At 64.0% G+C, this 115,343-nt stretch carries 99 protein-coding genes, 1 tRNA gene and 1 pseudogene (1 of these 101 running past the window's edge); 36 read left to right on the forward strand and 65 right to left on the reverse strand.

Going from position 1 to position 115,343, the window contains the following annotated elements:
• Window positions 1–618: 618 nt before the first annotated feature.
• From NCS00_RS18765 to NCS00_RS18790, 6 genes are all read right to left on the reverse strand, one after another.
• Complete coding sequence (locus NCS00_RS18765) at window positions 619–1,899, reverse strand: DUF445 domain-containing protein (protein WP_250440710.1); 1,281 nt, start codon at window positions 1,897–1,899, stop codon at window positions 619–621.
• A gap of 11 nt (window positions 1,900–1,910) precedes the next feature.
• Complete coding sequence (locus NCS00_RS18770; protein ID WP_250440711.1) at window positions 1,911–2,330, reverse strand: ACT domain-containing protein; 420 nt, start codon at window positions 2,328–2,330, stop codon at window positions 1,911–1,913.
• On the reverse strand, window positions 2,320–8,133 hold the full coding sequence (uvrA, locus tag NCS00_RS18775) for an excinuclease ABC subunit UvrA (RefSeq protein WP_250440712.1): 5,814 nt from the start codon (window positions 8,131–8,133) through the stop codon (window positions 2,320–2,322). The genes NCS00_RS18770 and uvrA overlap by 11 nt, the downstream gene beginning before the upstream one ends.
• Before the next feature lie 177 nt (window positions 8,134–8,310).
• Complete coding sequence (locus NCS00_RS18780; RefSeq protein ID WP_008352942.1) at window positions 8,311–9,201, reverse strand: alpha/beta fold hydrolase; 891 nt, start codon at window positions 9,199–9,201, stop codon at window positions 8,311–8,313.
• 63 nt (window positions 9,202–9,264) lie between these two features.
• Window positions 9,265–10,389 (reverse strand): succinylglutamate desuccinylase/aspartoacylase family protein, encoded by a 1,125-nt coding sequence (locus NCS00_RS18785; RefSeq protein WP_250436021.1) that lies wholly within the window; start codon window positions 10,387–10,389, stop codon window positions 9,265–9,267.
• 2 nt (window positions 10,390–10,391) lie between these two features.
• Window positions 10,392–11,162: a transporter substrate-binding domain-containing protein gene (locus NCS00_RS18790; RefSeq protein WP_008352936.1), complete on the reverse strand. Its 771-nt coding sequence runs from the start codon at window positions 11,160–11,162 to the stop codon at window positions 10,392–10,394.
• Between the two features lie 114 nt (window positions 11,163–11,276).
• Between NCS00_RS18790 and NCS00_RS18795 the strand changes: the two genes are divergently transcribed.
• On the forward strand, window positions 11,277–12,200 hold the full coding sequence (locus NCS00_RS18795; RefSeq protein WP_250440713.1) for a LysR family transcriptional regulator: 924 nt from the start codon (window positions 11,277–11,279) through the stop codon (window positions 12,198–12,200).
• On the opposite strand, the gene NCS00_RS18800 is transcribed toward NCS00_RS18795, so the two are convergent.
• The 15 genes from NCS00_RS18800 to NCS00_RS18870 form a co-directional block, all read right to left on the reverse strand.
• Window positions 12,185–12,688 (reverse strand): DUF6496 domain-containing protein, encoded by a 504-nt coding sequence (locus NCS00_RS18800; protein WP_008352931.1) that lies wholly within the window; start codon window positions 12,686–12,688, stop codon window positions 12,185–12,187. The two genes, NCS00_RS18795 and NCS00_RS18800, sit on opposite strands and share 16 nt — an antisense overlap.
• Window positions 12,689–12,761: 73 nt before the next feature.
• A complete protein-coding gene (locus NCS00_RS18805) occupies window positions 12,762–14,573 on the reverse strand; it encodes a TadE/TadG family type IV pilus assembly protein (protein ID WP_250440714.1) in 1,812 nt (603 codons plus the stop codon).
• The gene (locus tag NCS00_RS18810) at window positions 14,549–15,295 is read right to left on the reverse strand and encodes a TadE/TadG family type IV pilus assembly protein (protein ID WP_239294390.1); all 747 of its coding nucleotides are present in this window, start codon (window positions 15,293–15,295) and stop codon (window positions 14,549–14,551) included. Before NCS00_RS18810 ends, NCS00_RS18805 begins: the two co-directional genes overlap by 25 nt.
• Entirely contained in the window at window positions 15,292–15,786 is a 495-nt protein-coding gene (locus NCS00_RS18815; protein WP_008352927.1) for a TadE/TadG family type IV pilus assembly protein, read from the reverse strand. The genes NCS00_RS18810 and NCS00_RS18815 overlap by 4 nt, the downstream gene beginning before the upstream one ends.
• Window positions 15,783–16,658 carry a tetratricopeptide repeat protein gene (locus tag NCS00_RS18820; RefSeq protein WP_250436025.1) on the reverse strand — a complete coding sequence of 292 codons (876 nt, stop codon included), beginning with the start codon at window positions 16,656–16,658 and terminating at the stop codon, window positions 15,783–15,785. The genes NCS00_RS18815 and NCS00_RS18820 overlap by 4 nt, the downstream gene beginning before the upstream one ends.
• The gene (locus tag NCS00_RS18825; RefSeq protein ID WP_175979507.1) at window positions 16,655–17,620 is read right to left on the reverse strand and encodes a type II secretion system F family protein; all 966 of its coding nucleotides are present in this window, start codon (window positions 17,618–17,620) and stop codon (window positions 16,655–16,657) included. The genes NCS00_RS18820 and NCS00_RS18825 overlap by 4 nt, the downstream gene beginning before the upstream one ends.
• Window positions 17,617–18,591 (reverse strand): type II secretion system F family protein, encoded by a 975-nt coding sequence (locus tag NCS00_RS18830; RefSeq protein ID WP_008352924.1) that lies wholly within the window; start codon window positions 18,589–18,591, stop codon window positions 17,617–17,619. The genes NCS00_RS18825 and NCS00_RS18830 overlap by 4 nt, the downstream gene beginning before the upstream one ends.
• On the reverse strand, window positions 18,588–20,012 hold the full coding sequence (locus NCS00_RS18835; protein ID WP_250440715.1) for a TadA family conjugal transfer-associated ATPase: 1,425 nt from the start codon (window positions 20,010–20,012) through the stop codon (window positions 18,588–18,590). Before NCS00_RS18835 ends, NCS00_RS18830 begins: the two co-directional genes overlap by 4 nt.
• A complete protein-coding gene (locus NCS00_RS18840) occupies window positions 20,012–21,232 on the reverse strand; it encodes a CpaE/TadZ family protein (protein ID WP_008352922.1) in 1,221 nt (406 codons plus the stop codon). Before NCS00_RS18840 ends, NCS00_RS18835 begins: the two co-directional genes overlap by 1 nt.
• 20 nt (window positions 21,233–21,252) lie before the next feature.
• On the reverse strand, window positions 21,253–21,639 hold the full coding sequence (locus tag NCS00_RS18845) for a CpaD family pilus assembly lipoprotein (RefSeq protein WP_250440716.1): 387 nt from the start codon (window positions 21,637–21,639) through the stop codon (window positions 21,253–21,255).
• Window positions 21,640–21,649: 10 nt separating this feature from the next.
• Window positions 21,650–23,038, reverse strand: a complete 1,389-nt coding sequence (locus NCS00_RS18850) for a type II and III secretion system protein family protein (protein ID WP_409017617.1) — start codon at window positions 23,036–23,038, stop codon at window positions 21,650–21,652.
• Window positions 23,039–23,283: 245 nt separating this feature from the next.
• Window positions 23,284–24,246 carry a Flp pilus assembly protein CpaB gene (gene cpaB / locus NCS00_RS18855; protein ID WP_250440718.1) on the reverse strand — a complete coding sequence of 321 codons (963 nt, stop codon included), beginning with the start codon at window positions 24,244–24,246 and terminating at the stop codon, window positions 23,284–23,286.
• A 12-nt stretch (window positions 24,247–24,258) separates the two neighbouring features.
• A complete protein-coding gene (locus NCS00_RS18860) occupies window positions 24,259–24,768 on the reverse strand; it encodes an A24 family peptidase (RefSeq protein ID WP_350029726.1) in 510 nt (169 codons plus the stop codon).
• 32 nt (window positions 24,769–24,800) lie between these two features.
• Window positions 24,801–24,992: a Flp family type IVb pilin gene (locus NCS00_RS18865; protein ID WP_250440720.1), complete on the reverse strand. Its 192-nt coding sequence runs from the start codon at window positions 24,990–24,992 to the stop codon at window positions 24,801–24,803.
• A gap of 474 nt (window positions 24,993–25,466) precedes the next feature.
• Window positions 25,467–25,898 carry a low affinity iron permease family protein gene (locus NCS00_RS18870; protein ID WP_008352912.1) on the reverse strand — a complete coding sequence of 144 codons (432 nt, stop codon included), beginning with the start codon at window positions 25,896–25,898 and terminating at the stop codon, window positions 25,467–25,469.
• A gap of 54 nt (window positions 25,899–25,952) precedes the next feature.
• On the opposite strand from NCS00_RS18870, the gene NCS00_RS18875 reads away from it, so the two are divergent.
• Window positions 25,953–26,525 carry a DNA-3-methyladenine glycosylase gene (locus tag NCS00_RS18875; protein WP_008352911.1) on the forward strand — a complete coding sequence of 191 codons (573 nt, stop codon included), beginning with the start codon at window positions 25,953–25,955 and terminating at the stop codon, window positions 26,523–26,525.
• Between the two features lie 4 nt (window positions 26,526–26,529).
• On the opposite strand, the gene NCS00_RS18880 is transcribed toward NCS00_RS18875, so the two are convergent.
• From NCS00_RS18880 to NCS00_RS18895, 4 genes are read right to left on the reverse strand one after another with little or no spacing between them, the layout of a single operon-like run.
• The gene (locus NCS00_RS18880) at window positions 26,530–27,720 is read right to left on the reverse strand and encodes an ABC transporter substrate-binding protein (protein WP_008352910.1); all 1,191 of its coding nucleotides are present in this window, start codon (window positions 27,718–27,720) and stop codon (window positions 26,530–26,532) included.
• Between the two features lie 31 nt (window positions 27,721–27,751).
• On the reverse strand, window positions 27,752–28,459 hold the full coding sequence (locus NCS00_RS18885) for an ABC transporter ATP-binding protein (RefSeq protein WP_249798690.1): 708 nt from the start codon (window positions 28,457–28,459) through the stop codon (window positions 27,752–27,754).
• Window positions 28,456–29,241: an ABC transporter ATP-binding protein gene (locus NCS00_RS18890; RefSeq protein WP_250440721.1), complete on the reverse strand. Its 786-nt coding sequence runs from the start codon at window positions 29,239–29,241 to the stop codon at window positions 28,456–28,458. Before NCS00_RS18890 ends, NCS00_RS18885 begins: the two co-directional genes overlap by 4 nt.
• Complete coding sequence (locus NCS00_RS18895) at window positions 29,238–31,118, reverse strand: ABC transporter permease (protein WP_250436033.1); 1,881 nt, start codon at window positions 31,116–31,118, stop codon at window positions 29,238–29,240. Before NCS00_RS18895 ends, NCS00_RS18890 begins: the two co-directional genes overlap by 4 nt.
• A gap of 201 nt (window positions 31,119–31,319) precedes the next feature.
• Between NCS00_RS18895 and NCS00_RS18900 the strand changes: the two genes are divergently transcribed.
• From NCS00_RS18900 to NCS00_RS18910, 3 genes are all read left to right on the forward strand, one after another.
• Window positions 31,320–31,511, forward strand: coding sequence for a hypothetical protein (locus tag NCS00_RS18900; RefSeq protein WP_008352906.1), 192 nt, complete (start codon window positions 31,320–31,322; stop codon window positions 31,509–31,511).
• 147 nt (window positions 31,512–31,658) lie between these two features.
• Window positions 31,659–32,993: a glutamine synthetase family protein gene (locus NCS00_RS18905; protein ID WP_008352904.1), complete on the forward strand. Its 1,335-nt coding sequence runs from the start codon at window positions 31,659–31,661 to the stop codon at window positions 32,991–32,993.
• Window positions 32,994–33,006: 13 nt separating this feature from the next.
• Window positions 33,007–34,383 carry an aspartate aminotransferase family protein gene (locus tag NCS00_RS18910; protein WP_250440722.1) on the forward strand — a complete coding sequence of 459 codons (1,377 nt, stop codon included), beginning with the start codon at window positions 33,007–33,009 and terminating at the stop codon, window positions 34,381–34,383.
• On the opposite strand, the gene NCS00_RS18915 is transcribed toward NCS00_RS18910, so the two are convergent.
• Both NCS00_RS18915 and NCS00_RS18920 read right to left on the reverse strand, forming a co-directional pair.
• Window positions 34,367–35,263 carry a LysR substrate-binding domain-containing protein gene (locus tag NCS00_RS18915; protein WP_008352900.1) on the reverse strand — a complete coding sequence of 299 codons (897 nt, stop codon included), beginning with the start codon at window positions 35,261–35,263 and terminating at the stop codon, window positions 34,367–34,369. The two genes, NCS00_RS18910 and NCS00_RS18915, sit on opposite strands and share 17 nt — an antisense overlap.
• A gap of 67 nt (window positions 35,264–35,330) precedes the next feature.
• Window positions 35,331–36,284, reverse strand: coding sequence for a 2-hydroxyacid dehydrogenase (locus tag NCS00_RS18920; RefSeq protein WP_008352899.1), 954 nt, complete (start codon window positions 36,282–36,284; stop codon window positions 35,331–35,333).
• Window positions 36,285–36,538: 254 nt separating this feature from the next.
• On the opposite strand from NCS00_RS18920, the gene NCS00_RS18925 reads away from it, so the two are divergent.
• The gene (locus NCS00_RS18925) at window positions 36,539–37,921 is read left to right on the forward strand and encodes an MFS transporter (RefSeq protein ID WP_250440723.1); all 1,383 of its coding nucleotides are present in this window, start codon (window positions 36,539–36,541) and stop codon (window positions 37,919–37,921) included.
• 52 nt (window positions 37,922–37,973) lie between these two features.
• Here the strand turns inward: NCS00_RS18925 and NCS00_RS18930 are convergent, their stop codons facing one another.
• The gene (locus NCS00_RS18930; RefSeq protein ID WP_008352896.1) at window positions 37,974–38,609 is read right to left on the reverse strand and encodes a TetR/AcrR family transcriptional regulator; all 636 of its coding nucleotides are present in this window, start codon (window positions 38,607–38,609) and stop codon (window positions 37,974–37,976) included.
• A gap of 151 nt (window positions 38,610–38,760) precedes the next feature.
• On the opposite strand from NCS00_RS18930, the gene NCS00_RS18935 reads away from it, so the two are divergent.
• From NCS00_RS18935 to folE, 4 genes are all read left to right on the forward strand, one after another.
• Window positions 38,761–39,192, forward strand: coding sequence for a YybH family protein (locus tag NCS00_RS18935; protein WP_250440724.1), 432 nt, complete (start codon window positions 38,761–38,763; stop codon window positions 39,190–39,192).
• A gap of 14 nt (window positions 39,193–39,206) precedes the next feature.
• Window positions 39,207–39,650, forward strand: coding sequence for a VOC family protein (locus NCS00_RS18940; RefSeq protein WP_008352892.1), 444 nt, complete (start codon window positions 39,207–39,209; stop codon window positions 39,648–39,650).
• A gap of 72 nt (window positions 39,651–39,722) precedes the next feature.
• On the forward strand, window positions 39,723–39,926 hold the full coding sequence (locus NCS00_RS18945) for a hypothetical protein (RefSeq protein ID WP_008352891.1): 204 nt from the start codon (window positions 39,723–39,725) through the stop codon (window positions 39,924–39,926).
• 90 nt (window positions 39,927–40,016) lie between these two features.
• Window positions 40,017–40,667, forward strand: coding sequence for a GTP cyclohydrolase I FolE (folE, locus tag NCS00_RS18950; protein ID WP_008352890.1), 651 nt, complete (start codon window positions 40,017–40,019; stop codon window positions 40,665–40,667).
• Window positions 40,668–40,748: 81 nt separating this feature from the next.
• On the opposite strand, the gene epsC is transcribed toward folE, so the two are convergent.
• Both epsC and NCS00_RS18960 read right to left on the reverse strand, forming a co-directional pair.
• Entirely contained in the window at window positions 40,749–41,741 is a 993-nt protein-coding gene (epsC, locus tag NCS00_RS18955) for a serine O-acetyltransferase EpsC (RefSeq protein WP_239294389.1), read from the reverse strand.
• A 111-nt stretch (window positions 41,742–41,852) separates the two neighbouring features.
• Window positions 41,853–42,086: a hypothetical protein gene (locus NCS00_RS18960; protein ID WP_008352888.1), complete on the reverse strand. Its 234-nt coding sequence runs from the start codon at window positions 42,084–42,086 to the stop codon at window positions 41,853–41,855.
• Window positions 42,087–42,373: 287 nt separating this feature from the next.
• Here NCS00_RS18960 and NCS00_RS18965 point away from each other — a divergent pair, with 287 nt between their 5' ends.
• Window positions 42,374–42,988, forward strand: a complete 615-nt coding sequence (locus NCS00_RS18965; RefSeq protein WP_175979519.1) for a DUF3005 domain-containing protein — start codon at window positions 42,374–42,376, stop codon at window positions 42,986–42,988.
• A 75-nt stretch (window positions 42,989–43,063) separates the two neighbouring features.
• On the opposite strand, the gene NCS00_RS18970 is transcribed toward NCS00_RS18965, so the two are convergent.
• Complete coding sequence (locus tag NCS00_RS18970; protein ID WP_008352886.1) at window positions 43,064–43,216, reverse strand: hypothetical protein; 153 nt, start codon at window positions 43,214–43,216, stop codon at window positions 43,064–43,066.
• A 152-nt stretch (window positions 43,217–43,368) separates the two neighbouring features.
• Here NCS00_RS18970 and NCS00_RS18975 point away from each other — a divergent pair, with 152 nt between their 5' ends.
• The 3 genes from NCS00_RS18975 to NCS00_RS18985 all read left to right on the forward strand — a co-directional run bounded on the left by NCS00_RS18975 (window position 43,369) and on the right by NCS00_RS18985 (window position 45,039).
• Window positions 43,369–43,821, forward strand: coding sequence for a hypothetical protein (locus NCS00_RS18975; protein WP_250440725.1), 453 nt, complete (start codon window positions 43,369–43,371; stop codon window positions 43,819–43,821).
• A 107-nt stretch (window positions 43,822–43,928) separates the two neighbouring features.
• Entirely contained in the window at window positions 43,929–44,531 is a 603-nt protein-coding gene (locus NCS00_RS18980; RefSeq protein WP_175979582.1) for a short chain dehydrogenase, read from the forward strand.
• An 82-nt stretch (window positions 44,532–44,613) separates the two neighbouring features.
• The gene (locus tag NCS00_RS18985; protein WP_034473104.1) at window positions 44,614–45,039 is read left to right on the forward strand and encodes a GNAT family N-acetyltransferase; all 426 of its coding nucleotides are present in this window, start codon (window positions 44,614–44,616) and stop codon (window positions 45,037–45,039) included.
• Here the strand turns inward: NCS00_RS18985 and NCS00_RS18990 are convergent.
• The 5 genes and pseudogenes from NCS00_RS18990 to NCS00_RS19010 form a co-directional block, all read right to left on the reverse strand.
• Complete coding sequence (locus tag NCS00_RS18990) at window positions 45,036–45,974, reverse strand: SMP-30/gluconolactonase/LRE family protein (RefSeq protein ID WP_250440726.1); 939 nt, start codon at window positions 45,972–45,974, stop codon at window positions 45,036–45,038. The two genes, NCS00_RS18985 and NCS00_RS18990, sit on opposite strands and share 4 nt — an antisense overlap.
• Window positions 45,975–46,002: 28 nt before the next feature.
• Window positions 46,003–47,299: pseudogene (locus NCS00_RS18995) on the reverse strand (type II toxin-antitoxin system HipA family toxin).
• Entirely contained in the window at window positions 47,299–47,553 is a 255-nt protein-coding gene (locus tag NCS00_RS19000; protein ID WP_250440727.1) for a helix-turn-helix domain-containing protein, read from the reverse strand. Before NCS00_RS19000 ends, NCS00_RS18995 begins: the two are co-directional and overlap by 1 nt.
• Window positions 47,554–47,688: 135 nt before the next feature.
• Window positions 47,689–49,266 (reverse strand): aldehyde dehydrogenase (NADP(+)), encoded by a 1,578-nt coding sequence (locus NCS00_RS19005; protein WP_250440728.1) that lies wholly within the window; start codon window positions 49,264–49,266, stop codon window positions 47,689–47,691.
• 224 nt (window positions 49,267–49,490) lie between these two features.
• The gene (locus NCS00_RS19010) at window positions 49,491–51,020 is read right to left on the reverse strand and encodes an MFS transporter (RefSeq protein ID WP_008352874.1); all 1,530 of its coding nucleotides are present in this window, start codon (window positions 51,018–51,020) and stop codon (window positions 49,491–49,493) included.
• Between the two features lie 334 nt (window positions 51,021–51,354).
• On the opposite strand from NCS00_RS19010, the gene NCS00_RS19015 reads away from it, so the two are divergent.
• Window positions 51,355–52,074 carry a helix-turn-helix domain-containing protein gene (locus NCS00_RS19015; protein WP_008352872.1) on the forward strand — a complete coding sequence of 240 codons (720 nt, stop codon included), beginning with the start codon at window positions 51,355–51,357 and terminating at the stop codon, window positions 52,072–52,074.
• A gap of 165 nt (window positions 52,075–52,239) precedes the next feature.
• Complete coding sequence (locus NCS00_RS19020; protein ID WP_008352871.1) at window positions 52,240–53,538, forward strand: SUMF1/EgtB/PvdO family nonheme iron enzyme; 1,299 nt, start codon at window positions 52,240–52,242, stop codon at window positions 53,536–53,538.
• A gap of 18 nt (window positions 53,539–53,556) precedes the next feature.
• On the opposite strand, the gene tatA is transcribed toward NCS00_RS19020, so the two are convergent.
• The 3 genes from tatA to NCS00_RS19035 form a co-directional block, all read right to left on the reverse strand.
• Window positions 53,557–53,760, reverse strand: coding sequence for a Sec-independent protein translocase subunit TatA (tatA, locus tag NCS00_RS19025; protein WP_008352869.1), 204 nt, complete (start codon window positions 53,758–53,760; stop codon window positions 53,557–53,559).
• 234 nt (window positions 53,761–53,994) lie between these two features.
• A complete protein-coding gene (locus NCS00_RS19030; protein WP_239294388.1) occupies window positions 53,995–56,211 on the reverse strand; it encodes a TonB-dependent receptor in 2,217 nt (738 codons plus the stop codon).
• 242 nt (window positions 56,212–56,453) lie between these two features.
• Window positions 56,454–57,671, reverse strand: coding sequence for a PepSY-associated TM helix domain-containing protein (locus NCS00_RS19035; RefSeq protein ID WP_175979524.1), 1,218 nt, complete (start codon window positions 57,669–57,671; stop codon window positions 56,454–56,456).
• A gap of 258 nt (window positions 57,672–57,929) precedes the next feature.
• Here NCS00_RS19035 and NCS00_RS19040 point away from each other — a divergent pair, with 258 nt between their 5' ends.
• Together NCS00_RS19040 and NCS00_RS19045 are read left to right on the forward strand one after the other, a co-directional pair.
• Window positions 57,930–60,095, forward strand: coding sequence for a TonB-dependent siderophore receptor (locus tag NCS00_RS19040; RefSeq protein WP_008352863.1), 2,166 nt, complete (start codon window positions 57,930–57,932; stop codon window positions 60,093–60,095).
• Between the two features lie 170 nt (window positions 60,096–60,265).
• Window positions 60,266–61,189, forward strand: coding sequence for a sterol desaturase family protein (locus NCS00_RS19045; protein WP_008352862.1), 924 nt, complete (start codon window positions 60,266–60,268; stop codon window positions 61,187–61,189).
• A 63-nt stretch (window positions 61,190–61,252) separates the two neighbouring features.
• Here NCS00_RS19045 and NCS00_RS19050 read toward each other — a convergent pair whose 3' ends face one another.
• Window positions 61,253–62,815 (reverse strand): MFS transporter, encoded by a 1,563-nt coding sequence (locus tag NCS00_RS19050; protein ID WP_175979526.1) that lies wholly within the window; start codon window positions 62,813–62,815, stop codon window positions 61,253–61,255.
• Between the two features lie 143 nt (window positions 62,816–62,958).
• On the opposite strand from NCS00_RS19050, the gene NCS00_RS19055 reads away from it, so the two are divergent.
• Window positions 62,959–63,678 carry a hypothetical protein gene (locus NCS00_RS19055; protein ID WP_250440729.1) on the forward strand — a complete coding sequence of 240 codons (720 nt, stop codon included), beginning with the start codon at window positions 62,959–62,961 and terminating at the stop codon, window positions 63,676–63,678.
• Here NCS00_RS19055 and NCS00_RS19060 read toward each other — a convergent pair.
• A complete protein-coding gene (locus NCS00_RS19060) occupies window positions 63,614–64,792 on the reverse strand; it encodes a porin (RefSeq protein ID WP_008352860.1) in 1,179 nt (392 codons plus the stop codon). The genes NCS00_RS19055 and NCS00_RS19060 overlap by 65 nt on opposite strands.
• 117 nt (window positions 64,793–64,909) lie before the next feature.
• On the reverse strand, window positions 64,910–65,317 hold the full coding sequence (locus tag NCS00_RS19065) for a hypothetical protein (RefSeq protein ID WP_008352859.1): 408 nt from the start codon (window positions 65,315–65,317) through the stop codon (window positions 64,910–64,912).
• 267 nt (window positions 65,318–65,584) lie between these two features.
• On the opposite strand from NCS00_RS19065, the gene NCS00_RS19070 reads away from it, so the two are divergent.
• Window positions 65,585–65,842 carry a hypothetical protein gene (locus NCS00_RS19070; RefSeq protein ID WP_250440755.1) on the forward strand — a complete coding sequence of 86 codons (258 nt, stop codon included), beginning with the start codon at window positions 65,585–65,587 and terminating at the stop codon, window positions 65,840–65,842.
• 76 nt (window positions 65,843–65,918) lie between these two features.
• A complete protein-coding gene (locus tag NCS00_RS19075; RefSeq protein WP_008352857.1) occupies window positions 65,919–68,315 on the forward strand; it encodes a phosphoketolase family protein in 2,397 nt (798 codons plus the stop codon).
• A 1-nt stretch (window position 68,316) separates the two neighbouring features.
• Here the strand turns inward: NCS00_RS19075 and NCS00_RS19080 are convergent, their stop codons facing one another.
• The gene (locus NCS00_RS19080; protein WP_250440730.1) at window positions 68,317–70,623 is read right to left on the reverse strand and encodes a mechanosensitive ion channel family protein; all 2,307 of its coding nucleotides are present in this window, start codon (window positions 70,621–70,623) and stop codon (window positions 68,317–68,319) included.
• 96 nt (window positions 70,624–70,719) lie between these two features.
• Entirely contained in the window at window positions 70,720–71,343 is a 624-nt protein-coding gene (locus NCS00_RS19085; RefSeq protein WP_008352853.1) for a TetR/AcrR family transcriptional regulator, read from the reverse strand.
• 272 nt (window positions 71,344–71,615) lie between these two features.
• Between NCS00_RS19085 and NCS00_RS19090 the strand changes: the two genes are divergently transcribed.
• Genes NCS00_RS19090 through NCS00_RS19100 form a run of 3 tightly spaced genes read left to right on the forward strand, consistent with a single transcriptional unit; the run spans window position 71,616 to window position 77,388 of the window.
• A complete protein-coding gene (locus tag NCS00_RS19090) occupies window positions 71,616–72,737 on the forward strand; it encodes an efflux RND transporter periplasmic adaptor subunit (RefSeq protein ID WP_250440731.1) in 1,122 nt (373 codons plus the stop codon).
• A complete protein-coding gene (locus NCS00_RS19095) occupies window positions 72,734–75,856 on the forward strand; it encodes an efflux RND transporter permease subunit (RefSeq protein WP_250436063.1) in 3,123 nt (1,040 codons plus the stop codon). Before NCS00_RS19090 ends, NCS00_RS19095 begins: the two co-directional genes overlap by 4 nt.
• Complete coding sequence (locus NCS00_RS19100; RefSeq protein ID WP_250440732.1) at window positions 75,853–77,388, forward strand: efflux transporter outer membrane subunit; 1,536 nt, start codon at window positions 75,853–75,855, stop codon at window positions 77,386–77,388. The genes NCS00_RS19095 and NCS00_RS19100 overlap by 4 nt, the downstream gene beginning before the upstream one ends.
• Here NCS00_RS19100 and NCS00_RS19105 read toward each other — a convergent pair.
• The 3 genes from NCS00_RS19105 to NCS00_RS19115 form a co-directional block, all read right to left on the reverse strand.
• Window positions 77,313–78,605, reverse strand: a complete 1,293-nt coding sequence (locus NCS00_RS19105) for a chloride channel protein (protein ID WP_250440733.1) — start codon at window positions 78,603–78,605, stop codon at window positions 77,313–77,315. The genes NCS00_RS19100 and NCS00_RS19105 overlap by 76 nt on opposite strands.
• A gap of 91 nt (window positions 78,606–78,696) precedes the next feature.
• A complete protein-coding gene (locus tag NCS00_RS19110) occupies window positions 78,697–79,698 on the reverse strand; it encodes a sulfate ABC transporter substrate-binding protein (protein ID WP_175979533.1) in 1,002 nt (333 codons plus the stop codon).
• A gap of 95 nt (window positions 79,699–79,793) precedes the next feature.
• Window positions 79,794–80,393, reverse strand: coding sequence for an RBBP9/YdeN family alpha/beta hydrolase (locus tag NCS00_RS19115; RefSeq protein ID WP_008352843.1), 600 nt, complete (start codon window positions 80,391–80,393; stop codon window positions 79,794–79,796).
• Between the two features lie 159 nt (window positions 80,394–80,552).
• On the opposite strand from NCS00_RS19115, the gene NCS00_RS19120 reads away from it, so the two are divergent.
• From NCS00_RS19120 to NCS00_RS19150, 7 genes are all read left to right on the forward strand, one after another.
• The gene (locus NCS00_RS19120) at window positions 80,553–81,359 is read left to right on the forward strand and encodes a GntR family transcriptional regulator (RefSeq protein ID WP_250436068.1); all 807 of its coding nucleotides are present in this window, start codon (window positions 80,553–80,555) and stop codon (window positions 81,357–81,359) included.
• A gap of 68 nt (window positions 81,360–81,427) precedes the next feature.
• A complete protein-coding gene (locus tag NCS00_RS19125) occupies window positions 81,428–83,164 on the forward strand; it encodes a fumarate reductase/succinate dehydrogenase flavoprotein subunit (RefSeq protein ID WP_250436069.1) in 1,737 nt (578 codons plus the stop codon).
• 10 nt (window positions 83,165–83,174) lie between these two features.
• Window positions 83,175–83,420 (forward strand): 4Fe-4S dicluster domain-containing protein, encoded by a 246-nt coding sequence (locus NCS00_RS19130; protein WP_008352838.1) that lies wholly within the window; start codon window positions 83,175–83,177, stop codon window positions 83,418–83,420.
• Between the two features lie 17 nt (window positions 83,421–83,437).
• The gene (locus NCS00_RS19135) at window positions 83,438–84,844 is read left to right on the forward strand and encodes an ABC transporter substrate-binding protein (RefSeq protein ID WP_250440734.1); all 1,407 of its coding nucleotides are present in this window, start codon (window positions 83,438–83,440) and stop codon (window positions 84,842–84,844) included.
• Between the two features lie 4 nt (window positions 84,845–84,848).
• Complete coding sequence (locus NCS00_RS19140; protein ID WP_250440735.1) at window positions 84,849–85,667, forward strand: ABC transporter permease; 819 nt, start codon at window positions 84,849–84,851, stop codon at window positions 85,665–85,667.
• Complete coding sequence (locus NCS00_RS19145; RefSeq protein WP_250440736.1) at window positions 85,664–86,494, forward strand: ABC transporter ATP-binding protein; 831 nt, start codon at window positions 85,664–85,666, stop codon at window positions 86,492–86,494. Before NCS00_RS19140 ends, NCS00_RS19145 begins: the two co-directional genes overlap by 4 nt.
• A complete protein-coding gene (locus NCS00_RS19150; RefSeq protein ID WP_250440737.1) occupies window positions 86,491–87,492 on the forward strand; it encodes a HEAT repeat domain-containing protein in 1,002 nt (333 codons plus the stop codon). Before NCS00_RS19145 ends, NCS00_RS19150 begins: the two co-directional genes overlap by 4 nt.
• Here NCS00_RS19150 and NCS00_RS19155 read toward each other — a convergent pair.
• From NCS00_RS19155 to fdnG, 10 genes are all read right to left on the reverse strand, one after another.
• A complete protein-coding gene (locus NCS00_RS19155) occupies window positions 87,458–89,254 on the reverse strand; it encodes a RecQ family ATP-dependent DNA helicase (RefSeq protein ID WP_250440738.1) in 1,797 nt (598 codons plus the stop codon). The two genes, NCS00_RS19150 and NCS00_RS19155, sit on opposite strands and share 35 nt — an antisense overlap.
• A 70-nt stretch (window positions 89,255–89,324) precedes the next feature.
• Window positions 89,325–89,420: transfer RNA gene (locus NCS00_RS19160), tRNA-Sec, on the reverse strand.
• Window positions 89,421–89,487: 67 nt separating this feature from the next.
• Window positions 89,488–90,105, reverse strand: coding sequence for a DedA family protein (locus NCS00_RS19165; protein WP_008352832.1), 618 nt, complete (start codon window positions 90,103–90,105; stop codon window positions 89,488–89,490).
• A gap of 22 nt (window positions 90,106–90,127) precedes the next feature.
• Window positions 90,128–92,131: a VTT domain-containing protein gene (locus NCS00_RS19170; RefSeq protein ID WP_250440756.1), complete on the reverse strand. Its 2,004-nt coding sequence runs from the start codon at window positions 92,129–92,131 to the stop codon at window positions 90,128–90,130.
• A gap of 27 nt (window positions 92,132–92,158) precedes the next feature.
• Window positions 92,159–94,066 (reverse strand): selenocysteine-specific translation elongation factor, encoded by a 1,908-nt coding sequence (gene selB / locus NCS00_RS19175; protein WP_250440739.1) that lies wholly within the window; start codon window positions 94,064–94,066, stop codon window positions 92,159–92,161.
• The gene (gene selA, locus NCS00_RS19180) at window positions 94,063–95,508 is read right to left on the reverse strand and encodes an L-seryl-tRNA(Sec) selenium transferase (protein ID WP_250440740.1); all 1,446 of its coding nucleotides are present in this window, start codon (window positions 95,506–95,508) and stop codon (window positions 94,063–94,065) included. The genes selB and selA overlap by 4 nt, the downstream gene beginning before the upstream one ends.
• The gene (fdhE, locus tag NCS00_RS19185) at window positions 95,505–96,479 is read right to left on the reverse strand and encodes a formate dehydrogenase accessory protein FdhE (protein WP_175979542.1); all 975 of its coding nucleotides are present in this window, start codon (window positions 96,477–96,479) and stop codon (window positions 95,505–95,507) included. Before fdhE ends, selA begins: the two co-directional genes overlap by 4 nt.
• A 103-nt stretch (window positions 96,480–96,582) precedes the next feature.
• Window positions 96,583–97,233 carry a formate dehydrogenase subunit gamma gene (locus NCS00_RS19190; RefSeq protein WP_008352824.1) on the reverse strand — a complete coding sequence of 217 codons (651 nt, stop codon included), beginning with the start codon at window positions 97,231–97,233 and terminating at the stop codon, window positions 96,583–96,585.
• Window positions 97,220–98,164, reverse strand: coding sequence for a formate dehydrogenase subunit beta (gene fdxH, locus NCS00_RS19195; RefSeq protein ID WP_008352823.1), 945 nt, complete (start codon window positions 98,162–98,164; stop codon window positions 97,220–97,222). Before fdxH ends, NCS00_RS19190 begins: the two co-directional genes overlap by 14 nt.
• A 10-nt stretch (window positions 98,165–98,174) precedes the next feature.
• Complete coding sequence (gene fdnG, locus NCS00_RS19200; RefSeq protein ID WP_250440741.1) at window positions 98,175–101,243, reverse strand: formate dehydrogenase-N subunit alpha; 3,069 nt, start codon at window positions 101,241–101,243, stop codon at window positions 98,175–98,177.
• 250 nt (window positions 101,244–101,493) lie between these two features.
• Between fdnG and NCS00_RS19205 the strand changes: the two genes are divergently transcribed.
• The 3 genes from NCS00_RS19205 (at window position 101,494) to NCS00_RS19215 (ending at window position 105,491) form a co-directional block, all read left to right on the forward strand.
• Window positions 101,494–102,828, forward strand: coding sequence for a YihY/virulence factor BrkB family protein (locus NCS00_RS19205; protein ID WP_250440742.1), 1,335 nt, complete (start codon window positions 101,494–101,496; stop codon window positions 102,826–102,828).
• 325 nt (window positions 102,829–103,153) lie between these two features.
• A complete protein-coding gene (locus NCS00_RS19210) occupies window positions 103,154–104,317 on the forward strand; it encodes a porin (protein ID WP_008352819.1) in 1,164 nt (387 codons plus the stop codon).
• A gap of 241 nt (window positions 104,318–104,558) precedes the next feature.
• Window positions 104,559–105,491 (forward strand): glycerophosphodiester phosphodiesterase family protein, encoded by a 933-nt coding sequence (locus tag NCS00_RS19215; RefSeq protein ID WP_008352817.1) that lies wholly within the window; start codon window positions 104,559–104,561, stop codon window positions 105,489–105,491.
• 6 nt (window positions 105,492–105,497) lie between these two features.
• Here NCS00_RS19215 and NCS00_RS19220 read toward each other — a convergent pair whose 3' ends face one another.
• The 4 genes from NCS00_RS19220 to NCS00_RS19235 form a co-directional block, all read right to left on the reverse strand.
• Complete coding sequence (locus NCS00_RS19220; protein WP_008352816.1) at window positions 105,498–106,364, reverse strand: proteasome-type protease; 867 nt, start codon at window positions 106,362–106,364, stop codon at window positions 105,498–105,500.
• 67 nt (window positions 106,365–106,431) lie between these two features.
• Window positions 106,432–107,211: a transglutaminase family protein gene (locus NCS00_RS19225; RefSeq protein WP_250440743.1), complete on the reverse strand. Its 780-nt coding sequence runs from the start codon at window positions 107,209–107,211 to the stop codon at window positions 106,432–106,434.
• A gap of 3 nt (window positions 107,212–107,214) precedes the next feature.
• Window positions 107,215–108,168, reverse strand: a complete 954-nt coding sequence (locus tag NCS00_RS19230; protein WP_008352812.1) for an alpha-E domain-containing protein — start codon at window positions 108,166–108,168, stop codon at window positions 107,215–107,217.
• 1 nt (window position 108,169) lies between these two features.
• Complete coding sequence (locus NCS00_RS19235; protein WP_033536712.1) at window positions 108,170–109,576, reverse strand: circularly permuted type 2 ATP-grasp protein; 1,407 nt, start codon at window positions 109,574–109,576, stop codon at window positions 108,170–108,172.
• A 139-nt stretch (window positions 109,577–109,715) separates the two neighbouring features.
• Between NCS00_RS19235 and NCS00_RS19240 the strand changes: the two genes are divergently transcribed.
• Window positions 109,716–111,290 (forward strand): 3'-5' exonuclease family protein, encoded by a 1,575-nt coding sequence (locus NCS00_RS19240; protein ID WP_250440744.1) that lies wholly within the window; start codon window positions 109,716–109,718, stop codon window positions 111,288–111,290.
• Here the strand turns inward: NCS00_RS19240 and NCS00_RS19245 are convergent.
• On the reverse strand, window positions 111,287–112,030 hold the full coding sequence (locus NCS00_RS19245; protein ID WP_250440745.1) for an SDR family oxidoreductase: 744 nt from the start codon (window positions 112,028–112,030) through the stop codon (window positions 111,287–111,289). The two genes, NCS00_RS19240 and NCS00_RS19245, sit on opposite strands and share 4 nt — an antisense overlap.
• A gap of 121 nt (window positions 112,031–112,151) precedes the next feature.
• Here NCS00_RS19245 and NCS00_RS19250 point away from each other — a divergent pair, with 121 nt between their 5' ends.
• Window positions 112,152–113,054: a LysR family transcriptional regulator gene (locus NCS00_RS19250; RefSeq protein ID WP_033536698.1), complete on the forward strand. Its 903-nt coding sequence runs from the start codon at window positions 112,152–112,154 to the stop codon at window positions 113,052–113,054.
• A gap of 141 nt (window positions 113,055–113,195) precedes the next feature.
• Here NCS00_RS19250 and NCS00_RS19255 read toward each other — a convergent pair whose 3' ends face one another.
• From NCS00_RS19255 to NCS00_RS19265, 3 genes are all read right to left on the reverse strand, one after another.
• Window positions 113,196–113,657 (reverse strand): HU family DNA-binding protein, encoded by a 462-nt coding sequence (locus NCS00_RS19255; RefSeq protein WP_008352802.1) that lies wholly within the window; start codon window positions 113,655–113,657, stop codon window positions 113,196–113,198.
• Between the two features lie 198 nt (window positions 113,658–113,855).
• Window positions 113,856–114,623, reverse strand: coding sequence for an endonuclease/exonuclease/phosphatase family protein (locus NCS00_RS19260; protein ID WP_250440746.1), 768 nt, complete (start codon window positions 114,621–114,623; stop codon window positions 113,856–113,858).
• On the reverse strand, window positions 114,620–115,343 hold the 3' end of the coding sequence (locus NCS00_RS19265; RefSeq protein WP_250436082.1) for a VTT domain-containing protein. The gene runs 1,562 nt beyond the window's last position; 724 of the gene's 2,286 nt are visible here — the last part of the coding sequence; the start codon falls outside the window, past its right edge; its stop codon occupies window positions 114,620–114,622. The genes NCS00_RS19260 and NCS00_RS19265 overlap by 4 nt, the downstream gene beginning before the upstream one ends.

The raw sequence follows: 115,343 nt of genomic DNA on the forward strand, positions 1-115,343 counted from the left end.
GGACGCCAGATTCAATATACAAGTAACCAAAGAAAGCAGCTTCCGATACGCCCGCGGTCACACGCAATTTGGGTAGTCCTCTCGTCCATCGTGGGCTGCCTAAAGAGTGCCCTCATCACAATCACCGGGCTTGGCTCGCGCACGGTCTGACTAGCTAGTAGTTACAACGCGCGGGTCCAGCAATCATACATCCGGCACAGCGCTACGCGCTGCCGCCCGGTATGCGAGGGAAACCAAAGGGCGGCGATTGCAGTGAGATGGAGACGTTAGTAGAGAAGCACATGCATCCCCGATTGACCGGTCGGCCGCGAAGCGGGCTGGAGCTATTTGGTGCTGAACCAGTTTGGTGTGTGGTGCGATGACACAGACCGTGCGCGAGCCAAGCCCGATGGGGCCTATGAGGGCACTCTTTAGGCAGCCCACGATCGACGAGAGGACTACCCAAATTGCGTGTGACCGCGGGCGTATCAGGAGCTGCTTTCTTTGCTTACTTTCTTTGCAGCAGCAAAGAAAGTGAGTGCCGCCCCGCACAGGGGCAACGCTAATAGACCGACGCGAAAACGGGATCCGGCGAAACCCCGACCGGACCCAATCACGGGATCCAGCGAAGAAACAAAATCAACCAAGAACCACACTCACAGCGTGAATCAAAATCCCGACGGCGCCTCCCACAAGCGTCCCATTCACGCGAATGAACTGCAAATCCCGCCCAATATTAAGCTCAACATCCCTGACGAGCGTCGCATCGTCCCACTGCTTGACGGTGGCGGCAATATGCTTCGCGATGCCATCGCGCAACTCCGGCGCAAGCGCCTTCAAAGCATCGCGCATATGCTCGTTAATCGACTCGCGCAATGCCGGATCGCTGCCGAGCGCCTCGGCAAAACCGCCCGCCATCGCGACGACCTTCGCATGCAGCGCCGAATCCGGCCGCTTGATATCCGCATCGAGCCACGCGATGAACTCGTCCCACAGCCCGTTCACGTATGTCCGCAACTCGGGCCGCTCCAGCCACTCACGCTTGTGCTCGTCGATGCGCGCCTTGAACGCCGGATCCGTCTTCAACCGCTCGACAAACCGCTCCACGGCCGCATCGAAAGCCTTGCGACGTTCGTGCTCGGGATCGCTGCTTACATCGTGCAGCCATTGATTCGCGCCGCGCACGAGACCGGCCGCAAACTTGTTGCCAAGGTCTTCAGCATTCAGTCCGACGAATCCCAGCATACCGACGAGCTTCGGATACTCCTCGCCCGCCACCGCGACGATGCGCGTCGCGAGCATCTCCTGCACTTCGGGCTTGTCGAGCCACCCGGCCAGTTGCTTCAGGCCCTCATCGAGCAGCAACTGATGACGCCGGTCCGATGTCAGCGTCGACAGCACGCTTCCCGTCGCGCTCGCCAGATCGAACGACTCCGCGCGACGGCGCAGCGTCTCGTAGAGCATCGACTTCACGCGCTCGTCATCGACGAAAGACAGCAGTTGCCCGACCGCGCCCACGGCCTTCTTGCCGAGCAACTCGGCATTGGCAGGCTCGGCCAGCCACATCGACAGACGGCTCGCCGGATCGAACGCATTCACGCGCGCGACGAGCGCATCGGTGCCGAGAAAACGGTCGCGAACGAACACGGCCAGGTTGTCCGCGACGCGCGCCTTGTTCGCGGGCAGGATCGCGGTGTGCGGAATCGGCACGCCAAGCGGATGCCGAAACAGCGCGACGACCGCGAACCAGTCGGCGAGCGCGCCGACCATCGCGGCTTCCGCGAACGACGACACCCACGCCCACGCGCCCGCATCGTGCTGGCTTTTCGCGAGCGCGAACAAGGCGCCGGCCGCGACGAGCAGCCCGGCGGCGAACCATTTCATTCTTCTCAGCGCGACGGCTTTGTCCTGCGTTTCCATCTATGTCGGTTTCATGGTTTTGATGAGGCCGAAAGCTTACCAGCAGCGCGTTGCAAATCCCGAAGGACTTCGACGGCGCGTTCGCCCTCTTCTACCGGAACGAAGATGTGATCGTGATACGCCGCCGCAATCACATTGCAACTGATGTTCGCCTCGCCGAGCGCACGCGCGAACGCCGCCGTCAAGCCGACCGCGTTCAGATCCGAATGAACGGTCAGCGTGATCCAGGCCGCGCGAAAGAGCGGCGCGACGCCGGCCGCCTGCGCCGCGCATTCTTCCATCACGACCGTCAATCCCTCGCGCTCGCGGAACGTCGCGACGATGCCCGCGCCGCTCGCCACCGCATCGTGCGGCAGCGACGCGAACACGTACGCGCCCGGCTGCAGTTCGGGCTCCATCGACGCGATCAGCGTATCGAGATCACGCAGCATCTTCGGTCTCCCGTGTCCGCGCCAAAACCGGCCGCAGCGCAGCGCCGGTATGACTGCGCGGATGCGTCGCGAGCGTGTCCGGGTCCGCCGCCGCGACGATCGTGCCGCCATTCACGCCGCCTTCCGGGCCGAGATCGAGCACCCAGTCGGCTTCGGCGATCACATCGAGATCGTGTTCGATGACGATCACGCTATGCCCGCCATCCACCAGACGATGCAGCACGCGTATCAGCTTCGCGACGTCCGCCATGTGCAGGCCGACGGTCGGCTCATCGAGCACATAAAGCGTGTGCGGCGGCTTCTGGCCGCGCCGCGTGACGTCGTCGCGCACTTTCGACAGTTCGGTGACGAGCTTGATGCGCTGCGCCTCGCCGCCCGACAGCGTCGGCGACGGCTGGCCGAGCGTCAGATAGCCGAGGCCGACATCGCGCAGCAATTGCAGCGGATGCGCGATGCTCTGCATCGACGCGAAGAACTCGACGGCTTCGTCGATCTCCATCGTCAGCACTTCGCCGATGTTCTTGCCGCGCCATGTCACCGCGAGCGTTTCCGGATTGAAGCGCTGGCCGTGGCACACGTCGCACGGCACTTTGACATCGGGCAGGAAGCTCATCGCGATGGTCCGCACGCCCTGGCCTTCGCATGCCGGGCAACGGCCATCGCCCGTGTTGAACGAGAAACGCGACGGCGTGTAGCCGCGCGCGCGGGCCTCGAGCGTATCGGCGAAGAGCTTGCGGATCGTGTCCCACATGCCGATGTAGGTGGCCGGGCACGAACGCGGCGTCTTGCCGATCGGCGTCTGATCGACTTCGAGCACGCGATCGATAGCCTCGAAACCGGTTACGCCCGCGCAGCCCTGCCACGCATGCGCGACATCGAACGTCGGACGCGGCGCTTCGCGCGCGAGCACGCTGGCGCGCGACCCGGCAGCGGGCTTGTCCGCTTGCGCGGCCTTGCGCGCGCGCCGCACCGCAGGCGACGACAACACCGAACGGCCGACGGCATCGAGCAGGTTCGTCATCAGCACGTCGCGCGCGAGCGTCGATTTGCCCGAACCCGACACGCCCGTAATCGCGACGAGCCGATTCAGCGGCATCGTCGCCGTCACGTTGCGCAAGTTGTGCAGCGTCGCACCTTCGACCGTCAGCCATTGCTCCGGCACGGCGGCGCGCTTCGCGGTCGCCGCGCGCACTTCGCGGCGCGGCTGCAACGGATGCACGATCGGATTCGCGAGGAACTGGCCCGTGAGCGACGCCTTGTGCGCCGCGAGATCCGTCACGTTGCCCTGCGCGACGACCGTACCGCCGCGCTTGCCCGCGCCCGGCCCGATATCGATGATGTGATCCGCGCGGCGAATCGTGTCTTCGTCATGCTCGACGACGACGAGCGTATTGCCCTTGTCGTTCAGCTTCTTGAGCGCGGAGAGCAGGATCAGGTTGTCGCGCGGATGCAAACCGATGGTCGGTTCATCGAGCACGTAACACACGCCTTGCAGATTACTGCCGAGTTGCGCCGCGAGACGGATGCGCTGCGCTTCGCCGCCGGAAAGCGTCGGTGCGGCGCGATCGAGGCTCAAATAGCCGAGCCCGACTTCTTCGAGGAATTGCAAGCGCCCTTCGATTTCACTGACCACGTCACGCGCGATATCCGCATCGCGGCCCTTGAGCTTGAGCGATGCAATCCACTCGCGCGTATCGCTGACGGTCCATCGTCCGACTTCCGTGATCGGATAATTGCCGAACGTGACGGCGCGCGCAACATCGTTCAGACGCGTGCCTTCGCATTCCGGGCAGGGCTGATCCACGATATCGTCCGGTTCCTGATCGACCGAGCCGATGCTCTGCTCGCGTCCGCGATCGTCCTGCGCGAAGAGCGTGTCGTCGAACGCGGCGCGCTGTTCGCGCGTGAGCTTCACGCCCGTCCCGACGCATGTGTTGCACCAGCCGTGTTTGCTGTTGTACGAGAACATGCGCGGATCGAGCTCCGGATAACTCGTGCCGCAAACCGGGCACGCGCGCTTCGTCGAGAACACGCGCGTTTCTTCCTTGCCGCGACGCGCGCCGTCGTGCCACGACCCATGCAATTCATCGAGCGGCGCGCAAAGATGCATGACGCCCTTGCCGATTTCGAGCGTGTCGTCGAGCAAACGCCGCAGTTCCGCTTCGTTGTCCGCCGACACGACGAGATCCGCAACCGGCAATTCGATCGTATGTTCACGGAAGCGATCGAGCTTCGGCCACGGACTCACGGGCAGAAATTCGCCATCCACACGCAGATGCGTATTGCCGCGCGCCTTCGCCCATTTCGCGAGATCGGTATAGACGCCCTTGCGATTGACGACGAGCGGCGCGAGCAGTCCGACATGCTGCCCCTTGAAATCGCGCATGATCTGCGCGGCGATCGATTCGGAACTTTGCGACTGGACCGGCGTGCCATCGTGAATGCAATGCTGAATGCCGAGCTTCACGTACAGCAAGCGCAGGAAGTGCCAGACTTCGGATGTCGTCGCGACCGTCGATTTGCGTCCGCCGCGCGACAGGCGCTGTTCGATCGCGACGGTCGGCGGAATGCCATAGACGGCATCGACTTCCGGACGGCCCGCCGGCTGCACGATGGAGCGCGCATATGCGTTCAGCGATTCGAGGTAACGGCGCTGACCTTCGTGGAAAAGGATATCGAACGCGAGCGTCGACTTGCCCGAACCGGACACGCCCGTCACGACGTTGAACTTGTTATGCGGAATATCGACATCGAGCGACTTCAGATTGTGCTCGCGCGCGTTGACGATCCGCACCACGTTCTCGCCCTGCAACGCACGTCGCGCGCTCGCGACTTCCGCCGCGAGTTGCAGCGGCACGCCCGCGCGCTTTTGAGCCGCGCCGGGCGCCATCGCTTCTTCGTATTCGACCAGCGCGCGGCCCGTATGCGATTGTTCGCATGCCGAAACATCGTCCGGCGTGCCGACGCATACGAGCTGCCCGCCGCCATCGCCGCCTTCCGGACCGAGATCGATGATCCAGTCGGCCGCGCGAATCACATCGAGATTGTGTTCGATGACGATCAGCGAATGACCGCGTTCGAGCAGGCGCCGCAGTGCCTGCATCAGCTTCGCGATGTCGTCGAAATGCAGGCCCGTCGTCGGCTCGTCGAACATGAAGAGACGGCTTTCGCTCTTGCTGGTCTGCGACGTTTCCGCGAGAAAGCCCGCGAGCTTCAGACGCTGCGCCTCGCCGCCCGAAAGCGTCGGCACGGGCTGGCCGAGCTTCACGTATTCGAGACCGACATCGACGATCGGCTGCAGCACGCGCAGCACTTCCTTGTCGCCGGCGAACAGCGCGACGGCTTCGCTCACCGTCAGTTCGAGCACATCGGCGACGCTCAACTGACGATCGCCGCGCTCGATCTTCACTTCGAGGATTTCCGCGCGATAACGGCGTCCGTCGCAATCGGGGCAACGCAAGTAGACATCGCTCAGGAACTGCATCTCGACGTGCTCGAAGCCCGAGCCGCCGCACGTCGGGCAGCGTCCATCGCCCGAGTTGAAGCTGAACATGCTCGCGCTATAGCCGCGCTGCAACGCGAGCGGCGCCTTCGCATAGAGCTTGCGAATTTCGTCGAACGCGCCGACATAGCTCGCCGGATTCGAGCGCGCCGTGCGGCCGATCGGCGACTGATCGACGAACACGACGTCGCTCAAATGCTCCGCGCCCTTCAGGTCGCGATACGCGCCGGGCGCTTCCGTCGCCTTGCCGAAGTGACGCATCAGCGCGGGCGCGAGCACGTCCTGGATCAGCGTCGATTTGCCCGAGCCCGATACGCCCGTCACGCACACGAGACGTTGCAGCGGAATGTCGACCGTGACGTCGCGCAGGTTGTGATCGCTCGCGCCTTCGAGCGTGAGGCGCGGCGTGTTCGCATCGACGACGCGGCGATTCCAGTTCGACGCATGCGCGACATGCTTGCGGCCGCCGAGATACGCGCCGGTGAGTGTGTCGGTGACTTGAATGTCGTCGGGTGCGCCGTCATAGACGATCTGCCCGCCGCGCTCGCCCGGACCCGGTCCCATGTCGATGAGACGATCGGCCGCGAGCATCACCGACGGATCGTGCTCGACGACGACGAGCGTATTGCCCGCGTCGCGCAGACGATGCATCGCTTCGACGATGCGGTTCAGATCGCGCGGATGCAAACCGATGCTCGGTTCATCGAGCACGAACAGCGTGTTCACGAGCGACGTGCCGAGCGCGGTCGTCAGATTGATGCGCTGCACTTCGCCGCCGGACAGCGTGCGCGACTGGCGATCGAGCGTCAGATAACCGAGACCGACATCGCAGAGATATTTCAGGCGCGTGCGGACCTCGGCGTGCAAGAGCTTGAGCGCTTCGTCGAGCAAGGTCGATGGCAGCGTCAGCGAATCGAAGAAGCGGCGGATGCGCTCGATCGGCATCAGCATCAGATCGTGCACTGTGAGGCCCGGCAGCGCTTCGAGTTGCGCGCGCGTCCAGTCGACGCCTTCCGGCATGAAGCGATCTTGCGGCGCAAGCACTGCGTCGGCCTGTTCCTTCGTGCCGAGACGCCACAGCAGCGATTCGGTTTTCAGACGCGCGCCGGCGCACACCGGACACGTCGTATAGCTGCGATATTTCGACAGCAGCACGCGGATGTGCATCTTGTACGCCTTCGACTCCAGATAATCGAAGAAACGCTGCACGCCGTACCACTGGTTCTGCCACTTGCCCGTCCAGTCCGGCGAGCCCTTGATGACCCAGTCGCGCTCCTGCTGCGTGAGATCCTTCCACGGCACGCCGAGGCGAATGCCCGCCTTCGCGCCGTAGCGCACGAGATCGTCCTGGTTCTCTTTCCACGCGGGCGTCTGCAATGTCTTGATCGCGCCTTCGCGCAGCGTCTTCTTTTCATCGGGGATGACGAGACCGTAATCGACGCCGATCACGCGTCCGAAGCCGCGGCACGTCTCGCAAGCGCCATACGCGGAATTGAACGAGAACAGCGCCGGCTGCGGATCGGCGTAGCGCAGATCGCTTTCCGGGCTGTGCAGGCCGGTGGAAAAACGCCAGATCTCCGGCTCGCCTTCGTCTTTCAGCACATAGACGTCGACGCGGCCCGTGCCGCGCAGCAACGCGCTTTCGATCGCCTCCAGCGCACGCGAACGCTCGATGTTCTGCAAGCGAAAACGATCCGCGACGACATCGAGCATCTGCCGTTTGCCGCTTGCGGTTTCGACGTGGCGTTTCGCCTGCACGCGCGTATAGCCGCTCGCGGAGAGCCACTGCTCGACCTCCTCGTCGCTCGCGGTGTCGGGCAATTCGACCGGAAACGTGATCGCGAGACGCGGATCATCGGCCCGCGTGCGTTCGAGCAGTTCGGCGTAGATCGTCTCGGGCGTGTCGTGACGCACGCGATGCGACGTCTTCTTGTCGAAAAGTTCGGCGGCGCGCGCGTAGAAGAGCTTCAGATGATCGTTCAGTTCGGTCATCGTGCCGACGGTCGAACGCGAACTGCGCACCGGATTCGTCTGGTCGATGGCGATCGCGGGCGGCACGCCGTCCACGCGATCGACCTGCGGACGGTCCATCCGGTCGAGAAACTGGCGCGCGTACGCGCTGAAGGTTTCGACGTAGCGCCGCTGGCCTTCCGCGTAGAGCGTGTCGAACACGAGGCTCGACTTGCCGGAACCGGACGGGCCGGTCACGACCGTCATCTGGCCGGTGTGCAGGTCGAGATCGAGATTCTTGAGGTTGTGCTGACGTGCGCCGCGAATGCGGATTGCGTTATTCGATGCCAATTTTTCAACCGGTTCAATGAGTTAGGCGGCATCCTCGAAGTGTTCGACGAGGTCGCACGAGTGTTCGGAAGTGCGTGGCCGCCATAGCGATCAGTACTGTACACGCATACAGTGTTTGCCGCCAAACGTGTCGGAAGTGTCCGGTGACACTGCGCAAGGCGCTCGCCTGCTCGGCGATCACTTCAGATGTTCGATGACCGCATCCGCGACGGCATCCGGCGCCTCGCGCAGCGGAAAATGCCCGGCGCCATCGATAACGACGCGCCGATAGCCCGCCGTGAAGTAGCGCGCTTGGCCTTCCGAGCTCGCCGGTTCGTCGCAGGCGTCCGCGCCGCCTTGAATCATCAAGGCCGGTACGCCGATGCGATCGATCGTCGCAAGCCGCGCGTACAGATCGGCGAGCGCCGGATCGGACGGCTGATCGCTCCGCCAGCGCCGGCGATACGCGTTCAGCGTGATCGGCACCCAGTCGGGATTGTCGAATGCGCGCGCCGTCGCCGCGAATTCGGCTTCGTCGAACCAGCCGGGCGGCGACCATGTGTCCCACTGGATGCGCGCGAAGCCTTTGGGATCGGCGGCGACGGCGTCCGGGCCGCCGTCGAGCGACATGAACCATTGGTACCAGAAGCGCCGCGCCTGCGAGAAGTCGGGCAATTCGAAGACGCCGCGCGGCTGATACGCCAGCGCGAGCGCGGCCATGCGGCGCACGCGCTCGGGAAACAGCGTGGCGATCGTGTAGGCGGCGCGCGCGCCCCAGTCGTGGCCGACGACATCGAAGGTGGCGATGCCGAGCGCATCGGCGAGATCGACGGCGTCTCGCGCGAGCGCGACGCCCGAGCCGTCGCGCACGGCGTCGTCGCGCAGGAAACGCGTGCCGCCCGCCCCGCGCAACTCCGGCACGACGGTTCGATAGCCGGCGTCGTTGAGCCGCGCGGCCACGGCATTCCACGCGCGCGCCGCATCCGGCCATCCGTGGATCAGCAGCACGACGGGCGCGTCGGCGGGACCGGAATCGGCGTAAGAGATATCGAGCGTCAGCGTGCGCGCGTGGCGTGCGAAATCCAGCATGGCGAGACTCCTCGAAAGCGAGGAGTCATTCTAGCGAGCAGTGAAAACACGCGCTCGGCGCGCTCACGCCCCGATCAACACCCCGCTCCTGATCGCCTTCTCACCCGTTACGCGTCCCATCGGCGCGCCCGCGTACACGAAGCGGACCGCGCGTCGCATGTAGAACACGCCGTCGTTGGCCGTCGTGACGGTCGTCACCGAGTCGGTGACCGGATCGACGATATCGAACACCGGATCGCCCGCTTGCAGCCGCGCGCCCACTTTCGCGCGATACACGACGATCCCGCTCGCCGGCGCCGTCAGTTGCTGGCTGCCCGCGAGCGGCGTCGCGGCCTGCGCGAGCGGCGGCGCGTCCTTCGCCTCGCCTTCGATCACGCCGCGCGCGATCAGAAAATCGACGATGGCCTCCGCATCCTGCGACGCCGTGTCGTAATCGACATCGCGCTGGCCGCGATGCTCGATCGTCGCCGCAATGTTCGGCGCGCCGAGCGGCGTTGCATCGCCGAGGCGCTCGCGCAGCTCGTTCCACAAAAGCGCATGAACCTCGTCGAAAGATTGACCGCCCGAATCCGTCGCCAGCAGCACGCCGTTCGCGCCGAGATAGCGCGCGAGCGGCTCGATCGCGGGCCAGCTCGCGGGACTCGTGTAGATGTGCATCGTCGCTTCGAGCGAGCAATGCAGATCGAGCACGACATCCGCTTTCGACGCCAGCCCGAGCAGCGCAAGCCGCAGCGATTCGAACTCGTTCTTCGCGGTCGTTTCGCCGAGCATCTCGACGAGCGCGCCGCGCAGCAGACGCGCGTTGTGCGCGGCATCGCCGGACGATAAGCGCGCGCCCACGCGTTCGATCAGCGCGGCAGCGGACGGCATCGGAAAATCGCGGTTGAAGTTGTGGCCGCTGTTCGCCTCGAAGCGCCCGAGGAATTGCCCGAGCACATGCTGCGACAAGCCGATGGGATTCGCCACCGGCACCAGCACGATTTCGCCGCGCATGCGCCCTTCGGCTTCGAGCGCGGCGAGACGCTGCTTCAAGGTCCACGCGGTGAGCATGGCGGGGGTTTCGTCGGCGTGCAGCGACGCTTGCAGATAAACGCTTTCGCCGTTCGCGGCATCGCCGAAATGAAAGCTGACGAGTTCGCGCGACGTGCCGAGCGTCGTCGACACGAGCGGATGACGTTGAGTGTGCATGTTCAGTCGCCGTAGACGTCGAAATCGAAATACTTGCGCGCGATTCTTTGATACGTGCCGTCCGCGCGCATGTCGCCCACGGCCTTGTCGACCTGGGCCTTCAGCGCCGCATCCTCCTGCCGCAGACCCATGCCGACGCCGTGATCGCCCATCGACAGCGGCTCGCCGACGAACGCGAAACCCGCGCCGCGCGGCGTCTTCAGAAAGCCGTGCTCCGCTTCGACGGAGCCGAGCAGCGCGGCATCGATGCGTCCCGCGGTCAGATCGTTGAGCACGCCGTCCATGCTCTGATACGCGACCACTTCGACGCCGCCCGGCTGCCAGTTCTTCATCGCGTAGGTTTCGAACTGGCTGCCGCTCTGCACGCCGATGCGCTTGCCGCGCAAGCCCTGCGCGCTCGCCGTGAGCGGCGCGCCCTGCTTCGCGATCAGCCGCGAGCGGAACTGGAAGAGCTTGGTGGAGAAAGCGATCTGCTTCATGCGCTTGTCGGTGATCGCCATCGACGACATGATCCCGTCGATCTTGCGGGCCTGCAGCGCGGGAATCATCCCCGAGAACTCGAGTTCGACCCACTGGCAGCGCATCGCGATGCGGCGGCAGATTTCATCGCCGAGATCCACGTCGAAGCCCGCGACGTGGCCATCGGGCGTCTTCACGTCCATCGGCGGATAACCGGGATCGATGCCGAGGCGCAAGGTGTCGGCGTCTTTAGCGTGAACCGGCGCGGCGGCGGCGAGCGCGGCGGCGAGAAAAAGCGTGCTGAGTCTGAGCATGAACGCGGTGCCTCCTGATTGTGGCCACCGATGGTACGGGCCCAAAACGCTCGCAAAAAGAGGCGTTTTGCTTATCATGTTCAGTTTTTGAGATCACCGACGGAGACGCCGAACGTGGATCTGACTCTCACGCAGTTGCGCATGTTCGTCGCCGTCGCCGATGCGGGCAGCGTGCGCGCCGCCGCGCGCCGGCTCGACGTTGCGCAAAGCGGCATCACGCAGCAGTTGCAGAAGCTCGAAGCGATCGCGGGCGGGCCGCTCTTCGAACGCGACGTGCGCGGCGCGCGGCTCACGCCGATCGGCGAGCGCTTGCGTGTACGCGCCGACTTGATTCTGGGGGAATGCCGCAAGACGGAAGACGAGATGCGCCAGTTGCGCGGCGAACTGACGGGTCGCGTCGCGCTCGGACTCGCGGCCGAAGCGACCATGCGGCTTTTTCCCGCGCTGCTGGCGAGCTATCGGGAGCGCTGTCCGCGCATCGATGTGCATCTGACGAGCGCGACGTCGCGGATGCTGACTTCGTGGGTCCGCGACGGCAGCCTCGATTTCGCGCTCGCGCTCATCGCACCGGGCGCGGACATCCACGACATGGAAACGACGCCGCTCTTCGATTCCGACGTCGCGGTGATCGCGCGGCGCGGTCATCCGCTCGCACGTTCGCGCGCACTGGCCGACTTGCAGAACGCCGAATGGGTCAGCACACGCCAGCGCGGCGGCGGCGCGCCGGCCAACAAGCTATCGGCGCTCTTCGAGCACGCGAAGCTCGCGCCGCCGCGCATCGCCGCGACGACCGAAGCGGTCTTCGACACGCTGCATTGCCTTGCGTCGAGCGATTATCTCGGGCTCGAACCCGCGAGCCTCGCCGGACATCCGTTCTTTCGCGAGCACGTCGAGATCGTGCCGATCGCCGAACGTGCCGGGAAAACGCCCGTCTGCCTGCTGCGCCGCGCGGGCGTGCCGCTCACGCCCGCCGCGCAGGAACTCGCGACGATGGCCGTGTCGTACGCCCGGATGCTGCCGACTCAGCGCGATGCGTGACGCGCATGCGAGCCTTTGGACTTCGCGGCCGCGTTCCTGCGGCGCGTCGCCCAGCCCTTCTTCGCGGCTGCCGAGCGATCCGCCGCCGAGCGCCGGCTCGCGGCTGCATGCGTCTGCCGCGACAGCGACTTGTGCGAAGCGGCCTTGGTGCTTTCGCGCTTGAGCACGCGCGTGGACGTTGCCGAGCGCTTCGCCTTCGACTCCGTGCTCGGGCTCTTCTTCGTCCGATGCGCGGCCTTGGTGTCCTGCGCGGCCTTCTTGCGTGTCGCCTCGGACGCCGTGCCCTTCTTCGGCGGCTTCATCTTCACGCCTGAGCGACGCGCCTCGGACAAACCGATGGCGATGGCCTGCTTCGCCGATTTCGCGCCGTGCTTGCCCTCGCGAACGTGATCGATCTGCTCCTTCACGAATGCGCCGGCTTGCGTGCTCGGGGACTTGCCTTCGCGTTTGGCTTTCGCCGCGCGCTCGAGAGTTTTCTTTTCGGGCATGTCGGACCTCCTTGGTGAAGTGGACTTGCCCTGACGAAGCGAGCAACGTGCGTGCCCGCCTCGCCCGAAAACCTTACTGCGTAAGACGCAGCACGCCGAGATTGCCCGCGATCTGCTGGAAGATCTGATTGAGCGTCGTGTTGCTCGGCGCGTGATAGTAGTTGCCGGGGCTCGCGCAGTTCTGCATCGTCGTCTGCGCGCTCACGCTGGCCGTATCCGTTCCGTAAGTGCCGAACGTAATCGAATAGATGATGATGCCGTCCTGCTTCATCGCCGAGCACACCGCGAGCTGGTACGTATTGATGTCGTCGACGGAGCCCATCGAGCCGGGGCCTTTGGGGAACACCGTGCTCGACGTCAGATCCGCGCGGCCCACGCCCGACAATCCGTTGAATGCTTGCGGCGGCATGAAGCCCGTCGATCCGCCCGGATCGTTCTCGCCGTCCGTCAGCACGATGACCACGCGCTGCAAGCCCTGCGTCGTCTCCGGGCGCGGCAAGGACGTGTCGGTCGAAATGAAGCCGTTGCCCGCGCCCGCCACATTGTCCGACCACGACGACTTCAGCATGCGCCAGCCCCACAGGAGACCGGTCGGGATCAGCGTCGAGCCGGCCGCCTTCATGTTGGTGATGGCGGTCGTCAGATCGCTCTGGCTCTTCGTGAGAAAGAGCGCAGGCGCGATGTTGCACGGACCGTTGGTGCCGTAGTTGGTATTGCCGTTCTGATCGTAGGTCGTGGTTGAAGTCGAATTGCTGCTCGAATTGACGTACCACTGGTCGTAAATCGCGGGCGGCGTTGCGCCCGAGTATGTCGTACCGCACGAAGTCGTCACGCTGCCGCTCGTGAGATACGTGAGCGGCGCGCCGACCGTGACGGTCGGATTGCTGTTGATCGTGCAGGTGGTGATCTTGTTCTTCGTCGATTTGGTGTACGTGTAGACCGAGAAGCTGTTCTTCGGCACGTTCCAGAAGAAGGGCCTGAAGTTCGGCGACGACGCCGGCTCGTAGGCCTCCGCGCGCAGGTTGCCGCCCGCGTCGCGCGGCTCGACCGCGCAGCCGCCCCAGCCCGAACCCTTCCAGTTCTTGCTGGCGGTCATCGACATATGCTGGGCGTTGTAGTTGTCGAACAGCGGCGTGATCCACTTGCCGGTGGGCTGCAACGCATTCTTCACGTTGACCATCGTCGTGAACGGCACGAGGCCGACATACGAATCGGTCGTGGACGACTGGAAGATGCTGGTGACGAGATTCTGCGCGGCCGCGCGCAAGCCCGTGATCTTCGTGCCCGCCGTGTAGTCCTTGGTGTTCGCGTAGTCGGACATCGAGCCGGTATTGTCGAGCACCATCACCAGTTCGAGCGTGCTCTTGGGCAGGCGCAGCGCCGCGTTGCTCGCGCTGACGGTCGCCGTGTCGGGATTGGTCTGGTTGTTGCCGCTGTCGGAACCCGTGTCCGTTTTGGCCTTGCCGAAGAAGACCGGCGCGAGCAGCGGCATCGAGCCGGATGCCGAGAGCTTGATGGTCTGCCCCGTCGCGGGCGCGCCCGTCACCGACGCCGAGAAATTCGCGTTGGGCATGTTCAGCGACAGATAGCCGGACGGCATGTTGACGTCGAAGAACGCGCGCGCGTCGGTCTTCCAGTTGGCGAGATCGGCGGGCTTGGTGGTGTCGTAGTGCGCGAGATCCGCGCCCGCCGAGAGCGTCGCGACGTCGAGCGCCATCTGCATGCGCGCCTGCGTCATTTCGTAGTGGATCGAGTCGATGGCCATGCACATCGAGCCGATCATCATGCTCGCGCAGATCGCGAACATCATCGTGACGGCGCCCTCGTCGCCGCACACCAGATTGCGCGCGCTGCGCGCGCTCAGAGGGCCGTGCTGCTTTCGCATTGCGATGTCGACAAGGTCGAGGATGGGTTCGAGAGCGCCAGCACCTGCCCGTTGCGCGGACGAACGAAGACACGCTCGTAGATCGTCGTCTCGCCCGGTGCGCTGCGCCAGAACGGCGCGGTCATCGAGAACGGCGTGTAACGGTAGAAGACTTCGATCGCCACCGCCGAATCGCCGTAGCGGAACGGCCAGTTGCTCGGCACGACCTTCGTCGCCGTGACGCTCGACGTCATGCCCGTCGGCTGCCATTTCGGCTTCGCGCTCCACATGATCGCCGGCGTGCCCTTGGTCTGCGCGAGCGTTCCGCCCATCTGCGTGCAATTGCAGTTCACATTCTGGTCGCAGATCGCCGTGATGATGACGCCGCCCTTGCTGTCGAGCGTGTTCGGCTGCGCGAGCGTGACCGCCGCCGCCCATATCGACGTGAGGCTGTTCGCGTTGGTCGCGTTGTTCTTGTCCGACGTGTCGTCGATGACGTTGCTCATCTGGCCGATCGAATCCGCGAGCGTGAACGCCGTATGCTCGACGAGACTCACGGCGCGCATGTACAGATACAGCTCGGTGAAGCCGAGCAGGATCAGCAGCATCACGGGCACGACGATCACGAATTCGATCGTCACGGCGCCGCGCTCCGAGCGCATGAGCCGTTTCGACACCGAGCGCGCGCGTCGCGTGACGGCCGCCGCGAACAGGGATCGCATCGTTGCGCTGACGGGCTTCATTTTTCGTTCTGCACGAGATAGTTGCGTTGGAAGGTCATCGAGTTGATGCCGAAGAGCTTCGGAATGCCCGAGAAGGTCGGCATCGTCACCGTGATCTGGTAGAGCACGACATCGCCGAAGCCGCCCATCGTGTCCTCGTAGTTGCCTGCGGAAATATCGTTGTACGAGTCGTACGCGTAGGTCTTGATATCGACGGTGCCGTTGATGTTCTTCCAGCCGCCGAGAATGTTGTTGACGATGCGCGCCGCCTCCTGGCTGCGCGTGCCGCTCGACGGATCGGTCGTCGTGAGCCCCGCGCGCGAGGCCTGCTGCGCCGCGTATTGCACGGAGGCGTCGACGATCATGTCGAGCGCGACTTCGACCGTGCCGAGAATCAGGATGAACAGCACCGGCGCGACGATCGCGAACTCGATCGCCGATACGCCGCGCTCGTCGCGCGCGATGCGCTTCCAGAAGCGGCGGTTTCCGAGCGACCGCGCGCGCAAGATCATTTCACGCTCGCCGTCTGGACCTTGGGCGTCGCGATCGCGGAGACGGCGACGCTCTTCGACGGCTGCGCGCTCGTCTGTCCGTCGCGCTCGCGCTGCAGTTCGTAGTAACGCAGGTTGTCGCGCACCGACGCCTTCGGCAGATCGCGCGACAGGATCGCGGCGGCGGCTTCATCGTTGCCGAGCAGGCCGTACGCGAGCGCGAGATTCTGGCGCGCTTGCGGCGGCGCGGCGGGAAAGCGCGTCACGTCGAGCAGCACGTTCGCGCCCTGACGCGGATCGCCCGACAGCGTGAGCGAAAGACCGAGATTCAGCGACAGCATCGGATCGCCCGGATTCGCGATCAGCGCTTCGCGCAGCAGCGCTTGCGCGTGCGCGTGATCGCCGGAGAGATCGAGCGCCGCGCCGAGGCCCGCGCAGGCGAGCGGATCGTTCGGCGTGATCGCGAGCACGCGATGATACGTCGCGATGGCGTCGGCGAAACGTCGTTGATGAATCGCCACGCGCGCGATGCCGATGAGCGGCGGCGTCGCCTTCGGATCGATCTGGCTCGCGCGCTGATAGTAGACGCCCGCGCGCGTGAAATCGCCGACGCCGTACAGCGTGTTGCCGAGACCCGTCAGGCCGGGCACGGACTTCGGATCGGCCTGCACGATCTTCTCGTACAGCGAAGTCGCGAGCTCGAAGTTGTTCGATTCGAGCGCCGTGTCGGCGATGCGCAGTTCGCTCATCGTGCTCGGCGCGGAGTTGCGCAGCACGGGGCGCGTTTCGGTCGCCTGGCGCACGGTGGTCGTGCAGCCGGTGGCGGCCAGCACGAGTGCGAGCATGGAGGCGAGTGCCGCGATACGCGCGGTGCGTTGGAAGGATGGCTTCATTTATTTCCCGCGATGAACGCAAGCAACTGAATGACGGCAGGGCCCGCCGCGATCGAGATGATGGCGGGCAGAATGAACAGCATCATCGGCACGACCATCTTCGGCGCGAGCTTCGCGGCCTTCTCTTCGAGCGAGACGATATGCGCGAGACGCTCGGTGCGCGACAGCGTGCGCAGCGCCTGCGTGATGGGCGTGCCGTAGCGCATCGACTGCGTGAGCGTCGAGATGAGCGCGCGAATCGACGGCAGATCGATGCGCTCGGCGAGATTGTTGAGCGCGCGCGTGCTGTCGCCGGATAGCTTGAGCTCGTCGGCGGCGAGCGCGAATTCGTCGGAGAGCGGCGGGCAGATCGTCTTCAGCTCGTTGGCCACGCGCCGGATCGACACGCCCAGGCTGTTGCCCGCGTTCGTGCAAATGACGAGCAGATCGAGCGCATCGGGCAGGCAGCCGGCCATCATCTTGCGGCGGCGCGACGCCCGGAACGCGACAACGTACTCCGGCAGGATCATGCCGACGATGAACACCATCAGCATCGCGATGCCGCGTGCGGCCGGATACGCGCCGACCATCGGAATGCGCGAGCCGAGCATCACGGTGGCCGCCGCGCAGGCGAGCCCGCAGAAGAATTTCACCGCGAGCAGGATCGACACCGCGAGGTTGCTGCGATAGCCGCTGCGCACCATTTCCTTCTGCAGCTTGAGCCGATATTTCGCATCGAAGAACGGGATCTTGTCGCCGATGCGCGCGAGCCGGCGCATCACGCGCTCGCCGCGCGTCATGGTATCGCCGTCGTCGTCCGTCGCGACGTTGTCGGAGCGGTGCGTGGCCGCGGCCATGCGCGCGCGCTCCGCGATGCGCCCGCGCGTGCCGCCGTGCTTGGTCATCCACCAGATGGCGAGCGCGGCGAACAGGCCGAACAGCATCAGCAGATTGATGAGCGTTTCGAACTGGTTCTGGTTCATCGCGAGGTATCGAGTTTCGACATCTTGCCGATCACGATCAGGCCCACGACGATGGAAATCACGCCGAACGTGAGCACGTTGTTACCCGAATCGGTGTTGAACAGCACCATCAGATAGTCGCGGTTGAGCGCGTACATCGATCCCATGATGACAACCGGAATCGCCGCGAGAATCTTCGTCGTGATGCGCGCCTCGCCCGTCAGCGCCTTGGTTTTCTGGCGAATCTCGCGGCGCGTGCGAACGATGCCCGACAGGTTTTCCAATGTCTCGCCGAGCTGGCCGCCGGTTTCGCGCTGCAGCAGCAGACATACGCAGAAGAACGAAAAATCCGCGATCTCGATGCGCCGCATCGCCACCGCGAGCACTTCTTCCAGATCGAGTCCGACCTGCAGCGAATCGGCCATCAATTGGAACTCGCTCTTGAGCGGCTCGCGGCATTCGCTCGCCGCGCTGCCGATCACCTGCGTCACGGGCACGCCCGCACGCACCGCGCGCACGATCATGTCGATGACATCGGGGAAGCCGTCGAGAAAGCGCTTGCGAAAACGCTCGACGAGAAAGCGGTACGACTGGGTCAGCGCGAGCGCCGGCAGGCCGATCGACACGAGCGGCGGCAGAAAATCCGGCATCGGCGCGAAACGGTTGACGATGACGGCGACGAGCTCGCCCGCGAGCGTCGCGACGATCACGATACGAAGGCCGTTCGCGCCCGCGACCGTGCGCAGGCGCGCGAGGCGCGGCCCGGTCCAGCGCGTGAAAGCGTTCTCGTGGCGATTGACGTGGAAGATGTCGAGATCGTGCTTGCTGGCCTTCGCCACGTTCGCGCCGCGCCCGGCGAACGATGTCTGCATGCGTTGGCGGATGCGCGACGGCGGCTGATTGTTGCGCATGTCCTGCACGATGACGACCATCACGCCGAGCAGCATCACGCAGACGAACGAAGCGACGGTGATGAGATTGACGAGGTTCATGGCTTCATCGCTTCCAGAAGCGCATCTTCGAGGCCGTAGTACGCGGCGCGCTGCGCGAAGGCCGGACGCACGGCGGCGGTTTCGAAGACGCCCTTCACTTCTTCGCTGTAGGCGCTCGCGTCGTAGCGGAACGTGAACAGATCCTGGGTGATGATGACGTCGCCTTCCATGCCGACGAGCTCGGTGATGCGCGTCACGCGCCGCATGCCGTCGCGCATGCGCTCGATCTGCACGATGAAATGCACGGCGCTCGCAATCTGACGGCGGATCGACAAGAGCGGCAGGTTGCCGTTCGCCATCATCACCATCGATTCGAGACGCGTGATGCCGTCGCGCGGCGTGTTCGCGTGGATCGTGGTCATCGAACCGTCGTGGCCGGTATTCATCGCCTGCAGCACGTCGAACGCTTCGGGGCCGCGCGTTTCGCCGAGGATGATGCGGTCCGGGCGCATCCGCAGCGCATTGCGCACGAGATCGCGCTGCGTCACGGCGCCGAGACCTTCGGCATTCTCCGGCCGCGTCTCCAGACTCACGACGTGCGGCTGCACGAGTTGCAGTTCGGCCGCATCCTCGATCGTCACCGTGCGCTCGCCGTGGCCGATGAAATGAGACAGCGCGTTGAGCAGCGTCGTCTTGCCCGACCCGGTGCCGCCCGACACGATGATGTTGAGGCGGCATGTGCTCGCGAGCTTGAGCACGGTCGCCATTTGCGCGGACAGGTTGCCCTGCGTCGCCATGCGATGCAGCGTGATGTTGCGCTTCGAGAACTTGCGGATGGAGATCGACGCGCCGTGGATCGCGAGCGGCGGCAGCACGACGTTTACCCGGCTGCCGTCGGCGAGACGCGCATCGACCATCGGACTGCTTTCGTCGACACGACGTCCGACGCCCGCCGCGATGCGCTGCGCGACGTTGACGACGTGCGCGTTGTCGCGGAACTTGCAGTTGGTCAGTTCGAGCCGGCCGTGCCGCTCGACCCAGACCTGATCGGGACCGTTGACGAGCACGTCGGTGATGGTTTCATCGGCGAGCAAGGGTTCGATCGGGCCGAGACCGAACATGTCGTTCAGCAGCTCGCCGACGATCTGCACCTGCTCCGCGATCGTGACGTTCAGGCGCTCGCGCTCCGCGACATCGAGCACCAGCGTTTCGACCGCGGGCTTCATCTGCTCGCGCGTCTTGCCGACGGCCGCCGACGGATTCATCGCCGCGAAGACGCCCGCGCGGATCGTCTTGAAGAGATCGGAGCGCACGAGCGCTTCGTTGCCGTCCGGCTGCTGCGAGCGCACGGGCGTAGGCGCGGGCGCGGCGGCCTGCTTCTCGACGAGCGAAAGCGGCGGCGCCTCACCTTGCGGCTGTCCGTTCGCGCCGTCGCGGGAATCGGACGGCGGCTCCGCGCGCACCTGCTTTTGCCCGAACATCACGCCCTCCGGAGCTTGAACTTGCTCAGGAACGAGCGCTCGACCGTCGCGTGCTGGCCGGTGAGGTCATTGGCGATGCGCGCGATAGTCTGCGTGAAGCCGTTCTGCGCGCGCTCGACCGGCGCTTCGCCAAGGTTCTCGGCGGTCGCGAGCGCTTTCGGCTCGAACTGCACTTCGTGCAGCACGGTGCGGCCGATCGCCGTCATGAAATCCGTTTGCTGCACCTTCCCTGCGGCCGCCGCGTTCGGATTGTTGAGCACCACGGAAGTCGGCGGATTGTTGTCGCGATCCTCGATGTAGCGCAGCATGCGGATCGTCTCGCGCGTCGCATGCACCGAGCGGTCCGCGACGAGATACACGCGCGACGCGTGATCGAAGGCTTCGGCGGCGAGCGGGCCGTTCGGATCGCCGATATCGAGAATCACGTAGTGGAAGCTGTCGCACAGAAGCTCGACGACGCGGCGCAGCGCGCCCGGCTCGAACTGCTTCGTCGTGCCGTAGTCGATATCCGCCGACAGGATGAACAGGCGGCTGCCGTTCGAGACCAGCGTGCGTTCGACATATTGCGGATCGAGACGATGCACGTTCTGCAGCACGTCGACGAGGCCGTTGTTGCTCTGCGTGCCGAGCATGCTGTTGGCGGCGCCGCCGCACATCTTCAGGTCCACGTACGCCACGCGGCGATGCGTGTCCTCGGCGAGATAACGCGCGAGATTGAGCGCGAGCGTCGTCACGCCGACGCCGCCGCGCGCGCCCGCGAACGCGATGGTCTTGCCGGCGCGCGCGAGCGTCACCGGGCTCACCTTGCCCTCGGAGACGTTGACGGTGCGCTTGAGCAGCTCGACCGTCAGCGGCTTGACGAGATAGTCGCGCACGCCGATCTTGAGCAGGCTGCGGAACAGGCCGACGTCGTTGCGCTCCCCGATCGCGACCACCTGCACCGAGGGCTCGCACACTTCCGCGAGACGGCCGAGGTCGGAGAGCGGCATCACCGATCCTTCCAGATCGACGAGCAGAAAGAGCGGCGATCGCTCGATCTTCGACAGATGCGCGATGGCGTCGTCCACGTTGCCGACGGCGATGTGAACGTGCGGCATCGCCTGTTCGAGCACGAAGCTCTTCAGGACCTGCTCGGTCTTGCGGTCCGCCACGAACGCGATGAAGTCGGCGATCCGGACGCCCTGCTTGCCTTTGAAGAAGCTGATCTCGGTGGTGCTCATGTTCTCGGTCCGTGAAGGCGCTAGTTCGAATCGCGCGTCGACGACTTGTCGAGCTGGAGGACGTGGCCGGTTTCGTAGCGGCGCATCGCGCTGGCGGCGGTCGCGCCGTCGGCGGGGCCGAGCGGCTGCGGCGCGACGATATCGGCCGGACGCGCGAGCTGCGCCGCGAGATTCGTGTAGGTCGCGCAGCCCCATTGCATCGACGGGCGCTGCCTGCCGGCATCGGAGAGAACGGGCGGGCGCGAGAGCGCCGCGCAATCGGGCGGCACGGCGCCGGTGCCGTCATAGCCGATCACCGATTCGTTGGGCATGTTGCGCGGCGGGTGGAAACACCCGGACAGGCCGCACGCGAGCGCGAGCAGCACGGCGAGGGTCGAGACGCGGGTCGGGCGAAGTGCGAGTTTCATGGCTGGGCGCTCAGTAGACGTAGCCCGCCGCGCCGACGAGACGCGGTTCGGATGCGGACGGCTGCGCGCCCGCCTTGCGCTGGAAGCTGTATTCGACGTCGCTCGAAGGCGAGATCAGCGAATCGAGCGGCGAACGCAGCTTCGCGGGATCGGTCGGCTCGACGAGATACGGCGTCACCATGATGACCAGCTCGGTCTTGTTGTTCTGGTAATTCGACGACGAGAACAGCTTGCCGAGCACCGGAATCGAGCCGATGCCGGGAATCTGCGAAACGATGTCGGTGGTATTGCTCTGCAACAGCCCGCCGATCGCGAAGCTCTGGCCGCTCGCCAGCTCGACGGTCGTATCGGCGCGGCGCACCGAGAGGCCCGGCACGGTCACGCCGCCGGTCGTCACGCTCGCGGTCGAATCGATCTGGCTCACTTCCGGGCGCACCTTCAGGCTGATGCGGCGTTCGTTGAGCACGGTCGGCGTGAAGTCGAGCTTGACGCCGAACTGCTTGAATTCGACCGAGATCGCGCCGTTGGTCTGCGAGACGGGAATCGGAAACTCGCCGCCCGCGAGGAAGCTCGCGGTCTGGCCGGACATCGCGACGAGATTCGGCTCGGCGAGCACGGTGAGCAGGCCTTCCTGATTCAGTGCGTCGATGAGCGCGCGAATGTCCGTATTGCCCGCCTTGAAGCCCGCGAGAACGGAGAACGCGTTGTTGGACGGCAGGTTGATCGGATACACGACGCCGCCGTTCGAACCGACGATCGGCTGGCTCAGATTCTGGATCGCGCGGCCCGCGAAGAGCCCGCCGAGCCAGTTGCCCGAATTGCCGAGCGCCTGCCAGTTGATGCCGAGCTGCTGCGTCACGTTGCGGTCCACTTCCGTGATGCGCACGCGCAACTGCACCTGCAGCGGACGGTCCACCGTCAGGCGGTTGATGAGCACTTCCTTGTCGGCGAGAAACGGCGTCAGCGCCTGCACGATCGCATCGGCATCGCTGGAAGTCGGCACCTGGCCGGAGACGAGCAGCGAGCCCTGGCCCGAGCTCGTCTGCAGGTTCAGGTTCGGAAAGCGCGCGGCGAGCATGTTGCGCACCGAGAGCATGTCGCGCGCGACGACCACGGTGCGCTGAAGCAGCGTCTTGTTGCCCGGCCCGAGCACATACAAGGTCGTCGTGCCGTTCTTCTTGCCGAGCACGAACACGGTCTTGGGCGAAGGCACATGCACGTCCGCGATCGACGGGTCGGCCACGAACACCGAAGTCGCATCCTCGGGCAGGCGCAGCATCGTGCCCTTGCCCGCGTCGAGCGTAAGCGGGCCGAGCGTGACGGCGGCGTCCGCCGGCGCGGCGAGCGCGGTCCGCGCAGACGCCGCGGCGCGCACGCGAGTCTGCTGCGCGAGCTGCATGGCGGGCGCGGCGTCATCGCCGGGCTTCGTGGACATGACCGGCTGCGCCGCCGCTACGGACCCCGCCAGCAGCGCGCCGGCGCACGCGAGCGCGATTCGTGCGTTCCGCACGGTTCGCGCGCTCCGTCTTTCGATGCTGCTGAAGTCCAACTGCGTTCTCATGAGATTCGATCCTGGCACTGTGCTGCCGTGACTTGATGCTGCTGCTCCATATCGGCGCCGCGTTCGGCCGCGGCGGACGATGCTCATCGGGCCGGCACGCTGGGAATCGGCGGCGCGGCGTCCGACGATCCGCCGACCTGCGCGACCGTCGCACCGGCTTCGCCCTTCTCCGATCCGCGATAGATCGTGACCGGACGCGCGGGCGCCGCCACGCGAACCGGCGCGCTGACCTGCGTCTGGCGCGAGCGCGGCAGATCGCGGACGGCGCGCGAGATGTCGCCGGCCCAGATCGGCGCGTGCTGCGCGGACGATGCAGGCGCCGCCGCAGTCGCCGATGCGTTCGGATCGCGCTTGTCGGTCGCGAAGCTGCGCAGCGCGAGCGAAAGGGAACCGAGGCGCGCCGCCACGGCGACGACCTCGCCCATGCGCGGCGTCACTTCGAGCGTCACGGTGCGGGCGCGCGCGATGGGCTCGCTGCTGTCGCCGTTGTTCTTGGGCCGCTTGATCTCCGAGCCGACGGCCAGCACGCGTACGTGCTCGACCACGGTTTCGCTCGATACGGCCATGTCCGGCGAATCGGTGCGGCGCTCCATTTGCTGCGTCAGCAACAGATCGACGTAATCGCCCGGCTGAATCAGACCTGCGTTGCCGGAGACGTCATCGACCGCGACGGACACGGCGCGCATGTCGGGCTTGAGCGTCGCGGCGAGAAAGCCGGGTGCGTTCGGCAAAAAGACATCGGCCGCGGTCAGCACCGCGCCGCTCGCGGCCGGATGGCGCAGCAGCGCGCCCTTGAGGTCGGGCGCGTTCTGCGCGCCCGAAATGATCGCGTTGGGCGGAATCTGGTTGGCGGGCATCGCCTTCCACGCGAGGTCTTCGTCGCGCAGAAGCAGGCCTTGGGGCAGATCAGCGGCGCTCACCTGCACCTTCTCGGTCGTCACGGGCTGATTGGCCTGGCGCGAAGCGCTCGCGACCACGACGCGCACGATGAGCGCGATGAGCAGCGCGCCGATCAGAAGCATGGCGAACTTGATGATGTTGGACATGAGCGCGCCGTCCTATCGGATCGCAAAGAAAGGCATGAGCGCCGGCAGCACGATCACGAGACCGCCGCCGAGCGCGAGGGCCACGCCGTACGGAACGCCGCGCGCGCCGGAGAACATCGCGAGCGCTTTCATGGGCATGAACCGTTGCACGGGGGCCATGTGGCGCGTCGCGAGGCTGATGAGGGACACGACGGTCCCGATCACGGAAATCAGGGTTAAGGCGGGCAAGGACAAAGCGAGTCCGGCCCAGAGAAAAATCACGGAGGCGAGTTTCGCATCGCCTCCGCCCAGCATTTTCGCCGCGAACAGCACGGCGCAGACCAGGAATACGCCAATCGCGAGCAGCAGATGCACGATGACATCGTCGACCGGCATGCGGCGCGCCAGCGCGTCGGCAAAGAAGAGCGCCCCGACGACCAGCACGATTTTGGTCGGCAGGCGTCGGGAGCGCACGTCGATGACCGCGAGCCAGAGCAGCACGCAGAGCACGATCAGGCGGATGGCAAGAGACAAGAGCTGCACGTTGGTCTCGTTGTTGTGTGGGCGCGAGCCCTTTAGCTGCCGCTACCGGTGCTTTGTGCCGACGAGACCTTGCTGAACAGGCTCGAGAACATCGAGCTGACACTGGTGCTGAACGTGCTCGCCATCGCGCCGAGCGCCAGCACGACGATGCCGGCCAGGACTGCATACTCCATCGCGCTGACGCCGCGCTCATCGCGCACGAATGCCTTCATCAGTTTGCGCATTTTTCTTTCCTTCAAGGGTTTAGGTAGGTGTGGGCCCGGCAAAAGGAATACCGGGCAGGACCCATCCTAGCCATTTTGGGAAGGAATAACTTCGCGAATTAAAGCCTGAAATGGCCTCTTTCCGAGGTTTAGAAAAACGATGCGCGCGCCCTTTGTCGGCAACAATCCGAAATACTTTAGAGAGTGGATTTTTTCTTTTTTTATTTTTAACCAATCGACAAGACGGGCGCCCTATCGTTTTAAGCAGATCCCGCAAACTTTAGAGAAACCGTTTACTGATGTCTGGCGAAATGCGCTCGTAAGAAACGGCTCGACAAAACCTGAGCGATCCGGAGCCAAGCGCGCGGCGCAGCGCGAACCGCGCCGCCGCGAAAACGCAAGATTACCTTTTATTACCTGCTTTTGTCACGCAGTTTGCGCAACTCGCAAGATTATTATCCAAGGGCCCCTCTTTCATGCCTTTCCATGCAAGCTTTATCCATCGCGCTTCTCGTCTTGTGGAAAAGAAGGCATGTCGATATCGCTGCTTGCCGAGCGGAAATTATCGCGCGCTTCTTGCGCGAGCTTTTCATAACGCTTGCGAAAAACCGTAAGTTCCTTTTCATCGAGCTCTTCGAGATCGAGCAGCGCGTTATGCGCCTTGTCGATTGCGCGAATCAGTTCGTCGAGCTTGATCTGCATCGCTGCGGTGTCGCGGTTCTGCGTGTTCTGGATCAAGAACACCATCAGGAAAGTGACGATCGTCGTCGACGTATTGATGACGAGCTGCCATGTATCGCTGAAGTGAAAGAGCGGTCCCGAGACGGCCCAGACGATCACGAGCACCACGGCGATGACGAAGGTCGATGCGCGGCCCGCTAATTGCGCGAGCGCATTCGAGAACCTGAGAAACCACGAAGTCTTCATTCGGCGTCTCCTGAGCTTGAGGATCTGCTACGGGGCGCGGCTAGAATACCGCTTGTGAACACGAAGCCCAAACCCATCGATTTCTACGCGCCGTCCGAGATCGTCGCGCAACGCCTGATCGGCGCGATCGTGACCGTCGACGGTATCGGCGGCCGCATCGTCGAAACGGAAGCGTACGACCGCGAAGATCCGGCCTCGCATAGCTTCTCCGGTCCGACGCCGCGCAATGCAGCCATGTTCGGGCCGCCCGCGCATGTCTATGTCTATCGCTCTTATGGCATTCACTGGTGCATGAATTTCGTGTGCCGCGAAGCCGGTCATGGCGCGGGCGTGCTGATTCGCGCGATCGAACCGCTCGTCGGCATCGATGAAATGCGCGAGCGGCGCGGCCTTGCGCCGATCAAACTGCTGTGCTCGGGACCGGGCCGCGTCGCGCAGGCGCTCGGCATCACGCACAAGAACAATGGCATGTCGCTGCTCGAAGCGCCGTTTCATATCGAGCCGCCCGAGGAAGAATGCGCGATCGTTCAAGGACCGCGCATCGGCATCAGCAAGGCGATGGACGTGCCGTGGCGTTTCGGGCTTGCCGGTTCGAAATTCGTCAGCAAGCCCTTTCCGAAGGATTGACGCTTCAGTCAGCCGGACGCAGCTTCTTCACTTCATCGTCCGATGGCTGCACGCTCGCGCCATCGACATAACGGAAGGACGTCATCACGCCCTTGCCGTCTTTCAGCCCGGTTACGCCGACATACGCGCCCATCGTCGATTGATTGTCCTCCTTGCGATACGTGATCGGACCGAACGGCGTATCGACAGGCAAGCCCTTGAATGCGGCCGCGAGCTTGTCGGCGTCGGGCGAGCCCGCTTTCTTCAGGCCGTTCGCAATCGACATCATCGCCGTATAGCCGACGACCGATCCGAGGCGCGGATAGTCGTGATACTTCGCCTCGTAAGCGGCGACGAACTTCTTGTTCGCCGGCGTATCGATCGAATACCACGGATAACCCGTCACGATCCAGCCGACCGGCGCTTCCTTGCCGAGCGGATCGAGATAATCCGGCTCGCCCGTCAAAAGCGATACGACCGCGCGATTCTTGAACAGGCCGCGCGTATTGCCTTCACGCACGAACTTGCCGAGGTCCGCGCTGAAGAGCACGTTGAAGATGCCGTCGGGCTTTGCATCGGCGAGCGCTTGCGTGACCGCGCCTGCATCGATGTTGCCGAGCGGCGTCGCCTGCTCCGCGACGAACTCGACATCCGGCTGCGCGGCCTTCAGCAAGCGCTTGAACGTGGCCACCGCCGATTGCCCGTACTCGTAGTTCGGATAGACGAGCGCCCAGCGCTTCTTGCCGAGTTTCGCGGCTTCGGGCACGAGCATCGCGACCTGCATGTAAGTCGAAGGACGCAGCCGATATGTGTACTTGTTGCCGTCCTGCCAGACGATCTTGTCGGTGAGCGGCTCGGCTGCGAGGAAGAAGATGCGCCGTTGCTTGGCGAAGTCCGCGAGCGCGAGACCCGTATTCGACAGATAACCGCCGAACAGCAATTTCACCTGCTCGCGCGCGACGAGCTCTTGCGCGACGCGCACCGTATCGCCGGGATTGCCGTTGTCGTCGCGCGAGACGACTTCGAGCTTGTTGCCGTTGATGCCGCCCGCCGCGTTGATCTCGTCGAGCGCGAGATTCCAGCCGTTCTTGTACGGCATGAGAAACGCGGGCTGCGCCTTATAGCTATTGATCTCGCCGATCTTGATGGTGTCGGCGTGCGCGGCGAACGCCATGCCCGCTGCGATGGCCGCGATAGTGAAGCGCATTGGCGCCATTGAATCTTCTCCTCTCCGTTTGAATGATCGTTTAAACACCGAGCAACTCGCGGCGCGCGGCATCGTCGCTCGCGAATGCGTGCATCGGGCCTTCATGGCGAATCTGCCCTTTTTCCAGCACATAAACGCGATCGCTGACGAGTTCCGCGAAATGCAGATTCTGTTCCGACAGCAGTATGGCGAGCCCTTCGCGCTTCAGTTCGAGAATCATATCGGCCATTTGTTCGACGATGACAGGCGCGACACCTTCCGATGGCTCATCGAGCAACACGAGGCGCGGATTGCCCATCAGTGTGCGCGATACGGTCAACATCTGCTGCTCGCCGCCGCTCATGCGGCTCGCGCGGCGATTGCGCATTTCGCCGAGATTCGGGAACACGCGAAAGAGCTTTTCGGGCGTCCACGATGGCGCATCTTCGCGCGGCGGCTGCCGACCCGTGTCGAGGTTCTCCATCACCGTGAGATCGCCGAACACGCGGCGATCTTCGGGCACGTAACCCAGCCCCTTGCGCGCGATGCGATGCGGCGCCATGCCCGCGATGTCTTCGCCCATGAACGACACCGCGCCCGATATGCGCGGCAGAAGACCCATGACGGCTTTCATCGTCGTGGACTTGCCCGCGCCGTTGCGGCCCATCAGCGCGACCACTTCGCCTCGTCCGACTTCGAAGCCGACATCGAACAGTATTTGCGCGCGGCCATGGAACGCATTCAACGCATCGACTTTGAGCAGCGTCATGACGATGCCCCCGCATTCAACGCCGCACGCGGCGCATACGATGCGCCCGTGCCGAGATAGACCTCGCGCACGCGGGCATCGTCGCGGATCGCTTCGGCATCGCCTTGTGCGATGAGACGTCCGCGCGCGAGCACGATCAGCTTGTCCGCATGTGAAAAGACCACGTCCATGCTGTGCTCCGTGAACAGCACGCCGATGTTGCGCTCTTTCGCGAGACGCGCGGTGAGCGTCATCAATTCATTGCGTTCCTGTGGCGCCATGCCAGCGGTCGGTTCGTCCATCAACAAGAGCTTCGGATGATTTGCAAGCGCGATAGCAAGCTCGACGCGCTTCACGTCGCCGTATGCGAGCACCGCGCAACTGCGGCGCGCATGCATCGCCATGCCGACGAGATCGAGCAACGCCATCGCTTCGTCTTCCCTCCACGATTCGACGCGCCCGAACGGCCTGTAGGTGCGCCGCTCGCGCGAAAGCAATGCCATCTGCACGTTTTCGAGTACGGTCATCGAATTGAAGGTCGCGGCGATCTGAAACGTGCGCGCGACGCCACGCCGCCAGATATCGCGTGGACGCATGCCCGCGATATCGTGACCGTCGAAGCGGATCGCGCCAGAAGTCGGCTTGAGCTGACCGTTGATCATGTTGAAGCACGTCGATTTGCCCGCACCGTTCGGACCGATCAGCGCGAGCAATTGACCGGCTTCGAGATCGAATGAAACGTCGTCGACGGCGTGCACACCGTCGAACGACTTCGAGAGATGCGCGACGGATAGCAGGCTCATTGCGCCTCCCTGAAAAAGCGCTCGCGCACGAAACCCGCGATGCCTTGCGGAAACGCGATGACGAGCACGAGGATCGCCGCGCCGAGCAGCGCTTGCCAGTAGTCGGTCTGACGCGCGACGGCATCCTGCAGCCAGGTGAACACGCTCGCGCCGACGATCGGACCGGCAAGCGTCTGGATGCCGCCGAGCAGGACCATCACGAGGCCGTCGACGGAGCGGCCGACGCTGATCGCTTCCGGCGAGATGTTGCCCTTCGAGAACGCATAGAGCGAACCCGCGAGCCCGCACACGAGCGCCGCGACGATGAACGCGGCCCACTGCACGCGCGCGACGTTCACGCCGATCGCTTCGGCGCGCAACGGCGAATCGCGACCGGCGCGCATCGCGAGACCGAGCGGCGAGAAAAGCATGCGTCGCAAAAGCCATACGCCGATGACGGCGAAGAAGAGCGTGAGGTAGTAGAACGCGACGGGAGACGATAGCCACGGTGACGGCCAGATGCCCAATATGCCGTTGCTGCCGCCCGTCACGGCATCCCATTGAAAGACGACGGACCAGACGATCTGCGCGAACGCGAGCGTGAGCATCGCGAGATACACGCCCGATAAGCGCACGCAAAACCAGCCGAACACGATCGCGCCGATGCCCGCAATCAGCGGCCCGAGCACGAGCGCGGCTTCCATTGGTAACGCGAATACCTTGAGAAACAGCGCCGCGCCGTATGCGCCGAGGCCGAAGTACGCCGCATGACCGAACGAGTGCATGCCGCCCGGTCCCATGATGAAGTGCAGGCTCGCGGCGAACAGCACCGCGATCATGATCTCGACGAACAGCACGGGCATGTACGGAAACGCAACGGCGGCGAGCGGCGCGAGCGCAAGCGCGATCACGGCGATGAACGCCGCGATCCTCATGTTTCGCGTGGCGGGTAGCAAAGGCCGGTCGGCGGGCGCGGCGGAACGTGCGATCGTCTGCGGACGGCCGAAGAGTCCCCACGGACGCAGCACGAGCACGACCGCCATTACGACGAACTCGGCGACGAGCGTGAACTTCGACAGCGAGAAGCCGACGCCCATGATCGTTATGTTCCCGATGCCGATGCACATCGCCTTGATTTCGGCGATCAATAGCGCGGCGACGAACGCGCCCGGAATCGAGCCCATGCCGCCGACCACGACGACGACGAACGCATTGCCGATGGTCTCGATATCGAGCGAGAGATTCGCCGACATGCGCGGCACCTGCAGCGCGCCGCCGAGTCCCGCAAGCATCGCGCCGACGAAGAACACGCCGGTAAAGAGCCACGCCTGATTGACGCCGAGCGCGCCGAGCATCTCGCGATCCGCGCTCGCCGCGCGCACGAGCGTGCCCCAGCGCGTGCGCGTGAGCGCATACCAGAGCATGAACAGCACAAGCGGGCCGATGACGATCAGCGCGAGATCATAGGTGGGCAACGCATGACCGAGCAATTGCACCGCGCCTTCGAGATGCGGTGCGCGCGGGCCGAACAGATCTTCCGGTCCCCAAAGCCACAGCGCCGCATCGCGAATGATGAGCACGAGCGCGAACGTGGCAAGCAGATGAAACAACTCCGGCGCGCGATAGATGCGCCTCAGCACGCTCACTTCTATTACTGCGCCGATCGCGCCGACCAATAGCGCGGCGCCCGCGATCGACGCCCAGAACCCCGCGACGCTTTCGCCGAAGCGGCTCGCCAGGCTGTACGCGACATACACGCCGAGCATATAGAGCGAGCCGTGCGCGAAGTTGACGATGCGCGTGACGCCGAAGATCAGCGACAGTCCCGAAGCGACGAGAAAGAGCGCAGAAGCATCGGCGAGGCCGTTGACGAGTTGAACGAGCAGGTTGGAGAGCATCGGCTCTGTGAGCATTTCGGCGGAAAGAGCCGACATTATCGATGAATTGCGCAACCTTCTCGTGGCGCGACAGAAACATCCGGCGTGAAAACCACTGGAAAAAACGTATTGACGGCGTTTATGTCTCGTATATGCTCGCTGAAGGGCAATTGTCGGCATGGGCAATCGCTCTGCAAATCCACTCGACCAACGAGTCTTATCGTGAAAGTCCAAAGCCCTCTGGCACGCAGGAGCCATCACTCCCGCGCCGATCGCTGCGGCAAGCTTCCCGATCGCCGCTTCCTGTCGGTTCTGACCGTCCTCTCCCGCCGCTGCGTGCGGCGTCGCAACGCGATTTCCGCGCGCGCGTTCATCGCCGTGCATTGCGTCGGCGCGGCTTCGCTGCTGCCGTAGCGCCTCCTCTCGTTTTCTCCTCGAGCTGCTGTTGGTCCGCGCGCGTGCGCCCGCACGCGTGAACGCGCGCGTCCTGCTTCTTCGCGCATTCGCGATGCATCGCGAAGGCCGTGGACGCGTGCGCCCTATCGAAACGTGAGAACGAACATGGAACGCATCGACGAATTCCTGCGAAAACATCGCATCACCGAAGTTGAAGCGATCATTCCCGACATGGCCGGCACCGCGCGCGGCAAGATCATTCCGCGCAGCAAGTTCGAATCGGGCGAAGCGATGCGCCTGCCGCAAGCCGTGATGATCCAGACCGTGACGGGCGACTATCCCGTCGATGGCAGCTTCACCGGCGTCACCGATCCCGACATGGTCTGCGTGCCCGATCCCGCGACGATCCGCCTGATTCCGTGGGCCACCGATCCGACCGCGCAAGTCATCCACGATTGCGTGCATTTCGACGGCACGCCTGTCGCCATTTCGCCGCGTCGCGTGCTGCGCGAAGTGCTTCATAAATTCGCCGCCAAGGGCTGGCGGCCTGTCGTCGCGCCCGAACTCGAGTTCTTTCTCGTCGACATGAATCGCGATCCCGATCTGCCATTGCAACCGCCGGTCGGCAGAACGGGGCGCGCGGAAACGGGGCGTCAGGCGTACTCGATCGATGCCGTCAACGAGTTCGATCCGCTTTTCGAAGACATCTATGAATACTGCGAGATGCAGGAGCTCGAAGTGGATACGCTGATTCACGAAGTGGGCGCGGCGCAGATGGAAATCAACTTTCTGCATGGCGATCCGCTCAATCTCGCGGACCGCGTGTTTCTTTTCAAGCGCACGGTGCGCGAGGCCGCGCTGCGCCACAAGATGTACGCGACCTTCATGGCGAAGCCGATGGAAAACGAACCCGGTTCGGCGATGCATGTGCATCAGAGCCTCGTCGATGACGAGACCGGCCGCAATCTCTTCACCAATCGCGAAGGCGAACCGACGGGACTCTTCTATAGCTACATCGCCGGCTTGCAGAAATACACGCCCGCGCTCATGCCGATCTTCGCGCCGTATATCAACTCTTATCGCAGGCTATCGCGCTTCATGGCCGCGCCGATCAACGTGCAATGGGGCTATGACAACCGCACCGTCGGCTTTCGCGTGCCGCACTCGTCGCCGCAGGCACGACGCATCGAGAATCGCATTCCGGGCGTCGATTGCAATCCGTATCTCGCGATTGCCGCCACGCTCGCCGCGGGTTATCTCGGCATGACGCAACATCTCGAACCGACCGAACCGCTCGCGAGCGATGGTTATCGCCAGCCTTATCAATTGCCGCGCAATCTCGACGAAGGCCTCACGCTGATGGGCGCTTGCGAGCCGCTTGCCGAAATGTTCGGCGAGAAGTTCGTGCGCGCCTATCTCGCGCTGAAGGAAACCGAATACGAAGCGTTCTTCCGCGTGATCAGTTCGTGGGAACGCAAGCATCTGCTATTGCACGTTTGAAGGAGCCGACAACATGAACGATCGAATCGATTCGACGGCGCATTACCGCGCGCTCGACGCCGCGCATCATCTGCATCCGTTCTCCGATATGGGCGCGCTCAATCGCGCGGGCAGCCGCGTGATCGTGAAGGCCGAAGGCGTGTATCTGTGGGATTCGGAGGGAAAGCGCATCATCGACGGCATGGCGGGCTTGTGGTGCGTGAACGTCGGCTATGGACGCCGCGAACTCGCCGATGCCGCACTGAAACAGATGCAGGAACTGCCTTACTACAACACCTTCTTCAAGACGACGCATCCGCCGATCATCGAGTTATCGGCGATGCTTGCCGATGTCGCGCCCGCGAAGTTCAATCGCTTTCTCTATTGCAACAGCGGATCGGAGGCCAACGATACGGCGCTGCGCGCCGTGCATCGCTATTTGGCAGTGCAAGGACAAACGAAAAAACGCTATGTCATCGCGCGTGCGAATGCGTATCACGGCTCGACGATCGCGGGCGCAACGCTCGGCGGCATGAGCTATATGCACGAGCAGATGCCATCGAAGATGGAGCATGTCGCGCATATCGATCAGCCATACTGGTTCGGTGAAGGCGGCGCGATGAACGAAGAGGAATTCGGCATTGCGCGTGCGCGTCAGCTCGAAGATATGATCGTCGAACTCGGCGCGGAGAACGTCGCCGCTTTTATCGGCGAGCCGTTTCAGGGCGCGGGCGGCGTGATCTTTCCGCCATCGAGTTATTGGCCGGAGATCGCGCGCATCTGCCGCAAGCATGACGTGCTCTTGATCGCCGATGAAGTGATCGGCGGCTTCGGCCGCACAGGCGAGTGGTTCGCGCACGAGCACTTCGGCTTCGAGCCGGATGTCATCACGATCGCAAAAGGTCTTACGAGCGGCTATGTGCCGATGGGCGCCGTCGCGCTATCGGATCGCATCGCGAATGCAATCGTGAATGGCGGCGAATTCAATCACGGCTTCACGTATTCGGGGCATCCGGTCGCGGCTGCAGTGGCCGTGGCTAACCTCAAGTTGCTGCGAGACGAAGGCATCGTCGCGCGCGTAAAGCACGATGCGGGGCCGTACTTTCAAAAGCGATTGCGCGAAGCGTTAAGCGATCATGCGATCGTCGGTGAAATTGCGGGCACGGGGCTCGTCGCCGGCATTCAGCTTGCCGAAGACCGCGCGACGAAGAAGCGCTTTGCCAATGGCGACGATATCGGCACGATATGCCGCGACTTCTGTTTCGCGGGCAATCTCGTGATGCGCGCGAGTCACGATCGCATGTTGCTTTCGCCGCCGCTCGTCGTCACGCATGACGAGATCGACGAAATCGTCGATAAAGCTCGCGCCGCCATCGATGCGACCGCGCGCGCGATCACGCACGCCGCGTAGCGAAGTATTCCGCCGCCATGTGCCTAAACGCCGTGACGGCGGGATTGTCTTGATCGGCACGCCACGCCATGCTCATTTCGGCCTGAACGGCGTTGCCCGCAATTTCCCTGAACTCGACACTGTCGTAATGAAACCGTTGCGACGATGCGGGCAGAATCGATACGCCCAGCCCTGCACGCACGAGCGAAAGAATGGTCGGCGTCTGATCGATGTATTGCGTGAAGTGCGGCTTCACTTCATCGGCGACGAGCATGCTCATGATGCGGTCGTAGAAGTATTTGCCGTGCGTGGGCGAATGCATGATGAAGGGCTGCTCGTGCAACTGCGTGAGTTCGAGCCGGTCGAAACGGCACAGCGCGTGTCCCGCGGGCAATGCGACGATCATCGGCTCGCGGTCGACGAGAAGAAACTCCACTTTCTGCCGCGAAGGCAGCGGCCGCATGAAGCCGAGATCGATCGCGTTTGCCTCGAAGGCTTCGATCTGCGCGACGGAAATCATCTCGAGCAGCACGACGTCGATATCGGGCAAATCGCGCTTCGCAGCGACGAGCAGTTCGGGTATCAGCTCATAGCCCGCCGCGCCCGTGAAGCCAATGCGTACGCGCCCGGTCTTGCCCTTGCTCGCGCGCCTCACGGTGCTTTCGGCTTGCTCGGAAAGATTGAGCAGGCGCGTTGCATCGGCGAGAAACACGCGCCCTTCGGTCGTCAGCTTGACCGTGCGCCCGACGCGCTCGAACAGCTTCACGCCGAGGTTTTCTTCGAGCAGATGAATCTGTCTGGAAAGCGGCGGCTGCGTCATGTTGAGCAGCGCGGCCGCGCGCCTGAAGTTCAGTTCCGTCGCGGCCGCAACGAAGCAACGTACTTGTCCGAGATCGAGCATTCGTAATCGACGTTGAGGTGATGGCCGATCATTATATGTTCGCCCCGGACGCGTTCATGCGCGTGCGTCAGGTCGTGAGGCTGCCTTCGGGGCGCTGTCCCGCAAGAGCCTGAGCGAGACTCGCGAGCACCATCTCGCCCATCGCCGTGCGCGATTCGACCGTTGCGCTCGCGCGATGCGCCTGCAGCACGACGCGATCCATGCCGAACAATTCGGCCGGCACATTCGGCTCATCGACGAAAACATCCAGTCCCGCGCCCGCGATCACGCCACGCGACAGCGCTTCGACGAGATCGCTTTCCTCGACGAGCTTGCCGCGCGCGATGTTGATGAGATAACCGTCCTTGCCCAACGCATCGAGCACGGCCGCATTAACGATGCCCTTCGCTTTATCGGCTGCCGCGGCGAGCACGAGAATGTCGCTCTCGCGCGCAAGCGACAGCAGATCGGGCACGAAGCGATAGTCGATATCGTCCATCGCGCGTACATCGGTATAAGCGATCGGACAACCGAACGCGGCGGCGCGTAGCGCAATCGCGCGGCCCACCTTGCCGAGGCCCACGATGCCCACGCGCTTGCCGCTGAATCGGCGCGACAACGGAATCGCGCTCGGGCTCGGGTTGTTCACCCACTTGCCGGTCTTCACGAAATCGTTGCCGGGGCAGATCTCGCGCAGCGTGGTCAGGATGAGACCGATGGCGAGATCGGCAACATCTTCGGTCAACGCGCCGAACGTACCCGTCACCGGCAAACCGCGCGAGCGCGCGAATTCGAGGTCGACGGCATCGGTGCCGACGCCGTTCACCGCGATCACCTGCAACGCAGGCAAGCGTTCGATGAGATCGTTGGCGATGCCCGTATGTCCGCCGGTAATCACGCCGCGAATCGAAGCGCCGTGTTCGCGGATATACGCGTCCTTGTCTTCCTGCTCGAACAGCCGATGCATCGTATAAAGCGCATTCAGCTTTTCATTGATGGCCGGTACGAGGATGGGATTGAGTTGCAGAATGCTCGGCTTCAATTCGCGTGCTCCATGGTGTTCGTTGCGATTTGGAGCGGATCATGTCTGCTTTCGGCGATAACGTCCAATCCCAAAACGCTATCAATTGATCCACGAATCGACGCATTGCATGCCGCGCTTCGATCGATTCAATCCGGGAATCAGGTAATAGCAATAAAAGATTGGACGCTCTTGTCCACGCTCCCCACAATTCGAAGCATCGGAAGGCACATCGACAATAAAGCCTTGCACATAACATCGGAGACAACAGCGCAATGAACAACGCTGACGGCATCGTCGCTTCCTCAAAAGCGGAACCTGTTGCGGAGAGACACACGAAACACCGCTGGGTCGTGATGGGACTGATCTTCTGCATCTGGGCGATCGCGTGCGCGGATCGCGCCAACTTCGGCATCGCGCTGCCGTATCTGAAGAGGGAATATCACATCACCAATACCGAGGCCGGTCTCATCGTGAGCCTGTTCTCCTTCGCTTATGGCTTCGTGCAGATTCCCGTCGGCCTCCTCTACAAGCGACTCAGCGAAAAGACCACCGGCCTGCTGTTTTCCGTCTTCATGATTCTCACGTCGGTATTCACCGGATTGATGGGCACGACATCGTCGGTGTTTCTGCTGATGGCGTATCGCGTGGGTCTCGGCTTGTCGGAAGGACCGCTCGGCATCGGCTGCACCAACGTCATCAACCGATGGTTTCCCGCAAAGGAAAAAGGCACGGCCACCGGCCTGTGGATCGCGGCATCGAAGCTCGGGCCGCTGATCGTGCCGTCGGTGTGCATCATCGTGATCCAGTTGTGGGGATGGCGCGAGATCTTCTATGTGTTCGCGGTGCCGGGCATTCTGCTCGCCGTCGTATGGATGTTCTTCGTGACGAACTCGCCCAGCGAGAATCGCTTCTGCTCGCCCGCCGAGCGCCGCTACATCGCCGATGAAACGACCGTCGGCAGCAACGGCGGCAAGTCGCTGTCGCGCGCGCGCATGACGCCGATGCCCCGGCTCGACGCTATCAATCGCACGAAGCGCGTGCCGCAGCTCGAAACGATTCGCCAGGTCTTCGGCTCGTGGAATATCTTCGGCATCGCGCTGGGCTATGGCTGCATGATCGGCATCAGCAACATCTTCATCTCGTGGATTCCCACTTATCTCGTGACAGTGAAGGGCTTCGCTTCGGTGAAGATGGGCTTCCTTGCATCGGCGCCTTTCATCGGCGCGGTGACGGGCAACATGCTCGGCGGCATCATCTCCGATCGTCTGCTTGGCGGACGCCGCAAACCGATGATGATGCTCGGCGCGCTCGGCACGATGCTGATGACCTTCCTGCTGATCGATGCGCCCGACAGCGTCGCCTATCTCGGCGCGGCGCTGATGCTCGCGGGCCTGATGCTCGGCATCGGCTTCGCAGGCTACTCCGCGTATCCGATGGGTCTCGCAACCAAGGCCACCTATCCGACGGCGTTCGGCATCGTGAACTCGGTCGGACAAATCGGCGGCGCCTGCGCTCCGCTCGCGGTCGGCCTGCTGCTCGACAGCTATAACTGGACCGCGGTCTTCCTGTACATGGTCGGGACCGCGACGCTGTGCCTGCTCTTGTTGCTCAGCGTGGTCGAACCGATAACCGACTCATCGGAACCGGCGAAATGAAATTCAGTTGATTCGATGATGCTTCGCGCCGCTCCGTGCGGCGCGATTTCTTTCAGAGACCGCCCTCGACCATATCGAGAAGCCGCTCGGCAAGCGGTTCGATCTGCGTGCGCTTCAGCCCCTGCAAAGGGCCTTCGATCAGTAAGAGCGCGAAGCCGTGCACCGCGCTCCATGCTAGATATTCCGCTTCGGGCCGGCGTTTCGCTTCGAGCGCGCCCGCCTCGACCATGTCGTCCAGCGCGCGGCTCAGCAACTCGAACGGATCGAGACCGCCCGGCCCCGCGCCATAGGTTTCCTCGTGTTCCGTCCATTCCGTTTGCGGCGCCGCGAACGCCGTGCGAAACAATCCCGCTTCCTTTTGCGCAAAACGAAGATATCCCGTGCCGATGGCGCGCAAACCCGCGCGCGCCGCATCGGCACGGCGGCGCTTCTTCGGGCGCGACGCGAGTTCCTCTTCCATTGCTTGCGCGACGAATGACAGCGCCGCCGAGCGTACCGCCGATAGCAATTCCTGACGGCTCCCGAAGTGACGATAGGCCGCGTTCGGCACGACGCCCGCCCGGCGCGTGGCTTCCCGCAAGACGATCGCATCGGGGCCGCCTTCGCGCGCGAGTTCGATTCCCGCATCGATCAGCGCGCGTCGCAAATCGCCATGTCGATAGGTGCTGCGCGGCTTGCCATTTGTCATTTTGATTCGTGTGACTTCGATTATGTGGACACTGTTCATTATCTCTGCTACTTTTTGTGGACGGTGTACACAACACAAAAAATAGTTCTGCATCGGTGTTTGCCGTTGCATTGTCACGACGCGGCGGCATCGTATGCGAAAGGAGGTTCGCATGGCGAATACAAATGATCGTACGGATCCGCATGACGATATCGCGCGCATCCGCGAAATGATCGAGGCGTGGCGGCAGGCAGTGCTGGAGAAAGACGTCGATACGCTCGTCAGCCACTACGCGCCGGATGTCGTCGTGTTCGACGTCGTGCCGCCCGCGTCGATCAGGGGCATCGAGCACTATCGCGAGAACTGGCGGCGCTGGTTCGACAGCATGAAAGCCCCGCTCTCATTCGAAATGCGGGAAGTGGAAGTCGCCGCGAGCGGCGATCTGGCTTACGCGCACTCCGTCAACCGCGTCGCCGTGGGCGAACAGGAGGACATCGTGCGCGCGACCGTGTGCTTCAGAAAGATCGATGGCGACTGGCGTGTCGTGCACGAGCACGCATCGGTGCCGCTCATGATGGATATGGACCCTGACGAAACGTCATAACTCAAGGAGCAGTCATGCAAGTGCAACCCTATTTGTTTTTCGAAGGCCGCTGCGAGGAAGCGATCACGTTCTATCGCGAGAACCTGGGCGCGCAAGTCGTCATGATGATGCGCTTCAGCGAAAACCCCGACGCCGGCAAGGCCGAAGCCGCGAGCGGTTGCGGCGTGCCGTCGGGATCGGAAAACAAGATCATGCATGCGGCATTCACCATCGGCGATTCAATGGTGATGGGCTCCGACGGCATGTGCAGCGGCAACACCGAGTTCAAGGGCGTATCGCTTTCGCTCACGGCCGATGACGAACAGCAGGCGGAAAAATACTTCAACGCGCTATCAAACGGCGGCCAGGTGCAGATGCCGATGACGCAAACCTTCTTCGCCAAGCGCTTCGGCATGGTGACGGACAAATTCGGCGTCAACTGGATGGTGCTCGGCGGCGTCGAAGGTCAGCCGCAATAAGCATGCGACGACCGTCCGGCTGGAACGCGGCTTGCGCGCCTTTCATCGCATCGATTCGAAAGGAGGCGCACCATGAGCAACTACGCCGGACGTTCTCAGGAAGACCGTATCGCGCAACGCAAGGGCAATAAGCAGACAGCGCAGGAACAGCCGGGCGGGAACATGGCCGAACCCGGCACGGAGCCCAACAAGGACCATAGCAGCGGCGTGCTGACGGAAGAAGGCAAGCAGGTGTGGCGCACGGGTTCGGGCATCGACGGTGGGGGAAAGACCTGACATCCGTATCGGCCTCTGAAACGTGAAACAATGGCGGGGTGCCAAAAATATCGCATGTACTATTTGCACCTTGACTCATAGGAGCTTTCGATGAGCGCCCCGCGCAAAAACAATCTTTCAGGTTCGGACATGCCTGCTGATGGAGCCGATCGTCCGACCCGCGAGGAAGCCGAAGCCGCTGTCCGTGTTCTGTTGCGCTGGGCGGGCGACGACCCGCGCCGCGAAGGCCTGCTCGATACACCGGGCCGCGTCGTGCGCGCATATGAAGAGTTTTTTGCGGGCTATACGCAGAATCCGCATGACATCCTCGCTCGCACGTTCTCGGAAGTGCAAGGCTATGACGAAATGATCGTCCTGAAGGACATTCGTTTCGAGAGCTATTGCGAGCATCACATGGTCCCGATCATCGGCCGCGCGCATGTCGCTTATCTGCCGAACAAACGCGTCGTCGGCATTTCGAAGCTCGCGCGTCTCGTCGACGCCTTCGCGAAGCGTCTGCAGATTCAGGAGAAGATGACCGCGCAGATCGCCGATACGCTGAACGAAGTGCTGCAGCCGCTCGGCGTCGGTGTCATTCTGGAAGCCGCGCATCAATGCATGTCGACGCGAGGCGTGCACAAGGCGGGCGTGTCGATGGTCACCTCGCGCATGCTCGGCTCATTCCGCGACGATCCATCGACGCGTCGCGAGTTTCTTGCCATCGTCGGCAATCAGAACGCGTTCAGCGTGTCGAATACGTAAGGCCGCCGCAAGCAAAGCGCACGCGCGAACGCAAACGCAAGCAAACGCAAGCAAACAAAAAAGGGCCTCGCGGCCCTTTTTTCATGCGCCGAATCCGTTGCCCGGCGTGCCCGGTCCCGAACCTTCGCGAATCTTGCCCTGCGATACGTTGCTGCCCGGCGGCACGCTATGCGTGAGCCACACATTGCCGCCGATGACCGAGCCTTTGCCGATGGTCACGCGGCCGAGAATTGTCGCGCCCGCGTAGATGACGACATCGTCCTCCACGATCGGATGCCGTGCGTTGCCTTTGACGAGCGCGCCATCGCTCGTCGAAGGAAAGCTCTTCGCGCCGAGCGTCACGGCTTGATAGACGCGCACATGCTGGCCGATCACCGCCGTCTCGCCGATCACGACGCCCGTGCCGTGATCGATGAAAAAGCTCGGCCCGATGGTCGCGCCCGGGTGAATGTCGATGCCCGTCAGCGAATGCGCGATCTCGTTGATAAAGCGCGCGAGCAAGGGCACGCCGAGCTTGTGCAACGCATGCGCGAGACGATGATGCGTCATCGCCCAGACGCCCGGATAACACAGCAGGATCTCGGTGATGTGCTGCGCCGCCGGATCGCCGGTGAAAGCAGCTTGTATGTCGCTTACGAGCAGCGCGCGGATATGCGGCAACTGCGCGCCGAACTCGCGCGCGATCGCGAAGGCTTGCGCGGAGAGATCGGCTTCGCTCGTATCGCGATGTTCGGGCAGGAAGCGCAGCGCGCGGCGAATCTGTTCGCGCAACAGACGCAAGTTGGTTTCGAGCGTTTGCCCGACATAGTAGTCGACGCTTTCGTCGGTCAGATCGGGCGCGCCGTAATGCGTGGGAAAGAGCGCCGAGCGCAGGCCGTTGACGATCCCGACGATGGCCTCGCGTGAAGGCAGTTCACGTATGCCGAGCGGATGCCGCGTGCGATGAAGCTCTTCGCGCGACTGGCGCAAGTCCGCGACGATGCGGGCGAGGCCCCATTCCTGAGGCGTGTCGAGCGCGGTGTCGCGGGATGTTTCGAGCGGCGGTACTGCGCCGAACGTGGGCATGTTCTGCATGTCGGGCAAGAAGCGAGGGACGGATTAAACGACAAGCGTAACCGGTTTTGCGAAAGCCTGCCGTCCGGCCGATCGCGCACCCGCGTCCCCGATGCTCGCGCGGAACATCGCTCAGGCTGTGACGTTGCTTGCGTCGATCCAGCGCACGGCCCAGTCGCGCGCGTGCGCGATGGCTTCGCCTTCGTTGCGGAATCGCAGCTCCGAAGGAAAGAATCGGTTCGCGACGAGCTCGCCATCGCTCGATCGCGAGATCACCACGTACGGCTGGTAGCTGCCATCTCCGGCCCGGGCGGGCGCGCAGTTTAGAAGGTAGCCTCGATGTGAAAAGGCTGCATCGTGTTGCATGAGTCACCTGTGTGAAAGTGCCCTGCTCGTTCGAATCGCATTGCTCTTTTTCGACGGCAAGGTAACGCGCCCTCCTGATTGCTCGAGTTTCGCGTATTGCGCTTTGCCGCCGACAGGTTCCAAATAATACTTGCAGGAAATCGGCTTGGGGTCGAAAAAAGGCCTGAAATTTTAAGTATCTCCGAAGGCGCTCTCCGGCAAGGCTCGCGGTTCCGTCGCCAAATATCCGGAACGAGTCTTGCGTGAGGGCTTGGTCAATTCAGGTCCAACTGCAACGGAGCAATGCGATGAACAACGCTGAATCAAACGATCCGCAGAACAAGCAGAAGGAGCAGGTCGCCGACAGTCCGATCAAGACGCCCGGCGCGGAAACCGCTCACGTGAAGATGAGCGATGCGAACAAGGCCGCAGCGGGCGGCGAAGCGCACGCGGGCGCGGGCGCCGGTGCGAAGACGGAGACGACGAAGGCAGGCATGCATGTCGGCCCGCAAGGTCTCTATGAGAAGCCGCCGCGCGGCGTCGATGTCGCCAACGACGACGGACTCGACGACACCGTCGATGCCGACGCGAAGAGCATTCATGCGCGACGCGAAGCGGAAATGCTCGCGCGCGAGCCGGATTCCGTCATCACTTCGAATGCGACGACCGTGAACTTCGTACCCGAACCGGGCGACGGTCTCGGCGGCTTCGACAGCCGTCCCGGCCGCAATGGCGTGTTGCTTGCGCTGGAGCGGGGCTATCGCCTGATCGATCGCGGCATGGTCGCGCCGACGGTGCCCGAGGTCGAAGACAAGGTGCGTTTCGAAGGACGCGACCCGCACGGCCACACCTTGCGCGGACGCAAGCACTACGCGCTGAATCATCTGCGTCCGTCGCGGCTCTTCGAGCTCGAACGGAAATGAGCACGACCGCCGTCGCGCATAAGCAAAGAGCCGCATGGACTATGCGGCTCTTTTTACTTGCGTGGGCTTCGCGCGTTACTTTTTTTCTTCCTTCTCGTCATCGGTTTCGATGCGCGTCACGCCGCCCGTTGCAGGCGGATCGCTCGCGGGGAACGTGTCTTCGACTGCCTTGTCGAGATCTTCGTCGTCACGTTCCGAATGCGGATTCTGTTCCTTCAGATTGCCCATCGTCTGCTCCTTTACTCGTTGCTGATCGACGTAATGCGAAGCAACGCGCGTTCCCCGAACGTGGCACGGCGTATGCTCAGGGACACGGCGAACGAAGCGCCGCAGCGCAACATACATCGCCGGCGCACGAGAGTCGATAAAGGGGAAACCACATGACGACCCACGCATACGACGGTTACACGCAAGAGACCGAAGAGACCACGCAACTTGAACCGGCTACGCGCCACGCCGTTACGCCCGAGCAGCGCTTTACATCGGCGATCGCGTGTCTCGGCGCGGCCTGGGCGCTGTCATGGGCCGAGTTCGCATTGGCGCTCGCCATCGGGCTTCCAGGCGATGCATCGAGCCATCCGCTCGCCGCGATGGTCGCGTCGCGGGTGCTCGTCGGCCTGCTTTATGTGTGCGTTGCATCACGCCTGCAATGGGCGCGCTGGCTGACCGTCGTGCTCGGATTCGTGTCGGTCGCCCTCGTCGCGCCGACCCTTGCGCTGCAATGGCATATCTTTCCGGCGGCCGCGTTCGTCTGCGGCGTCGGACTCGTCTGCAAGTTCGCGGCGTCGCTCTATCTTCTTTCGCCGATGCCAGGACGCCTCGCGACGCACTAGCCATTCGAAACTCGCGGTTTGCAATCCTTGAAGCGGACGCGGCTTTTTCGCGCGTCCGTCCGCTCGCACAATGCATGACCACCTTCAACGTCATCCATGCGAGCCCGATCATGAAAATCGCTGTCATTGGTGCAACCGGCACGGTCGGCCAGGCGGTCGTCGCCGAATTGAAAGCCCGTCACGAAGTCATCGAAATCGGTGCGACGCGCGGGGCGCATCGCGTCGATCTGCTCGATCTCGACAGCATCAGAAAGCTCTTCGAAACCATCGGCAAAGTGGATGCGATCGTCGCGACCGCCGGTCATGTGCACTTCGGCCCGCTCGTGAAGATGACGCCGGAGCAATTCCGTCTCGGTCTCAACGACAAGCTGATGGGCCAGGTCAATCTCGTGCTCACCGCGCGCGATTATCTGAACGACGGCGGCTCGTTCACGTTGACGAGCGGCATCGTCGGCGCGGAGCCGATTCGCGAGGGCGCGAGCGCGGCGGCGGTCAACGGCGCGATCGAAGGCTTCGTGCGCGGCGCGGCGATCGAACTGCCCCGCGGCCTGCGCATCAACGTCGTGAGTCCGACGATGCTCGAAGAGGCGCGCGAAAGCTTCGGCCCGTATTTTCGCGGTTTCGAGGCCGCGAGCGGCGCGCGCGTGGCGCTGGCGTACAGCCGCAGTGTCGAGGGCGCGGAGACGGGGCGCATCTATACCGTCCACTGACACTTGCGCGCGCGAAGTGTGCATGGAGCGCGACGCATCGATCGCTTATGCTCGGCGCTTCGAAAAACTCATGGAGCGCGCGATGCAATGGACCCGGGACGGCTATCGGCTGAGCACGGACATCGACGAATTCGACTTCGATGTCGTGCATCGCTATTTGAGCGAAGTGGCGTACTGGTCGCCGGGCATCGCGCGAGAAAAGGTCGAGCGCGCCGCGCGTCATTCGCTCGCGTTCGGGCTCTTTCACGGCAACGCGCAGATCGGCTATGCGCGCATGATTACCGACACGACGACATTCGCCTATCTCGCAGATGTGTTCGTGCTGCCCGAGCATCAAGGCGCGGGCCTCGGCACATGGATGATCCAATGCGTGATGGCGCATCCCGATCTTCAGGGGCTGCGCCGCATGATGCTCGTCACGTCCGACGCGCACGGGCTCTACGCGCGCTTCGGCTTCGCGGCGAGCCAGCATCCCGAGCGCATCATGGAGAAGATCGGCAAGGCTTAACCGCCTTTCACGCCTTGCGTATTGACGTAAAGCGCATAGAGCCCGTGACTCGCCGCCATGAACAACCGGTTGCGATGCCGTCCGCCGAAGCACACGTTCGCGCAACGCTCGGGCAAGTCGATGTGGCCGATCGCTTCGCCTTGCGGCGTGAAGACGCGCACGCCGTCGAGTTCGGCGTCGCCCATGCCCCAGCCGCACCACAGGTTGCCGTGAATATCGACGCGAAAGCCATCGGGGGTGCCGGGGCCCGCATCGATGAGCGGGCGCGCCTCGCCTAGCCTGCGGCCGCCGTCGAGCACGTCGAACGCGTAAATCTTGCGCGGCGTCGCGCGCGATTCCACCACATACAGCACCGATTCGTCCGGCGAGAACGCGAGACCGTTCGGGCCCACGAAGGCGTCGATCATCATCGTGATTTCGCCGCTCTGGCCATCGACGCGATAGACGCAGGGCTTCAGTTGCGCCTCGTTCTTTTCGCCTTCGTAGAAACCGTCGATGCCGAAGGTCGGATCGGTGAACCAGATCGAGCCGTCCGACTTCACGACGACATCGTTCGGCGAATTGAGCGGCTTGCCGGCGTAGCGATCGGCGATGACGGTGATCGATCCGTCGTATTCGGTGCGCGTCACGCGCCGCGTCAGATGCTCGCAGCTTACGAGCCGGCCTTCGCGATCGCGCGTGTTGCCGTTCGCGTTGTTCGACGGCTTGCGAAACACGCCGACTTCGCCGCTCTCTTCGTCCCAGCGCAGGATGCGATTGTTCGGGATGTCGCTCCAGAGCAGATAGCGGCCGTCGCCGAACCAGACCGGCCCTTCGGACCAGCGCGCGCCCTGATACAGACATTCCACCGACGCCGATGCGATGCGCAGTGCATTGAAACGCGGGTCCAGCACGCGCACGGCGGGGTCGGGATAGCGGCGGTCGGGGTGGGTCATCTTTCTTGTCTCCGGTTGGGGGTTGTCTTCACGGTTCGCCGGCGGCCACGCCGGTCAATTCGGCGATCGATCTGTTCAGGCCATCGAAGATACGCTCGGCGACCCGAGGCGGAAAATCGCCGGGCAATTGCGCTGTCACTTCGTCGATGACCGTCGGCGCGGGTTCGACGATGTGCCGGATGATCGGCTCCGCGCTGTCGCCGAAACCGCATCTCTGCGCCATCGCGTCGAAGTGCCGGCGCTTGATCTCGCGAAACGCGTAGCGCCTGCTCGCACCGGGGATGGCCATCGCCAGCTTCGCCTTGTCCCACGACCATGGGTTGGCGCCGTCGCCTTCCACTGGCCAGATCGACATGACGTCATAGAGCGGCGTGAGGCGGTATTGTCCGCCCCTCGCCAGATGAATGCTGAAGTTCTTCGCGTGACCGTCGGGCGCGGCCAGCAGCCAGGACAGGATCTGCGCGCTCACGAGCGTTTGCACGTCACGGACCGCCATCGTGCTCGTGCTTCTTGGGCGAAGGCAGCCCGGTCGCCTGGCAGAAATCTTCCTGTGGCAGACGAAGAATCCACTTTCCGCCTGGGTGCATCCGCCGGTCGAAACGCTCGACGACAAGCACGCGCCGTTCGCCGAAATTCGCGATCTCGACGTTCGCCGCGGGCAAGCCGAACGCCTGCAGGAGACGCATGCAGAGCCATTCGTTCTCGACCGATGTCGTGAGATCGGCGCGTCGATTGCCGACGAGCCCCAACGGCAGCTTGAGGATATGCGTCGTCGGCGTCGCGCCATGGGGCTTGAGCCATCGTCCGTCGTGCCGCAGCAGCGCGGTCTTTTCCTGCGCGCCCGCGAGCGAAATGCGGAAGTCGTGGTCATGGTCGGTGCCCAAGGGCATGCCGCCGGCCACCTGATTCAGCCGGCTTTCGACGTCATCGTCGCTGAACGGCGTTCCTTCGATGCTTTCGATGTCTTTCGGCGCTTCGTCGTCGGCAAGCAGTTGCACGGCACCGACACAATCGCGACCGATGGCCCGCAGCAAGTCGAACGCATCGGCGCTGTCGGTCTGGAAGCGCTGCGCGATGCGGCGGCGAATCGGCTCGCTGTCGGGCAGAAGATTGTCGAAGTAGTTGAGCACGGCGTCGCCTTTCAGCGGCGCGCCGTCGAGACCGATCGGCAGCAACAGCGAGAACGGACGTGCCTCGTCCGAGCGAATCCACTCGGTGTCGTATATGAGTTCTGCCGGTCCGCGCGTAGGCAGATTCCACGTTGCCACGCGCTTTCCGTTGGCCCATACGGACAACGCGCGGGAACGAAGCCGACGCCCGGCCATTACCAGTCGGCCTCGTTTGCTTCGAGCAGCGACGTGTCGGGCCGGGCCTGCACCAGCAACTGGAGGCCGTAGACGCCGAACATCGCGAGGAGTTGATCGAGCGTCAGCGAGCTTGAATCGCGCTCCAGGGTAGAAAGCCGGCTTTGGCTGATGCCGAGGCGCGCCGCCGCCTGCGTCTGCGTCCGTCCGGCCTGCTTGCGGCCGGCCGCGAGCACATGGCCCATCTGCGCGACTGTTACGATAACTTGTTGCATGGCGCGAAATATCTGTGTGGCGAATAAAAGCAGTTTATTCGCCACACAGATAATCGGTCACCTACAAATCAGAGCGAGTATCTGCGAGAAGAATAAATACCGTTTATTCGTCCCGCAGATATTCGATGCCGGCGCTCAGTTCGGCCCCAGCTCTCCATCCCTCAGACGCCACAAGTTCAATGGATTGTCGTCCGCCAGCGCAGCCGGCAACAGCGCCGCCGGCAGATCCTGATAGCACACCGGGCGCAGGAAGCGCTCGATCGCCATCGCGCCGACCGACGTGGAACGGCTGTCCGATGTGGCCGGGAACGGCCCGCCGTGCACCATCGCGTAGGACACTTCGACGCCCGTCGGAAAACCGTTCGCGAGAATCCGGCCCGCCTTGCGCTCGAGCACCGGCAACAAGCGCCGCGCAAGCTCGACGTCGCCCTTTTCCATCAGCAGCGTCGCGGTGAGTTGGCCTTCGAGATGGCGCGCGACGGCGATCATCTCGTCCTCGTCGCGGCAAATGACGATCACCGACGTCGGTCCGAAAATCTCGCCCGACAGTTGCGGCTTGGCCAGAAATTCCTCCGCATTCACGCGATACAGCACCGGCAGCGCGCCGCTCGGTGCGTCGCCCTTCACGCCGGTCGCGATATTGCGCGCGCCGGACGCGTCGCGTTCCTGGATCCCGCTCGCGTAGGCCGCGGCGATCTGCGCGGTGAGCATTGTCTGCGTTTCCTTCTTCATGATCGCGGTGGCGGCAAGATCGATGAAGTCGTCGAGATCCGGCCCCTCCAGCGCGATCACGAGGCCCGGATTCGTGCAGAACTGGCCGACGCCGAGCGTCACCGAATCGATGTAAGCCGCCGCCAGCGTGTCGCCGCGCGCTTCCAGCGCGCCCGGCAACGCGAAAACCGGGTTCACGCTGCTCATTTCGGCGAAGACGGGAATCGGCACCGGGCGTTTCGCCGCGATATCGACGAGCGCGAGCCCGCCGCGCCGCGAGCCGGTAAAGCCGACGGCCTGAATCGCCGGATGCGCGACGAGCGCCTCGCCGATCGCATTGCCCGCGCCGACGACGAGCGAAAACGTGCCCTCGGGCAAGCCGTTGTCGGCGACCGCCTTCTGCACCGCGCGGCCGACGAGTTCGGATGTGCCGAGATGCGCCGGATGCGATTTCACGACCACCGGACAGCCCGCCGCGAACGCCGAGGCGGTATCGCCGCCCGCCACCGAAAACGCCAGCGGAAAATTGCTCGCGCCGAACACGGCGACCGGGCCGAGCGGAATCTTTTGCAAACGCAGGTCGGATCGCGGCAGCGGTTTTCTGTCCGGCTGCGCGGAATCGAGCGTCGCCGAGAGCCAGCGGCCCTCGCGCACGAGCGATGCGAAGAGCCGCAACTGCCCGACCGTGCGGGCGCGCTCGCCTTCGAGACGCGCCTTCGGCAGCGCGGATTCGGCCATCGCGCGCTCGATCAGCGTATCGCCGAGCGCGATGATGTTGTCCGCGATCGCTTCGAGAAACTGCGCGCGCGTCTCGAACGGCGCGTGGCGGTAGTCGTCGAACGCCGCTTCGGCCAGCTCGCACGCGCGCGCGACTTCCGCCGCGCCGCCGCCGCCGAACTCGGGTTCGAGATCGGCGTTGCGCGCGGGGTCGAACGCGCGGAGCGTGGCATCGGTGCCCCGCACGGCCGATGCCCCGATCAGCATTTCTCCGGTGATCTTCATTTCAGCTCCTCATCTCTTGTTGGCGATGGGCGGCGAGCGCTGGGCGCGGCCGCCCGCTAAAGCGAGTGACCCGCGCCCAGCGCAAGCGTTCCGCGCGAGGCGTGCGAGTGGTCATCGAGAGCGGTGAAGCAAATGCGGTGCGCGGTCGAAGCCGAAGCGAAAACCGGTCTTGCGTTGACGCCAGAAACTATAGGCGCGACGCACCACTTGCGAAAGGAAGCGCCTCAGGTTTTGGCGACGGGCGTCGCGGACTTCCTGAACGTGATGTGCGCGATGCGCCGCACCAGCAGCGCCGCCACGAGCGCGGCGACGGCCGTCAGCAGCACGCCGATGTGGATCGACTGCACGAGCGCGTCGCGGGCGGCATCGAAGAGCGCGGGCCCGTCGAGGCCGGCCGCGCCCAGTTCGGCGAGGATGCGCTCGCGCAACGCTTCATCGACGAGAATGCGCGGATCCGACAGCCGCGGCAGCCACTGCGCCGACACCGACGGCCCGAGCACGCTCACCGTGCGCGCCACGACGCTCGCATAGTGATGCGCGACGATCGTCCCGACGATGCTCGTGCCCATCATCCCGCCGACCATGCGCGTCGATTGCAGGAGCGCCGTCGTGATGCCGAAGCGCTCGCGGCCCGCGATCTCCTGCCCGAAGATATTCATGTTGTTGAGGATGAAGCCGAGGCCGATGCCGGTCGCGGCCATCGGCAATTCGATCCACACGTGCGGCGTCGATTCGCGCGCGAACGCGAGTCCGACCGACGCGATCAAGAGCAGCGTGAAGCCGATCGACAGGATATTCACCGGCTTCTTCATGTGAATCACGATGCGCGTGTTGATGAAGCTGCCGAGCGCGATGCACGCGGCGATGGGCGTCGCGAGCAGACCCGCGGCCTGCGGCGACAGGCCGAAGCCGCCTTGCAGCAGGAGCGGCGCGAAGAAGATCAGCGAGAACATCACGAAGCCCGCGAGAAACGAGAGCGTGAAGAGCGTGTTCATCTGCGCGTCGCGGAAAATGTCGAGCGGGATGATCGGATGCGTCGCGCGCCGCTCGCAGATCAGGAGCGCCACCGCGCACACCGCTACGCCGATGCCGAGCGCGACATTGGCGGCCGTCAGCCCGTCCTGCGGCAGCGCCTCGATCAGCGCCTGAAAGCCGCCGAGCACCAGCGCGACGAGCGCCGCGCCCGTCCAGTCGATCTTCACGCCGCCCTCGCGCGGCCGATGCAGGTTCGGCAGATGCGCCCAGATGAAATACAGCGCCGCCGCGCCGACCGGCAGATTGACGAGAAACGTCGAGCGCCAGCCCCAGTGCTGGCTCATCCAGCCGCCGAGCGACGGCCCGGCCGCCGTGCCGATGCCGTAAGCCGCCGCGAGCACGACCTGCCAACGCACGCGGGCGCGCGGATCGGGGAACAGATCGGGAATCGACGCGAACGCGGTGCCGACCATCATCCCGCCGCCGACGCCCTGCAGCCCGCGCGCGAGCACGAGGAACAACATGCTGGGCGCGAGGCCGCACAGCACCGACGCGACCGTGAACGTAATCACCGCGGCGATCACGAAGCGCTTGCGGCCGAAGTAGTCGCCGAGCCGCCCGAACACCGGCACCGTCACGACCGACGCCAGCAGATACGCGCTCGCGATCCACGCGTAGAACTCGAAGCCGTGCAGCTCCGCCACGATCGACGGCAGCGCGGTGCTGACCACCGTCTGATCGAGCGCGACGAGCATGTTGACGAGGCCGATGCCGAGCATCGCGTAGAGAGCGGTTCTGAACGGTAAAGCAGGCGGCGATTGAGTCACGGTCGGGCGGGATGGAGAAGTGCTAAAAAGAGATCGCGCCGCCGTTTGTTAAGCGGACGCTGATGTAGAAGAACCACGAATTGTACGGCCTGCCTTGCGCCAGATCGACCTATCGCAAAAAAGCATCGGCGCTGATTCCGTCGACCATTGGCGATCTCGGTAAAAAAGCAACCCAGTAAGGTAAAAAAGTTTGACCGATGCCGTGCCCGCGTCAATTTTTCACGCGGGCCAATGGTTGCCCTATGGGAGAATCGTTTTGTCATTCATCAACAAAACGAAGCCCAAAATGTCCGTCGTGTCCGAACTTTCCCGTGCGCGCCGCAATTCGGCGCACTGCTCCACGTGCGCGATGCGTCATCTGTGCATGCCCGAAGGCCTGTGCGCGAACGACATCGCCAAGCTGGAGAACATCATTTCGGTGACGCGCAAGGTCAAGCGCGGCGACGCGCTCTTTCGCGCGGGCGACCGCTTCGATGCCCTGTTCGCCGTGCGCTCCGGGTCGATCAAGACGGTCATCACGCACGACGGCGGCCGCGAGCAGGTGACGGGGCTGCTGCTCGCGGGCGATGCGCTCGGTTTCGAAGGCATCGAGGAAGGCGAGCATACGTGCGATGCGATCGCGCTCGAAGACAGCTCCGTCTGCGTCGTGCCGTATTCGCTTTTCGAGCGCATGTGCCGCGAAACCGACGCGCTGCAAAAGCGCCTGCATCGCATGATGAGTCACGCGGTGAACCGCGAGGCGAATCACGTCGTGCGGCTCGGCATGCTGCGGGCCGACGAGCGCGTCGCGCGGCTGCTGCTCGATCTTTCGTCGCGGCTGTCGAAGCGCGGTTACGCGTCGTCGGAATTCACGCTGCGTATGACGCGCGACGACATGGGCAGCTATCTCGGCATGACGCTCGAAACCGTGAGCCGCACCCTGTCGCGTTTCGACAAGGCGGGCCTTATCGAGACGCAGGGCAAGTTCATCCGCATTCGCGACTTCGACGCGCTGCGCGCCGTCTGACGGGACATCGTCTGCGATTATTGCGTCGGCCCGAATAATCGCCGCCTATTTTTCTGTTGGCATGCGCTTCGCTACGGTTTAGTCTTTTCGATTCGACCGACGCGCGCTACGGCGCGCGTTTTGGTCGATTGCGAAGCCACTGGCCAGCCACGGAGATTGGGCGACATGAACCGCGAACCTTCCCTGCGTCATCCGCTGCTCGAGCGCCTCGCCGAAGCGCGCCGCGTCACCGACGAGCTTTTCAATGTCGTCAAGCCCGAGCACCTTTACGACAGGCCGATCGCCGAGCGGCATCGCATCGTTTTCTATATCGGGCATCTCGAAGCCTTCGACCGCAATCTGCTCGATCAGCGGCTCTTCGATCTGCCGAGCCCGAATCCCGCCTACGACCAGCTTTTCGCTTTCGGCATCGATCCGGTGGACGGCGGCCTGCCGACCGATCAACCGTCCGACTGGCCTTCGCTCGACGAAGTGCGCGCGTATCGCGACACGGTTCGCGCCGAGATCGACGCGCATTTCGATCCGATCAGGATCGCCGCGGCGCCGCTTTCGGCAGACGAGCCGCCCGCGAAGCTGCTCGAAGTGGCGATCGAGCATCGGCTGATGCACGCGGAAACGCTCGCGTACATGCTGCATCAATTGCCGGTCGATAGAAAAATCGCGCCATCGAATGCGTTTTCGGAACGTTCGTCGGATCGCGATCTGTCGCACGAAAGCGTGCGCGTGCCGGCGGGCAGCACGACGCTCGGGCTGACGCGGGAAAGCGGCCTTTTCGGCTGGGACAACGAGTTCGGCGAGGAACGCATCGAGGTGCCCGCGTTCGAGATAGACCGCCATATGGTCACGAACGGCGACTATCTGCGTTTCATCGATGCAGGCGGTTACTGGAATCGCGATTACTGGGACGACGCCGACTGGGCGTGGAAGGAAGAGCAGCGCATTGCGCACCCGGCGTTCTGGATTCCCGGCGACGACGCGAACGCATGGCAGCTACGCACGATGTTCGACGAAATCGCGCTGCCGCCCGACTGGCCCGTCTACGTGAGCTACGCCGAAGCGAAGGCGTACGCGCGCTGGGCGGGCAAGTCGTTGCCGACCGAAGCGCAATGGCAGCGCGCCGCATCGGGCGCGCCGCATGTCGCGGAAGGCAACTTCGATTTCCGCCGATGGGACCCGGCGCCGGTGCAGGCGCATCCGGAGAATCGCAGCGAGTTCGGCGTCGAAGGGCAATTCGGCAACGGCTGGGAATGGACGTCGACGGAATTCGGCCCGCTGAACGGCTTCGAGCCGTTTCCGTTTTATCTCGGCTATTCGGCGAATTTCTTCGACGGCAAGCATTTCGTGATAAAGGGCGGCTCGGCCCGCACGGCGGCGTGCATGTTGCGGCCGAGCTTCCGCAACTGGTTCCAGGGGCATTACCAGTACGTCTATGCGGGATTTCGCTGCGTGAAGAACATCGATTGAGCGATCACCGCGCGCAACTTATCGTGCGGTCACATCCTTGGCCGGGACGTCGATGGTCGCCGTTGCATTGGCGGCCGGCGTCGCGCTTTCGCCCACGCCATCCTTGAAAGCCTTGACCGCGCCGCCGAGATCGGAACCGACGCTACGCAGCTTTTTGGTGCCGAAAACGAGCGCGACGATAGCCAAGACGATGAGCCAATGCCCGATGCTGAGACTTCCCATATCACCTAACCTCACAGAGATAAACGTTGAAACCGGGCGGAATGCGCAAGATTTACTCGACGCCCCGCTCGCACTTTGCGTATTCTGTCATAAAAATCAACAACTTATGTGACCCCGTTTTGAACTGCGCTCGGTAAACGGCCGGCTCCCGAGTATTTATTGCCTCGGGCCGCGAAATGGAAACGCCGCGCGTCCTCACGAACGCGCGGCGTTTTTCGCTTGCTATCGACGAGATCAGAAATCCGTCGTCACCGACAGCAGCACCGTGCGCGGCGCGCCTTGCGTCAGATAACCGCCGATCGTCGAAGCCCAATACGACTTGTTCGCGACGTTGAGCACGCTCGCGCGGAACGTCGTCGGCTTGCCATAGATCACGGTCGCGTAACGCGCGCCGAGGTCGAAGCGGTTCCAGTGCGGAATCGACAGCGTGTTGGTCGTGTTCAGATACTGCGACCCGGTATAGATCCAGCGCGCCGTCAGCGTGAGGCCGTTGAGCATCGGCACGTCGTACTCCGCGTTCACGTTGAACATGAACGTCGGCACGCCGATCGGCTTATTGCCGTCCAGGGAGGCGTCGCCGAGACCGTATTGCGTCGCGTGGATATACGTCGCGCCCGCGATCAAGCGCACGCCGCGCACCGGTTCGCCGAACACCGACGCCTCGATACCGCGATGGCGCTGCGTGCCGTCCGAGACAAAAACGTTCGACGTGTTCGTGTAGGTCAACGGCTTTTCGATCTGGAACGCCGCGATCGACGCGCCGTACTGACCGTTGTCATACTTTGCGCCGACTTCCCATTGCTTCGACTTCTCCGGCGGCAGCAGTTGCCCGGTGTTGACCGCGGTTGACGGCGCCGCCTCGCCGATCGTCAGCGCTTCGCTATGGTTCGCGAAGAACGACACGTTCTGCCACGGCTTCACGACGAGACCGAACAGCGGCGTCGTCACCGAGTCGTTGTAGGCCTCGGTCTGAACGCCCGTGTAGTCGAAGTTGTTCGCGTGGATGTCCTGATGACGCACGCCGACCGTGAACAGCACGCGGTCGTTGAGGAAGCCGAGCGTGTCGGAGATCGAGACGCTGCGCAGCAGGCTGAGCGACGTGGTTTGCGGATCGGCGAGATTGCCCGCCTGCCCGATCGTCGCCGGATACGGAACCTGCGGCGTGTCGTAGATGCTCGACGCCCAAGAGCCGCTGTACGTGTACGCCGACCTCGAATCGACGCGCACGATCGACGCGCCCGCCGTCACGAAGTGCGACACCGGGCCGGTGTTGAAGTGACCGCGCACGCCGGCTTCGGCGGAAGTGCCGTCTTCCTTGTGCGGCACGCCGAGACGCGATTGCGTGACGCCCGTCGTATTGATGCTCGGCGACGAATACTCGCCGTGCTCGTCCGTATGACGCGCGCCGCCCGTCACGTAAGCCGTCCAGCCGGGCAGGAAATCGTATTCGGCGCGCAGGATGCCGACCGTGTCTTCGATCGAACTGTAGTTCCACGACTGCCCGTAGTTGTACGACGCCGACGGCGGTTCGGGAATGTAGTTGGCGTAGTCGTAGACCGTCGAGCGGCCGCCGTTCACGCGCTGGCGCTGATACAGGAAATCGGCGTACAGACGCAGTTTGTCGCCGCGCCAGTCGAGCGCCACGGCGGTCGTGTTATCCCGCCGATGTTCGTTGTCGATCGACGTCTCGCCGTCGTGATTCGCCTGATTCACGCGGATGCCGAACTGCCCTTCGCTGCCGAATCGGCGGCCGACATCGACATGCGCGCCGATCGTACCGGACGTCTCGCCATCGATCGTCACGCGCGTGAGCGGCTTGTCGTCGGCGCGCTTGAGTTGCAGATTCAGCCCGCCGCCCACCGCCGAGCCGTTCGGCGATGCGCCGTTCAGAAACGCGTTCGCGCCCTTGAACACATCGACGCGTTCGAGCGCATCCGTCGAGACGAGCTGACGCGGCGTGATGCCGTAGAGACCGTTGAGCGAGACGTCATCGCCTTGCAGCTCGAACCCGCGAATGATGTACACCTCGGAGAAGTTGCCGAAGCCGAACGCCGTACGCACCGCCGGATCGTTCGCGAGCACGTCCGAAAGCGTGCGCGCCTGCTGGTCCTCGATCAGCTTCGACGTGTACGTCGTCATGCTGAACGGCACGTCGATCATCTTTTGCTGGCCGAGCACCCCGAAATCCGCGCCGCGCGCGACCTGGCCGCCAGCGTAGGTCGGCGCGAGATCGCCGGGCAACTGTTCCTTCGACGCCTGCACCTTGACGGCGGGCAGCGTGCTCTCGGCGGGCGAATTTGCGCCTTCAGCGTTGCTTGCGCCGGACGATTGCGCGTGAGCGGACAAGGAAAACACCGCCGCGACAGCCGCGACGATGGCTACGCTCGACGCGCGACGGACGAGCGCCTTCGCAGGCGTGGCCTGCAAGGTGGAAACACGGGAAACGGGCATGAATCAGAGAGGAACGTCGAAGTTGGTCGGTCTTCCGTCCCGGGGGCGCGAATGGAATCCGGGCGGCATTGTTCTGAGCGTCGAAGCAAGCCGCGCAAGCGCGCGGCAGCCCGAGGCCGTTGTGCGCCGCATTATATTGCAAATAAGAGTCGTTATCATTCCGATAACGAGAGATTTGTCGTAACGCAACGTCTGACGCGCGTCAGGCTTTTGAATCGCGCCTTATGCGAGGATCCTCGGATTTACGAAGTCATTGAACGTGCCGACCGCGCATCGGCGACGGCGGCCGAATGACGGCGCGCCGCGCGCTTCCTGAACCAGATGATGAGCCCCGTCGCGCTGAGCACCGCGACCGCGATGCCCACGGCGCTCACGAGAATCCGTCCGCCGAGGCCGACGATGCGCCCCGAGTGCAGCGGAAACTGCGCCTGCATGAAGATGTCGCCGGCAGAGCCGCGGCCCGGAATCGTCGATCCCGCGAGCGCGCCCGTCTGGGCGTTGTAGTACAGCCAGGCGTTGCCGAGACCGACGTCGCCGTGATCGTGCCCCGGCGCGAAGAAACCGACGCCGTAAGCCTTGAACATCGGCGCGTAGTAGAGCGCGCCCGGCGGTTCGGTCAGGTTCTCGCGTTTCGCGTCGCGGGCGGCCATCTCCAGAATCTGCTCGCGCGTCGCTGGCGCCTTGCCCGGCGGGCCGGCGCGCACGAGTTCGGGGTTGTCGAGGAAAGAAGGCGAAAGCTTCGAGAACATCGATACGACCGGGCGCATCACGGGTTCGGAAAGATTCATCGAGATCGAGGTGAGCGCCATGACGAGCAGAAGGCCCCAGATCCACACGCCGCCCGAGCGATGCAGGTCGAACGTCAGCGCGTAGCCGCCGCGCTTCACGCGGAACGCGAACGACTTGCGCCACGCCTTCACGCTCGGAAACGACAGAATCAGCGCGATGCCGCTATCGAAGAACCAGAGAATGCCCACGATGCCGATGAGCCACGTGCCGATATCGAAGCCGCCGACGACCGGCAAATGCAGCGTGTAGTGCAGCTTGTAGAGGAACGGCATCAGATCGATGCGCGCGAGCGACACCGCGCCCCACATGCGCTGCGCCTGCACCTGCCCCGTCGCGGGATCGACGGCGATCTGGTTGTACGGCACGTCGAACGGCGCGTTCGTCGCCGGATTCGTGCGCGGCATCACCATCATCTGCGCGGTGTGCCCCGGCTCGATGCCGAGCGGCAGGTACGTCACCTCGACGCGCGGATCGGCCGCTTCGACGCGCCGCGCGAGTTCGAGCGGCGGAAGCGCGGGCGCATCGGTGCGCGCGTTGAAGAACGACGGATTCAGCAGCGCGTCGATCTCGTGATCCCACGCGATGATCGCGCCGGTCAGACCCGAGACGAAGAGAAAGAGCGCGGTCGCGACGCCGAGCCAGCGATGCAGGCGAACCAGAACCGGCCTCATGCCCGCTCCTCGGAGCGATAGTCGTGCGCGACGGCGATCATCTTTTCGACGTGATGTAAATAGGAATTGTTCGCAATTCTATCGACGACTGATCGGCCACACAAGCTTCTCGTAAGCTGCTTACCGATTTTTTGTCACGAGCCCGTGCCGACAGTGGAGCAAAAGTTTACAAGCTCGCGATGTTCAGGGCAGAATGCCGTCGCCCGATAATGCGAACGATTCGCATTTAAAACAACTCCAACCGACGACGGACAGACCATGAAATCAGCGACGCGCTCGCGCGCATTCCCGGCCACATCGACGATGCGGCCTTCGACCCTCGCCGCCCTGCTGCTCTTCGCGATGAGCCAGTCCGCGATGGCGCAAGGCAGCGACGGCGCGCAAGCCGCCGATCAACCCCACGAGGCGTCGCTGCCGGCGGTGTCCGTCACCGCGTCGCAGGACACGCTGCAGCATCTGCGCGACGACGTGTCGAGCGGCGCGCTCGGCTCGCGCACGCAACTGGAGACGCCCTTCTCGACGACGATCGTCACCGGCGAGGAGCTCGCCGACCGGCAGGCCAACAAGCTCGGCGACGTCTTCGCGCAGGACGCGTCCGTGTCGGACAACAGCAATCCGTACAACGCGTGGGCGAGCTACATCACCGTGCGCGGCATGCAGCTCGACTGGCAGAACGGCTTCAAGCTCGACGGCCAGCCGTACAACGGCTACGGCATCACGATGCCTTACGAGCAGCTCGAAAGCGTCGAACTGCTGAAAGGGCTGTCGGGCTTCATGTACGGCTTCGGCGCGCCGGGTGGCGTCGTGAACTACGTGACGAAAAAGCCGCCCGCGACCGAAAAGCAGATCGCGAGCGTCGATGTCGGCTATCGCTCGACGTCGGTCTGGACCGAGCATCTGGATCTCGGCGGGCGCGTCGGCCCGGACAGCGTGGTCGGCTACCGCTTCAACGCGACGCACGAGGAAGGCAAGACGTACAACGACGGCAACGTGCGGCGCGATTCCTTCTCGCTCGCCGCCGACGCGCGCCTGACCCGCGATCTCACCGCGACCTTCGGCGCGCTGTATCAGGAGCGGCATGCGTCCGGCATCACGACGGCGATTTCGACCGCGCGATATACCGGCACGTCGCTGCCAGCGACGCTGTCCGGCGGCAGCAGCACGCTGCAGACGCCCGATCAGCATCTGAACACCAACCTGCAGATCTACACCGCCGGCCTGCATTACAACCTGAGCCCGGACTGGACGCTCTCGGCGACGTACAGCTTCAGCAAGAGCACGCGCTATCGCAACGAAGGCACCTGGTATCTGCTCGATCAGGCAGGCGATTACGACGACTATCGCTTCGAAGGCAAGGAAGGGCATCAGCTGAACACGTTCCGCGTGATGGCCGAAGGTCTCGTGAAGACGGGACCGCTCAGGCATCAGCTCGTGTTCGGCGCTGATTACCAGAAGCAGACGACCGACTACGGCGCGAACTCCTTCTATGCGCAGCTCGGCACGGGCAACCTCTATCAGCCGAACGTGAATCGTTACGACAGCTCCGGCTTCTACACCTATCGCGCCGCCGACGTCACGCAGAAGGCGCTGTTCGCGAGCGACACGATCGCGCTGACCGAGCGCTGGTCCGTGCTCGGCGGCCTGCGCTACACGAACTACGAGCAGCACGGTTACGGCCTCGACGGCAGCACGTCGTCGACGTACACGCAAAACGGCGTGCTCACGCCAACCGTCGCGCTGATGTACAAACTTACGCCGGGCACGACGCTCTATGCGAGCTATGTCGAATCGCTCGAAGCGGGCAACGTCGTCGGCGACACCTATGCGAACGCCGGGCAATTGCTCAAGCCGCTGCGCAGCAAGCAATACGAAGTCGGCGTGAAGAGCCAGAACGCACGCTGGAGCGCGACGGCCGCGCTGTTCCGCATCGAGCGCGGCGCGCAGTATGCCAACAGCGACAACGTCTTCGTCGAGGACGGCGAGTCGATCTTTCAGGGTGCCGAAGCGGGCGCGGACGTGCGTCTCGGCCGGGACTGGACCGTCGGCGCCGATCTGATGTGGATCGCGACGCACTACGAGAAAGGCTCGACCAACAACGGCAATCGCGTCGCGGGCGCGCCGGGATTCGTCGCGGCGGCGCACGTGAATTACGCGGTGCCCGTCGTTCCGGGCCTGACGCTCGGCGCCGATGCGAAATTCACCGGCAACACGAGCCTCAGTCCGTCCGGCGACATCAAGGTGCCGGGCTATCTGGTGATGAACCTCGGCGCGACCTACACGACGCGCATCGCCGGACATAACGTCGGGCTGCGCGCGGCCATCGACAATCTGACGAATCGCCGCTACTGGGAATTCCAGTACGCCGATTACATCCAGCCGGGCGAGCCGCGCACGCTCTCGCTCAACGCGCGCGTCGAATTCTGATCCTTGCCGCGCGACATGCCTTGAAATAACTGGTCCGAGAGGCCCGCCGCTTGTGCCGCAAGGCTTGGCGGGAGGGCCGTGACATTCCGTGAAATAGTTTGCGCGTGGTTTTTAACCGGGCCGATCGCCACAATGGGTTCATTCGCAACCACCCACCAAGGCGAACAATCATGGAACTGGAACTGCTCGGAAAAATCTCGATGTACGTGATGGGCATCGTCCTCACCGCGTCGCTGCTCGAGGCCGTCGTCCTGCATTTCAAGTACAAGGGCACCGACAAGGCGTTCGACTGGCACGAGACCTGGATCTCGCTCGTCGATCTCGTCGGCCGCAAGCTCCTCGCGTTCCTGCCGCTCTCGCTCGCGACGCCCGTCTTCAACTTCGCGTGGGAGCATCGCATCCACACGGTCACGACGAACACGGCGCTCACGCTGTTCCTGCTCTTCATCGGACAGGAGTTCTGCTACTACTGGTATCACCGCGCGTCGCACACGATCCGCTTCTTCTGGGCGAATCACGCGGTGCATCATTCGCCGAACCAGTTGACGCTGTCGTCGGCGTATCGATTGGGCTGGACCACCAAGATCGCGGGCTCGGCCATCTTCTTCACTCCGCTCGTGTGGTTCGGCGTGAAGCCCGACGTGGTGCTCGCGGTCGTGTCGATCAACCTCCTCTATCAGTTCTGGCTGCACGCAACGTGGATTCCGAAGCTCGGCTGGCTCGAATATGTGTTCAACACGCCGTCGGCGCATCGTGTGCACCATGCATCGAACGCGACATATCTCGATGCGAACTTCGGCGGCGTGCTCGTCATCTTCGATCGCCTGTTCGGAACGTACGTGGAAGAGCGCGCCGATGAGCCGTGTGTCTACGGCCTGACGACGCCGGTGACGTCGCATAACCCGATCGTCGTCGAGATGCAGCACTGGGTCAGCCTCGCGAAGGACATGTACAACGCGAAGAGCGTGTCGGATGCGGTCGGCTTCCTGCTGCGTCCTCCGGGCTGGCTGCCGAACGGCGAAGGCGACACCACCGAAGAATTGCAGAAGCGCGCCAAGTCGATCGAACAACAACCGGCCCACGCGGGCCGATAACGAAAGCCTCCCAGCGGTACTTTCGAATCCCGATGTCCGGTTCAGCGCCGGCATCGGGTTTTTTCATTTGCGGCGCTGGATCGTCGCAGCCGCCGCGCCCGCCGCCGCAAACGCGCACGCGGCGGAGAGCGCGGCGACGGCGCGCAACGCATCGGCGATGGCATCGGCTTGCGCGCGGGCGAGCGGCGCCGATGACGCTTCGGACGTCGGCTGGGCGTCCAGCGCGCGCATGCTGTCGCGCGGTACATGCAGCCGATCGAGCCGCGCCGACAAAGCCGCGTCGTGCGACCACACGAACACGATGCCGAGCACCGCGATCGCGAGCAGGCTCGCCACGCGCGCGACCGCGTTGTTGATGCCCGACGCGATGCCCGCGCGCTCGCTTCCCGCCGATGCCATCACGGTCGTCGTCAGCGGCGCGACGGTGATCGTCATGCCGAGCCCGAGCACGACGAGCGCTGGCAGAAAGCCCATCCAGTAGCTGCCCGCGACGAACGGCAGCGCGAGCATCGCGAAGCCCAGACCCGCCACGCACGGACCGGCGATCAGGAGCGCACGCGCGCCGAAGCGGCTCGTCAGCCCGCCCGTGAAACGCGACAGCAAACCGATGATGAGCGGCATCGGCAACACCGCCGCGCCCGCTTCCGTCGCGGTGAAACCGTATGCGCGAATCAGCGTGTACGGCAGGAAAAACAGCACGCCGCCGAGCCCGAAGTACAGCAGCAGCGTGACGATATTCGCGCCGCTGAAATCGCGCGAACGGAAGATGTCGAGCGGGACCATCGGATCGCGCGATTTCGCTTCGATCGCGATGAACGCGGCGAGCAGCACGATGCCCGCGCCGATCATCCCGAGCACGAGCGGATCGGCGAAACCGCGCGACGGCGCTTCCGTGAGACCGTAGGTCAGCATCGCGAGGCCCGCCGCCGTGCTCGCCGCGCCGGGCCAGTCGAGGGTTGGCGGCGCGTCGGCGTCGTGGCTGTCGGGCACGGAGGCCATCGCCAGCGCGATCGTCGCGGCCGCGAGCGGCACGTTGAGGAAAAAAATCGCGCGCCACGAAAATGCATCGACGAGCCAGCCGCCCGCCGCCGGACCGACCGACGACGTGATCGCGCCGACGCCCGCCCACGTGCCGATCGCGCGGCCGCGCGCCTCGCCGTCGAACACCGCGCCGATGATCGCAAGGCTGCCCGGCACGAGCAGCGCCGCGCCGATGCCCTGCAATGCGCGCGCCGCGATCAGCCAGCCCGTGCCCGGCGCGAAGCCGCACGCCGCCGACGCGACCGTGAAAATCGCGACGCCCGCGACGAACACCTTGCGCCGTCCGAGCTTGTCGCCCATCGCGCCGCCGACCAGCACGAGCGCGCCCAGAAACAGCAGATACGCGTTGACGACCCACTGCATCGCCGCAATGCTCGCGCCGAGCTCGCTCTGGATCGACGGCAGCGCGACGTTGACGACCGAGCCGTCGATGAACGCCATGCTCGATCCGAGAATCGTCGCGGACAGCGCGAGGCGCTTGCGATGGCACGGCTGATCGGCGGCGACGGGTTGCGCGCGGATCGCGAGTTCGTCGCAAGGACTCACGGGCGAGGCGACGGCGTGCACGCGTTGCGGGTTGTTCAATGGCGCTCCTGGTCGACGAATCCGCGGATAGAAGAGGCTAACCGGTTCTGCATTTTCACGCCCGCGACGTGGTTGGCACGCTCGCGCGCACGCCCCGGCCCGGCGGGTTAAGCTAATTGCTTCACTCGCATCGAGATGCCGCCATGAGTCGAACAGACGGAGTCGCGCAAAGCCGATGGCTCGTAGATGCGCGCGAGGAAATCGCCGCCGCGCTTCGGACTTCCGATGAAGCCTGGCTTCACGACATGAGCATGCGCTGGGGTTGCCGTCTCGCGATGCTCGTCGCGGATTTCGGCGTGCGCGTGATGCTGCGTGAGGAAGGCGTCGTCATGAAGCTCGAGCCGCCGCCGGAGGTCGACAGCGCGCTCATCGAGTTCTGCGAAGGGAAGGCCGATTCGCTCGCGCGCGCCGCGTGGATCAAGCTGTCGAAGTTCGAAGAGCACGCGATCGCCGTGCTCGAAGCGAGCGCGCTCATTCAGGGCGATGCGCAATGCACCGCCTGCCGCGAAACGATTCTCGCGTGGCGTCAGATGCTCACCGCCGCGAACGAGTGGCCGCGCGAGGAAGCCGATCCGTACATCAGCCACGCCTGCCGGCCGATATTGAAGCAGTTCATGAATCTCGCGTCGTGCGCGACGGACGGGCATCAGTTCGAGCTCGCGCGCGCAGGCGATTACGAAGAGACATGGCGCGAGTTCGAGAACTTCTGTTCCGATGAAGATGCGCCGCCCGTGACCGGCTGGGGCCGCAAGTATCGGCATCGGGCAAACGCATTGCCGATGCCTCGTGCGTTCGAAGTCAGAACCGATGCCGCAAGCCGACCGTCGCTTCGACCTGATTGCTCGTCGACGATGGCGCCGTGAGGCCGTTGATCCAAGCCACACCCAATGGCGAATTGGCGCTGGCGCTCACGCCTTGCCATACGCCCTGGATGTAGACATCGGTGCGCCGCGAGAAGGCATAGCCGGCCATCGCGCTGACCTGATTCCAGTGCGGATTGCCCGCGCCCGCGAGCCCGCCCGCGCGCGAATACGTGTACGCGGCCGAAAGTTCGACGGCGGGCGTCAGCGCGTAGCGCACGTTGCCTTCGAAGTTCTGGACATGCGTCGAAGAGCCGGTCTGGAACAGCTCCGTCAGATTCGTCTGCGTATAGACGAGGCCCGCCACCGCCGGGCCGATCGCGTAGCTCACGCCCGCGCCCCACGTCTGCTGACGGCCCGCCAGCGCGCCTAGCGGAACGGCCGTCGTCGTGAGCACGCCCTGTAGCGAAGAGCCGGTCGTATCGGTGACGGCGCCGTTGGTGTTCAGTTGCCCCGGCGTCGCGGCGTCGCTGTTCAATTGCAGGAAGCCCGCGCCGAAACTAAGCGGTCCCCACATATACGACATGCCGAAGCTGTACGCACGATTGTTCGAAAATCCGCCGGCCTGGTTCGAGAAACCATATAACGCACCGAGCTTGAATCCCGCGAAATCCGGGCTCTGATACTTCACGGCGTTGTTGATCTGGAACGAATCGTTGAGGTTATCGATATCGAATGGATGTGCGAAATGCGTGCCGCCATACTCCGTGCCCGTCAATGATAGTGGCGCGACGAAATCGACCATGTCGTCGGTCTGACGGCCGAACGTGATAACGCCGTAATCGCGGCTCGACAAGCCGACATACGCCTGCCGGTTGAAGAGGCGGTTATTCACCGACGATTGTCCATTGTTCAGATTGAAGCCGCTTTCCAGATTGAAGATAGCTTTCAATCCCCCGCCGAGATCTTCAGCGCCGCGCAAGCCCCATCGGCTGTATTGGACTGGGCCGCTTTTAAGTTCCCAATTGCTGTGGCCGCCGCCGGTCGGCGTGATCTGATTGTTCGAATACGTGATGCCGGCGTCGATGAGGCCGTAGAGCGTCACGCTGCTTTGCGCGTGGGCCGCGCCCGCGCAAGCGATCATCGTGGCCGCACCGCTCATAAGCAACTTTTTCATTTGCCGAGGCTCCATCGATGTCGGGTAAAGACACGCATGCCTCATCCACTTTATGCGACCGAAACGATAACCGGCAACCTGAAAATATCGCGCGCGAGCACGGGCTCGGGCGTTCGCTTAAAAGTCGTGGCGCACCGAGAATGTCATGCCCTTTTCATGCTCGTGATTCACGCCGAGCTGCGGATTGGCAGAGAAATGCCAATCGTCCGTGTCGTTCGTGATGTCGTCGCGCGGCTGCACCCGAACGGGCGCCGAATTGGGCGATAGCGGCAAGGGATAAGCCCGCGCGAGCTGGCTCAGATCGGGATGAACATTTCTTTCGTACTTCGACAATGCGATGGCGTCGAGCGCGTCCATCGTGCCCTTGAATGCATATCGCGGATGACGAGGCCCGACGCGAGACACGCTTTCCGTCGAGACAATGGCTGGCGCGGGAAAGAACAGCACATTCGCCGCCACGCGCTGATTGGGGATCAGGCGAGCCTGTTCGCTGGCTGATGCGAAGCTGCCGACAACAAAAGCCATGATGCCGGCGACCCAATACCTTCGGATAAGACGTGTCATCGAATGCCCGAAAGACGCTACGGTCGAATGAAATTCAGCGCTCTTAAATCATTTTAATTCATTTGGCGGTGCGTTTCCTGACAATGACGCCATCGAATCGTAATCACGAATTGTGCAACGAATCGAAATGTGATTCTCGAATTGCATGACGGGTTTCACAACTGTGCGCGCAGCATCTATCTTGAAGAGCGGATCGACTCCGTTCACGCATCTTCCGGAGACCACATCATGTTTGCGCGCAAGCTCCGACTCATTGCCTTGTCCACTGCAATACTCGTCTGCGCCATACCGAATGCCTCTTTCGCAACGGAACAGGCACAACAACGCCGCGCGGGACGCGACGTCCGCCAGGACACGCTACAGCACGCACGCCATACGAAACAGGATTGCCGCGCGGCGAATCAGCAATCGAATGCGAGTTGCCGTCACGACAAACGCGACACGAAGCAACAGGGACGACAGGCAGCACGCAATATCAAGTATTGATGTGCGGGACAGGTTGTTTCCTGTCCATAGCATTCCCGCAATCGCCGATGAACCTTCAATGAAAGGAGACCTCGTGATGAGCAAGCACTCCAGAAATGGCGCGTCGCATTCTTCTGCTCTCGAAGGCGATGAACTTCGCCTCGTCGATGCGTGGTGGCGCGCGTGCAATTATCTTTCGGCGGGCATGATCTTTCTCGCCGATAACCCGCTGCTGCGCGAACCGCTGAAGGCCGAACACGTCAAGCACCGGCTGCTCGGGCACTGGGGCGCGAGTCCCGCACTGTCGTTCGTATGGGCGCATCTGAACCGCGTCATCAGGCGCGACGACATCGACGTGATCTTCATGGCCGGCCCCGGTCACGGCGCGCCCGGCGTGCTCGGTCCCGCGTATCTCGAAGGCACGTATTCGGAGGTCTATCCGGACAAGAGCGAAGATGCCGAAGGCATGCAGAAGTTCTTCAAGCAGTTTTCCTTTCCGGGGCATATCGGCTCGCATGTGACGCCCGAAACGCCGGGATCGATCCATGAAGGCGGCGAACTCGGCTATAGCCTTTCGCACGCTTATGGCGCGGCACTGGACAATCCGGAGTTGATCGTCGCGTGCGTCGTCGGCGACGGCGAAGCGGAAACCGGTCCGCTCGCAACGGCGTGGCACTCGAACAAGTTCATCAATCCCGCGCGCGATGGCGCCGTGCTTCCGATCCTCAATCTCAACGGCTATAAGATCGCGAATCCGACGATCCTCGCGCGCATCGGTCATGACGAGCTGGAGGCCTTGTTCGTCGGTTATGGTTATCGGCCTTATTTCGTCGAGGGATCGGATCACAACGAAATGCATAAGAAGATGGCGGAAACGCTCGATGCCGCGACCGCCGACATCCGCGCGATCTGGGACAAGGCGCGCAACGATGGCCATGTGAAACGGCCGCGCTGGCCGATGATCGTTCTGCGCACGCCGAAAGGCTGGACAGGTCCGAAGGAAATCAACGGACATAAGGTCGAAGGTTCATGGCGCGCCCATCAGGTGCCGTTCTCCGACGTGCATAACAATCCCGCGAATCTCGCCGTGCTCGAACGCTGGATGCAAAGCTATAAGCCCGAAGAACTCTTCGATGAAACCGGCCGCCTGCGTGAAGAGATCAGATCGATAGCGCCCGTTGGCACACGGCGCATGAGCGCGAATCCGCATGCGAATGGCGGCACGTTGCGCAAGGAACTCAAGCTGCCCGATTTCCGCGACTATGCCGTCGATGTCGGTCAGGCCGGCAAGCTCCTGCACGAAAATACCCGTCCGCTCGGCGCATTCCTGCGCGACGTCATGCGCTGCAACATGGACCGGTTCCGCGTGTTCGGCCCCGATGAAACGGCCTCGAATCGGCTTCAGGCGATCTATGAAGTCAGCAAGAAAGTCTGGATGGCCGACCTTCTGCCCGAAGACGAAGACGGCGGGGAGTTGTCCCGCGACGGCCGCGTGATGGAAATGCTTTCCGAGCACACATTGCTCGGCTGGCTCGAAGGTTATCTGCTTTCAGGGCGGCACGGTTTCTTCCACACGTACGAAGCGTTCGCGCATGTCATCGATTCGATGTTCAATCAACATGCGAAATGGCTCGACATCTGCAAGAACCATGTGCCCTGGCGCGCATCGGTTTCGTCGGAAACGATTCTGCTTTCATCGACGGTATGGCGGCAGGATCACAACGGCTTCTCGCATCAGGACCCGGGCTTCATCGATCTCGTCACGAACAAGAGCCCTTCGGTCACGCGCGTGTATCTGCCGCCCGATGCCAACACACTGCTCGTCGTGGCCGATCAATGTCTGCGCTCGACCGACTGCATCAACATCATCGTCGCGGACAAGCAGAAGCATCTGCAATTCGCGACCATCGACGAAGCGATCGTTCATTGCGCCAAAGGCATCGGCATATGGCGGCGCGCGAGCACCGATGAAGGCGAGGAGCCCGACGTCGTGCTCGCCTCTTGCGGCGATGTCGCGACGCAAGAAGCGCTAGCCGCCGCGGCGATCCTGCGCGAGCAGTTGCCCGAATTGAAATTGCGCTTCGTGAACGTAGTCGATCTCTTCAAGATGCAGCCCGACACCGAGCATCCGCACGGATCGAGCGCGCGTGAATTCGATAGCCTCTTCACGCTCGACAAGCCTGTGATCTTCAACTTCCACGGTTATCCGTGGCTGATTCACAAGCTCGCTTATCGCTTTCACAATCACGAGAATCTGCACGTTCGCGGCTATAAGGAAAAAGGCAACATCAACACGCCGCTCGAACTGGCGATACTCAATCAGGTCGATCGTTTCAATCTCGTCATCGATGTGCTCGATCGCGTGCCGCGCCTGCAGGCAAGGACCGCGCACTTGAGGGAGGACATGAAGAACGCGATCATCCGTCACCTCGATTACGCGCATACGCACGGCACCGACAAGCCGGAAATCGCCGACTGGGTATGGCCCTTCTGAATCACGGAGATTCCTTGAGCACGCGAAGATCCGGCTGCACGGCGCCATCCGCTGCATGCCGGGTCTGAGCCTGCGAGCGTTCGTCGCTCTCCTTCGATGTCTGGATGTGCATCTGCGGCAACATCATCTCGATGCCCGCTTCATCCATCTTGAGTTTGAGCCTCGCATTGAAGGCGCGCGCGACGCTCCATTGCTGGAGCGGTTTCGTCTTGATCTGCCCTTTCACGACGATGCAGTTCGACTCGAAGCGATCGAGTCCCCACACTTCGACCGGCCCGATTATTTCGTTGCGAAAGCGAAAGTCGGCCATCATGTCGGCGCCCACTTCGTTGATCATGCGCGTGATGTCGTCGAGCTTCGCCGAGAACGGCACGCGCACTTCGAACACGGCATTCGCGAAATCGCGCGACAGGTTCTTCACGATCTTGATCTGCGAAAACGGAATCGTGTGAACCGCGCCTTGTCCGTCGCGCAGGCGCACCGTGCGGATCGTCAGGTCCATCACGGTGCCCGCGTGTCCGCCGTCGATGTCGATCCAGTCGCCGACCGAAATCGTCTCCTCGACGATGATGAACAGCCCCGTGATCAGATCGGTGACGAGCGATTTCGCGCCGAAGCCGACCGCCAGGCCGATCACGCCGGCGCCCGCGAGCAGCGGCGTCAGGTTGATGCCGAGACTCGCGCACGCGACGATGGCCGCGAGGCTCGCGACCGTCACGAAGATGCCATTGCGCACGAGCGGCAACATCGTGCGGGCGCGCACGCCGGGACTCAGTGCCTTGTTGCGCGAACTGTTCTGGCCGAGCGCTTCGAGTATCACGGTATCGAGCACGATCCAGATGAACCACGCGCCGAACACCGTCGCGACGACCGCGATCAGCGCGTGCCTGAAGCCGGGCGTCATCGCGCTGTGCCTGATGAGCCGCGCGATCGGTCCGCTCCATAGCTCGAGCTCGAAGCGCAGATAAGCCAGCCAGATCAACAATACGATCAGCGTGCATCCGAAGCGCAACAGGCGCGTGAGATGCGGCGCGCGGCGCTGCGCGCGCGTGTCGCGCCGGCGCGTCAAATGCAGCAGCAGCGCGGACGCGAACAGCGTAAGCACGAGCAGCGCCGCGCTCAATAACGACGGCCGCAGCACGTCGCCTTCCGCGCCGCGCCCGTCGATGATCGCGACCACCGATGCCACCGCGATCAGCAGTATCGGGATATGCCATAGCGACGCGAGGATATCGAGCGCTTCCGTCGCGAACTGATGATCGCGCCTGCGCGCATACGGCCGATTGCGGATCAGATGCGTCACGGGCCGCCGGTAAGCGAGCGCGAAATAGCCGCACAGCAACGCGGCGGCGAGCCCCGCGAAGGTCGAGATGATGCCCGCGAGATTGGGGCCGAGCTGCCGTGTGACATCGGCGTTGGCGGTGGCATCGCCGAGCGCGCCGCATGCGCCGATCGCAAAGAGCGGCCAGAGCGTGCGCGTCAGCAGTTGCTGCACGGCCACGCGCCGATGCGCCGTGCTGAACACCGAAAACACGATCATGCAGATGGCAGAGAAGATCGAGCCCGCGACAATCGCATAAGCAATGACGAGCCCGAGCGTGCGGCCTAGCGCATCGGGCATCGCGCGCACGAAGAGCAGCACCGCGATGAACGCGACGACCCACGGCCCCGTCTGACGCAGCGCGAACGCGAGCAATTGCGTCGATGTCGGATTCGGCGCGAGCGCGACGTCGCGGCCATAGCGCGCGAAGATGCGCCGCTGCACGCGGATCAGCAAGAACGCGCACAGGCCCCATCCCGCGAGCGTCGCGCCCATGCCGCTGACGATCCTGCCGAACGATTCGCCTTTCGCGCCCGTGACGACGGCCTGCAATTCGCCCGCGGCCGCACTGCCGCGCGCGGTCCAAAAACGCATCGGCGTGAGCCCTTCGCTGAGATTCGTTTCGACGGATGCAATGCCCGATGCGATCGCGCCAAGAAGATCGGCATTGGCGGGCGCGGGCGTGGCGGGCGCGGCGCTCTGCGTCGCATCGCGTAACGCTTTCAATTGCGTGACGAGCGCGCTGCGTTGCGCGTCGTTGTCGAGCGTGCCGATGAGGCTGTTCAGCGAACGCACCATTTCGGCCTGACTCGCGGACGACGGCGCGGACGCCGCGGTCGCATCGGCGGGCGTCTGCGGCGCGATGAACTTCTGCATCGCACCGGTCAGCGGCGCGGCCATCGCCGGAAACACGCACGAACATCCGATCAAGACACCGAGTGCCATCAGGACACGCCTCGCATCGATGCGCCGCGTGAATGCGCTCATGGAGTCGCCCTCCAGGATCATCGCCGTTGCGCGAGATCGCGAACGGCTCTCGCGCAAAGATTAGCGTATCGAATTCAGGCGTGCCATCAGGCTGTCCTATTCGGCGGCGCCGCTCAGCACGACACGCCGGAAGAATTGCGCGAGGACGTCCTCGGCGAATTGCGCCGGCACCGACTGCGGGTCCGACGAATAGAAGAACTGCACGCCGTCGCACAGCGCGATGAGGCCGAGCGCCATCTGTTCGGGCGGCATGGTGAGCGGCGTGCCCACGCGTTCGGAAAAAGCGCGGATGTAATCGGTCGTGGTCTGACGCAGTTCGCGCATCAGCGCATTGAAGCTCGCGCGGAACCTCGCGTCGCGGCTCGCGTGCAGCTTCGCTTCGACCCACAGAAGAAAGCACGCGTTGTTCTGATAGCACTCGCTGTAGTACTGCAGCACGCGCGCTTCCATGTCGGCGCGCGACGCCTCGCCATCTTCGAAAATCGTGGAGAGGCGCTGCATGATCGTGTCGTGATCGCGCTTGAGCACTTCGAGCAGCAACTCGGCCTTGCTAGAAAAGTTCGAATAGAACGCACCGCGCGTGTAGCCCGCGTCGGCGGCTACATCTTCGACGCTCGATGCGCCGAATCCTTTCTTCGTGAAAACCGCTTGCGCAGCGTCGAGCAGACGCTGGCGCGTCTGGTCACGGCTCTGCTCGCGGGTGAGACGGACTGGTTTCATGCGCGCAGTGTAGCACCGCAAGGCTTACGAATCCGTCTTTGCATTCAGATACAAGTGTGTATTAGAATTCACTTCGTATTTGCGTCCGGGTCGTCGAAACCCTTGCCGGACGGGGCTTTCAGGTCGATGCATCAATCCGCCCCATTCAGGCTCGTTTCTCGAAATTGCTGCCGGACAGCCCCGGACAACCCATTTCCCCTGCTTTGCCCACGAGCGGCGCGTCACGTCTTCGCGGCGCGCGGCACCATGCCCTTGCGGGCGCCGAGGTTCCTGTGAAGCTCTTGCACTCACCCGCGTCGGTCGTGGCGCGCGCGGCATTCGTCCCGATCGTCTGTGTTGCGCTCGTCGCCTGCAAGCGGCATGAAGCGCCTGCGCCCGCACCGCGTCCGGTCGTCGCCGTCGCGGCACAAGCCGACGGCCACGCGACCGCGTCGAGCCTGCCCGGTCAGGTGCAATCGCGTTATTCGACGCCGCTCTCGTTTCGCATCAACGGCAAGATTCTCGAACGGCGCGTGCGCCTCGGCGATAGCGTGAAGGCGGGGCAAGTCGTCGCCCGGCTCGATCCCGCCGATGCCGAGAAGAACAGCGCCAGCGCCCGCGCGCAGCTCGATGCGGCCGAGCATCAGCTCGTCTATGCAAAGCAGCAACTCGATCGCGATCGCGCGCAGGCCGCCGAAAATCTCATCGCGCCCGCGCAGCTCGAACAGACGCAGAACGCGTATGCGTCGGCGCTCGCGCAGCGCAATCAGGCGCAGCAGCAAGCGGGGCTCTCCGCCGATCAACTGCGCTACGCGACGCTCGCCGCCGATCACGCGGGCGTCATCACCGCAGAGCAAGCCGACACCGGCCAGAACGTCACGGCAGGCCAGGCCGTTTATACGCTTGCATGGAGCGGCGATATCGACGTGATCTGCGACGTGCCCGAAGCCGCGCTCGCCGCGTTCGCCGTCGGACGCGAAGCGAACGTGAAGCTCGCGGCACTGCCCGGCAAGACCTTCAAGGCGCGCGTGCGCGAACTGTCGCCCGCCGCCGACACGCAAAGCCGCACCTGGCGCGCGAAGCTCACGCTCGAAGCGCCGACGCCCGATGTGCGGCTCGGCATGACGGCAGACATCGCGTTCGCGGCAGTCAGCGACGCGAAAGGCGCGTTCACGATTCCATCGACGGCGCTCTTTCACGACAACGGCCATCCCGCCGTGTGGATCGTGAAGCAACCGGGCGATGCGCTCGAACTGCGGCGCGTCGAAGTCGCGCGCTATGGCGAGCGCACGGTGACGCTCGCGGGCGGCATCGCGGCGGGCGAGCGCATCGTGTGGCAAGGCGTGCATACGGTGTCCGCGGGCGAGAAAGTGCGCGTCGTCGCGCCGCTGCATCCCGAGGACTTCGCGTCATGAGCGATACACGCGAAGACAACGACGCCTATCGCCACGAAGAAGGCCGCTTCAATCTCTCCGCGTGGGCGCTGCGGCATCGCGCGCTCGTCGTGTTTCTCATCGCGATGGCGACGATCTTCGGCATCCTCGCGTACACGCGGCTCGCGCAGTCGGAAGACCCGCCTTTCACGTTCCGCGTGATGGTGATCCGCACGTTCTGGCCCGGCGCGACCGCGCGACAGGTGCAGGAGGAAGTGACCGACCGCATCGCGCGCAAGCTGCAGGAAACGCCCTACACGGATTTCATGCGCAGCTATTCGCGTCCCGGCGAATCGCTGATCTTCTTTCAGATGAAAGATTCCGCGCCCGCGAAAGACGTGCCCGAGGAGTGGTATCAGATCCGCAAGAAAGTGGGCGATATCGCCGCGACCTTGCCGCCCGGCACCCAAGGCCCTTTCTTCAACGACGAGTTCGGCGATGTCTACACCAACATCTACGCGCTCGAAGGCGACGGCTTCTCGCCCGCGCAACTGCACGATTACGCCGATTCGCTGCGCACGGTTCTGTTGCGCGTGCCGGGCGTCGCGAAAGTCGATTACTTCAGCGATCAGGAAGAGCGCATCTATGTCGAGATCCCCAATACGACGCTCACGCGTCTGAACATCTCGCCGCAGCAGATCGCGCAGGCCATCGACGGACAGAACGCCGTGTCGAGCGCGGGCGTGCTGACCACGCCGAACGATCGCGTATTCGTGCGTCCGAGCGGCCAGTTCAAGAGCGTGGACGCGCTCGCCGATACGCTCATCAACGTGAACGGGCGTTCGTTCCGGCTCGGCGATATCGCGACGGTCAAGCGCGGCTACATCGATCCGCCCGTCACGCAGATGCGTTCGGCGGGCGTGCCCGTGCTCGGCATCGGCATCACGATGCAGCCGGGCGAAGACGTCGTGCGTCTCGGCAAATCGCTCGATGAAACGATGATCAAGTTGCGTGCGCAACTACCCGCGGGTTTGAAGCTGACGGAGGTGTCGAGCATGCCGCGAGCGGTCTCGCATTCCGTCGACGACTTTCTCGAAGCGGTCGCCGAAGCGGTCATCATCGTGCTGATCGTGAGCCTCGTATCGCTCGGCGTGCGAACGGGCATGGTCGTCGTGATCTCGATTCCCATCGTGCTCGCCGTCACCGCGCTCTTCATGTATTTCTTCGATATCGGCTTGCACAAGGTTTCGCTCGGCACGCTGATTCTCGCATTGGGTCTGCTCGTCGACGACGCGATCATCGCCGTCGAGATGATGGCCGTGAAGCTCGAACAAGGCTGGAACCGCACGCGCGCCGCCGCGTTCGCCTACACGAGCACGGCGTTTCCCATGCTGACCGGCACGCTCGTCACCGTCGCGGGCTTTCTGCCGATCGCGCTCGCGAAGTCGAGTACCGGCGAGTACACGCGTTCGATCTTCGAAGTATCGGCGATCGCGTTGATCGCATCGTGGCTCGCGGCGGTCGTGCTGATTCCGCTGCTCGGCTACAAGCTGCTTCCCGAGCGCAAGAAAGAAGCGCATCTGCCCGACGATCACGAACACGATATCTACGACACGAAGTTCTACGGACGCCTGCGCCGATGGGTCGGCTGGTGCGTGAAGCGGCGCTTCGTCGTGCTCGCAGTCACGGTCGTGCTCTTCGTCATCGCAATGGCCGGCTTCACGCTCGTGCCGCAGCAGTTCTTCCCCAGCTCGGATCGACCCGAACTTCTGATCGACGTGAGATTGCAGGAAGGCGCATCGTTCGAAGCGACCTTGCGCGAAGCGAAGCGTCTCGAAGAAGCGTTGAAGGGCCGCGATGAAATCGATCATGTGGTGAGCTTCGTCGGCACCGGCGCGCCGCGTTTTTATCTGCCGCTCGATCAGCAATTGCCGACGCCCAACTTCGCGCAGTTCGTCGTCACCGCGAAGTCGGTCGAAGCGCGCGAGCAGCTCGCGCGCTGGCTCGATCCGATGTTGCGCGAGCGCTTCCCCGCCGTGCGTACGCGCCTGTCGCGTCTGGAGAATGGTCCGCCTGTCGGCTATCCGGTGCAGTTTCGCGTGAGCGGTGACGATATCGGCACGGTGCGTCATATCGCGGAACAAGTAGCCGCCGACATGCGCGCCGACTCCCGCACGACGAATGTGCAGTTCGACTGGGACGAGCCATCGGAGCGCTCGGTGCGCTTCGAGATCGATCAACAGAAGGCGCGCGATGCGGGCGTCACGTCGCAGGACATATCGAGCTTTCTCGCGATGACGCTGACCGGCACGACCGTCACGCAGTATCGCGAGCGCGACAAGCTCATCAGCGTCGACTTGCGCGCGCCGCGCGCCGAGCGTGTGGATCCTTCGCGGCTCGCGACGATCGCGATGCCGACGCCGCACGGACCGGTGCCGCTGGGGGCGCTCGGCCGCGTCGTCGATACGCTCGAATACGGCGTGATCTGGGAACGCGACCGCCAGCCGACCATCACCGTGCAATCGGATGTGAAGGGCGACGCGCAAGGCATCGACGTGACGCACGCCATCGACGAGAAGCTCGACGAGATTCGCCGCGCATTGCCCGTGGGTTATCGCGTGGAAGTGGGCGGATCGGTGGAGGAAAGCGGCAAGGGTCAGGCGTCGATCAACGCGCAGATGCCGGTGATGGTGATCGTGGTGCTCACGCTGCTGATGATTCAATTGCAGAGCTTCTCGCGCGTGATGATGGTCGTGCTCACCGCGCCGCTCGGACTCATCGGCGTGGTCGTCACGCTGCTCGCATTCGGCAAGCCGTTCGGCTTCGTCGCGATGCTCGGCGTCATAGCGATGTTCGGCATCATCATGCGCAACTCGGTGATTCTCGTCGATCAGATCGAGCAGGACATCGCGTCGGGGCACAAGCGATTCGATGCGATCATCGGCGCGACGGTGCGGCGCTTCCGCCCTATCACGCTGACCGCAGCCGCCGCCGTGCTCGCGCTGATTCCGCTTCTGCGCAGCAACTTCTTCGGCCCGATGGCCACCGCGCTCATGGGCGGCATCACGAGCGCGACCGTGCTCACGCTTTTCTATCTGCCCGCGCTCTATGCCGCGTGGTTTCGCGTGAAGCTCGACGAACGCGAAGGAGCATCGTCATGAATCGCCGGCTATTGATGACTTGCGCGTGCGTCGCGTTGAATGGGTGCGCGCTCGGCCCCGATGGCAAGCCGCCCGCGATGCCGCAGCCCGCGCATTACGGCGCCGAAACGCAAGTGCAGGCGAGCGTGAGCGCAGAAGGCGCGTCGCAACGTTTCGATGTGGGCGCGAAGCCCGTGCCCGAATGGTGGAAGCGCTATCGGTCGGATACGCTGAATGCACTCGTCGATGAAGGCTTGCGCGCGAGCCCGAATCTCGCGGCAGCCGACAAGAGCCTCGTCGCGGCGCGCGAACAGTTGCGCGCGCAAGTGGGTTCGTCGCTGTTGCCGCAGATCGATGCGGGCGGACAAGCGACGCGGCAACGCGGCTTCGGCATTCCGCAGGGCGGCCCGCCGACCGTGCTCTACAACCTCTTCGTCGGGCAGATTCAGGCGCAATACACGTTCGATCTCTTCGGCGCGGCGCGCTATGCGAATGCATCGCTTGCCGCGCAGGTCGACCAACAGGCCTTTCAACTCGATGCCGCGCGCCGTGCGCTTGCTGCGAACATCGTGACGGGTGCGATCGGCGCGGCCGCGTTGCATGCGCAGATCGACGTGACGACGCGTCTCGTCGCGCTAGCCAACGACGACGCGCACGATGCCGAACGCCGCTACGCGCTCGGCTCCGCATCGCGCGCCGACATGCTCGCCGCGCAGCAGAACGCGGCGTCGCTCGCATCGCAATTGCCGGGCTTGCGCGCGCAATGGCTTGCGGCCCGCCACGCGCTCGCCGTCCTGCTCGGACGCACGCCCGATCAGGCGCCCGACGATCTCGATCTCGCGAGCCTCGCCGTGCCGTCCGATGTGCCGGTCGTGCTGCCGTCGGAATTGCTGCAGACGCGCCCCGACATCCAGGCCGCCGATTCGGCGTTGAAGGCGTCGGCGGCGCAAGTCGGCGTCGCGACGGCGCAGTTGTTTCCGAGCTTGTCGATATCGGCATCGATGGGCAAAGGCGGCTTCGACTGGCCGACCGCGCTCTCGGGCGCGGGCGCGTTGTGGAGCGTGGGCGCATCGCTGTCGCAGCCGATCTTTCATGGCGGCGCGCTGCTCGCGCAACGGCGCGCGGCCATCGCCACGTATGAGGCCGCCGTCGCGCAGTACAAGCAGACCGTGCTCGCGGCGTTTCAGAACGTCGCGAACACGCTGGCGTCGCTCGAAACCGACAGCGAAACGCTCGCCTTCGCCGATCGCGCGAGCAACGCGGCACGCGATGCATCGGCGGATGCGGCTGCGCGCGTGCGTCTCGGCGCGATCCCGCCTCGCGCGGCGCGCGGCAGCGAGCAGCAGTATCTCAACGCGCGGCTTGCGACGATCCGCGCGAGCAGCGCGCGTCTGAGCGATACCGCCGCGCTCTTTCAGGCGATGGGTTCGCCGGTTGCGCCGGAAGCATCGGTCGTGCAAACGCGATGTTCGGACGATCAGTCGGAGAGACCTCGCAACGTTTGCTGCGGCGCGGCCGAAGGCGCGGACGAACGTTGCGCGAGCCAGCGATAGGTGAGCGTCGCGCCCGCTATCGCAATCGCCGACGGAATCAGGAAGTCGTGATCGAAACGCGTGAATTCGAGCATCAGCACGAGCGCGGTCAGCGGCATCTGCATCGCCGCGCCGAGAAACGCACCCGCGCCGATGACCGCGAACGCGCCGAGCGGCGTGCCCGGCCAGATGCCGTTCCACAGACTGCCGAGCACGATGGCGAGCAGCGCGCCGTTGGTGAGGCCCGGCGTGAGCAGGCCGCCTTGCGCGCCCGCGCGCAGCGAGCTCACTTCGATCGTTACCTTCAGGACGAGCAGCACGCCCGCGAGCGCGAAGCTCACGTGATCTTCGAAGGAAAGACCGGCCGGACCTTTGCCGTTTCCCGCGAGCTGCGGGTAATACATGACCAGCGCGCCGACTAGCGCGAAATTCGCGATCGTCAGCACAGGCAACGTCTTGCCGCGTGGCGCGTTTTCGCGTGCGGCGCTCGTGAGCTGCGCGAAAAGACGCGCGGCCGCCCCGAAAACCGGCGCCATGACAACGGCCCACGCGAGCAGTTGCGCGTTCAGCGTGAAGTCCGGCAGATGATACTGATGCCCGTCGCCGAGCCCGATCCACGCGACCATTGCCGCGATCGACGACGTCACGAACGCCGCCGCGATGATCGCGCCATCGAACGTGCAAAGCAGCACTTCCAGCACGAACACGGCGCCGCCGAGCGGCACGTTATAGACGGCGGCAAGCCCCGCGCCCGCGCCGCACGCGACCATGATGCGCGATTGCGCGGGCGTGAGTCCCGCGTAGTGCGCGAGCCAGCCGGACCATAACGCGCCGATTTCGCGCGGCGCGACTTCGCGGCCGAGCGGCGAGCCCATCGCGACCGTGACGATCTGCAGGAGCGCATGCGCGATCGTGCTGCCGGGCGGCATGCGCGGATCGTCGGCCTTGACGGCCTTCGCGATGCTGACGAGCGGTTTGCCGAAGCGATGCACGCACCACCAGCCGACGCCCGCGACGACACCGCAAAGCGTCAGCACGATGAAGCGCCGCGCGGGCGACGCAGCCGAAATGCCTTCGAGAAAGCTTTCGCCGCTGGTGAACGCATCGAGGCTGTAGCCGAACGCGACGTGCTGGATCAGATGCAGCAAGAGCGCCAGCGACATGCCGCCGAGACCCGCGCCCAGACCGACGAGCACGGTAACGACGATGAGCTTCGCGCTTGCGTTCGACGAGGGCATCGCAGTCACCGTTGGGGGAAAACGTACAGCTTAATCCCAAGTCCCCCAGTTGCTCTTCGCGCTGCGCACGCAGTTTCGAATACGAACGATGCTAGTTCTTGTCCGCCACGACCTGATCGAACGTGCCGCCATCGGCGAAATGCGTCTGCTGCGCCTTCTGCCAGCTTCCGAACATCTGCTCGACGGTGAAGGTTTTCAGCGGCTTGAACTCGCTCGCGTGTTTTGCAAGCACGTCGGCGTTGCGCGGACGCAGATGATGCTGCGCGATGATTTCCTGCGCGGCAGGCGTGAACAGAAAGTCGAGATACGCCTGCGCTTCCTTGCGCGTGCCGCGCTTGTCCACGACCTTGTCGACGATCGACACAGGCGGTTCCGCGAGCAGACTCACCGACGGATACACCGCCTCGAAGTCCTTCGCGCCCGGTCCCGCGCTCATCAGGCCGACTTCGTTTTCGAAGGTGACGAGCACATCGCCGATGCCGCGCTGCGTGAAGGTCGTCGTCGCGCCGCGCCCGCCCGTATCGAGCACGGGCACGTTCTTGAAGACGGCTTTCTCGAAGTCTTGCGCCTGCGCGTCGCTTGCGCCTTGCTGCTTCTTGAAGCCCCATGCCGCGAGATACGCATAGCGTCCGTTGCCCGATGTCTTCGGATTCGCAATCACCACTTGCACGCCGGGCCGCGCGAGATCGCTCCAGTCCTTGATGTTCTTCGGATTGCCCTTGTGGACGAGGAAAACCATCGTCGTCGTGTAGGGCGCGCTCGCGTCCGGCAGACGGCTGCGCCAGTTCGCGGGCACGAGCTGACCGCGCTCCGCGAGCAAGTCGATGTCGTTGGGTTGATTCATCGTGACGACATCGGCCTGCAAACCTTGCGTCACCGACAACGCCTGCGCGCTCGATGCGCCGTGCGACTGCCGCACCGATACCGTCGCGCCCGACTTCTTTTTGTAGTCCGCGACGAAGGCCGCGTCGATATCCTTGTACAGCTCGCGCGTCACGTCATACGAGACGTTGAGCAGCGTCGTGTCCGCATGCGCGAAGCTCGCCGCGATGCCGAGTGCAACCGTAACCATCAGCTTCTTGTGAACTGCCATTTTCTCTCCAGAGACAAGGGGTTTGTCTACCGCACAACAGACAAAGGCCGCCCGAGGGCGGCCATGCATACATTGAACGAATTCAGACAGCGGGGTCAACCATACGCGCGCTGTTCCTCCTCTTCGTATTCGGGCGACGCGCGGCGGGCGAGCGTTTCGACGAAATGCTTCGCGAGCGGCCACGGCCCAAATCCCGCCGATGTATTGATATGCCCCGCATCGCCGAGATTGACGAACGCGCTGTTCCAGCGCTGCGCGAGCGTGCGCGCGTCGTCGAGCGGCATCCACGGATCGGTCTCGCTGCCGACGACGAGCGACAGCGTATCGAGCCTGCGCGCGTTGAACGCGCCCGCGAAACGGAACTTCGCCGGGCTCGCGGGCGCGACGAACAGCACGCCCTTCACGTTCGGCAAGTATGCGTGACTGAGCGCATGTCCTGCCGCAAGACAGCCGAAGCTATGCGCCGCGATGACGACAGGACCGTCGATGCCCGCGAGGACGTCGAGGACGGCATCGCTCCAGATCGCGAGATTCGGCGTGCTCCAGTCGCGTTGCTCGACGCGCCGCGTGCCGGGCATCTCGCGTTCGAGCCAACTCTGCCAGTGCGCGTCCTCGCTGCCGTGCAAGCCGGGCACCGTGACGAGCGTGACCGCGTTTCCTGCGTTTCGTGCATCGGGCGCGTTACGATGATTCATCTTCGATCCTCGCTGGACTCGAACTGGACAGGTTCCATTCTCGTGCAGCGCGCAGCGGGCGCTAACCAATATTTCGTCATTTGTTTATGGCGATGCCGCCGGGGCGCGCCGCTATAATCGCAGCTCGAAGCGCCCGCCTTCCTTCCCCTTTCCGCTCTCATGCCGACCCGTCGCCCTTCCGTTTCGCTCGATTCGCACGTACCGCTCTACACGCAGATCAAGGACGTGCTGCGCTCCGGCATTCTCGATGGCCGCTATCCGCCGATGAGCCGCATGCCCTCGGAAAGCGAGCTGATGACGATGTTCGACGTGAGCCGCATCACGATCCGCCAGGCGCTCGGCGACCTGCAAAAGGAAGGGTTGATCTTCAAGGTCCACGGCAAGGGCTCGTTCGTATCGCAACCGAAGGCGTTTCAGAACGTGACGTCGCTGCAGGGTTTCGCCGAGGCGATGTCGGAGAGCGGACACGAGATCATCAATCGCGTCGTGCAGATGCGCGTCGTGGCCGCGCCGCCCGAAGTCGCCGCGCAACTCGCGCTTGCCGAAGGCAGCAGCGTCGCCGAGATTCATCGCGTGCGCCTGCTCAATCGCGCGCCCGTTTCGTACGAAGTGACGTTCCTGCCCGAAGCCATCGGCAAACGCCTGAAGCGCGCGGAGCTCGCCACGCGCGATATCTTCCTGATGCTCGAAAACGACTGCGCCGTGCCGCTCGGTCACGCCGATCTGGCGATCGACGCCATCGCCGCCGCGCCCGACATCGCGGATGCGCTCGACGTGAAAAAAGGCGCACCGCTTCTGCGCATCGAGCGCCTCACGCACGATGCCGGCGGCAAGCCCATCGACTTCGAATACCTCTATTTCCGAGGCGATACGTTCCAGTATCGGCTGCGCATCGATCGCGAACGGACCTCGCCCGCCGCATCGCGCGTTATTCGAAGCAGGCACAAGCAAAGCAAAAACAATTGATTCCCTCGCGGTTCGCGCACTTCTAGAATCTGGTCCTGACTTGTCATAACAAGCGGCGAAAACAGATCATGCAGACCCACGAACTCGAATACGACATCGTCGTCGTTGGCGGCGGCACGGCTGGGCCGATGGCCGCCGTCAAGGCGAAACAGCGCGACCCGAATCTGCGCGTGCTGCTCATCGACAAGGCGCACGTGAAGCGCAGCGGCGCGATCTCGATGGGCATGGACGGCCTGAACAACGCGATCATTCCCGGCCACGCGACGCCCGAGCAGTACACGAAGGAAATCACCGTGGCCAACGACGGCATCGTCAATCAGGCCACGATTTATGCGTATGCGCGCCACAGCTTCACGACCATCGAGGAGCTCGATCGCTGGGGCGTGAAGTTCGAGAAGGACCATACCGGCGACTATGCCGTGCGCAAGGTGCATCACATGGGCGCGTATGTCTTGCCGATGCCCGAAGGTCACGACGTAAAGAAGGTGCTGTACCGGCAATTGAAGCGTGCGCGCGTGGAGATCACGAATCGCGTCGTCGCCACGCGTCTTTTGAATGGCCCGAATGGCGAGATCGCGGGCGTCATGGGCTTCGATTGCCGCACCGCCGACTTCTACGTGATCCGCGCGAAAGCGGTCATTCTCTGCTGCGGCGCGGCCGGCAGATTGGGCCTGCCCGCATCGGGCTATCTGATGGGCACGTACGAGAATCCGACGAACGCCGGCGACGGTTACGCGATGGCGTACCACGCAGGCGCGGAACTCGCCAATCTCGAATGCTTCCAGATCAATCCGCTCATCAAGGATTACAACGGCCCGGCATGCGCGTATGTGACGGGACCGCTCGGCGGTTATACGGCGAATGGCAAGGGCGAGCGCTTCATCGAATGCGATTACTGGAGCGGGCAAATGATGTGGGAGTTCTATCAGGAACTCCAGAGCGGCAACGGGCCGGTGTTTCTCAAGCTCGATCATCTCGCGGAAGAAACGATTCAAACGATCGAAACGATCCTGCACACCAACGAGCGGCCGAGCCGTGGGCGCTTTCATGCGCGGCGCGGTAACGACTATCGCTCGCGCATGATCGAGATGCACATCTCGGAGATCGGCCTGTGCAGCGGACACAGCGCATCGGGCGTATGGGTCGACGAGCACGCGCGCACTTCGGTGCAAGGGCTTTACGCGGCGGGCGACATGGCCGCCGTGCCGCACAACTACATGCTCGGCGCGTTCACTTACGGATGGTTCGCCGGTGAAGATGCCGCCGCGCATGTCGCCGGCCGCGCGCTGCCCGCGCTCGACGCATCGCAGATCGAACATGAGCGTGCCCGCATCTTTGCGCCGCTGTCGCGCGAACATGGCCTGCCGCCCGCGCAAGTCGAATACAAGCTGCGCCGCTTCGTGAACGACTATCTACAGCCGCCGAAAGTCACGCGTCGCATGGAGATCGGCCTGCAACGCTTCGCGGAGATTCGCGAGGACATCGAGCGTCTCGGCGCCGCCGATCCGCACGAGCTGATGCGCGCCGCTGAAGTCGCCGCGATCCTCGATTGCGCGGAAATGGCCGCGCGCGCGTCGCTGTATCGCACGGAGAGCCGCTGGGGCCTTTATCACCATCGCGTCGATTTTCCTGAGCGCAACGATGACGAATGGTTCTGCCACGCGCATCTGAAGAAGGACGCATCGGGACGCATGACGTCCTTCAAGAAACCCGTGGAACCGTACGTGGTTCCCGTCGACGAGTCCGAGCGCGGAGCGTATTCGCGTCTGCGCGTGGCTCGCACGTCGCAGCCCGTCGCTGCATAGGAGAGAGAACATGGCACTCGTGCCCCGCGAAGCGCGCCAGCGCTCGAGCCTTCCCGTGATGATCGACGAAGACAAGTGCATCGCCGACAAGGGTTGCACGGTCTGCATCGATGTCTGTCCGATGGACCTGCTCGCAATCGATCCCGACACCGGCAAAGCCTTCATGAAGTTCGACGAATGCTGGTACTGCATGCCCTGCGAACGCGATTGCCCGACCAATGCCGTGCATGTCGACATTCCCTATCTTCTTCGATGATGACGAGGACTCGCTTCATGAAACGAACGCTATCCATCGCGCTTGCAGTCGCCTTGTTCGCGGGCGCTGCGCATGCGGAAACGATCCGCGTCGCTATCGGCACGCAGGACACGACGATCAATACCGCGGCCGGCGGCGCATTGATCCGCGAACTGCATCTGCTCGAAAAGTACTTGCCGCACGATGGCAAATACAAGGACGCGCAATACGACGTTCAATGGAAGAACTTCACGAGCGGCGCGCCGATCACGAACGAGATGGTCGCGGGCAAGCTCGATTTCGGCTCGATGGCGGATTTCCCCGGCGTGCTGAACGGCGTCGCGAATCAGAAGGCCGGCAAGAGCAGCATCTTCATCAGCGTGTTGTCGGGCAGCGTGCGCGGCAGCGGCAACGGCATCGTCGTGCCGACGGATTCGCCCGCGCAGTCCATCGCCGATCTGAAGGGCAAGACGATCACCGTTCCGTTCGCATCGACCGCGCACGGCATGTTGCTGCGCGCGGTCGCGGCGCAAGGATGGGACCCGGAGCGCGATGTGAATATCGTCACGCAGGCGCCCGAAGTCGCCGGACCCGCATTGCAGACGCGCAAGATCGACGCGCACGCGGACTTCGTGCCCTTCGCGGAGCTGTTTCCGTATCGCGGTTTCGCGCGCAAGATCTACGACGGCTCGCAGGCGGGATCGCCTACGCTGCACGGCACGCTCGTCGAAAAGGACTATGCGCAGAAGTATCCGGAGATTGTCGTCGCGTACTTGCGTGCCGCGATCGAAGCGAATCGTCTGCTCACGGCGGAACCCGAGAAGTACAGCGAGCTGATTGCGAAGGTGACGGGCATCGAGCCTGAAGTCGACTATCTCTTTCACGGTCCGCTCGGCTTGCAGACGCGCGATCTCACATGGAAGCCCGAGTATCGCAAGGCCGTGCAGACATCGTTCGATACGCTCAAGCTGCTCAAGCGTGCCGACGGCGATCTGAACGCCAATAGCTTCATCGACGACAGTTACTTGCTCGCCGCATTCAAGGCCGAGCATCTCGACTACGAAGCGGCACTGAAGAACTATGCGCCGACGCCGCTCGTCGCGAACGATGCGCTGACGGGCAAGCCCATCGCAAAGACGGATCGCGTCGCGCAGATCTGGGTGCGCGGCGAGCCGAAGGTGCGCAGCTATGCGTCGCCGGAAGAAGCGGTGCGCGAGCTCGGCACGCTCGAACGCGATGGCAAACAGGTGCGCGCGTTCTATGCGCAGGATCGTGAGAGCGGCATCAAGCTGCTCGGCAATCAGGCATGGTTCGCGAAGACCGGCGACGGCCAGTTGAACGCGTTCCTGCTGAAGGATCGCGCCGAGGCCTGGGCGAACGCGCACGGCGGACAAGTGCTCGACTTCGCCGCCGCAAGGCGGCCGACCGCGCTCGCCAACCGATGAGGCCATGATGGCGACGCTCGCATACTCCGCTCCTTCGTTGCTGCGTTCACGCGGCGCGCGCGCCGGCGTGCAGTGGGCGTCGCTCGCGCTGTGCATCGCGTTATGGCATCTGGCGACGACGCATCGCTGGAACCTCGGCATCGTCACGTTCGAGAATGTGCCGACGCCCGCCGATACGCTCGCGGCCATCATCGATCTCGCGCATTCGCCCAAGCTCGTGGCCGATCTCGCGAGCAGCGTGAGACGCATCGCGGCGGGTTATGTCGCGGCGGCGGCGAGCGGCGTGGTGCTCGGAATCGCCATCGGCCGCTCGCAATGGTCGCGCCTCGCGTTGCTCACGCCGCTCGAAGTATTGCGGCCGATTCCCGCCGTCGCATGGATTCCGCTCGCGATCCTGATGTTTCCTTCCTCCGAAATGTCGATGATCTTCATCACCTTCACCGGCGCATTCTTTCCGATCCTGCTCGGCACGATACACGGCGTCGAAGGCGTGGAGCCACGGCTCGTGTCGTCGGCGCGCAGTCTCGGCGCGGGCAATCGCGTGATCCTGCGCGAAGTGATCCTGCCGGGCGCGGCGCCCGCGATCGTCACCGGCCTTGCCATCGGCATGGGCACGTCGTGGTTCTGCCTCGTCACCGCCGAGATGATCTCGGGGCAATACGGCATCGGCTATTACACATGGCAGTCGTACACGGTGCAGCGTTATCCCGATGTCGTCGTCGGCATGTTGCTGATCGGCCTGCTCGGCATGGGCAGCAGCGCGCTCGTGCGCATCGCGGGCACGCGGCTCACGCCGTGGCTCGCCGCAGGGAGGATTCGATGAGCGCGGGCCGCATCCAACTCGAAGCGCTCGGCATTGCGTTGGGCGACGGCGCGAGCGCATTCACCGCCGTGCGCGATGTGAACGCGGTCATCGAGCCGGGCGAATTCGTCTGCATACTCGGGCCGTCGGGCTGCGGCAAGTCGACCTTGCTTGCCGCGCTCGCGGGACATGTCGCGCCGAACGCGGGCCGCGCGACGCTCGATGGCAAGCTCATCGAAGGACCGCATCCCGAGCGCGGCATGGTGTTTCAGCAACACACGCTGCTGCCGTGGCGCAAGACGCTCGATAACGTCGCGTTCGGACTGAAGATGCGCGGCGTGAAGAAACGCGAGCGGCATCTGCGCGCGCGGGCGTTGCTCGATCGCGTCGGGCTGGGCGCGTTCGCGGAGCGCTATCCCGCGCAGCTTTCGGGCGGCATGCAGCAACGCGCGGAGATCGGGCGCGCGATGCTCAACGAGCCGCGCGTGCTGCTGATGGACGAACCCTTCGGCGCGCTCGATGCACAGACGCGCGCATCGATGCAGGCGCTTCTGCTCGATGTATGGAGCGAGCGCCGTCCGACGGTCGTGTTCGTCACGCACGACATCGACGAAGCGCTCTTTCTCGCTGATCGCGTTCTCGTGATGAGCCATAGCCCGGGCACGGTGCTCGAAGAACTGCGCGTGCCGTTTGCGCGTCCGCGTGAACGCGAGCTCGTCACGGAAGCCGGATTCGTCGCGTTGAAGCGTCGTTGTCTCGCGTTGCTTCGTTATCCGCTTGCGAGTCCGATGGCCGCATCGAACGACGCGCCCGCGCGCATCGACATATCACACTCCGTTCTCTCATGACGCACACCAATCCACTTTTCGATACCGTCACCGACGCCGCCCTCGCCGCGCGCTTCAACGATGCCGATGCCGCCGTGCGCCGTCTCGCCGTGCTCGAAGCCGCCGACCTCGAAGACGAAGCCTGGCTGCCCCTGCTCGCCGATGCCCTGCGCCACGACACGGATGCCGACGTGCGTCGCACCGCGGCGCAACGTCTCGGCGCGTGGGAAACGGACGAAGCAGTCGATGCGTTATGCGCCGCGCTCGACGACGCCGATACCGATACGCGCGAAGCCGCCGCCGACAGTCTCGCTGCGTTGAAAGATCCCGTCGCGGGCGAACGCCTGCTGCCGCATTTCGCCGATGCCGATACCGATGCCGACGCGTTCAAGCGCGCGGCCCTTTTGCGCGCGTTGCGCGAATTGCGCTTGCCGAGCGCGGCCGGACCTGCGCTTGCGGCGCTAGCGAATGCGTCGCCGTTCGTGAGGCGCGAGGCCATCGGCGTGCTGGGCTGGCTGCGTCATGTGGATGCGCTGCCGCAGTTGAAGCACATCGCGTGCACCGATGCTTCGACGGAAGTGCGTCACGCTGCCGTCGGCGCATTGGGCTTCGCCACCGACGACGGCGTGATCGAAACGTTGATCCACGCGCTCTCCGATCGAGCGTGGCGCGTGCGTGAGGAAGCCGCCGCGACGCTCGGCAAGCTGCGTCTCGTCGCCGCGCGCAATGCATTGGAAAACGCCCTCTCCGACGACTATTGGCAAGTCACGTTGCAGGCGACACGCGCGCTCGGACGTTTGCGCGATGTCGCAAGCACGCATGCCGTGTCGGAACTGCTGACGTTTCCGATCAGCAACGTGCGCAAGGAGGCCGCGCTTTCACTGGGCGAACTCGGCGATACGCATGCGCTCGCCGTGCTCGAAGCCGCACTCGACGACGGCGATCCGGAAGTGCGCAAGGCCGCGCGCATCGCGATTGCGCAGATCAGCGAGCGGCACGCTTCACATAGCGCGCGATGAAGGTGCGCGTCTCGTCATCGGGAAAGCGCACGGCGACGCGCTCGCCGCTGATCATTTCGACAATGCCTTCGCCATAACGACGCACTTTCACGCGCTCGCCCGGCGCGAACGCCTTCGTCTTGCGATCGGCTTGCTCTTCTTTCGCGCGCATCTGTTCGCGCACTTCGCGCGGGCTCTCGATCACCTCCGGCGGATGCACGCAGTTATCGCACACGCCGCAGTGGCCGCCGTCGAGTTCGTCGTCGGGCGCGCGGTAATGCACATCGCTCGCGCGCAGCGGCGCGGACGTGCGCGCGTCGTTCATGTCGTCGGCGAAGTAGTCGAGCAGCATGCGCCAGCGGCACTGCGCGCTCTGCGCATACGCGATCATGCGCTCGAGCACCGCGCGATCGCGTTCGCTGCGCGCCGCGTATTCCTGCGACGCCCCTTCGAGCTTCGCGATGGCCGCATCGTCGTCGACGAGCTTCATGCCGCCGCGCCGCGTGCGACGCGTCACGCCGAGATCGTTGAGCAGCGCCGCCGCCACGCGCAGCTTGTTCGCGCCGATGTTCGGCAACGCTTCGCGCAGACGCGCAAGCGGCTTGTCGAGCGTGCGGGCGGCATCGTCGCTCGCGAGTTCGCGCACTTTCTCCGCGACGCGCGCAATCATCTCCGCGCTCGGATATCGGCCGCTCATGAAGAACTGCTGCACCTGCTTGTCCTTCATTTCGAACAACAGCGTGCAACGCGCGGTCTCGCCGTCGCGGCCGGCGCGCCCCGCTTCCTGATAGTACGCATCGAGACTGCCGGGCATCTGCGCGTGAATGACGAAGCGGATGTCGGGCTTGTCGATGCCCATGCCGAACGCATTGGTCGCGACCATCACGCGCGCGCGGTTCTCCATGAACGCGTCCTGCGATGACGAGCGCGCGCCCGACGACAGCTTGCCGTGATAGCGCTCGGCCTCGACACCCGCATCGACGAGCGCGGCATGCAGCGCCTCGCATTCCGCGACCGTCGCGCAATAGACGATGCCGCTCCCCGCTTCGCCCGTCGCGATCTCGATCGCGCGCCGGCGCCGGTCATCCGGGTTCGTGAGTTGTTCGACGCTGAAATGCAGGTTGTCGCGAAAGACGCCCGTATGGATGACGTTCGCGCGCTTCATCTCCAGTTCGCGCACGATATCGACGATGACGGCGGGCGTCGCCGTCGCGGTGAGCGCGAGCACGGTCGGACGGCCGAGCGTCTTGATCGCGTGGATCAGTTCGACATATGCCGGCCGGAAATCGTGGCCCCATTGCGAGATGCAATGCGCCTCGTCGATGACGGCAAGCGCGATCGGCGGCATGTCCTTCGCGGTGAGTTCGGCGGTGAATTCGGCATCGACGAGACGCTCGGGCGTGACGAAGAGCATGCGGATTTCGTGTCGCGCGATGGCCTGCATCGCGTCGCGCTGTTCACTCGCGGAGAGCGTGCTGTTGAGCATGGCGGTCGCAATGCCCGCTTCGACCAGCTTCGTGAGCTGATCGCGCATCAGCGAAATCAGCGGCGACACGATGACCGTCATGCCATCGAATTGCAGCGCGGGCAATTGATAGCACAGCGACTTGCCCGCGCCGGTGGGCATGACGGCGAGCGTGTCGTTGCCGTCGAGCACGCTGCGAATCACGTCTTCTTGTCCGGGACGCAAGTTCGGAAAGCCGAAGACTTTGCGCAGCGCGGTTTCGAGTTCGCGATCGAGCGGCTTGCGCGATTGCGTGTGGATGTCGGCTCTGTCGTTCATTCGAAGGTAACGCGGATCGTGGATGCGCAATGGCATCCGCAATTGGCGTTCCTTGCGAGACAGGCTTGCTTGGCGGAAGGCAGCCGGAGTCGAACCGACCTGGGAATGTCTGACATCCCCAACCGGGTTTGAAGCCCGGCCGCACCACCGGATACGGATGCCTTCCTTTGAAAACCACGGCGCTGCACGTCCGATCGAATTTCGACCGGGCGTCCGATTATAACGGCGCGTTCTCAGCCGTTGCCATCGCGCGAGCGCGGCTGTCGCCGCCGCATCAGCCGATAAACGCAATAGACGAGCGCCGCCGCGACGAGCACATCCACCACCGTCGCGCCATGCGATTCCAGTTCGAGCACGGCGACGTGCAGTTGCCGCTCGAAAAGCGCGCCGCCCAATACCCAGAACGACGCCCACGCGGCTATTCCAGCCGTATCCCAGAAGAAGAACGCGAGCGCGGCGATGTGCGTCGTGCCCATCAGCGGCGGCGTGACGAGACCGAGACCCGGCACGAACTTCGATACCGCGACGATCGGCGCGCCATGACGCTCGAACAGTTCGCCGGTCGTACGCATCCCGCTGTCGACCGCATACGATCTGCGCGAGAGCGCCGCGACGAGCCGACGTCCGTAGATGCGCCCCGCCGAGAACCACACGCTGTCGCCGAGCAACGCGCCGCACAGCGCCGCGAACAGCACATGCGCGAAAGAGAGGCGTCCGCTCGCCACGGCCGAGCCCGCGAACACGAGCAAAGGCGCGGACGGCAGCGGCACGCCGAGGCGCGTCAGCAGAACGTTCGCGAAGACGGCAGCGCCGCCCCATTGCACGATCGCCGACGGAGGAATCTGGATCAACCGGCACCTCTCGATCGCAACATCATTCGGACCTCGACTCGACGAGCATCACCGGCACGTTGCCGCACCCCGCGCTGCTCGCAATTTCGATACCGCGCCAGGGCGTGCCCTCGCCATGATCGAAGGCCATCGGATCGACGCGCCGGTCCGGGCGCAGCACGTTGAACGGCCACGACGGACGGCGCAGGCGCTCGTGCACGACCGAGCCGAGCCAGATCGGCGCGGGCGGCGCGCCTGCGTCCAGGCGCACTTCGTAATGCGTGGGCCAGAAGCGCAGCACGTCGCGCTCGTCGGCGCCGCGCACGGAACGCGCGAACACGAGCTTCGACGGCTCGCCGTTGTTCAGGCGCGGCAACGCGGGCAACGCGATGGCGGGCGCATTCGGCAACACCACCGACATCACGCTCTTCAGGCTCACGTGCGACACCTCCGTCCAGCCGCGCGATGCCAGTTGCGCGCGAATCTGCTCGGGCGTCGCCGCCCATTGCACGGTGATCGGCTCGCGACGATCGCCCTCCATGCTCGCTCGATAACAGGAAAACGTGCGCCATACCGAATCGGTCCACTGAATCGGCGTAATGACGACGGTCGATGGCACGACGCTGTGCGCCTCCGTTTCATCGCTCGTTTGCAGCGCGACGCTCGCGCAGATCACGGCAAGCACGGCGACCGGCATCAGCGGCCGCGGCGGCGGCTTGCCGGGATTGCGCCATACCGCCGTGAGCGCGATCAGGAAGACCCAGACGGCGGCGAGCGCCGCGCTGCCGAGCGCATCGGAGATGGTGAAGCGGCCAAAGTACAGCCCCGCCAGACCGACCGCCGTCACGATGGCCGAGGTCGCCGTCGCGATGAACACGCCCGTCAGGATGCCCACGCGCCGCAGCAGCAGGAACGCGAGAAAGCCGTAGATCACGACCGTCGCCGCGACGTCGCTGTTCGGAAAGCGATGCTCCGACGGCGCGAACGAAACGAGCGCCGGCTCGTGCGCGGTGAAGCGGATCGCCGCGACGAGCAATTGCGAAAACGCCACGGCCACGACCCAGTACGTGACCGTGCGCCAACGCCGTTCGAAGCTCATCCACACGATGACCGTCGCGCCGAGCGCGAGCAGCGTCTGCGTGCTGCCGAGCGTCGCGGCGACATCGAGGATCGAATCGGTCCAGGTCGACTGGAACGATTGCAGCAGCCGGTAAATCGACACATCGACCTGAACGATCGACGCGCCGCGCGCCACGTTCGCGAGCACCGAGAAAAAGAGGATCGCGGACGCGAGCAGCAGCACCGAGATCATGACGATGAGGCCCGTCGCCGGATTGCCCGGATCGAGCGCGCGCGAGACGAGCCGCGCGGGCAGGCCGTTGCCCTTCCGCGCCCAGGAGAGCAGCGCGTCGCGCGACGCGATGGTCCAGCGCATCGCGTGCGAAACGATCACGCGCGCGAGATTGAACACGATCCACGCTAGCGCCGCGACGAGAATCAGAATCACGACGAGCCGGATCGACACCGCGCCCGCCAGTTCGATCGACGCGCCGAACACGACGCCCGGCAGGATATGCGTCGGCGCCCAGATGAGCGCGCTCAGTATGTTGACGACGAGAAAGCGCGCCGGCGTCATGCCGGTCACGCCCGCGACGACCGGCACGACCGCGCGCATCGGCGCGACGAAGCGCGCGAGCACGACGCTCTTCGCGCCGTGCTTGTCGAAATACTTCTTGCCGGCGACGAGCGCGCCCGGATGCGAGCGGAACGGCCACATCTGCGCGATGCGGTCCGCGTAGTGCTGGCCGAACCAGAAACTCGCGGCGTCTCCGGCAATGGCGCCCGCGATCGCGCAGACGAATACCCAGCCGAGATTCAGCGCGCCCGCGCCGACGAGCGCGCCCGCGATGAACATGGCCGTGCTGCCCGGCACGAACGTACCGATGAACGCGACCGATTCGAGAAACGACGCGAGCAGCACGACCGCGAGCGCCCACTCGGGGTGGCTCGACATGACATGCAGCAGCCTGAAGTAGAGATGCTCCATCGTGATGGAAGGACGAGCGCGCAATCGTCAGACGGACTCGTGCCAGCGGCTATCGGCGCGCAAGAGGTGCAGGTCGCGGTGGAATCGAGTGTACCCAACCCGGTCGAAGAACTCCAAAATCTGTATCGCGCGCTTGCGGCCGAGCGCGCTCGCATCGCGGAAAGCGGCCGCACCGACCGCGCCGCCCTGCGTTTGCGCCGATTGCGCGACGAGTTGCGCCAGCGCGCCGATCGACGCGCGGCAATAAAACAGATCGCGCACCACCTGATACACGTCGCCGCGGCGCGCGAGCTTCCTGAGCAGCCTGCGCATCTCGTCCTCGCCGACGCCCTGCGCCTTCGCCAGATCACGCACCCAGGGCGGATCGAAACGCCCTTCTTCGAGCGATGCGAGCACCGCGCGAGCGAGCGCTTCCTCGTTGTCGTCGAGCGTCACCGCATGCGACGGCAGATGCAGCCACGGCCCGCTCTTCGCGATCGCGCAGATCGTCACCGCATCGTCGACGAGCGCGCGCCACAGCGCGTCCGGCGCGAGCGGCGCGGCCATGCGGCGCAGACGCGCGGCGTCGGGGCCTTGCTCGTCGGGAAAGCGTTCGTGGAAAGCGGCTAGCGCATCGAGCAGGCGCGCCTTGAGCGCATCCCAGTGACGCGACGCGATGTAGAGCATGTCATCGTACGTGGGCACGGCGCGCACGCCTTCGGGCGACAGGCCGCGCCCGTACAAATGCTCGACAAGCGAGCGCGGCAAGCCATACGGCGCTTCGTCGAAAAGCGCATCGGCGCGACCGGTATCCAGCATCGCGACGAGCGCATCGAGCCACGCGCGGCGCGCCGGCGTGCGGCGCTTGCGCGCGGGCGCGAACGGATCGAGCACGCGCCCGCCGCCGACCGTCCGGTTCGCCTGCGCGTTGCGCACGATGAAGCGATCGCCGGGCAGCGCGCAAACGGGTTGATCGAAGACGAGCTGCACGCGCGCCGTGTTTCCCCCAGCGAGCGTATCCGCTTCGAGCAGCGCCACATGCGCGACGCGATGCGTCGTGCCGAGATGCACATGCAGGGGCGCCCAATGTGTGAGCGTGAGTTGCGCATCGCCGAGCAAGCTCAGTTCGACATCGAGCCGTTCGGATGCCCGCGCGAGCCGCGCATCCACGATCCAGTCGCCGCGTGCGAGCGCATCCTTGTCGATGCCCGCGAGATTGAGCGCGCAGCGCTCGCCCGCACGGCCCGTCTCTGCGGCGCGATTCTGCGCGTGAATGCTCCGCGCGCGCACGGGCTCGCCGCCGGATTCGCGCGGCGCGAGCGCCAGCATGTCGCCGACGTTCACGCGGCCCGCGAACACCGTGCCCGTCGCGATCGTGCCCTGCCCCGTCAGCGTGAACACGCGATCGACCGCGAGCCGGAAAAAGCCATCGTCGCGGCGCGTGCGCCAGTGCGCGGCGGCATCGTGAAGATACGCTCGCAACGAAGCGACGCCCGCGTCATCGTCTTGAGTCGCATCGGTGTCGAACAAGGGCGCACCGTGCAACGGGCCGCGCGCGAGCAACGCCGCGATTTCGGCATGCACGTCGCGCACGCGCGATGCCTCCACGCGATCGCACTTCGTCACCGCGACCGCGCCGCGCGTCACGCCGAGCAGTTCGAGGATCGCGAGATGTTCGCGCGTTTGCGGCATCACGCCGTCGTCGGCGGCGATCACGAGCAAGGCGAAGTCGATGCCGCACGCGCCCGCCGCCATCGTGTGCACGAGTTTCTCGTGTCCGGGCACGTCGATGAAGCCGAGCACGCCGCCGTCGTCCAAAGGCACGTACGCGTAGCCGAGTTCGATCGAGATGCCGCGCGCCTTCTCTTCCTTCAGCCGGTCGGTGTCCACGCCCGAGAGCGCGCGCACGAGCGTCGTCTTGCCATGATCGATATGCCCCGCCGTGCCGACGATCATTCGCGTGCGTCCTCGCCTGCATCCAACTGCGCGATGAACGCGGCTTCATCGGTTTCTTCGAGACAGCGCAGATCGAGACGCAGCGCGCCATCCGCGATGCGCCCGATGACCGGACGCGGCAACTCGCGCAGCCGCTTCTCGATGCGATTGAGTTGCCCGCCCGCGCGTTTGCCGCTCGCGAGGCGCACCGCGAGGCCGTAGCTCGGCAGCACGTCGACGGGCAATGCGCCGCTGCCGATCTGGCTGAACATCGGTTCGGCGCTGACAGTGAAGGCATCGCCGATCATGCGCTGCAACGCAGGTTCGATGCGTTCGGCGGCGAGGCGCATTGCGTCGGCGGGACGCGTGAGCAGACGCAATGTCGTGAGACGCTCGGCCAGCGTTTCAGGCGCGCGATAGAGACGCAGCACGGCTTCGAGCGCCGCGAGCGTGAGCTTGCCGACGCGCAATGCGCGCTTGAGCGGATGCTTCTTGATCTTCGCGATGAGATCCGCGCGCCCGACGATCAGGCCCGCTTGCGGCCCGCCCAACAGCTTGTCGCCGCTGAACGTGACGAGATCCGCGCCTGCCGCGACCGTCTCGCGCACGGTCGCTTCGCGCGGCAAGCCCCATTGCGCGAGATCGACCAGCGTGCCGCTGCCGAGATCGACCGCGACCGGCAAGTTCCGCGCTTTCGCGAGCGGCGCGAGTTCGGCGAGCGTGACTTCCTTCGTGAAGCCGCTCACGGCGTAGTTGCTGCAATGCACCTTCATCAGGAGCGCGGTCTTCGCGTTGATCGCTTCGTCGTAGTCTTTCAGATGCGTGCGATTCGTCGTCCCGACTTCGCGCAGCTTCGCGCCCGCACGATTCATGATGTCGGGAATGCGGAACGCGCCGCCGATCTCGACGAGTTCGCCGCGCGACACGATCACTTCCTTGCGCGATGCGAGCGCGGAAAGCGTCAGCAGCACAGCGGCCGCGTTGTTGTTGACGACGGTCGCGGCTTCGGCGCCCGTCAGCTCGCAGATGAGGCCGTTGATGAGATCGTCGCGATCGCCGCGCGCGCCGGTGTCGAGATCGAACTCGAGATTCGCCGGACGCGTGAGCACTTCGGCGACCGCGCGCACCGCTTCGTCGGGCAGCAGCGCGCGGCCGAGATTCGTATGCAGCACCGTGCCCGTCAGGTTGAAGACGCTGCGCACGTTGCTGCGCGCGCGTTTCGCGAGCCGCGCGTCGACGGCGAGCGCGAGTTGCGCATCGCTCAGTGCATCGACGGACGCGCGGCCCGCTTGCGCATCGGCGCGCCATGCATCGAGCGTCGCGCGCAATGCGGCGAGCGCCTGCGTGCGGCCGTACGTGGCGATCACCGCCTCGAACTCCGCCGATGCCAGCACGCGCTCGACCGATGGCACGCGAGCCATCAATGCGCGCAGCTCGCCGCCGTCGCCTGTGACATCGCTCATCGATCGCCTTCCTGTTGTTCGGGCCAGAGCCACGGATGCGGCGCCGCGCGCCGAAAACCCGCATCGCCCATCAGGAGATCGAGCGTGAGGCTCGCGAGATCGTCGGCGTAAGGTTCGAAGTCGTAAGCCTTCTCCTGATAGCCGATCTTGCGATACGTGCCGCATTCGTCGCACGATTCCGCCTTGAGCGGCGCGCTTGTCGCCTTCGCCGTTTTTTCTTCCTCGGGTTCGTCGCCCGTACCCATCACGTGATACGCGATGCCTTTGGTCGAATCGCAGTTCGTGCATTTCGCGCGGACTACGTGAAGCTCCGTCGCGCACAGTCCGCATTGCACGTAGCGATAACCTTCATACGCGCCGCCCACGCGCACGATGCTCGCGACCGGCACCGAGCCGCAGACGGGACATACGCCGGGCGTGTCGAGATACGGCACGTCCCGCATGTCGATGCGGCTGGCGAGATCGGTCCACACGACTTGCAGCGCGGCCGCGATGAGGGGCGCCGCGGCCGGATCGATTTCGGCGAAGCGCAGCGCGAGGATCGCGTCGGCTTGGGCGTCGAGCGCGGCGGCGTCGAGCGCGCGCAGACGGGCGACGAGTTGCGCGAGCGCGGGCGTTAGCGCGCCGGCGGCTTCGATGCCGTCGAGCAGCATGAAGAGTACGTCGCGCCAGGCGGGATCGCGGTCATCCGTGAGCGCGGGAACGATCGGCATCGAATGACGCTGATTCAGTTCGATGGACTCGCGCGAGGGCATCGGCGCATTGAAATGCGCGAGCACGCGCTGCTGGGCGTCGGCGAGCGCGGCCATCAGGCGCAGATAACCGGAGATGGGATTGCTTGCGTCGGCGAGTTGCCGAAGACGTGCGGCGCGCGTGGCGAATATCGTCGCGCGCTCCGGCATGCGCAAACGCGGAATGGCCGACGGATCGAGCGATTCGATTCGCGAGGCTTCGACTATGCGTTGGACCACGGAAGGTTTCCTCGCGGGGTGAACGGTCGACCGAGCATATCAGCAAAACGGATATGAAATGGACCGCACCCCGCACGTATTGGCCCAACGTCGCGCCGGATTTCTACTTCCCGATCATCTCCCTGAACCACCGCGGATGATGCTTGCGCGCCCATCCATACGTGACAGTGCCGCGCGTCATCGCGCCGATCGAACCCTTCACCCAAAGCGCCGCATAGATATGCACGATGATCGACACGATCAGCACGAACGCCGTCGCCGCGTGCACGACGGATGCAAGACGAATCACGGTAATCGGGAAATAGAACGCGAAGTATCTGCGCCAGATCACGATGCCGCTCACGAGCAGCAACACGAGACTCGCCACCATCACGAAGAACAACAGCTTTTGCCCGGCGTTGTACTTGCCGATCTCAGGCAGGCGATCCTCGCGATTGGTGAGCACGTCGTTCATCTGCTTCATCCACTGGACGTCGTTCTTGTCCAGATAGTTGTGATGCCAGAAGCGCAGCGCAAGGATCATGAAGGAGATGAACATCACGCAGCCGACGAACGGATGCAGGATGCGCGTCCATTGCCCGCCGCCGAACACGGCATAGAGCCATGCCATCGACGGATGAAACATCGCGAGTCCGGACAGCGCGAGCAGCACGAAGGTGATCGCGGTGATCCAGTGATTCGTGCGCTCGTTCGGCGTGTAGCGCACGATCAGCCGATGGCCCTTCACGTCACGCAGTTCGCTATCGTGTTTCATCTGTACGCTCCTGTCCGCCTTCACGCCGACGCTGCACTTCTTCCGCTTCGCGATGCGCTTCGAGTTCGTCTTCCTCGCTGACTTCGTTCGGCCCGACGCGCGTGTAATGGAAGAAGCCCGCAAACGCCGCCAACGCGATGCCGATCATCGCGAGCGGCTTCGTCACGCCCTTCCATATCGACACGAGCGGACTGATGTGCGGATCCTTCGCGAGCCCGTGATACAGCTCCGGCTGATCCGCGTGATGCAGCACGTACATCACATGCGTGCCACCCACGCCCGCCGGATCGTAGAGGCCCGCGTTAGCAAAGCCGCGCTCCTTCAGATCCTCGACGCGATCGGCCGCCTGCTGCTGCATGTCGACCTTGGTGCCGAACATGATCGCGCCGGTCGGGCACGTCTTCACGCACGCGGGCTCCTGCCCGACCGCGACGCGATCCGAACATAGCGTGCACTTGTACACGCGATGATCTTCCTTCGAAAGCCGCGGAATATTGAACGGGCAGCCGGTAATGCAATAGCCGCAGCCGATGCAGTTCTCCTCGTGAAAATCCACGATGCCGTTCGTGTACTGAATGATCGCGCCCGGCGAAGGACACGCCTTCAGGCAACCCGGATCCTCGCAATGCATGCAGCCGTCCTTGCGGATCAGCCATTCGAGGTCGCCCTTCGGATTTTCGTATTCGGTGAAGCGCATCACCGTCCACGAATGCTCCGTCAGGTCGCGCGGATTGTCGTAGATGCCGGTCGTGTGACCGATATCGTCGCGCAGGTCGTTCCACTCCATGCACGCCGTCTGACACGCCTTGCAGCCGATGCACTTCGACACGTCGATGAGCTTCGCCACCGTGCCCGTCACCGGCTCGCGTATTTGCGTCTGCGGCACGGTCGTCGCGGAGAGACGCTTGATATCGAGCGATTGCAGAGCCATCTCGTCCTCCCTATGCCTTCTCGACCTTCACGAGGAACGACTTGAACTCGGGTGTCTGCGAGTTCCCGTCGCCCACGGAAGGCGTGAGCGTGTTGACGAGATAGCCCGGCTGCGTGAGGCCCTTGAAGCCCCAGTGCAGCGGCAGGCCGACGGTGTGCACCTTCTTGCCCTCCACAGTCAGTGGTTTGATGCGCTTCGTGACGAGCGCCACCGCGACGACATGCCCGCGATTGCTCGACACCTTCACGCGATCCCCCGCGACGACGCCGACTTCCTTCGCATGCTCCTCGCCGATCTCCACGAACTGCTGCGGCTGCACGATCGCGTTGAGCCGCGCGTGCTTGGTCCAGTAGTGGAAGTGCTCGGTGAGGCGATACGTGGTCGCGGTGTCCGGGAACTTGTCGGCGGTGCCGAACGCGGCGCGATCGTCGGGGAAGACGCGCGCGGCCGGATTGCTCGTCACCGCCTTGTTGTCGGGGAAGAACGGGTTACGGCCGAGCGGCGTCTCGAACGGCTCATAGTGCGCGGGGAACGGGCCTTCGTTCATGCCGTCGCGTGCGAAGAATCGCGCCACGCCCTCCGGATTCATGATGAACGGACTCATGCCCTTGTCCGGCGGTTCGTCGACCTTGAAGTCGGGGACATCCGGACCGCCCCACGCGCGCCCGTTCCACGCGACGAGCTTTCTCGACGGATCGAACGGCTTGCCGTTCACATCGCACGATGCGCGGTTGTACAGCACACGCCGATTCGCCGGCCACGCCCACGCCCAGCCGAGCGTCTGCCCGATGCCCGTCGGATCGGAGTTGTCGCGCCGGCCCATCTGGTTGCCCGCCTGCGTCCACGATCCACAGAAGATCCAGCATCCGCTCGCGGTCGAGCCGTCGTCGCGCAGTTGCGCGAAGCTCGCCAGTTGTTCGCCGCGTTTGGCGAGGACCTTCGTCTGATCGGTCGGATCGGTGACGTCGGCGAGCGCGCGGCCGTTGAACTCCATCGCGATTTCCTCCGGCGTCGGGCTTTCCGGGTCCGCGTACGGCCACGTCATCTTCAGGATCGGATCGGGATATTTGCCGCCCTTCTCCTGATACGCCTTGCGCATGCGCAGCCACAATCCCGACATGATCTCGAGATCGCTTCGCGCTTCGCCCGGCGGCGTCGTGCCCTGCCAGTGCCATTGCAATACGCGCGACGAACTGACGAGCGAGCCGCGCTCTTCGGCGAAGCAACTCGTCGGCAGACGGAACACTTCGGTCTGAATCTTCGACGAATCGACATCGTTGAATTCGCCGTGATTCTTCCAAAACTCCGACGTCTCGGTCGCGAGCGGATCCATGATGACGAGCCATTTCAGCTTCGACAGGCCGAGCCCGATCTTCGCCTTGTTCGGCGCCGCCGCAAGCGGATTGAAGCCCTGGCAGATGTAGCCGTTCATCTTGCCCTGCGCCATCAGCTCGAAGACCTGCAGCATGTCGTAGGACTTGTCGAGCTTCGGCAGCATGTCATAGCCGAAGTTGTTGTCGGCCGTCGCGTTATCGCCCCACCACGACTTCATGAAGCTCACGTAAAACGCCCGATAGTTCTTCCAGTAGCTCAGTTGATTCGGCCGCAGCGGCTGCGACGCGCGCTTCTTGATGTAGTCCTCGTATTCCTGCTCGCCTTCCATCGGCAAGGTCATGTAGCCGGGCAGCAGATTCGACATCAGGCCGAGATCGGTCAGGCCTTGAATGTTCGAGTGCCCGCGCAGCGCATTCATGCCGCCGCCCGCGATGCCGATATTGCCGAGCAGAAGCTGCACCATCGCGCCCGTGCGAATCATCTGCGCGCCGACCGAGTGATGCGTCCAGCCGAGCGCATAGAGAATCGTGCCGGCGCGATTCGGCGCCGCGGTCGTCGCGAGCATCTCGCAGACCTTGAGGAACTTGTCGGTCGGCGTGCCGCAAACCTTCGTCACCATTTCCGGCGTGTAGGCGGCGTAGTGCTGCTTCAACAGGTTGTAGACGCAGCGCGGATGTTGCAAGGTCGGATCGGTCTTCACATAGCCGTCGTCGCCGCGCTCGTAATCCCAGCTCGTCTTGTCGTACTTGCGATGTTCCGCGTCATAGCCCGAGAACACGCCGTCCTTGAACGCGAAGTCCTCGCGCACGATGAACGACATGTCCGTGTAGTTCTTCACGTACTCGTGCTGGATCTTGTCGTTCGTGAGCAGATAGTTGATGACGCCGCCGAGGAACGCGATGTCCGTGCCGGTGCGAATCGGCGCGTAGAAATCCGCGACCGATGCCGTGCGCGTGAAGCGCGGGTCCACGACGATGAGACGCGCGCGCCGATGCGCCTTCGCCTCCGTCACCCACTTGAAGCCGCACGGATGCGCCTCGGCTGCATTGCCGCCCATCACGAGAATCAGGTCCGTGTTCTTGATGTCGACCCAATGGTTCGTCATCGCTCCACGGCCAAACGTCGGGGCAAGACCTGCCACCGTCGGGCCATGTCAGACACGCGCCTGATTATCGAATGCGAGCATTCCCCAACTGCGCACCGTCTTGTGCGTCAGATAGCCAACTTCGTTGCTTCCCGCCGACGCCGCCAGAAAGCCCGAAGTCAGCCATCGATTGACCGTCTTGCCGTCGGGCGTCTTCTCGACGAAATTCGCATCGCGATCTTCCTTCAACAACTCGGCGATGCGATCGAGCGCCTCTTCCCACGAGATGCGTTTCCACTCGTTCGACCCCGGCGCGCGATGCTCGGGATACGTCAGCCGGCTCGGGCTATGTATGAAGTCGATGAGCGATGCGCCTTTCGGGCAGAGCGTGCCGCGATTGACCGGATGATCCGGATCGCCTTCGATGTGGATGATGCTCGATTTTGCGTTCTTGGCGTTGTCGCCGAGACCGTACATGAGGATGCCGCACCCGACTGAACAGTACGGACAGGTGTTGCGCGTTTCCGTGGTGCGCGACAGTTTGTATTGCCGGACTTCGGCGAGCGCGGGAGCCGGAGAGAAGCCCATTGCCGCCAGGCTCGAACCGGCGAGCGTGCTCGCAGAGACCTTGAGGAACTGTCGCCGTGACATTTGGAGCATGATTGCCCTCGGCGCGTCGTAATGTGGGTTACTGGGTTACTAAAGTATATGGTGCCCGATTACATCCCGCAGACAGGTTGACACGGTATTTGCACCAATCACAGGTCTTGCGCGCGTTGCATGCAACGAATACTTCATACGCAACCTTGTCGCTTTAGCAAGCGCCGCGCCTGGCCACGCATGTTCTGGAATGGAACGTGCTCGACGGGGTGAAACATTCGCGCTCCATTCATCGAACCGAGAGGTCGCCATGAGTTCCGTCTCAACCCAGAAGATCGAAGCGGTCGTGAAGAAAGACGCTTCGTGGGCGCTCGGCGCGCTGAAGCAGTTCTCGGAAGACCGCTGCGCCGCGATGGCCGCGAGCATCGCGTTCTACTCGGCGTTCTCGCTCGCGCCGACGCTCGTCATGGTGATCGCCGTCGCGGGCTGGATCTTCGGACCGGAGGCGGCGCGCGGGCAACTTTTTCATCAAGTGAACGGACTCATCGGCGATCAGGCCGCGGCGGGCGTGCAGAGCATCGTCGAGAACGCGCATCGCAGCAGCGGGACCGGCATCGCCGCGATCATCTCGTTCGTGCTGCTCGCGGTCGGTGCATCGGCGACGTTTTCATCGCTCAACACGGCGCTCAACATCGTCTGGCCGATGAGCGGCGAGCAGCGCTCCAGCATCATGACGCTGGTGCGCGTGCGGCTCGTGTCGTTCGGGCTCGTGCTCGGCGTCGCGTTTCTGCTGATCGTCTCGCTCGTGCTCGATACCGCGATTCAGGCGGTCGGCATGTGGCTGTGGGCAAATTCGCCGTTCGTGATCGTCGGCGACGTCGTGCAGCTCGTGGTCGGGCTCGCGATTCTCACCGCCGCGTTCGGCGCATTGATGAAGTTCCTCCCCGATGCGCCCGTGCTATGGCGCGATGCGCTCGTCGGCGGGCTCGTCTCCGCGCTGCTTTTCTCGGCGGGCAAGAAGCTGTTCGCCTTGTATCTGACCCACGCGGGCACCGCGAGCGCGTTCGGCGCGGCGGGTTCGCTCGCCGTTCTGCTGATGTGGCTGTACTTCTCCGCCGCCGTGCTCCTGCTGGGCGCGGAATTTTCGGCGGCGCGCGCGCGAATGCACGATCCGCGCGGCGCATGGGGACAGCAGAACAATGGCCGCGTGCCGCCGGGCAGCCGCGCGAAGATTGGCTCGCTGCTCGCGGCCTCGACGCGCACGGCTGTACCGGTCGCGGGCGCCGCATCCGCCGCCGCGCCGCTCACGCCGGCAAGCGCTCCTGACGATGCCCCCGCCACCGCGATCGCGCGCCGCGCGATCGGCGCCCGCGCACAACACGCGCAACAACTGACGGGACAGGCGCGCAAGAAGGTATCCGCCGTCGCGCGGGCGCTGGCGTTGTCGCGCAAGCTCGCGCGCGCCGAATCGACGGCCACGCGCGCCACCGCGCTCGCGATGGTCGGCGCTGGCCGCAAGGCATCGCATGCCAATGCTGCGGTGCGGCGGCATCCGTGGCGCGCGGTGCTCGTGGCGGCAGGCGCGGGAATGGCGCTCGCATTGCTTTCGCGTCGCGATGCCGCGCGTGAAAACGACCGAGGCTGAGGCGCTTGCGCGCTATGTCGCGCGGCTGTCCGTCGAATCCGAAAGATCGTGCGCCGGGAAAGCGATTTGTTATTTGAAAAGCAAGTAATCGAATATCGGCGTCCGGAAAATCCGATTCAAATGTCCGATTGCGCGCGGAACTTTTCCGCGATAGCCCTGTCTCCCAAAATTCCCCTTGCGACTGCCTGAGAACCTTGACAGGCGGGCTTCACGCCCAAGTGTGTGTTTTTCGAGACAGTCAATATTTTTTCGTTTCTGAAGTTACGAAACGTTGCGTTATTCTCTGCGCCGGCAACAACGATTAATCATTCGCGTGGAGAATTCGATGAAACGAATCGCACTGACGTCCCTCTCGCTGGCGCTGCTCGGCGCAGCAGGCGCGGCGCAAGCACAAACGAGCGTGACGCTCTATGGCGTGATCGATACCGGTCTCGCATATGTGAGCCACGCCAACGAAAACGGCGACCATCTGTTCGGCATGGTCAACGGCACGCTGTCCGGCCCGCGTTGGGGCTTGAAGGGTCAGGAAGACCTCGGTGGCGGCCTCAAGGCAATCTTCCAGTTGGAAAGCGGCTTCGATCCGGGCACGGGTCAGTCGAACCAGGGTGGTCGTCTGTTCGGCCGTCAAGCGTTCGTCGGTTTGAGCGGCAACCAGTGGGGTACGGTCACGTTGGGTCGTCAGTATGACCCGTCGGTCGACATGGTTCAGGGCCTCACGGCCGACAACTACTGGGGCGCTGCCTTCGCAACGCCGGGCGACGTCGACAACTACGACAACAGCCTGCGCGTGAGCAACGCCGTCAAGTACGTGTCGCCGGTGTTCTCCGGCTTCCAGTTCGAAGGCATCTACGGCTTCAGCAACCTCGCGGGCGCTACCGGCCAGGGCCAGACCTGGGGTGCCGCTGCAACGTACGGCAACGGTCCGTTCTCGTTGGCCGCCAGCTACCTGTACGTGAACAACCCGACGGCTGGCCGCACGACCGGCACCACCGGCTGGAACAGCCCGTCGTCGGATTCGCTGTTCAACACGGTGATCAACGTCGGCTACCAGACGGCCCACGCAGTCGCCATCGCGCGCGGCGCAGGCCAGTACGTGTTCGGTCCGTTCACGGCCGGCGCTTCGTACAGCTTCGCTCAGTACAAGAACGACGGCAGCTCGACGTTCACGGAACAAGAGAAGTTCAACGTCGCCAACGCGTACCTGAACTTCCAGCTGACGCCGGCAACGCTGCTCGGCCTGGGCTACACGTACACGCACGGCAGCGGCGACACGTCGGCGAACTACCACCAGGTTTCGATCGGCGCGGACTACTCGCTGTCGAAGCGCACGGACGTCTACGCTGTCGGCGCGTATCAGCACGCAAGCGGCACGCAGCGCAACGCGGACGGCTCGACGCAAGAAGCGCAAGCTTCGATCAGCGACTTCGGTTTCGCAAGCGGCCGCAGCCACCAGGAACTGGTGCTCATCGGCCTGCGCCACAAGTTCTAAGAACAACCGACTGGCGTGGCACGCGAGTGCCGCGCCGGAAGGACAGCAGCATCCTCGAACAGCCATCGGTTTTCCGATGGCTGTTTTTTTTTCGCGTCCGAAAGCGGCAAGCGCAACAAAGTGTTGAATCAACCGCGTGCGCGTCATCCCGCCCGGACAACGGCGGCAGAATCGGCCGAATCTCAATGCCCCGGGGGTTCGCTGAATGCCGCTTCGCTCAAGACTTCTGGCTCCGCTTGCAATGGCCGCGTGCATCGCCGCAACCGCTTGCACGACAGCCGCGCATCGGTCCGATACTGCGCACGCGTCCGCCTTGCCGATGATCATCGCGCATCGCGGCGGCGCAGCCGATTACCCGGAGAACACGCTGATCGCCATCCAGGGCGCGCTGCACAATCGCGCCGATGCGATCTGGCTCACAGTGCAACTCACCCGCGATGGCGTGCCGGTGCTCTATCGCCCGGCCGATCTTTCGACCAACACGGATGGCAACGGAACGGTCGCGGACCACGACTTCGGCGCGCTGCAACATCTCGACGCCGGACGGAACTTCGCCCTCGCCGATGGAAACGGCGTGACGCGCTATCCGTATCGCGATCACGCGCTGCGTATTCCATCGCTCGCGCAGGCGTTGCGCGTGATTCCGCCCGACGTACCCGTGATGCTCGACATGAAGGCATTGCCCGCCGGACCCCAGACGGCGGCGGTCGCGCGCGTGCTGGACGAGGAAAACGCGTGGTCACGCGTGCTGATCTATTCGACCGATGCCGCCTATCAACGGGCCTTCTCGGCCTATCCGCAGGCACGTTCGCGGCTGTTCGAGTCGCGCGATGCGACACGCGCCCGCCTCGCCTACGTGGCGCTCGAATCCACGTGCAAGGACGCACCGTCGCCCGGAAGATGGACCGCGTTCGAGTATGCGAGAAAGATGGAATTGGTCGAAACGTTCACGCTCGGGGAAGCGCGCTCGGCGGTGACGTCGAGACTCTGGACGCCCGCAGCGGTGCAGTGCTTTCGCACCAGAGGCGAGACCCCGATCCTCGCGATCGGCATCGACAACGCCGACGATTATCGCGCCGCCGCCTGTATCGGCATGACGGCCGTGCTCACCGATTCGCCGCGAAAGATGCAAGCGGTCAGGTCGGGCATTGCGCTGCCGCTGCCGTGCCCCTGAAGCCGCTCACTGATGCGGCGCGTTGCCGTTCGATTCGACGTCTTGCGCGAGCGTCTGCGCGGGCGCGCCCGGGCACGGCAGATCGCCGATGACGAGCCGCGGCACCGTGCTGCGCGTCTCGCGCGGACGCAGCGGAACATTGTCGAGCTCGGTCCACGAAGGGTTCGGAATCTCGCCGAAAAGCTGCCTCAGACGCTCGCCCCAGGTCTTGTTGATCATCTGGTAGTACGCGCTGTTGTTGTCGAGCGTGGCGAAGCGCGTGACGCGCAGCGAGTCCTTCTCGTAGACCAGCAGATCGAGCGGCAGACCGACCGAGAGATTCGAGCGCAGCGTCGAATCCATCGAAATGAGCGCGCATTTGGCGGCTTCGTCGAGCGGCGACGACGGCGTGATCACGCGATCGATGATCGGCTTGCCGTACTTCGATTCGCCGATCTGGAAATACGGCGACACACGCGTCGATTCGATGAAATTGCCCGCCGCGTAGATCATGAAGAGTCGCGGCGGCTGGCCGAAGATCTGTCCGCCGAGGATGAAGCTGCAATTGAAGTCGACGCTGAATTCAGCGAGCGACAGCGCGTCGCGCCGATGCACCTCGCGCACCGCATCGCCGACGATGCGCGCGGCTTCCGCCATCGTCTGGACGCTATACAGCGTGGGCGCGTTCGGATCGGAGGGCTCCACGAGCAAATGCGTCACCGCCTGCGTCAAGGCGAGATTGCCCGCCGCGAGCAGGACGAGTACGCGCTCTCCCGGCTGTTCGAAAACAGCCATCTTGCGCGCGGCGCTCACGTGGTCCACGCCGGCGTTGGTGCGCGTGTCGGACAGGAACACGAGTCCCTCGTCCACGCACATGCCCACGCAATAAGTCATGTCGATCCGTCCTGAAACAAGCAAACCCACATTGTACTGAGCGCGACCGCGCGTCGCATCGATGCGTTCACTGATCCGGCTGCCTATCGATGCTCACATGCACCGTCAGCGTTTCCTCCTTCCCGCCGACGCGCGAGCCGCGCACCGGCGCCGCCGATTCGTAATCGCGCGCGACGGCAAGACGGCAATGACGCTCGCCCGCGAACGCCGCCCGGGTCGCATCGATCGACACCCAGCCGTGCTCGATCCACACGTCGGTCCAGGCGTGCACGTCGGCATCCAGATAGCCGCTCACGCAGCGCGCCGGCACGCCCCGCGCGCGGCAGCACGCGAGCATCAGATGCGCGAGATCGCGCGCATCGCCGAAGCCGCTCGCGAGCGCCTGCGCCGCCGTGCCCGCCGCATACGCCGGCTCCGTGCGATACCGCACGCGCTCGCCGATACGCTCCGTCAGCGCGATGAGCGACGCGGGCGTATCGAGCGCGTCGACGCCGTGCGCGAGCTCGCGGATCGCGGCATCGGGCGCGGTAAGCCGCGTGGGACAGGTGAAATGTTCGAGCGGAATCGGACCGGCTTCATCGAAGAGACGGCCATCGGATAAAGCCTCCGTTTCGATCTCGCCCGCCACGCTCACATGAATCTCGCTGTGCGGCTTCGTCAGCACGAGCGTGTGCAGCGCGTTGCCGTAGGCGTCGCGCGTGAGGTCGAGCTTGCCCGGCGCTTCGACATGCCAGTGCCGCACGATCTGCGACGCGCCGCTCGCCGGACTCACGCGAAACTGCTGGATCGAATACGTGACCGGCGTGGCGTAGCGATAGCGGATGTCGTGGCGAATGGTCAGCAGCATGATTCACGCGATCGGCAACATGAGGAAGGTGTGCATCACGCGCAGGCCGAGTTCGTCGACACGCTTGAGAAACTGCGTCAGCCACGCGTGCACGCCCGTTTCGAGTATCTGGCGGATGTCGGCATACAGCACATCGGCGCGCAGCTTGCCCGCGAAACGCTCGCATTCCTTCGACGCGTCCGTGCGCAATTTCGCGAGCGTGTCGCAGACGCCGTCGAGCGATGCCAGCAGCGAACGCGGCATCTGCTCGTTGAGGATCAGCAGTTCGACGACGCGCGCGGGCGTCACGACATCGCGATACACCTTGCGATAAATCTCCAGCGCCGACACGGAACTCAGTATCGACGTCCAGTAGTAGAAGTCTTCGAGCTGCCGCGCGGCTTCGCGCGAGTTCGGCGTGGCATCGGCGAAACGGACATCGAGAATGCGCGCCGTGTTGTCCGCGCGTTCGAGATACGCGCCGAGCTGCATGAAGAAAAACGCGTCGTCGCGCAGCGCGGTGCCCTGCATCACGCCGCGGCACAGATTCGAGCGGTACTTGACCCATTCGAACAGTGCATCCGGGCTCGTTTGCAGTTCCATGTTCGCGAGGCGCTGAGTGAATTCGAGCCAGGTGAAGTTGATCGTTTCCCAGCCGTCGGTGGTGAGCGTGCCGCGCACCGCGCGCGCATTTTCGCGCGTCGCCTGCAGGCACGAGAGGATGCTCGACGGATTGCGCGCATCGGCGACCATGAAGTGCAGCATGTCCTCGCGCGAGCGCGATCCCGGATGACGCGCGTCGAACATGTCTTCCAGCTCGGATATCTTCAGCACCGAACGCTGCGCGCGCGCTTCCTGCTCGGGCGTTTGCGGCAGGAGCGCGCCTTCCATGTTGATGTCGAGCATGCGCGCGGTGTTCTCGGCGCGCTCCATGTAACGCGCCATCCAGAACAGGTGATCGGCGGTTCGGCTCAGCATGTCATTCGACCATCCACGTATCTTTGGTCCCGCCGCCTTGCGACGAATTGACGACGAGCGAGCCTTCGCGCAGCGCGACGCGCGTGAGGCCGCCCGCGCACATCGACACTTCGCGGCCCGACAGCACGAACGGCCGCAAATCGATATGACGCGGCGCGATGCCCGCCTCGACGAAGGTCGGGCACGCGGAGAGCGCGAGCGTCGGCTGCGCGATATAGCCTTCGGGCCGCGCGAGCAGCAACGCGCGAAAGGTTTCGATTTCCTCTTGCGTCGATGCCGGCCCGACGAGCATGCCGTAGCCGCCCGCGCCGTGCACTTCCTTCACGACGAGCTCCGGCAGATGCGCGAGCGTGTACGCGAGATCGTCGGGCTTGCGGCACTGAAACGTCGGCACGTTGTTCAGGATCGGCTTCTCGCCGAGATAGAACTCGATCATGTCGGGCACGAACGGATAGATCGATTTGTCGTCGGCGATGCCGGTGCCCATCGCGTTGGCGAGCGTCACGCGCCCCGCGCGATACGACGTCAGCAAGCCCGGAATCCCGAGCGCCGAATCGGCGCGAAACGCGAGCGGATCGAGAAAGTCGTCGTCCACGCGGCGATAGATCACGTCGACGCGGCGCGGGCCGTGCGTCGTCCGCATGAAGACATAGTTGTCGTCGACGAAAAGATCCTTGCCCTCGACGAGTTCCACGCCCATCTGCTGCGCGAGGAAGGTGTGCTCGAAGTACGCCGAGTTGTACATGCCGGGCGTCAGCACGACGACCGCCGGATCGTCGACGCCTTCAGGCGCGATCGAACGCAATGTTTCCAGCAGCAGGTCGGGATAATGCGCGACCGGCGCGACGCGGTTCTGCACGAAGAGTTCGGGAAAGAGCCGCATCATCATCTTGCGGTTTTCGAGCATGTACGACACGCCCGACGGCACGCGCAAATTGTCTTCGAGCACGTAGAACTCGCCCGCCGCGCCCGCGCGCACCACATCGACGCCCGCGATATGCGCGTAGACGTCGAGCGGCACGTCGACGCCCTGCATTTCCGGCCGATATTGCGCGTTCGTGTAGACCTGTTCGGCCGGAACGCGCCCGGCGAGCACGATGTCGCCGTCGTGGTAGATATCGTGCAGAAAGAGATTGAGCGCCTGCACGCGCTGCCGCAAACCGGCTTCGAGCACGCGCCATTCGTCGCCGGGAATGATGCGCGGAATCATGTCGAAGGGAATGAGCCGCTCGGTGCCGGACAGATCGCCATTCACCGCGAACGTGATGCCGACGCGCCGGAACAGCACGTCCGCTTCGGCGCGCTTTCTCGCGATGGTTTCGGGGCGCTGCTGCGCGAGCCAGCGTGAAAACCGCGCGTAGTGACTGCGCACGGTGTCGTCCTGACGCATTTCATCGTAGATCTGCATCATTGCGTCCTTCGTTTTTTTACCGCATTTCCTTGCAGTATCGGACGAAAGTGCGCGACGTGCGCCACTTTTTTAGCGCGCGTTCATGGTGCACGGCCGTTTCGCGCTAGACTGCCCGCTCAACGCTCAACGTTTCATCATGTCCGACGCTTTCGAAGACGAAGCCGATTCCCTCGCCGATGCCCTTCTCGCAGGACTCGTGCGCCCGATCGTTTTCGTCGATCTGGAAACCACCGGCTCGAACGCGACCGAGGACCGCATCACCGAAATCGGCGTCGTTGAAGCGAGCACGGCGGGCATCGAGCGCTGGAGCGTGCTCGTCGATCCGGGCGTGCCGGTGCCGCCGTTCATCGCGCGCCTGACCGGCATCGACGACGCCATGCTGCGCGGCCAGCCCACCTTCGAATCGCTCGCGCCCGCGCTCGCCGAGCGGCTGCACGGCAAGCTCTTCGTCGCGCACAACGCGCGCTTCGATTACGGCTTCCTCAAGAACGCCTTTCGCCGCGCGGGCATCGCGTTTCGCGCGGATACGCTGTGCACGGTGCGGCTGTCGCGCGCGCTCTTTCCATCGGTCGAAAGACATGGTCTCGATGCGCTCATCGCGCGGCTGAACCTCGCGCCCGAAGGACGCCATCGCGCGCTCGCCGACGCCGACCTGCTCTGGCAGTTCTGGCAGAAGATTCACGCGCTCTATTCGCAGGATCTCGTCGACGCAGCCATCAAAACGCTCGTGCGCCGCGCGAGCTTGCCCGCCGCGCTGCCCGAAGGCGCGCTCGATGCGTTGCCGTCGGCGCCCGGCGTCTATCTCTTTCACGGCGACGACGACGTGCCGCTCTATGTCGGCAAGAGCATCAACCTGAAACAACGCGTTGCGGCGCATTTTTCGGGCGATCACAGGCTTCAGAAGGACTTGTCGATCTCGCAGGCGATCCGTCGCATCGAATGCCGCGAGACGGTCGGAGAGCTCGGCGCGCTGCTGCTCGAAGCGAAGCTCGTGAAGGAGCTGAAGCCGACGCACAATCGCTTGCTCAAAGGCGCATCGGCAACGTGTGCGTGGCAGTGGCTACCGGGCGCGCACGCGCCGACGCTCGTGAAGGCGAACAAACGCGATCTGTCGCGCGAGGAACATCTCTTCGGCGTGTTCGCGTCGCGCGCGAAAGCGCATGCGTTCATGCGCCATCTGGCGGATGAACACAATCTCTGTCACGCGACGCTCGGCCTCGAAAAAGCGCCGCTTTCGCCGGGGCGCGGCTGCTTCGGCTATCAGGTGAAACGCTGCCTCGGGTCGTGTGCGGGAATCGAAACGCTCGCGGATCACGCCTCGCGTGCGCTCGATGCGCTCGAAGGCGCGCGCCTCGTGAAATGGCCGCACGACGGGCCGATCGCCGTCTGCGAGCGCGATGAAGCATCGGGTCGCGAAGCATGGCACGTAATCGATCGATGGTGCTATATCGGCACATGCGCGACACGCGACGGCATCGCGCCGCTGCTCGCCGACGCACCCGACCTACGCCCGTTCGACTCGGATGTGTACAGCCTGATCGCGAAGCGCCTCGCGCCGGAACAACTGCAATGGATCGCATGCGATGCGCGGCCTGCGTTCCAACTCGTCGTACAGGACGCGCCCGCGCGCGCCGCCGTCACACAGCAGACGAAACGCGCGACGACGAAGCGCCGCGCACCCGCCGACGACCAGTTCGCGCTGATGCTTTAAGCGATGCCGCCGTTCGCGCGCAGCACCTGGCCGTTGACCCAGCCCGCATCGGGCCCGACGAGAAACGCGACGATCGAGGCGATATCGTCCGGCTGACCGAGACGTTCGAGTGGCGGCATCTTCGAGAACGTGGCGATCTGCTCGTCGGTCTTGCCCTTGAGGAACAGCGACGTCGCCACCGGTCCGGGCGCGACCGCATTCACCGTGATGCCGCGTCCGCGCAACTCCTTCGCGAACACATGCGTGAACGATTCGACCGCCGACTTCGTCGCGTTGTAGATCGCGTAGCCCGGCATGTTGAGCGCGAGCGTCGTGCTCGAAAAGTTCACGATGCGCCCGCCGCCCTTCATGCGCGCCGCCGCTTCGCGCAGCGTGTTGAACGTGCCGCGCACGTTGATATCGAACGTCTGGTCGTAAAGCGCATCGCTCGTGTCGGCGAGCGGCGCGGTCTTCAGAACGCCCGCGTTGTTGACGAGCGCATCGACTTTGCCGAGCTGCGCTTCGACGGTCTCGAACATGTCGCGCACGTCGTCGGCTTTGGCGACATCCGCTTTTACGGCGATCGCCGTGTTTCCCGCTTCGCGCAATTGCACGACGAGCGCATCCGCCTCCTTCGCGCTCGACGCATAGTTCACCGCGACCGCGAAGCCGTCGCGTGCAAGACGCCGCGCGATCTCGGCGCCGATGCCGCGCGACGCGCCCGTGACGATCGCCACGCGTTTCGCTTGAGTCTGACTCATGATGGGCTCCTCAAAGTGGCTGTTCGATGAGAAGCATGATGAATCATTCCGTTTTCGCGATCATCGTGCGTGGATTAGTATCATCGTTCCAGTAGCTTTAACAATTCACCGCCCATTCGCCATGGATCGATTCCAGGAAATGCAGGTCTTCGTGCGTATCGCGGAGCGGCACAGCTTCACGCAAGCGGCCGACGATCTGCAGATACCGCGCGCCACCGTCACTAATCTGATGAAGCGCATGGAAGAGCGGCTCGGCGCGCGCCTGCTCGAACGCACGACGCGCACGGTGCGCCTCACGCCCGATGGCGAAGAGCACTATCGGCGTTGCGTGCGTCTCATCGCCGATCTGGAAGAAGCGGAAGGCTCGTTCAAGCACGCGGAGCCGAAGGGTTTGTTGCGCGTGAATCTGCAAGGCACGCTCGCGCGGCATTTCATCATGCCGGGACTGCCCGCGTTTCTCGAGCGTCATGCGCAGATCGAACTGCATATCGGCGAGGACGACAGGCTCGTCGATCTCGTGCGCGAAGGCGTCGATTGCGTGCTGCGCGCGGGCATGTTGCAGGATTCGTCGATGATCGGCCGGCGCGTCGCGCTGCTCGAACAAGTCACCGTGGCGAGTCCCGCGTATCTCGCGCGTGAAGGCACGCCGGATGATCTCGAAGCGCTTGCATCGCATCGCGCGGTGAACTTCGTATCGAGCGCGACGGGTCGTGCATTGCCGCTGGAGTTCAGCGTCGACGGGCGTATCGAGACCATCGAATTGCAGGCGTCGGTTTCGGTGTCGGGCGTCGAACTCTATACGCAAGCCGCGCTCGCCGGACTCGGCATCGTGCAGGTGCCGCGCTATCACGTCGACGATGCTTTGAACAATGGTCGTCTGCGACTCGTGCTTCCCAACCTTCCGCCACCACCGATGCCTATCTCCGTGCTGTATCCGCATAACCGGCAGCTCTCCGCGCGCGTACGGGTTTTCGCGGATTGGTTGAGCGAGATCTTCGCGCCTTTCAACGCGCGCGCGTCATAAGGAAAGCAAAAGCAAGGAACGCAAAAGCAAGGGACGAGAAAGCAAAAGAGGCCAGCATCCCGATGAAGGGAAGCTGGCCTCTTGTTCGACGCGCTTCGATTTCGCCAACGAAACCGAAGCCGTGATGCCGGCGAAAGAGACTTAAGCCGCTGCGTCCTTCAGCTTCTTCAGCGCGCGCGCCTTGATGCGAACGCTTGCCGGCTTGGCCGGGAACCAGCGCTCCTCGCCCGTGAACGGGTCCTTGCCGAAGCGCTTCTTCTTCGCGGCCACGGCTTGCGCGGTGATCTTCAGCAGGCCCGACAGCGTGAATTCGCCAGCGCCCTTCTTGTGGATCGAACCGAGGATGGTGTCTTCCAGCGCGACCAGCACGGCCTTCACCGCTTTCACGTCGACAGCGGCGCGATCTGCGAGATGCGTTGCGAGCGATGCCTTCGTGAACGTGTCCTTGATCGGCGTGGGAGCGCCGCTCGTGGTCTTCTTCGCGGCTACTTTCTTCGCGGCAACTTTCGGTGCTGCTGCTTTCTTCACCGGTGCGGCAGCGGTCTTCGCCGTGGCCTTCTTGGCCGGGGCTTTCTTGGCAGCGGTTTTAGCGGAAGTCGGCATGTTTCTCCTACCTGTTTTTGGTCAGTGATATTCGAATACGTTCGCACCGATGCGTTCGTATCACGCCGGATTCTACATAGGCCAAGCGAGTTCGTGCGAGTCTTTTGCGCTTTTATATCGTTTTTATAGGGGTTTTTCGTGGCGTCGCGCTGACACGCAAGTCATGGAGCCGCGTTTACATCGCATACGTCGCGCGCTTTATCGCTGCATCGACGATGCAAATGCGCAATGCGCGATATGCGCGATGAGCGGATAGTGATCCGATGCGATACGCGAAAGCGGCGTGCGATGCACATCGACACGCATGAGACGTTCGCCCGGATGCACCCAGATGCGATCGAGCGCGAAGAGCGGATAGCGCGTCGGAAAGGTGCGCAACGCACTCGCGCGATGAAAGTGCGTGACGAGCCGCCGCAACGTGCGGCCATAGACGAACCATTCGTTCAGATCGCCGAGCAGGATCACGGGCAGCGCGGGCGTATCGAAGCTTTGCAGCACTTGCTCCACTTGCGCGCGCCTTTCGCTCGATGCAAGCCCGAGATGCGTCGCGACCACACGCCAGAGTTCGCCGCCGCAATCGATATCGGCATCAAGCGCGCCGCGCGGCTCGCGGCTCCTGAACGAAAGATCGAGCGTGCGGACCGCGCGCACCGGATAGCGCGTGAGCACTGCGTTGCCGTAACGCCGTTCGGGCGTGTCGAGCGTCGGGCCCGCGACCGCGTTCAGGTTCGTCATGCGTTGCAGCACGTCGAGCACATCGGGCGCGCCGCTGCCGCCGAGCGGCACTTCCTGCAGCGCGAAGATGTCCGCATCGATCTCGGCGAGCACTGCGCCGATGCGTTCCGGCGCGAACTTGCCGTCGATGCCTATCGCGCCATGCAAGTTGTATGTGGCGATGCGCAGCTCGCGTGCGCGCGCGTCCTTCATATATTCGCGTTCGATGACGGTCTCGTGCATCAGCGTCATGAGTTGACCTCGTCGGGGCGCTCGTTTTTCGTCGATGATTCGCGCGGCATCGTGCCGTTCTCGCGCAGTTCGCTCGCGCGTTTGGCTTCGTCGCTGGCGCGCGATTTGTCCGCATCGCTCGGTGCGCCTTCGTGCGCGTCGTGACGATTCTTGCCGCCGAGAAAGCGCTGCAGCAGCAGCGACGCGCCGATCAGCGCCGCGCCGATGCCGATCAGCACCGCGAACGAGCCGACCGTCGGCCGATGCAGCGACGCGACGAACTGATGCGCGAACGCGACCGTCAGAAAGATGCCGGGGCCCATGCCGAGCATCGTGCCGATCATGAAGTCGCGCATGCGGATATGCGATGCGCCCGCCACGAGATTGACGATCGCAAATGGTGCAACGGGCAAGATCCGCAACACGACGACCGCGACGATGCCGCGCTTCGCCACGCGTTCGGACAGCCGGTTGACGCGCGCGCCCGCGAGCTTGCGCACCGCGTCACGGCCGAGCCAATTGCCAAGGGAATACGATATCGCCGCTGCAATCGTCGTGCCGATGAACGCATAAGCCGCGCCCCAGGACGCGCCGAAAACGATGCCCGTCGTCGCGATCAGCAACGTGATCGGCACGGCCATGACGGCCGCGATGACATAGCCGAGCACGATCCAGACCGGCGCGAGCGGCAGCGAATCGATATGGCGCGTCGCGTTCGTGAGCGACTTCAGGTTCACGTAA

Origin of the sequence: Caballeronia sp. AZ1_KS37, from assembly GCF_023631165.1 — a bacterium.
In the GTDB taxonomy this organism is placed as follows: domain Bacteria; phylum Pseudomonadota; class Gammaproteobacteria; order Burkholderiales; family Burkholderiaceae; genus Caballeronia; species Caballeronia zhejiangensis.

Coding starts and splice junctions, on each gene's coding strand:
- NCS00_RS18890 (WP_250440721.1), bottom strand. CDS start 29,241: ATGAGCCTGCTATCCGTCGCGCATCTCTCGAAGTCGTTCGACGGTGTG.
- fdxH (WP_008352823.1), bottom strand. CDS start 98,164: ATGGCTCTGCAATCGCTCGATATCAAGCGTCTCTCCGCGACGACCGTG.
- NCS00_RS18940 (WP_008352892.1), top strand. CDS start 39,207: ATGCAAGTGCAACCCTATTTGTTTTTCGAAGGCCGCTGCGAGGAAGCG.
- NCS00_RS18835 (WP_250440715.1), bottom strand. CDS start 20,012: ATGTTCGGGCAAAAGCAGGTGCGCGCGGAGCCGCCGTCCGATTCCCGC.
- NCS00_RS19040 (WP_008352863.1), top strand. CDS start 57,930: ATGAAATCAGCGACGCGCTCGCGCGCATTCCCGGCCACATCGACGATG.
- NCS00_RS19060 (WP_008352860.1), bottom strand. CDS start 64,792: ATGAAAAAGTTGCTTATGAGCGGTGCGGCCACGATGATCGCTTGCGCG.
- NCS00_RS19000 (WP_250440727.1), bottom strand. CDS start 47,553: ATGCAACAAGTTATCGTAACAGTCGCGCAGATGGGCCATGTGCTCGCG.
- tatA (WP_008352869.1), bottom strand. CDS start 53,760: ATGGGAAGTCTCAGCATCGGGCATTGGCTCATCGTCTTGGCTATCGTC.
- NCS00_RS19020 (WP_008352871.1), top strand. CDS start 52,240: ATGAACCGCGAACCTTCCCTGCGTCATCCGCTGCTCGAGCGCCTCGCC.
- NCS00_RS18985 (WP_034473104.1), top strand. CDS start 44,614: ATGCAATGGACCCGGGACGGCTATCGGCTGAGCACGGACATCGACGAA.
- NCS00_RS18825 (WP_175979507.1), bottom strand. CDS start 17,620: ATGAACCAGAACCAGTTCGAAACGCTCATCAATCTGCTGATGCTGTTC.
- NCS00_RS18790 (WP_008352936.1), bottom strand. CDS start 11,162: ATGCTCAGACTCAGCACGCTTTTTCTCGCCGCCGCGCTCGCCGCCGCC.
- NCS00_RS18815 (WP_008352927.1), bottom strand. CDS start 15,786: ATGATCTTGCGCGCGCGGTCGCTCGGAAACCGCCGCTTCTGGAAGCGC.
- NCS00_RS19260 (WP_250440746.1), bottom strand. CDS start 114,623: ATGACGCTGATGCACGAGACCGTCATCGAACGCGAATATATGAAGGAC.
- NCS00_RS18915 (WP_008352900.1), bottom strand. CDS start 35,263: ATGCTCGATCTCGGACAAGTACGTTGCTTCGTTGCGGCCGCGACGGAA.
- NCS00_RS19240 (WP_250440744.1), top strand. CDS start 109,716: ATGTCCGACGCTTTCGAAGACGAAGCCGATTCCCTCGCCGATGCCCTT.
- NCS00_RS19215 (WP_008352817.1), top strand. CDS start 104,559: ATGGCCGCGTGCATCGCCGCAACCGCTTGCACGACAGCCGCGCATCGG.
- NCS00_RS19075 (WP_008352857.1), top strand. CDS start 65,919: ATGAGCAAGCACTCCAGAAATGGCGCGTCGCATTCTTCTGCTCTCGAA.
- NCS00_RS19155 (WP_250440738.1), bottom strand. CDS start 89,254: ATGAACGACAGAGCCGACATCCACACGCAATCGCGCAAGCCGCTCGAT.
- NCS00_RS19205 (WP_250440742.1), top strand. CDS start 101,494: ATGAGTTCCGTCTCAACCCAGAAGATCGAAGCGGTCGTGAAGAAAGAC.
- NCS00_RS18925 (WP_250440723.1), top strand. CDS start 36,539: ATGAACAACGCTGACGGCATCGTCGCTTCCTCAAAAGCGGAACCTGTT.
- NCS00_RS19130 (WP_008352838.1), top strand. CDS start 83,175: ATGGCACTCGTGCCCCGCGAAGCGCGCCAGCGCTCGAGCCTTCCCGTG.
- NCS00_RS19105 (WP_250440733.1), bottom strand. CDS start 78,605: ATGCCCTCGTCGAACGCAAGCGCGAAGCTCATCGTCGTTACCGTGCTC.
- NCS00_RS18770 (WP_250440711.1), bottom strand. CDS start 2,330: ATGCTGCGTGATCTCGATACGCTGATCGCGTCGATGGAGCCCGAACTG.
- NCS00_RS19230 (WP_008352812.1), bottom strand. CDS start 108,168: ATGCTGAGCCGAACCGCCGATCACCTGTTCTGGATGGCGCGTTACATG.
- NCS00_RS19010 (WP_008352874.1), bottom strand. CDS start 51,020: ATGCTCGGCATCGGCCTCGTCAACATGCTCGTCGCGCTCGATCAGACG.
- NCS00_RS18865 (WP_250440720.1), bottom strand. CDS start 24,992: ATGCGCAAACTGATGAAGGCATTCGTGCGCGATGAGCGCGGCGTCAGC.
- NCS00_RS19135 (WP_250440734.1), top strand. CDS start 83,438: ATGAAACGAACGCTATCCATCGCGCTTGCAGTCGCCTTGTTCGCGGGC.
- NCS00_RS19235 (WP_033536712.1), bottom strand. CDS start 109,576: ATGCAGATCTACGATGAAATGCGTCAGGACGACACCGTGCGCAGTCAC.
- NCS00_RS19115 (WP_008352843.1), bottom strand. CDS start 80,393: ATGAATCATCGTAACGCGCCCGATGCACGAAACGCAGGAAACGCGGTC.
- NCS00_RS19140 (WP_250440735.1), top strand. CDS start 84,849: ATGATGGCGACGCTCGCATACTCCGCTCCTTCGTTGCTGCGTTCACGC.
- NCS00_RS18975 (WP_250440725.1), top strand. CDS start 43,369: ATGACGACCCACGCATACGACGGTTACACGCAAGAGACCGAAGAGACC.
- NCS00_RS18880 (WP_008352910.1), bottom strand. CDS start 27,720: ATGGCGCCAATGCGCTTCACTATCGCGGCCATCGCAGCGGGCATGGCG.
- NCS00_RS18895 (WP_250436033.1), bottom strand. CDS start 31,118: ATGCTCTCCAACCTGCTCGTTCAACTCGTCAACGGCCTCGCCGATGCT.
- NCS00_RS19150 (WP_250440737.1), top strand. CDS start 86,491: ATGACGCACACCAATCCACTTTTCGATACCGTCACCGACGCCGCCCTC.
- NCS00_RS19250 (WP_033536698.1), top strand. CDS start 112,152: ATGGATCGATTCCAGGAAATGCAGGTCTTCGTGCGTATCGCGGAGCGG.
- NCS00_RS19070 (WP_250440755.1), top strand. CDS start 65,585: ATGTTTGCGCGCAAGCTCCGACTCATTGCCTTGTCCACTGCAATACTC.
- NCS00_RS18905 (WP_008352904.1), top strand. CDS start 31,659: ATGGAACGCATCGACGAATTCCTGCGAAAACATCGCATCACCGAAGTT.
- NCS00_RS18845 (WP_250440716.1), bottom strand. CDS start 21,639: ATGAAACTCGCACTTCGCCCGACCCGCGTCTCGACCCTCGCCGTGCTG.
- NCS00_RS18885 (WP_249798690.1), bottom strand. CDS start 28,459: ATGACGCTGCTCAAAGTCGATGCGTTGAATGCGTTCCATGGCCGCGCG.
- NCS00_RS18965 (WP_175979519.1), top strand. CDS start 42,374: ATGAACAACGCTGAATCAAACGATCCGCAGAACAAGCAGAAGGAGCAG.
- NCS00_RS18910 (WP_250440722.1), top strand. CDS start 33,007: ATGAACGATCGAATCGATTCGACGGCGCATTACCGCGCGCTCGACGCC.
- selB (WP_250440739.1), bottom strand. CDS start 94,066: ATGATCGTCGGCACGGCGGGGCATATCGATCATGGCAAGACGACGCTC.
- NCS00_RS19145 (WP_250440736.1), top strand. CDS start 85,664: ATGAGCGCGGGCCGCATCCAACTCGAAGCGCTCGGCATTGCGTTGGGC.
- NCS00_RS19080 (WP_250440730.1), bottom strand. CDS start 70,623: ATGAGCGCATTCACGCGGCGCATCGATGCGAGGCGTGTCCTGATGGCA.
- NCS00_RS18805 (WP_250440714.1), bottom strand. CDS start 14,573: ATGCGAAAGCAGCACGGCCCTCTGAGCGCGCGCAGCGCGCGCAATCTG.
- NCS00_RS18990 (WP_250440726.1), bottom strand. CDS start 45,974: ATGACCCACCCCGACCGCCGCTATCCCGACCCCGCCGTGCGCGTGCTG.
- NCS00_RS19035 (WP_175979524.1), bottom strand. CDS start 57,671: ATGAGGCCGGTTCTGGTTCGCCTGCATCGCTGGCTCGGCGTCGCGACC.
- NCS00_RS19065 (WP_008352859.1), bottom strand. CDS start 65,317: ATGGCTTTTGTTGTCGGCAGCTTCGCATCAGCCAGCGAACAGGCTCGC.
- NCS00_RS19220 (WP_008352816.1), bottom strand. CDS start 106,364: ATGACTTATTGCGTGGGCATGTGCGTGGACGAGGGACTCGTGTTCCTG.
- NCS00_RS18830 (WP_008352924.1), bottom strand. CDS start 18,591: ATGAACCTCGTCAATCTCATCACCGTCGCTTCGTTCGTCTGCGTGATG.
- selA (WP_250440740.1), bottom strand. CDS start 95,508: ATGAGCGATGTCACAGGCGACGGCGGCGAGCTGCGCGCATTGATGGCT.
- NCS00_RS19245 (WP_250440745.1), bottom strand. CDS start 112,030: ATGAGTCAGACTCAAGCGAAACGCGTGGCGATCGTCACGGGCGCGTCG.
- NCS00_RS18850 (WP_409017617.1), bottom strand. CDS start 23,038: ATGCAGCTCGCGCAGCAGACTCGCGTGCGCGCCGCGGCGTCTGCGCGG.
- NCS00_RS19110 (WP_175979533.1), bottom strand. CDS start 79,698: ATGGCAGTTCACAAGAAGCTGATGGTTACGGTTGCACTCGGCATCGCG.
- folE (WP_008352890.1), top strand. CDS start 40,017: ATGAGCGCCCCGCGCAAAAACAATCTTTCAGGTTCGGACATGCCTGCT.
- NCS00_RS19005 (WP_250440728.1), bottom strand. CDS start 49,266: ATGAAGATCACCGGAGAAATGCTGATCGGGGCATCGGCCGTGCGGGGC.
- NCS00_RS19210 (WP_008352819.1), top strand. CDS start 103,154: ATGAAACGAATCGCACTGACGTCCCTCTCGCTGGCGCTGCTCGGCGCA.
- NCS00_RS19190 (WP_008352824.1), bottom strand. CDS start 97,233: ATGAAACACGATAGCGAACTGCGTGACGTGAAGGGCCATCGGCTGATC.
- NCS00_RS18800 (WP_008352931.1), bottom strand. CDS start 12,688: ATGCCCGAAAAGAAAACTCTCGAGCGCGCGGCGAAAGCCAAACGCGAA.
- NCS00_RS18780 (WP_008352942.1), bottom strand. CDS start 9,201: ATGCTGGATTTCGCACGCCACGCGCGCACGCTGACGCTCGATATCTCT.
- NCS00_RS18765 (WP_250440710.1), bottom strand. CDS start 1,899: ATGGAAACGCAGGACAAAGCCGTCGCGCTGAGAAGAATGAAATGGTTC.
- NCS00_RS19120 (WP_250436068.1), top strand. CDS start 80,553: ATGCCGACCCGTCGCCCTTCCGTTTCGCTCGATTCGCACGTACCGCTC.
- NCS00_RS18810 (WP_239294390.1), bottom strand. CDS start 15,295: ATGAAGCCCGTCAGCGCAACGATGCGATCCCTGTTCGCGGCGGCCGTC.
- NCS00_RS18945 (WP_008352891.1), top strand. CDS start 39,723: ATGAGCAACTACGCCGGACGTTCTCAGGAAGACCGTATCGCGCAACGC.
- NCS00_RS18870 (WP_008352912.1), bottom strand. CDS start 25,898: ATGAAGACTTCGTGGTTTCTCAGGTTCTCGAATGCGCTCGCGCAATTA.
- NCS00_RS18930 (WP_008352896.1), bottom strand. CDS start 38,609: ATGACAAATGGCAAGCCGCGCAGCACCTATCGACATGGCGATTTGCGA.
- NCS00_RS19095 (WP_250436063.1), top strand. CDS start 72,734: ATGAGCGATACACGCGAAGACAACGACGCCTATCGCCACGAAGAAGGC.
- NCS00_RS18785 (WP_250436021.1), bottom strand. CDS start 10,389: ATGCACACTCAACGTCATCCGCTCGTGTCGACGACGCTCGGCACGTCG.
- NCS00_RS19085 (WP_008352853.1), bottom strand. CDS start 71,343: ATGAAACCAGTCCGTCTCACCCGCGAGCAGAGCCGTGACCAGACGCGC.
- epsC (WP_239294389.1), bottom strand. CDS start 41,741: ATGCAGAACATGCCCACGTTCGGCGCAGTACCGCCGCTCGAAACATCC.
- NCS00_RS18970 (WP_008352886.1), bottom strand. CDS start 43,216: ATGGGCAATCTGAAGGAACAGAATCCGCATTCGGAACGTGACGACGAA.
- NCS00_RS19055 (WP_250440729.1), top strand. CDS start 62,959: ATGAGTCGAACAGACGGAGTCGCGCAAAGCCGATGGCTCGTAGATGCG.
- NCS00_RS18840 (WP_008352922.1), bottom strand. CDS start 21,232: ATGAGCACCACCGAGATCAGCTTCTTCAAAGGCAAGCAGGGCGTCCGG.
- NCS00_RS18960 (WP_008352888.1), bottom strand. CDS start 42,086: ATGCAACACGATGCAGCCTTTTCACATCGAGGCTACCTTCTAAACTGC.
- NCS00_RS19255 (WP_008352802.1), bottom strand. CDS start 113,657: ATGCCGACTTCCGCTAAAACCGCTGCCAAGAAAGCCCCGGCCAAGAAG.
- NCS00_RS19225 (WP_250440743.1), bottom strand. CDS start 107,211: ATGCTGCTGACCATTCGCCACGACATCCGCTATCGCTACGCCACGCCG.
- NCS00_RS19015 (WP_008352872.1), top strand. CDS start 51,355: ATGTCCGTCGTGTCCGAACTTTCCCGTGCGCGCCGCAATTCGGCGCAC.
- NCS00_RS19125 (WP_250436069.1), top strand. CDS start 81,428: ATGCAGACCCACGAACTCGAATACGACATCGTCGTCGTTGGCGGCGGC.
- cpaB (WP_250440718.1), bottom strand. CDS start 24,246: ATGTCCAACATCATCAAGTTCGCCATGCTTCTGATCGGCGCGCTGCTC.
- NCS00_RS19030 (WP_239294388.1), bottom strand. CDS start 56,211: ATGCCCGTTTCCCGTGTTTCCACCTTGCAGGCCACGCCTGCGAAGGCG.
- NCS00_RS19170 (WP_250440756.1), bottom strand. CDS start 92,131: ATGGAGCATCTCTACTTCAGGCTGCTGCATGTCATGTCGAGCCACCCC.
- NCS00_RS19045 (WP_008352862.1), top strand. CDS start 60,266: ATGGAACTGGAACTGCTCGGAAAAATCTCGATGTACGTGATGGGCATC.
- NCS00_RS19100 (WP_250440732.1), top strand. CDS start 75,853: ATGAATCGCCGGCTATTGATGACTTGCGCGTGCGTCGCGTTGAATGGG.
- NCS00_RS18935 (WP_250440724.1), top strand. CDS start 38,761: ATGGCGAATACAAATGATCGTACGGATCCGCATGACGATATCGCGCGC.
- NCS00_RS18820 (WP_250436025.1), bottom strand. CDS start 16,658: ATGAAGCCATCCTTCCAACGCACCGCGCGTATCGCGGCACTCGCCTCC.